The sequence below is a fragment of the Haemophilus sp. HN_Hi08 genome (assembly GCF_049824455.1).
GTDB classification, from domain to species: domain Bacteria; phylum Pseudomonadota; class Gammaproteobacteria; order Enterobacterales; family Pasteurellaceae; genus Haemophilus; species Haemophilus influenzae_D.
Genome location: NZ_CP187493.1, coordinates 749,730 through 865,072 on the forward strand (window position 1 = coordinate 749,730; position 115,343 = coordinate 865,072).

76 protein-coding genes, 13 tRNA genes, 10 rRNA genes, 1 other RNA gene and 8 pseudogenes (2 of these 108 cut by a window edge) are annotated in these 115,343 nt (G+C 38.5%); 70 read left to right on the forward strand and 38 right to left on the reverse strand.

From position 1 onward, the window contains the following. On the reverse strand, positions 1 to 290 hold the 5' end (the start) of the coding sequence (locus tag ACPT8O_RS03790) for a hypothetical protein (RefSeq protein WP_041175375.1). 304 nt of this gene lie to the left of the window's left edge; 290 of the gene's 594 nt are visible here — the first part of the coding sequence; its start codon is at positions 288 to 290; its stop codon lies off the left edge, out of view. A 158-nt stretch (positions 291 to 448) separates the two neighbouring features. Here ACPT8O_RS03790 and mpl point away from each other — a divergent pair, with 158 nt between their 5' ends. Further along, positions 449 to 1,810, forward strand: coding sequence for a UDP-N-acetylmuramate:L-alanyl-gamma-D-glutamyl-meso-diaminopimelate ligase (gene mpl / locus ACPT8O_RS03795; protein WP_021035629.1), 1,362 nt, complete (start codon positions 449 to 451; stop codon positions 1,808 to 1,810). A gap of 96 nt (positions 1,811 to 1,906) precedes the next feature. Then, a complete protein-coding gene (locus ACPT8O_RS03800) occupies positions 1,907 to 2,413 on the forward strand; it encodes a DUF2301 domain-containing membrane protein (protein ID WP_021035628.1) in 507 nt (168 codons plus the stop codon). 52 nt (positions 2,414 to 2,465) lie between these two features. Here ACPT8O_RS03800 and znuA read toward each other — a convergent pair whose 3' ends face one another. The 3 genes from znuA to mltA all read right to left on the reverse strand — a co-directional run bounded on the left by znuA (position 2,466) and on the right by mltA (position 5,611). Further along, complete coding sequence (gene znuA, locus ACPT8O_RS03805; protein WP_021035627.1) at positions 2,466 to 3,557, reverse strand: zinc ABC transporter substrate-binding protein ZnuA; 1,092 nt, start codon at positions 3,555 to 3,557, stop codon at positions 2,466 to 2,468. A 174-nt stretch (positions 3,558 to 3,731) separates the two neighbouring features. After that, positions 3,732 to 4,502 (reverse strand): tRNA cyclic N6-threonylcarbamoyladenosine(37) synthase TcdA, encoded by a 771-nt coding sequence (gene tcdA / locus ACPT8O_RS03810; RefSeq protein ID WP_041175432.1) that lies wholly within the window; start codon positions 4,500 to 4,502, stop codon positions 3,732 to 3,734. Next, positions 4,502 to 5,611 (reverse strand): murein transglycosylase A, encoded by a 1,110-nt coding sequence (mltA, locus tag ACPT8O_RS03815; protein WP_021035625.1) that lies wholly within the window; start codon positions 5,609 to 5,611, stop codon positions 4,502 to 4,504. Before mltA ends, tcdA begins: the two co-directional genes overlap by 1 nt. Before the next feature lie 186 nt (positions 5,612 to 5,797). Here mltA and ACPT8O_RS03820 point away from each other — a divergent pair. The 12 genes and pseudogenes from ACPT8O_RS03820 to rpsO all read left to right on the forward strand — a co-directional run bounded on the left by ACPT8O_RS03820 (position 5,798) and on the right by rpsO (position 17,881). Further along, a tRNA-Met gene (locus ACPT8O_RS03820) sits at positions 5,798 to 5,874 on the forward strand. A gap of 129 nt (positions 5,875 to 6,003) precedes the next feature. After that, positions 6,004 to 8,139 carry a bifunctional 23S rRNA (guanine(2069)-N(7))-methyltransferase RlmK/23S rRNA (guanine(2445)-N(2))-methyltransferase RlmL gene (rlmKL, locus tag ACPT8O_RS03825; protein WP_054249410.1) on the forward strand — a complete coding sequence of 712 codons (2,136 nt, stop codon included), beginning with the start codon at positions 6,004 to 6,006 and terminating at the stop codon, positions 8,137 to 8,139. 148 nt (positions 8,140 to 8,287) lie between these two features. Continuing rightward, positions 8,288 to 8,364 (forward strand) — tRNA-Arg (locus tag ACPT8O_RS03830). A gap of 26 nt (positions 8,365 to 8,390) precedes the next feature. Then, a tRNA-His gene (locus tag ACPT8O_RS03835) sits at positions 8,391 to 8,466 on the forward strand. Positions 8,467 to 8,487: 21 nt separating this feature from the next. Then, positions 8,488 to 8,564 (forward strand) — tRNA-Pro (locus ACPT8O_RS03840). Between the two features lie 176 nt (positions 8,565 to 8,740). Then, a 16S ribosomal RNA gene (locus ACPT8O_RS03845) occupies positions 8,741 to 10,277 on the forward strand. A 130-nt stretch (positions 10,278 to 10,407) separates the two neighbouring features. After that, positions 10,408 to 10,483, forward strand: a tRNA-Glu gene (locus ACPT8O_RS03850). A gap of 270 nt (positions 10,484 to 10,753) precedes the next feature. Further along, positions 10,754 to 13,651, forward strand: a 23S ribosomal RNA gene (locus tag ACPT8O_RS03855). A gap of 198 nt (positions 13,652 to 13,849) precedes the next feature. After that, positions 13,850 to 13,965, forward strand: a 5S ribosomal RNA gene (gene rrf / locus ACPT8O_RS03860). The 16S, 23S and 5S rRNA genes sit together here with 4 tRNA genes alongside, the layout of an rRNA operon. A gap of 287 nt (positions 13,966 to 14,252) precedes the next feature. Further along, positions 14,253 to 14,501 (forward strand): annotated as a pseudogene (locus ACPT8O_RS03865) (heme utilization protein HutZ); the annotation flags it as partial. Positions 14,502 to 14,542: 41 nt separating this feature from the next. After that, positions 14,543 to 17,433 (forward strand): annotated as a pseudogene (locus ACPT8O_RS03870) (TonB-dependent hemoglobin/transferrin/lactoferrin family receptor). A 178-nt stretch (positions 17,434 to 17,611) separates the two neighbouring features. After that, positions 17,612 to 17,881: a 30S ribosomal protein S15 gene (gene rpsO, locus ACPT8O_RS03875; RefSeq protein WP_021035622.1), complete on the forward strand. Its 270-nt coding sequence runs from the start codon at positions 17,612 to 17,614 to the stop codon at positions 17,879 to 17,881. Positions 17,882 to 18,017: 136 nt separating this feature from the next. On the opposite strand, the pseudogene ACPT8O_RS03880 reads toward rpsO, so the two are convergent. Both ACPT8O_RS03880 and ACPT8O_RS03885 read right to left on the reverse strand, forming a co-directional pair. Next, positions 18,018 to 18,155, reverse strand: a pseudogene (locus ACPT8O_RS03880) (iron-sulfur cluster carrier protein ApbC); the annotation flags it as partial. Between the two features lie 258 nt (positions 18,156 to 18,413). After that, positions 18,414 to 20,651: a TonB-dependent hemoglobin/transferrin/lactoferrin family receptor gene (locus ACPT8O_RS03885; RefSeq protein ID WP_094037847.1), complete on the reverse strand. Its 2,238-nt coding sequence runs from the start codon at positions 20,649 to 20,651 to the stop codon at positions 18,414 to 18,416. Between the two features lie 291 nt (positions 20,652 to 20,942). On the opposite strand from ACPT8O_RS03885, the pseudogene ACPT8O_RS03890 reads away from it, so the two are divergent. Continuing rightward, positions 20,943 to 21,407 (forward strand): annotated as a pseudogene (locus tag ACPT8O_RS03890) (IS3 family transposase); the annotation flags it as partial. Between the two features lie 219 nt (positions 21,408 to 21,626). Here the strand turns inward: ACPT8O_RS03890 and ACPT8O_RS03895 are convergent. From ACPT8O_RS03895 to rpsP, 5 genes are all read right to left on the reverse strand, one after another. Further along, complete coding sequence (locus ACPT8O_RS03895; protein ID WP_021035620.1) at positions 21,627 to 22,256, reverse strand: glutathione S-transferase family protein; 630 nt, start codon at positions 22,254 to 22,256, stop codon at positions 21,627 to 21,629. A gap of 409 nt (positions 22,257 to 22,665) precedes the next feature. Further along, positions 22,666 to 23,016: a 50S ribosomal protein L19 gene (rplS, locus tag ACPT8O_RS03900; RefSeq protein WP_021035619.1), complete on the reverse strand. Its 351-nt coding sequence runs from the start codon at positions 23,014 to 23,016 to the stop codon at positions 22,666 to 22,668. Between the two features lie 36 nt (positions 23,017 to 23,052). Further along, complete coding sequence (trmD, locus tag ACPT8O_RS03905) at positions 23,053 to 23,793, reverse strand: tRNA (guanosine(37)-N1)-methyltransferase TrmD (RefSeq protein ID WP_021035618.1); 741 nt, start codon at positions 23,791 to 23,793, stop codon at positions 23,053 to 23,055. Between the two features lie 37 nt (positions 23,794 to 23,830). After that, positions 23,831 to 24,358 carry a ribosome maturation factor RimM gene (gene rimM, locus ACPT8O_RS03910; RefSeq protein WP_021035617.1) on the reverse strand — a complete coding sequence of 176 codons (528 nt, stop codon included), beginning with the start codon at positions 24,356 to 24,358 and terminating at the stop codon, positions 23,831 to 23,833. Between the two features lie 44 nt (positions 24,359 to 24,402). Then, positions 24,403 to 24,651 carry a 30S ribosomal protein S16 gene (rpsP, locus tag ACPT8O_RS03915; protein ID WP_021035616.1) on the reverse strand — a complete coding sequence of 83 codons (249 nt, stop codon included), beginning with the start codon at positions 24,649 to 24,651 and terminating at the stop codon, positions 24,403 to 24,405. A gap of 292 nt (positions 24,652 to 24,943) precedes the next feature. On the opposite strand from rpsP, the gene ACPT8O_RS03920 reads away from it, so the two are divergent. From ACPT8O_RS03920 to ACPT8O_RS03940, 5 genes are all read left to right on the forward strand, one after another. After that, complete coding sequence (locus ACPT8O_RS03920) at positions 24,944 to 25,717, forward strand: hypothetical protein (RefSeq protein ID WP_021035615.1); 774 nt, start codon at positions 24,944 to 24,946, stop codon at positions 25,715 to 25,717. A 22-nt stretch (positions 25,718 to 25,739) separates the two neighbouring features. Beyond that, positions 25,740 to 27,551 (forward strand): NAD nucleotidase, encoded by a 1,812-nt coding sequence (gene nadN, locus ACPT8O_RS03925; RefSeq protein ID WP_021035614.1) that lies wholly within the window; start codon positions 25,740 to 25,742, stop codon positions 27,549 to 27,551. 278 nt (positions 27,552 to 27,829) lie between these two features. Beyond that, a complete protein-coding gene (gene aroK, locus ACPT8O_RS03930) occupies positions 27,830 to 28,372 on the forward strand; it encodes a shikimate kinase AroK (protein WP_021035613.1) in 543 nt (180 codons plus the stop codon). Positions 28,373 to 28,391: 19 nt separating this feature from the next. After that, positions 28,392 to 29,480, forward strand: coding sequence for a 3-dehydroquinate synthase (gene aroB / locus ACPT8O_RS03935; RefSeq protein WP_005626439.1), 1,089 nt, complete (start codon positions 28,392 to 28,394; stop codon positions 29,478 to 29,480). 1 nt (position 29,481) lies between these two features. Continuing rightward, positions 29,482 to 30,342 (forward strand): Dam family site-specific DNA-(adenine-N6)-methyltransferase, encoded by an 861-nt coding sequence (locus ACPT8O_RS03940; RefSeq protein ID WP_021035612.1) that lies wholly within the window; start codon positions 29,482 to 29,484, stop codon positions 30,340 to 30,342. 32 nt (positions 30,343 to 30,374) lie between these two features. On the opposite strand, the gene mobA is transcribed toward ACPT8O_RS03940, so the two are convergent. Further along, complete coding sequence (gene mobA / locus ACPT8O_RS03945; RefSeq protein WP_021035611.1) at positions 30,375 to 30,953, reverse strand: molybdenum cofactor guanylyltransferase MobA; 579 nt, start codon at positions 30,951 to 30,953, stop codon at positions 30,375 to 30,377. 64 nt (positions 30,954 to 31,017) lie between these two features. Between mobA and ACPT8O_RS03950 the strand changes: the two genes are divergently transcribed. From ACPT8O_RS03950 to ACPT8O_RS04010, 13 genes are all read left to right on the forward strand, one after another. Continuing rightward, on the forward strand, positions 31,018 to 31,284 hold the full coding sequence (locus ACPT8O_RS03950; RefSeq protein ID WP_021035610.1) for a YihD family protein: 267 nt from the start codon (positions 31,018 to 31,020) through the stop codon (positions 31,282 to 31,284). 12 nt (positions 31,285 to 31,296) lie between these two features. Continuing rightward, complete coding sequence (dsbA, locus tag ACPT8O_RS03955; RefSeq protein WP_021035609.1) at positions 31,297 to 31,914, forward strand: thiol:disulfide interchange protein DsbA; 618 nt, start codon at positions 31,297 to 31,299, stop codon at positions 31,912 to 31,914. A 61-nt stretch (positions 31,915 to 31,975) separates the two neighbouring features. Continuing rightward, positions 31,976 to 32,311 (forward strand): DUF413 domain-containing protein, encoded by a 336-nt coding sequence (locus ACPT8O_RS03960; RefSeq protein ID WP_021035608.1) that lies wholly within the window; start codon positions 31,976 to 31,978, stop codon positions 32,309 to 32,311. Positions 32,312 to 32,454: 143 nt separating this feature from the next. Next, on the forward strand, positions 32,455 to 33,546 hold the full coding sequence (gene trmA / locus ACPT8O_RS03965; protein WP_021035607.1) for a tRNA (uridine(54)-C5)-methyltransferase TrmA: 1,092 nt from the start codon (positions 32,455 to 32,457) through the stop codon (positions 33,544 to 33,546). Then, positions 33,528 to 34,301 carry a class I SAM-dependent methyltransferase gene (locus ACPT8O_RS03970; RefSeq protein ID WP_021035606.1) on the forward strand — a complete coding sequence of 258 codons (774 nt, stop codon included), beginning with the start codon at positions 33,528 to 33,530 and terminating at the stop codon, positions 34,299 to 34,301. The genes trmA and ACPT8O_RS03970 overlap by 19 nt, the downstream gene beginning before the upstream one ends. Continuing rightward, positions 34,295 to 34,729, forward strand: coding sequence for a SoxR reducing system RseC family protein (locus ACPT8O_RS03975; RefSeq protein ID WP_021035605.1), 435 nt, complete (start codon positions 34,295 to 34,297; stop codon positions 34,727 to 34,729). Before ACPT8O_RS03970 ends, ACPT8O_RS03975 begins: the two co-directional genes overlap by 7 nt. 112 nt (positions 34,730 to 34,841) lie before the next feature. Beyond that, positions 34,842 to 35,063 (forward strand): hypothetical protein, encoded by a 222-nt coding sequence (locus tag ACPT8O_RS03980; RefSeq protein ID WP_021035604.1) that lies wholly within the window; start codon positions 34,842 to 34,844, stop codon positions 35,061 to 35,063. Between the two features lie 153 nt (positions 35,064 to 35,216). Further along, entirely contained in the window at positions 35,217 to 35,732 is a 516-nt protein-coding gene (gene mobB / locus ACPT8O_RS03985; RefSeq protein WP_021035603.1) for a molybdopterin-guanine dinucleotide biosynthesis protein MobB, read from the forward strand. Further along, complete coding sequence (locus tag ACPT8O_RS03990) at positions 35,729 to 37,117, forward strand: DHA2 family efflux MFS transporter permease subunit (RefSeq protein WP_425623342.1); 1,389 nt, start codon at positions 35,729 to 35,731, stop codon at positions 37,115 to 37,117. Before mobB ends, ACPT8O_RS03990 begins: the two co-directional genes overlap by 4 nt. 146 nt (positions 37,118 to 37,263) lie before the next feature. Beyond that, positions 37,264 to 38,907 carry an ABC transporter substrate-binding protein gene (locus ACPT8O_RS03995; protein ID WP_050829125.1) on the forward strand — a complete coding sequence of 548 codons (1,644 nt, stop codon included), beginning with the start codon at positions 37,264 to 37,266 and terminating at the stop codon, positions 38,905 to 38,907. A 175-nt stretch (positions 38,908 to 39,082) separates the two neighbouring features. Continuing rightward, positions 39,083 to 39,844, forward strand: a complete 762-nt coding sequence (locus ACPT8O_RS04000; RefSeq protein ID WP_425623343.1) for a HugZ family heme oxygenase — start codon at positions 39,083 to 39,085, stop codon at positions 39,842 to 39,844. A 1,140-nt stretch (positions 39,845 to 40,984) separates the two neighbouring features. Next, positions 40,985 to 42,064, forward strand: coding sequence for a DNA-methyltransferase (locus ACPT8O_RS04005; RefSeq protein ID WP_021035599.1), 1,080 nt, complete (start codon positions 40,985 to 40,987; stop codon positions 42,062 to 42,064). A gap of 10 nt (positions 42,065 to 42,074) precedes the next feature. Continuing rightward, complete coding sequence (locus ACPT8O_RS04010; RefSeq protein ID WP_021035598.1) at positions 42,075 to 42,863, forward strand: HinfI family type II restriction enzyme; 789 nt, start codon at positions 42,075 to 42,077, stop codon at positions 42,861 to 42,863. A 346-nt stretch (positions 42,864 to 43,209) separates the two neighbouring features. On the opposite strand, the pseudogene ACPT8O_RS04015 reads toward ACPT8O_RS04010, so the two are convergent. Further along, positions 43,210 to 44,360, reverse strand: a pseudogene (locus tag ACPT8O_RS04015) (serine dehydratase subunit alpha family protein). Between the two features lie 14 nt (positions 44,361 to 44,374). Next, entirely contained in the window at positions 44,375 to 47,167 is a 2,793-nt protein-coding gene (polA, locus tag ACPT8O_RS04020) for a DNA polymerase I (protein ID WP_054249434.1), read from the reverse strand. Between the two features lie 149 nt (positions 47,168 to 47,316). Between polA and ACPT8O_RS04025 the strand changes: the two genes are divergently transcribed. The 4 genes from ACPT8O_RS04025 (at position 47,317) to clpB (ending at position 51,204) form a co-directional block, all read left to right on the forward strand. Then, the gene (locus ACPT8O_RS04025; RefSeq protein WP_021035596.1) at positions 47,317 to 47,619 is read left to right on the forward strand and encodes a cell division protein ZapA; all 303 of its coding nucleotides are present in this window, start codon (positions 47,317 to 47,319) and stop codon (positions 47,617 to 47,619) included. A 107-nt stretch (positions 47,620 to 47,726) separates the two neighbouring features. Then, positions 47,727 to 47,924: non-coding RNA, 6S RNA (gene ssrS / locus ACPT8O_RS04030), on the forward strand. 17 nt (positions 47,925 to 47,941) lie between these two features. Further along, positions 47,942 to 48,505, forward strand: a complete 564-nt coding sequence (locus ACPT8O_RS04035) for a 5-formyltetrahydrofolate cyclo-ligase (protein WP_021035595.1) — start codon at positions 47,942 to 47,944, stop codon at positions 48,503 to 48,505. A 128-nt stretch (positions 48,506 to 48,633) separates the two neighbouring features. Next, positions 48,634 to 51,204: an ATP-dependent chaperone ClpB gene (gene clpB, locus ACPT8O_RS04040; protein ID WP_021035594.1), complete on the forward strand. Its 2,571-nt coding sequence runs from the start codon at positions 48,634 to 48,636 to the stop codon at positions 51,202 to 51,204. Between the two features lie 36 nt (positions 51,205 to 51,240). On the opposite strand, the gene rlmB is transcribed toward clpB, so the two are convergent. Continuing rightward, a complete protein-coding gene (gene rlmB / locus ACPT8O_RS04045; protein WP_021035593.1) occupies positions 51,241 to 51,981 on the reverse strand; it encodes a 23S rRNA (guanosine(2251)-2'-O)-methyltransferase RlmB in 741 nt (246 codons plus the stop codon). A 55-nt stretch (positions 51,982 to 52,036) separates the two neighbouring features. Next, positions 52,037 to 54,385: a ribonuclease R gene (rnr, locus tag ACPT8O_RS04050; protein ID WP_146379120.1), complete on the reverse strand. Its 2,349-nt coding sequence runs from the start codon at positions 54,383 to 54,385 to the stop codon at positions 52,037 to 52,039. A 311-nt stretch (positions 54,386 to 54,696) separates the two neighbouring features. Here rnr and ACPT8O_RS04055 point away from each other — a divergent pair, with 311 nt between their 5' ends. Together ACPT8O_RS04055 and ACPT8O_RS04060 are read left to right on the forward strand one after the other, a co-directional pair. Further along, positions 54,697 to 55,683 (forward strand): autotransporter adhesin, encoded by a 987-nt coding sequence (locus ACPT8O_RS04055; RefSeq protein WP_021035591.1) that lies wholly within the window; start codon positions 54,697 to 54,699, stop codon positions 55,681 to 55,683. Beyond that, positions 55,620 to 56,448 (forward strand): annotated as a pseudogene (locus tag ACPT8O_RS04060) (glutathionylspermidine synthase family protein); the annotation flags it as partial. The gene ACPT8O_RS04055 and the pseudogene ACPT8O_RS04060, both read left to right, overlap by 64 nt. A 14-nt stretch (positions 56,449 to 56,462) precedes the next feature. On the opposite strand, the gene brnQ reads toward ACPT8O_RS04060, so the two are convergent. Next, positions 56,463 to 57,773: a branched-chain amino acid transport system II carrier protein gene (brnQ, locus tag ACPT8O_RS04065; RefSeq protein WP_041175428.1), complete on the reverse strand. Its 1,311-nt coding sequence runs from the start codon at positions 57,771 to 57,773 to the stop codon at positions 56,463 to 56,465. Positions 57,774 to 57,960: 187 nt separating this feature from the next. On the opposite strand from brnQ, the gene nhaA reads away from it, so the two are divergent. Next, a complete protein-coding gene (gene nhaA, locus ACPT8O_RS04070; protein ID WP_041175373.1) occupies positions 57,961 to 59,163 on the forward strand; it encodes a Na+/H+ antiporter NhaA in 1,203 nt (400 codons plus the stop codon). Positions 59,164 to 59,201: 38 nt separating this feature from the next. On the opposite strand, the gene ACPT8O_RS04075 is transcribed toward nhaA, so the two are convergent. Beyond that, positions 59,202 to 59,663 carry an Lrp/AsnC family transcriptional regulator gene (locus tag ACPT8O_RS04075; protein ID WP_021035588.1) on the reverse strand — a complete coding sequence of 154 codons (462 nt, stop codon included), beginning with the start codon at positions 59,661 to 59,663 and terminating at the stop codon, positions 59,202 to 59,204. A 118-nt stretch (positions 59,664 to 59,781) separates the two neighbouring features. Here ACPT8O_RS04075 and rarD point away from each other — a divergent pair, with 118 nt between their 5' ends. Further along, a complete protein-coding gene (gene rarD / locus ACPT8O_RS04080) occupies positions 59,782 to 60,672 on the forward strand; it encodes an EamA family transporter RarD (protein WP_021035587.1) in 891 nt (296 codons plus the stop codon). A gap of 61 nt (positions 60,673 to 60,733) precedes the next feature. Here the strand turns inward: rarD and guaA are convergent, their stop codons facing one another. Then, positions 60,734 to 62,305 (reverse strand): glutamine-hydrolyzing GMP synthase, encoded by a 1,572-nt coding sequence (guaA, locus tag ACPT8O_RS04085; RefSeq protein ID WP_021035586.1) that lies wholly within the window; start codon positions 62,303 to 62,305, stop codon positions 60,734 to 60,736. 108 nt (positions 62,306 to 62,413) lie between these two features. Further along, positions 62,414 to 63,880: an IMP dehydrogenase gene (gene guaB, locus ACPT8O_RS04090; RefSeq protein ID WP_021035585.1), complete on the reverse strand. Its 1,467-nt coding sequence runs from the start codon at positions 63,878 to 63,880 to the stop codon at positions 62,414 to 62,416. A 129-nt stretch (positions 63,881 to 64,009) separates the two neighbouring features. On the opposite strand from guaB, the gene birA reads away from it, so the two are divergent. The 10 genes from birA to psiE all read left to right on the forward strand — a co-directional run bounded on the left by birA (position 64,010) and on the right by psiE (position 71,779). Then, positions 64,010 to 64,915 carry a bifunctional biotin--[acetyl-CoA-carboxylase] ligase/biotin operon repressor BirA gene (gene birA, locus ACPT8O_RS04095; RefSeq protein WP_021035584.1) on the forward strand — a complete coding sequence of 302 codons (906 nt, stop codon included), beginning with the start codon at positions 64,010 to 64,012 and terminating at the stop codon, positions 64,913 to 64,915. 355 nt (positions 64,916 to 65,270) lie between these two features. Then, positions 65,271 to 66,807: ribosomal RNA gene (locus tag ACPT8O_RS04100) — 16S ribosomal RNA — on the forward strand. 79 nt (positions 66,808 to 66,886) lie between these two features. Beyond that, positions 66,887 to 66,963 (forward strand) — tRNA-Ile (locus ACPT8O_RS04105). A gap of 85 nt (positions 66,964 to 67,048) precedes the next feature. Then, positions 67,049 to 67,124, forward strand: a tRNA-Ala gene (locus ACPT8O_RS04110). Between the two features lie 402 nt (positions 67,125 to 67,526). After that, a 23S ribosomal RNA gene (locus ACPT8O_RS04115) occupies positions 67,527 to 70,424 on the forward strand. A 198-nt stretch (positions 70,425 to 70,622) separates the two neighbouring features. Next, positions 70,623 to 70,738 (forward strand): 5S ribosomal RNA (gene rrf, locus ACPT8O_RS04120). A 48-nt stretch (positions 70,739 to 70,786) separates the two neighbouring features. Continuing rightward, positions 70,787 to 70,902, forward strand: a 5S ribosomal RNA gene (gene rrf / locus ACPT8O_RS04125). Between the two features lie 12 nt (positions 70,903 to 70,914). Continuing rightward, positions 70,915 to 70,991 (forward strand) — tRNA-Asp (locus ACPT8O_RS04130). Positions 70,992 to 71,022: 31 nt separating this feature from the next. Beyond that, positions 71,023 to 71,098 (forward strand) — tRNA-Trp (locus ACPT8O_RS04135). Between the two features lie 288 nt (positions 71,099 to 71,386). Continuing rightward, positions 71,387 to 71,779: a phosphate-starvation-inducible protein PsiE gene (gene psiE, locus ACPT8O_RS04140; protein WP_021035583.1), complete on the forward strand. Its 393-nt coding sequence runs from the start codon at positions 71,387 to 71,389 to the stop codon at positions 71,777 to 71,779. Positions 71,780 to 71,841: 62 nt separating this feature from the next. Here the strand turns inward: psiE and ACPT8O_RS04145 are convergent, their stop codons facing one another. Further along, on the reverse strand, positions 71,842 to 73,128 hold the full coding sequence (locus tag ACPT8O_RS04145) for a heme biosynthesis protein HemY (protein WP_005692732.1): 1,287 nt from the start codon (positions 73,126 to 73,128) through the stop codon (positions 71,842 to 71,844). Positions 73,129 to 73,138: 10 nt separating this feature from the next. After that, positions 73,139 to 74,350 (reverse strand): uroporphyrinogen-III C-methyltransferase, encoded by a 1,212-nt coding sequence (locus tag ACPT8O_RS04150; RefSeq protein ID WP_021035582.1) that lies wholly within the window; start codon positions 74,348 to 74,350, stop codon positions 73,139 to 73,141. A gap of 307 nt (positions 74,351 to 74,657) precedes the next feature. Between ACPT8O_RS04150 and ACPT8O_RS04155 the strand changes: the two genes are divergently transcribed. From ACPT8O_RS04155 to ACPT8O_RS04170, 4 genes are all read left to right on the forward strand, one after another. Beyond that, positions 74,658 to 77,189, forward strand: a complete 2,532-nt coding sequence (locus tag ACPT8O_RS04155; protein ID WP_021035581.1) for a class I adenylate cyclase — start codon at positions 74,658 to 74,660, stop codon at positions 77,187 to 77,189. A gap of 73 nt (positions 77,190 to 77,262) precedes the next feature. After that, a complete protein-coding gene (gpsA, locus tag ACPT8O_RS04160; RefSeq protein WP_021035580.1) occupies positions 77,263 to 78,270 on the forward strand; it encodes an NAD(P)H-dependent glycerol-3-phosphate dehydrogenase in 1,008 nt (335 codons plus the stop codon). A gap of 11 nt (positions 78,271 to 78,281) precedes the next feature. Continuing rightward, entirely contained in the window at positions 78,282 to 79,085 is an 804-nt protein-coding gene (cysE, locus tag ACPT8O_RS04165; protein WP_021035579.1) for a serine O-acetyltransferase, read from the forward strand. 199 nt (positions 79,086 to 79,284) lie between these two features. After that, positions 79,285 to 80,670 (forward strand): DASS family sodium-coupled anion symporter, encoded by a 1,386-nt coding sequence (locus tag ACPT8O_RS04170; RefSeq protein WP_021035578.1) that lies wholly within the window; start codon positions 79,285 to 79,287, stop codon positions 80,668 to 80,670. A gap of 142 nt (positions 80,671 to 80,812) precedes the next feature. Here the strand turns inward: ACPT8O_RS04170 and folD are convergent, their stop codons facing one another. After that, positions 80,813 to 81,661, reverse strand: a complete 849-nt coding sequence (gene folD / locus ACPT8O_RS04175; RefSeq protein ID WP_021035577.1) for a bifunctional methylenetetrahydrofolate dehydrogenase/methenyltetrahydrofolate cyclohydrolase FolD — start codon at positions 81,659 to 81,661, stop codon at positions 80,813 to 80,815. A gap of 184 nt (positions 81,662 to 81,845) precedes the next feature. Between folD and ACPT8O_RS04180 the strand changes: the two genes are divergently transcribed. Together ACPT8O_RS04180 and ACPT8O_RS04185 are read left to right on the forward strand one after the other, a co-directional pair. Next, a tRNA-Pro gene (locus tag ACPT8O_RS04180) sits at positions 81,846 to 81,922 on the forward strand. A gap of 47 nt (positions 81,923 to 81,969) precedes the next feature. After that, positions 81,970 to 82,046, forward strand: a tRNA-Arg gene (locus ACPT8O_RS04185). A gap of 144 nt (positions 82,047 to 82,190) precedes the next feature. Here ACPT8O_RS04185 and fucP read toward each other — a convergent pair. The 6 genes from fucP to ACPT8O_RS04215 all read right to left on the reverse strand — a co-directional run bounded on the left by fucP (position 82,191) and on the right by ACPT8O_RS04215 (position 88,878). Next, a complete protein-coding gene (gene fucP / locus ACPT8O_RS04190; protein WP_050847092.1) occupies positions 82,191 to 83,477 on the reverse strand; it encodes an L-fucose:H+ symporter permease in 1,287 nt (428 codons plus the stop codon). A 38-nt stretch (positions 83,478 to 83,515) separates the two neighbouring features. Continuing rightward, positions 83,516 to 84,166 carry an L-fuculose-phosphate aldolase gene (gene fucA, locus ACPT8O_RS04195; protein WP_005658574.1) on the reverse strand — a complete coding sequence of 217 codons (651 nt, stop codon included), beginning with the start codon at positions 84,164 to 84,166 and terminating at the stop codon, positions 83,516 to 83,518. Positions 84,167 to 84,185: 19 nt separating this feature from the next. Continuing rightward, positions 84,186 to 84,620 carry an L-fucose mutarotase gene (fucU, locus tag ACPT8O_RS04200; protein ID WP_005661544.1) on the reverse strand — a complete coding sequence of 145 codons (435 nt, stop codon included), beginning with the start codon at positions 84,618 to 84,620 and terminating at the stop codon, positions 84,186 to 84,188. A 13-nt stretch (positions 84,621 to 84,633) separates the two neighbouring features. Next, complete coding sequence (fucK, locus tag ACPT8O_RS04205) at positions 84,634 to 86,046, reverse strand: L-fuculokinase (protein WP_021035575.1); 1,413 nt, start codon at positions 86,044 to 86,046, stop codon at positions 84,634 to 84,636. 72 nt (positions 86,047 to 86,118) lie between these two features. Further along, entirely contained in the window at positions 86,119 to 87,888 is a 1,770-nt protein-coding gene (gene fucI, locus ACPT8O_RS04210) for an L-fucose isomerase (RefSeq protein WP_021035574.1), read from the reverse strand. Positions 87,889 to 88,128: 240 nt separating this feature from the next. Next, positions 88,129 to 88,878, reverse strand: a complete 750-nt coding sequence (locus ACPT8O_RS04215) for a DeoR/GlpR family DNA-binding transcription regulator (protein ID WP_021035573.1) — start codon at positions 88,876 to 88,878, stop codon at positions 88,129 to 88,131. A 198-nt stretch (positions 88,879 to 89,076) separates the two neighbouring features. Between ACPT8O_RS04215 and rapA the strand changes: the two genes are divergently transcribed. The 4 genes from rapA to ACPT8O_RS04235 are packed head-to-tail and all read left to right on the forward strand — an operon-like array spanning position 89,077 to position 93,913. Continuing rightward, a complete protein-coding gene (gene rapA / locus ACPT8O_RS04220) occupies positions 89,077 to 91,848 on the forward strand; it encodes an RNA polymerase-associated protein RapA (RefSeq protein WP_021035572.1) in 2,772 nt (923 codons plus the stop codon). A gap of 2 nt (positions 91,849 to 91,850) precedes the next feature. Continuing rightward, positions 91,851 to 92,510 carry a bifunctional tRNA pseudouridine(32) synthase/23S rRNA pseudouridine(746) synthase RluA gene (gene rluA, locus ACPT8O_RS04225; protein WP_021035571.1) on the forward strand — a complete coding sequence of 220 codons (660 nt, stop codon included), beginning with the start codon at positions 91,851 to 91,853 and terminating at the stop codon, positions 92,508 to 92,510. A 26-nt stretch (positions 92,511 to 92,536) separates the two neighbouring features. Further along, entirely contained in the window at positions 92,537 to 93,115 is a 579-nt protein-coding gene (locus ACPT8O_RS04230; RefSeq protein WP_021035570.1) for a rhomboid family intramembrane serine protease, read from the forward strand. Between the two features lie 30 nt (positions 93,116 to 93,145). Next, positions 93,146 to 93,913 carry a DeoR/GlpR family transcriptional regulator gene (locus tag ACPT8O_RS04235; RefSeq protein WP_021035569.1) on the forward strand — a complete coding sequence of 256 codons (768 nt, stop codon included), beginning with the start codon at positions 93,146 to 93,148 and terminating at the stop codon, positions 93,911 to 93,913. 299 nt (positions 93,914 to 94,212) lie between these two features. Here ACPT8O_RS04235 and ACPT8O_RS04240 read toward each other — a convergent pair whose 3' ends face one another. The 3 genes from ACPT8O_RS04240 to metN are packed head-to-tail and all read right to left on the reverse strand — an operon-like array spanning position 94,213 to position 96,789. Beyond that, positions 94,213 to 95,034 (reverse strand): MetQ/NlpA family lipoprotein, encoded by an 822-nt coding sequence (locus ACPT8O_RS04240; RefSeq protein WP_425623344.1) that lies wholly within the window; start codon positions 95,032 to 95,034, stop codon positions 94,213 to 94,215. A gap of 38 nt (positions 95,035 to 95,072) precedes the next feature. After that, positions 95,073 to 95,762 carry a methionine ABC transporter permease gene (locus tag ACPT8O_RS04245; protein WP_021035568.1) on the reverse strand — a complete coding sequence of 230 codons (690 nt, stop codon included), beginning with the start codon at positions 95,760 to 95,762 and terminating at the stop codon, positions 95,073 to 95,075. Continuing rightward, positions 95,752 to 96,789 (reverse strand): methionine ABC transporter ATP-binding protein MetN, encoded by a 1,038-nt coding sequence (gene metN / locus ACPT8O_RS04250; protein WP_021035567.1) that lies wholly within the window; start codon positions 96,787 to 96,789, stop codon positions 95,752 to 95,754. Before metN ends, ACPT8O_RS04245 begins: the two co-directional genes overlap by 11 nt. Positions 96,790 to 96,964: 175 nt before the next feature. Between metN and gmhB the strand changes: the two genes are divergently transcribed. The 9 genes from gmhB to ACPT8O_RS04295 all read left to right on the forward strand — a co-directional run bounded on the left by gmhB (position 96,965) and on the right by ACPT8O_RS04295 (position 106,916). Further along, positions 96,965 to 97,519, forward strand: a complete 555-nt coding sequence (gene gmhB, locus ACPT8O_RS04255) for a D-glycero-beta-D-manno-heptose 1,7-bisphosphate 7-phosphatase (protein WP_021035566.1) — start codon at positions 96,965 to 96,967, stop codon at positions 97,517 to 97,519. Between the two features lie 338 nt (positions 97,520 to 97,857). Continuing rightward, positions 97,858 to 99,395: ribosomal RNA gene (locus ACPT8O_RS04260) — 16S ribosomal RNA — on the forward strand. A gap of 79 nt (positions 99,396 to 99,474) precedes the next feature. Next, positions 99,475 to 99,551 (forward strand) — tRNA-Ile (locus ACPT8O_RS04265). 85 nt (positions 99,552 to 99,636) lie between these two features. Then, positions 99,637 to 99,712, forward strand: a tRNA-Ala gene (locus tag ACPT8O_RS04270). Positions 99,713 to 100,114: 402 nt separating this feature from the next. Beyond that, positions 100,115 to 103,012: ribosomal RNA gene (locus tag ACPT8O_RS04275) — 23S ribosomal RNA — on the forward strand. Between the two features lie 198 nt (positions 103,013 to 103,210). Then, a 5S ribosomal RNA gene (gene rrf, locus ACPT8O_RS04280) occupies positions 103,211 to 103,326 on the forward strand. Positions 103,327 to 103,575: 249 nt separating this feature from the next. After that, on the forward strand, positions 103,576 to 104,163 hold the full coding sequence (locus ACPT8O_RS04285) for a uracil-DNA glycosylase family protein (protein ID WP_021035565.1): 588 nt from the start codon (positions 103,576 to 103,578) through the stop codon (positions 104,161 to 104,163). 113 nt (positions 104,164 to 104,276) lie between these two features. Further along, on the forward strand, positions 104,277 to 106,073 hold the full coding sequence (locus ACPT8O_RS04290; RefSeq protein WP_021035564.1) for an ATP-binding protein: 1,797 nt from the start codon (positions 104,277 to 104,279) through the stop codon (positions 106,071 to 106,073). Positions 106,074 to 106,286: 213 nt separating this feature from the next. After that, positions 106,287 to 106,916 (forward strand): YkgB family protein, encoded by a 630-nt coding sequence (locus ACPT8O_RS04295; protein ID WP_005658466.1) that lies wholly within the window; start codon positions 106,287 to 106,289, stop codon positions 106,914 to 106,916. A 146-nt stretch (positions 106,917 to 107,062) separates the two neighbouring features. Here the strand turns inward: ACPT8O_RS04295 and ACPT8O_RS04300 are convergent. The 6 genes and pseudogenes from ACPT8O_RS04300 to prlC all read right to left on the reverse strand — a co-directional run. Next, positions 107,063 to 110,139, reverse strand: a pseudogene (locus ACPT8O_RS04300) (type I restriction endonuclease subunit R). 177 nt (positions 110,140 to 110,316) lie between these two features. Continuing rightward, complete coding sequence (locus ACPT8O_RS04305; protein WP_005622369.1) at positions 110,317 to 110,847, reverse strand: REP-associated tyrosine transposase; 531 nt, start codon at positions 110,845 to 110,847, stop codon at positions 110,317 to 110,319. Between the two features lie 96 nt (positions 110,848 to 110,943). Then, positions 110,944 to 112,118: pseudogene (locus ACPT8O_RS04310) on the reverse strand (restriction endonuclease subunit S). An 81-nt stretch (positions 112,119 to 112,199) separates the two neighbouring features. Next, entirely contained in the window at positions 112,200 to 113,198 is a 999-nt protein-coding gene (locus tag ACPT8O_RS04315; RefSeq protein WP_054249427.1) for a virulence RhuM family protein, read from the reverse strand. A 2-nt stretch (positions 113,199 to 113,200) separates the two neighbouring features. Continuing rightward, positions 113,201 to 114,745 (reverse strand): type I restriction-modification system subunit M, encoded by a 1,545-nt coding sequence (locus ACPT8O_RS04320; RefSeq protein ID WP_021035562.1) that lies wholly within the window; start codon positions 114,743 to 114,745, stop codon positions 113,201 to 113,203. Positions 114,746 to 114,976: 231 nt separating this feature from the next. Continuing rightward, positions 114,977 to 115,343 carry the end of an oligopeptidase A gene (prlC, locus tag ACPT8O_RS04325; protein WP_041175427.1) on the reverse strand. It continues 1,673 nt past the right edge of the window, so 367 of the gene's 2,040 nt are visible here — the last part of the coding sequence; its start codon lies off the right edge, out of view — the gene reads right to left on this strand; it ends in the stop codon at positions 114,977 to 114,979.

Below are 115,343 nucleotides of genomic sequence, written 5' to 3' on the forward strand. Positions count from 1 at the left end.
GATTTTAAATCATCAGTAACAGAAACATTAGTAACTTTTATGTTTGCAACTTTTTGAAATTCTTCATTAGCTTGAGCAACTAATTCATCTATTTTTATTTGTACCTGTTGTTCTGATTGGGTGGTTGCTGGTTGTGCAGCTTCTGTTGTGGGTTGAGCTTTTTCTACAGCAGGTTGAGTTGTTTCTACTGCGGGTTTTTCAGCTTGTTTTTGCTCTTTATCGTTACAAGCGGTTAAGGTAATAGAACTTGCGATGATAGTTGCGAAAAGAAAAGATTTATTAAATTTCATTGTAAATTCCTTCATTATGTTTTATCAGCTAGGTTGTACTCACCTTTAAGGGTTATAATTATAGCTTATGTGGGTCCTTACGACAGTCTTTTCTTTTGAAAGTTCATAGAAGTTGTTTTATCATATTTTTCGTTTTCCTTAATCAACAGAGAAGCACAATGAAACATATTCATATCTTAGGTATTTGTGGCACATTTATGGGCGGTGTGGCGATGATTGCTAAACAAATGGGCTATCACGTAACGGGTTCCGATACTAATGTTTACCCTCCAATGAGCACTTTTTTAGAAGAGCAAGGTATCGAGATTATTCCAAATTATGATGTTGCACAATTACAACCTGCGCCTAACATGGTAATTGTTGGTAATGCGATGAAACGCGGTAATCCTTGCGTAGAATATGTGTTGGAAAATAATTTGAAATATACATCTGGCCCTCAATGGTTACATGATCATTTATTGCGAGATCGTTGGGTATTGGCGGTTTCTGGTACGCATGGAAAAACAACGATAACAGGCATGCTAACTTGGATTCTGGAACAAAATGGTTTAAAACCTGGTTTTTTAATCGGTGGCATTGCGGGTAATTTTGGTATTTCAGCTCGTTTAGGGGACAGTCCTTATTTTGTTATTGAAGCTGATGAATATGATACGGCTTTCTTTGATAAACGTTCAAAATTTGTACATTACAATCCGCGTACACTTATCGTAAATAACATTAGTTTTGATCATGCAGATATTTTTGATGATCTCAAAGCGATCCAACGCCAATTTCATCATATGATTCGCACTATTCCGGCAAGTGGCTTGGTATTAAGTTCGGCGAGTGAACAAAGTGCAAAAGAAACGCTGGCATTGGGATGTTGGTCTCAACAGCAATTTTTAGGCAAAGATAACGAGTGGTTTGCTGAACGTATTACAAATGATGCTTCACATTTTGCGGTCTTCCATTATGGAAAAAAAGTGGCAGAAGTAAAATGGAATGTCGTGGGACAACATAATATGCACAATGCATTAATAGCAATAGCTGCTGCTTATCATACTGGCGTTGCTATTGAAAATGCGTGCAAAGCGTTGGGATCTTTTGTAAATGCTAAACGTCGTTTAGAAATAAAAGGTGAAGTTAATGGCATCACTGTTTATGATGATTTTGCTCATCATCCAGAAGCTATTCTTGCTACGCTAACTGCTTTGCGAGATAAAGTAGGTGGCGGAGTGCGAATTCTTGCCGTGCTTGAGCCTCGTTCTAACACAATGAAAATGGGGGTTCATAAAGATGAAATTGCGCCTGCGCTTGGTCGAGCTGATGCCGTGTTTATGCTTCAACCTGAACAACTTCCTTGGGAAGTGGCAGATATTGCAAACCAATGTGTACAACCTGCTTATTGGCACGCAAATTTGGATCGATTAGTGGATATGATTGTTGCAGAGGCTCAACCTACGGATCATATTTTAGTGATGTCTAACGGCAGTTTTGGTGGCATTCATCAAAAAATTCTTGATAAACTAAAACTGAAATAATCAAAGTGCGGTTAATTTAGAAAATGTTTTTAAATGAACCGCACTTTTTCTTTATCTGACTTTAATTTGTAATTCATAAAAAGGAACATTTATACAATGGCTGATCCACATATTAAATCACCGATGGATTTTTTAGATAATCTGACTGTTATTATTTACCGCACTGGTTTTGTGATAGCAGCGTTGGCTGTTCTTACAGTAAGCTGGTATCCAGATTTGTCACTTATATTTATATTAATTGCGGCAACCTGTTGTGCCTCTTCGTTACATATTTATCTCAAATCCTTCCGATTGCTTTTTCAATTTGCTACTTGGATAGGATTACTTTTTTATATTAATCATTATCCTGCTTTGGCTCTTGGTGGTGCGTTACTTACTTTAGGTGGTTTGTGTTTTAAAGAATATTTTTGTTTCCGCGTACCTTTGCTAAATTTACAGCCGATATTTGTGGCTTGCTTGTGGTTTTCATGGGTGTTAAATAATCTTATCGCACTACGAATTTTTTCTATTATTTCTGGCGTATTACTTTTCGTTTTAGCGATACAAAAATGGCGAATGCCTTTGCATTTTGATATTGGAGACAAAACTAAATATCAAATTTAGAAAAGAAAATGACCGCACTTTTATTATGTGCGGTCATTGTTTTTAGAAAGGTTTATTTAGCTAAACATTCCATGTAACTATCTGCGGTAGATTGCAAGAATGTTGCATAAGAATTTTTGCCTAAAGTGACTTTATCGCCAATTGGATCGAGTTGTCCTACATTGACTTTAGTATTTTTCGCTAAAGACTCGATCACTTTTGGTGTAAATTGAGGCTCTGCGAATAAGCAATTTACTTTATGTTCATCAATTTCTTCTTTAATGTGCGCTAAAGTTTTTGCACCTGGTGCCACTAATGGATTGATGGTGAAGTAACCAGTTTGTTTTAAACCATAAGCATCGTTGAAATAACCATAAGCATCGTGGAAAACGTAGAAACCTTTGTCTTTTACATTCGCCAGTTGTGCTGTGATTTTTTCACTTTGTTCTGCCAAAGTGCGGTTAAAATCTGAAAGATTTTTTGCAATCAAATCTTTTTTGTCTGGGAATTGTGCAGTTAATTTATCCGCTACTTTTTGTGCAACAATTTTGCTGATAGCGGGAGAATACCAAACGTGCCAGTTTGTTGTTAAACCCTCGTGATGATCGTGATCATGATCATGATGTTCGTGATCGTGTTTATGGTCGTGATCGTGTTCGTGTTCGTGCTTATGATCATGGTCGTGTTTATGATCATGTTTGTGTTCGTTCTTATGATCGTGGTCATGGTCGTGTTTATGATCGTGGTCATGGTCGTGTTTATGATCATGTTTATGTTCGTGCTTATGGTCATGATCGCCATCTTCATGGAAATGCTCGTGGTGAGCTTGAATTAATAAAGGTTTAACATCCGCAAGATCGGCAATGGTAATCACTTTTTTGCGTTCAATTTGACTAATTGGCTTGTCTAAAAATGAATCAACATCTTCACCAACCCATACTACTAAATCTGCAGATTTTACTTTTTGAATATCAGATAATTTCAAATTGTAGTCATGCGGAGATGCTCCAGCAGGCACAAGAACTTGAGTACCAGTTACACCCTCTGCAATAGATGAAACAATAAAGCCCAAAGGTTTTACTGATGCCAATACATCGGCATTTGCCATCATTGGTGCGCTTAAAAGTGCGGTAGAAATGGCACTAATTTTTAAAAGTTTTTTCATATTTCTGTTTCCTTACTTGTTGATAATTATTAGTAAAGGGCAAAAGCCTACGCTCTTTTCTGTAAATTGCAATGATTTTATAGTGAAAAAGGGGGAAAATTTTTCATTTTTAAAGTAAATGGATTTCATTCGATAAAAAATGCACATTCATAGTTAATGTGCATTTTCAAAGGATTAAGATTTCTTCTTGAGTAATTTATCTATTACACGAGAAACAGCAAAAAAACCAAAAGTTGCAGTTATCATTGTGGCTGCACCAAACCCGTTTGCGCAATTCATTGTGGCTGAAATTGCACAACCTTCAGTCATTTGTGGAAATATTAAAGGTTGTGTTGAAAATACCGCATCGATACTAAATTTGCGTTTTGGATTTTGGCTAAAATTGTAATCCTTGCGTAAAACTGACCGCACTTTAGCAAGGAGCGGATCTTGAATGGTTTTACTCAGATCGGCAATTTGAATTTGGGTTGGATCAGTTTGACCGCCAGCCCCACCAATAGTAATCACATTAATTTTGTTACGTTTGCAATAAGCAATCAGCGACGCTTTAGTTTTCACATTGTCAATAGCATCAATTACGTAGTCATAGCCTTGATTGAGGTAATCTGCTTGATTTTCTGGCGAGATAAAATCATCAATAATATTGACGGTACATTCTGGGTTAATTAATTTTACTCGCTCTGACATCACTTCAGTTTTTAATTTGCCGATTGTGCCGCTCATCGCAGGAAGTTGGCGATTGATATTCGTGACGCAAATATCATCCATATCAATTAATGTGAGTTTGCCAATGCCAGATCGTGCTAAGGCTTCAACAACCCAAGAACCTACGCCGCCAATGCCAATTATGCAAATATGCGCTTGGCGTAAGCGTGCTAAGCCATCAGGCGTATAAAGTCGTGCAATGCCACCAAAGCGTTGTTCGTAATTATCTATTCTAGCCATTACTGTAATACCCATACTCTACCGTAGTGTTTTGAAAGCCCTGCAATATGTCCCGCTCTAGCACCGATACCACGATATAAGTCGAAGTGATGACCTTTCACTGCACCGCCTACATCAAGTGCAACCATTAAGTGTAATTTGTGTGTGCCAATCCAGTTTCCGTTATTATCAATGTCGGGTACTTCGACTAAAAGCACAGAACCAGATGGGATAATATTGTGATCTGATGCCACTGAAGCCATTGCTACAAGAGGAACGCCCGAAGAGCCTTTCACTTTGCCACTTGGATCATTTTTAAAGAATACATAAGCTTCATTGCGTTCTAACAAGCTTTGTACACGAGAGGGATTACGATTACTCCATTCTCGAATTGCTTGAATAGACATTTTTTCTTTTGGAATTTCGCCATCTTCTACTAATAAACGCCCGATAGCGGTGTAAGGGTAACCATTTTGTCCTGCGTAAGCAAAATAGTTAAGATTGCCATCGCCAAAATCTACATAGCCACTGCCTTGTACACCAAGTAAAAAGTTTTCTAACATTGAATCGCTATATGCTAACTCTAATCCTTTTCCCGTTAATGCTCCCGCATAAATTTGTGCTCGACTTAGACGTTTTTTTACAGGCATACGATAAATTGGATTTTTAAATTGACCCTGTGGGGAATGACGAGCATAAAGTATAGGCGAATAATAGCCTGTCATCAGCACATTTTGAAATCCATCAAAGCCACGCATAACTTGCGGTTGGATATTAAATTGAGTGAGTTCATTAATATTTGCCCCAGAAAGAACCCAATTTGTAATCTTTTCATAATTATCGTAAAAATTTGTGGAAAGTTTACTTGAATAATTTTTTATATTGGAAAGCTGTGTTAAAAAATCGCCTTGATTTATTACCGCACTTTGGTTTTCTATATAGGAAACAGGCACAAGAGCGGTTTGCTGATAAGTTCGATTGGTATATTTTGCACCGAATTGTTGAGGATCACTCCCATTTGAGGTGGTTGGAATCTGAGTGTTTTTTGTGTTAGAGGTACAAGCTACCAAAAGTGCGGTAATAATTGAGATAGAAAAAGTTTTGAACCAAAATGGTTTACACACCGACATTTTCAATCCTAAAGTAAGCAGAAATAAGGTCGCATACGCTATCAAAATTTACAGAAAACAACCAGTGTTATTTAGTGAAATTGCTTAATAAAACTACACATTGAACATTTTATTAACAAACAATTGATAAAGTTTTGTTTAATTCTTGCAATTAAATTTTAAGCGAGTATAGTACGCCTCATCAGACGCGGGGTGGAGCAGCTTGGTAGCTCGTCGGGCTCATAACCCGAAGGCCGTCGGTTCAAATCCGGCCCCCGCAACCAACAAATTTTGAAGCCCTGATTTAGAAAATCAGGGCTTTTCTTTTTACAGTTTAACTCGCTATGATGATCTCAATTAGATCATCTTTTTCTATGCTATAATCCCTCAAAATTTTCAAAATCGGTACCTAAATGAAACAATTATTTGCAACGACTTCTCGTGGCTTTGAAGAATTATTAAAAGTTGAACTCACTGAACTTGGTGCGCAAGAGGCAAAAGTGGTTCAAGGTGGCGTTCATTATCAAGCTGATGACGAAACTTTATACCGCACTTTGCTTTGGTCACGCCTTGCTTCACGCATTTTATTTCCTTTGATTGAAACCAAGATTTACAGCGATTTGGATCTTTATGCAGCTGTTTCAGGCTTTAATTGGTTAGTGCAATTTGATGAACGAGTGACATTCTTTGTCGATTTTAATGGAACCAACCAAGAAATTCGTCATACTCAATTTGGTGCGATGCGTGTTAAAGATGGAATTGTTGATTACTTTGAACGTCAAGGTAAAACTCGCCCTGATGTAGATAAAATTCAGCCAGACGTGCGTATCCATGCTTATTTGAACCGTGAAAATTTAGTGATTTCTTTAGATTTAAGTGGGGAAGCATTACATTTGCGAGGTTATCGTGAAGATGCAGGTCAAGCGCCTTTACGTGAAACTCTAGCGGCGGCAATTGTTATGCGTTCAGGTTGGCAAGTGGGTTCTCCATTAGTAGATCCAATGTGTGGCTCTGGCACGCTTTTAATTGAAGCGGCACAAATGGAAGCCAAAATTGCACCGCAACTTTATCGTTTACATTGGGGATTTGATTTTTGGAAACCGCATAATCAATCCGCTTGGGAAACAGTAAAAAATGAAGCGATTGAGTTAGCAGAAGAAAAACAACGTGAAATTCAACCGCACTTTTATGGATTTGACCTCGATCACCGCGTATTAAAAAAGGCACAGAAAAATGCACAAAATGCAGGCGTTTCACATTTAATTAAATGGCAACAAGGTGATGTTGCAACGTTGAAAAATCCTAGCGTAAATGAAGTCGGTACGGTTATCTGTAATCCACCTTATGGGGAACGCTTAGGCACAACACCAGCTTTGATCGCGCTCTATTCTGTATTTGGGCAAAGACTTAAAAAAGAATTTTGCGGTTGGAATGTTTCTGTTTTTAGTAGTGAATCCACATTACTTGATTGTTTGAGAATGCGTGCTAGCCGACAGTTTAAAGCAAAAAATGGCCCATTAGATTGTGTGCAGAAGAATTATCAAGTTTCAGAACGAAAATCAGATGAAATCACTGTTGAAAATGAGCTAGAATTTAACCGCAGTTCGGAGATCGCAACAGATTTTGCTAATCGATTACAAAAAAATATTAAGAAAATTAGTAAATGGGCAAAGCAACAAGGATTAGACGCTTATCGTTTATATGATGCCGATTTGCCTGAATATAATTTAGCTGTTGATCGTTATGCTGATTATATTGTTGTACAAGAATATGCTGCGCCGAAAAATATTGATGAAAATAAAGCGCGTCAGCGTTTGTTAGATGCCGTTACTGCAACTTTGCACGTTACAGGTGTGGAAACGAATAAGTTGATCCTCAAAGTTCGTCAGAAACAAAAAGGTACTAACCAATATGAAAAATTAGCCAATAAAGGTGAATACTTTTATGTGAATGAATATGGCGCGCAGCTTTGGGTAAATTTGACAGATTATTTAGATACTGGCTTATTCTTAGATCACCGTTTAACGCGAAAAATGATTGGAGAGTTGGCAAAAGGTAAAGATTTCTTAAACTTATTTGCTTATACTGGCTCAGCAACTGTTCATGCGGCACTTGGTGGTGCAAAATCGACAACCACCGTAGATATGTCAAATACTTATCTTAATTGGGCGGAGCAAAATCTTATTTTGAATGATATTGAAGGTAAACAACATAAATTAATTCAAGCAGATTGCCTTCAATGGTTAGAAAAATGTGATCGTCAATTTGACTTGATATTTGTGGATCCACCGACGTTTTCAAATTCTAAACGTATGGAAGAGAGTTGGGATGTTCAACGAGATCATGTGAAATTGATGAGCAATCTAAAACGAGTTTTGTCGAATAATGGCACAATTGTTTTCTCGAATAATAAACGTGGATTCAAAATGAATTTAGTTGCGTTGGAAGAATTAGGTTTAAATGCGGTAGAAATTTCGCATAAAACGTTACCTCTAGATTTTGAACGTAATAAACAAATTCATAATTGTTGGATGATTCAACATATATAATAATTTGCCAAGTTGTAAAAATAGTCGAAAAAATAGTGAATTTTAAACAAACTGAATAAAAAACTATCGCTCAAACATTTTTTTTCAAAAAGTGCTAGACAAGATTTTATTAAATCATTAATATACGCCACCGCAACGACGCAGTAACGCGTTCGTAGCTCAGTTGGATAGAGCGTTGGCCTCCGGAGCCAAAGGTCGCAAGTTCGAATCTTGTCGAGCGCGCCAGGTCAGTGCAATAACAACTTTTAATGGTGGCTATAGCTCAGTTGGTAGAGCCCTGGATTGTGATTCCAGTTGTCGTGGGTTCGAATCCCATTAGCCACCCCATCTTATCTTTATAAGATCTGACGGCGAGTAGCGCAGCTTGGTAGCGCAACTGGTTTGGGACCAGTGGGTCGTAGGTTCAAATCCTATCTCGCCGACCACTTTATTTTGCTCTTTAACAATATATCAGACAATCTGTGTGGGCACTTGTTGATTGACTTGTTTTAAAAATATTTTTTAATTTTGAAGTCTTAATAGGTGCTTAACTGAAAATTCATAATTACTTTTTTAAGTAGTGTTTATTTATAGCTAAGCAGTATATTGAGCGATTGAACTTGAATTGAAGAGTTTGATCATGGCTCAGATTGAACGCTGGCGGCAGGCTTAACACATGCAAGTCGAACGGTAGCAGGAGGAAGCTTGCTTTCTTGCTGACGAGTGGCGGACGGGTGAGTAATGCTTGGGAATCTGGCTTATGGAGGGGGATAACGACGGGAAACTGTCGCTAATACCGCGTAGTGTCGAGAGACGAAAGGGTGGGACTTTTAGCCACCTGCCATAGGATGAGCCCAAGTGGGATTAGGTAGTTGGTGGGGTAAAGGCTCACCAAGCCTGCGATCTCTAGCTGGTCTGAGAGGATGACCAGCCACACTGGAACTGAGACACGGTCCAGACTCCTACGGGAGGCAGCAGTGGGGAATATTGCGCAATGGGGGAACCCTGACGCAGCCATGCCGCGTGAATGAAGAAGGCCTTCGGGTTGTAAAGTTCTTTCGGTATTGAGGAAGGTTGATGTGTTAATAGTACATCAAATTGACGTTAAATACAGAAGAAGCACCGGCTAACTCCGTGCCAGCAGCCGCGGTAATACGGAGGGTGCGAGCGTTAATCGGAATAACTGGGCGTAAAGGGCACGCAGGCGGTTATTTAAGTGAGGTGTGAAAGCCCCGGGCTTAACCTGGGAATTGCATTTCAGACTGGGTAACTAGAGTACTTTAGGGAGGGGTAGAATTCCACGTGTAGCGGTGAAATGCGTAGAGATGTGGAGGAATACCGAAGGCGAAGGCAGCCCCTTGGGAATGTACTGACGCTCATGTGCGAAAGCGTGGGGAGCAAACAGGATTAGATACCCTGGTAGTCCACGCTGTAAACGCTGTCGATTTGGGGGTTGGGGTTTAACTCTGGCGCCCGTAGCTAACGTGATAAATCGACCGCCTGGGGAGTACGGCCGCAAGGTTAAAACTCAAATGAATTGACGGGGGCCCGCACAAGCGGTGGAGCATGTGGTTTAATTCGATGCAACGCGAAGAACCTTACCTACTCTTGACATCCTAAGAAGTTTGCAGAGATGCGAATGTGCCTTCGGGAACTTAGAGACAGGTGCTGCATGGCTGTCGTCAGCTCGTGTTGTGAAATGTTGGGTTAAGTCCCGCAACGAGCGCAACCCTTATCCTTTGTTGCCAGCGATACGGTCGGGAACTCAAAGGAGACTGCCAGTGATAAACTGGAGGAAGGTGGGGATGACGTCAAGTCATCATGGCCCTTACGAGTAGGGCTACACACGTGCTACAATGGCGTATACAGAGGGAAGCGAAGCTGCGAGGTGGAGCGATCTCATAAAGTACGTCTAAGTCCGGATTGGAGTCTGCAACTCGACTCCATGAAGTCGGAATCGCTAGTAATCGCGAATCAGAATGTCGCGGTGAATACGTTCCCGGGCCTTGTACACACCGCCCGTCACACCATGGGAGTGGGTTGTACCAGAAGTAGATAGCTTAACCTTTAGGAGGGCGTTTACCACGGTATGATTCATGACTGGGGTGAAGTCGTAACAAGGTAACCGTAGGGGAACCTGCGGTTGGATCACCTCCTTACAGAAGACGAGAGACAGCGAGTGCTCACACAGATTGGCTGATAGTTGTAGACAAGATTAAAAGCGAAGCGAAAGTAACGTTGAAAATAAACGTTAAAAGATAAAAAGAAGATAGAGTATCTTTAATTGATGTCCCCATCGTCTAGAGGCCTAGGACATCGCCCTTTCACGGCGGTAACCGGGGTTCGAATCCCCGTGGGGACGCCAATTAAAGATAACTTTGTTAGATTATCTTGTTGTTCTTTAAAAAATTGGAAACAAGCTGAAAACAAGAGATTTTCGAGAGAAAGTCTGAGTAGGCAAGACAGGAAAGTGAGAGGAGGGAACTGAGAAGGAAACTCTAAAAACAAAACCTGTTTTGCATAAAATCTTGATTGAACAAAAGCAATCAAGTGTTTAGTTGAATGAAAATACGCATCAAATTGACCGTACTTTGAAGTGAAAACTTAAAGTGATTGAAAACATTTGAGGTTGTATAGTTAAGTGACTAAGCGTACAAGGTGGATGCCTTGGCAATCAGAGGCGAAGAAGGACGTGCTAATCTGCGAAAAGCTTGGATGAGTCGATAAGAGGCGTTTAATCCAAGATATCCGAATGGGGAAACCCAGTAGATGAAGAATCTACTATCAACAAGTGAATACATAGTTTGTTGAGGCAAACCGGGAGAACTGAAACATCTAAGTACCCCGAGGAAAAGAAATCAACCGAGATTTCGTCAGTAGCGGCGAGCGAAAGCGAAAGAGCCAGTAAGTGATAACAGTATGGTTAGGAGAATGTGTTGGGAAGCACAATCAAAGAGGGTGATAATCCCGTATCTAAAAACCATATTGTGGTACTAAGCTAACGAGAAGTAGGGCGGGACACGTGATATCCTGTTTGAAGAAGGGGGACCATCCTCCAAGGCTAAATACTCCTGATTGACCGATAGTGAACCAGTACTGTGAAGGAAAGGCGAAAAGAACCCCGGTGAGGGGAGTGAAATAGAACCTGAAACCTTGTACGTACAAGCAGTGGGAGCCCGAAAGGGTGACTGCGTACCTTTTGTATAATGGGTCAGCGACTTATATTTTGTAGCGAGGTTAACCGAATAGGGGAGCCGAAGGGAAACCGAGTCTTAACTGGGCGAATAGTTGCAAGGTATAGACCCGAAACCCGGTGATCTAGCCATGGGCAGGTTGAAGGTTGGGTAACACTAACTGGAGGACCGAACCGACTAATGTTGAAAAATTAGCGGATGACTTGTGGCTGGGGGTGAAAGGCCAATCAAACCGGGAGATAGCTGGTTCTCCCCGAAATCTATTTAGGTAGAGCCTTGAGGTGACACCTTTGGGGGTAGAGCACTGTTTCGGCTAGGGGTCCATCCCGGATTACCAACCCGATGCAAACTACGAATACCAAAGAGTGATACTCAGGAGACACACGGCGGGTGCTAACGTCCGTCGTGGAGAGGGAAACAACCCAGACCGCCAGCTAAGGTCCCCAAGTCTATATTAAGTGGGAAACGAAGTGGGAAGGCTTAGACAGCTAGGATGTTGGCTTAGAAGCAGCCATCATTTAAAGAAAGCGTAATAGCTCACTAGTCGAGTCGGCCTGCGCGGAAGATGTAACGGGGCTGAAATATAGCACCGAAGCTGCGGCATCAGGCGAAAGTCTGTTGGGTAGGGGAGCGTTCTGTAAGCGGATGAAGGTTAATCGAGAGGTTAGCTGGACGTATCAGAAGTGCGAATGCTGACATAAGTAACGATAAAACGGGTGAAAAACCCGTTCGCCGGAAGACCAAGGGTTCCTGTCCAACGTTAATCGGGGCAGGGTGAGTCGGCCCCTAAGGCGAGGCTGAAAAGCGTAGTCGATGGGAAACAGGTTAATATTCCTGTACTTGGTAAAGCTGCGATGTGGGGACGGAGTAGGTTAGGTTATCGCACTGTTGGATATGTGCGTTTAAGTTGGTAGGTGGGAAGTTTAGGCAAATCCGGGCTTCTATTAAACACTGAGAGATGATGACGAGGCTCTACGGAGCTGAAGTAACTGATACCACACTTCCAGGAAAAGCCACTAAGCGACAGGCTTTACTAAACCGTACTGAAAACCGACACAGGTGGTCAGGTAGAGAATACTCAGGCGCTTGAGAGAACTCGGGTGAAGGAACTAGGCAAAATAGCACCGTAACTTCGGGAGAAGGTGCGCCGGCGTAGATTGTAGAGATTTACTCTCGAAGGTTGAACCGGTCGAAGTGACCCGCTGGCTGCAACTGTTTATTAAAAACACAGCACTCTGCAAACACGAAAGTGGAGGTATAGGGTGTGATGCCTGCCCGGTGCTGGAAGGTTAATTGATGGTGTAATCGAAAGAGAAGCACCTGATCGAAGCCCCAGTAAACGGCGGCCGTAACTATAACGGTCCTAAGGTAGCGAAATTCCTTGTCGGGTAAGTTCCGACCTGCACGAATGGCATAATGATGGCCAGGCTGTCTCCACCCGAGACTCAGTGAAATTGAAATCGCCGTGAAGATGCGGTGTACCCGCGGCTAGACGGAAAGACCCCGTGAACCTTTACTATAGCTTGACACTGAACATTGAATTTTGATGTGTAGGATAGGTGGGAGACTAAGAAGTAGTCACGCCAGTGATTATGGAGTCATCCTTGAAATACCACCCTTTAACGTTTGATGTTCTAACGAAGATTGCGGAACGCGGTCTCGGACAGTGTCTGGTGGGTAGTTTGACTGGGGCGGTCTCCTCCCAAAGCGTAACGGAGGAGCACGAAGGTTTGCTAATCACGGTCGGACATCGTGAGGTTAGTGCAATGGTATAAGCAAGCTTAACTGCGAGACAGACAAGTCGAGCAGGTACGAAAGTAGGTCATAGTGATCCGGTGGTTCTGAATGGAAGGGCCATCGCTCAACGGATAAAAGGTACTCCGGGGATAACAGGCTGATACCGCCCAAGAGTTCATATCGACGGCGGTGTTTGGCACCTCGATGTCGGCTCATCACATCCTGGGGCTGAAGTAGGTCCCAAGGGTATGGCTGTTCGCCATTTAAAGTGGTACGCGAGCTGGGTTTAGAACGTCGTGAGACAGTTCGGTCCCTATCTGCCGTGGGCGTAGGAGAATTGGTTGGGGCTGCTCCTAGTACGAGAGGACCGGAGTGGACGCACCACTGGTGTTCCGGTTGTGTCGCCAGACGCATTGCCGGGTAGCTAAGTGCGGAAGAGATAAGTGCTGAAAGCATCTAAGCACGAAACTTGCCAAGAGATGAGTTCTCCCTGTCTTTAAGACAGTAAGGGTTGTTTAAGACGAAGACGTAGATAGGTCTGGTGTGTAAGTGATGTGAGTCATTGAGCTAACAGATACTAATTGCCCGAGAGGCTTAACTATACAACGCTCAAGTGTTTTTGAGAAAAGAGCGAAAGAGAAGAGTAGACAAACAACTTAAATATAGAAGACTTAATAGAAAGGAAAAATAGAAAGAAAATCGAGTTCAGCTTGTTGCCGATAAGAAGAAGAGAGACGAAAAGCGAAAAAAGTGAAGTCGTAAAAGAGAAGAAACAAAGAGAGAAGTTATTAAAGAATTATCCCGGCGGCGATAGTGCGGTGGAACCACCTGAGACCATACCGAACTCAGAAGTGAAACGCTGTAATGCCGATGGTAGTGTGGGGTTTCCCCATGTGAGAGTAGGGCACCGCCGGGTTATCAAATAAAAATCTAAATCACATAAAAAAAGAAGAACCCCAGTCGAAAGGCTGGGGTTTTTTCTATCTTTAAATTTTAAAAAATTAGTAGAACACTCTTTGTGTCTGCCGATATCTCAATAGCAATACTGGGCAGGGATACCTCTTATCCTTACATCAGTACCTTATTTACTAAGATAGAATAAAAAATAATCAATTTGCTCTCATTATAATGAGAGTGTTTATTCCTGTAAAGGAATAAACAAACATCTTGTAAATAATGAACTTAAATCAGGAGAAAAGTGTACGTCGTTTATCTTTTGATGCGGTTGCGCGTGTTGTCGAGAGAGAAAGTGAAGAATGGCATTCTGGCGTTGAGGCACTCAAAGCAAGACATGGTGCATTAATGGATGAATTGTCTCGGATGAAAGATTTTCATTTGTTTAGTTTCAAACCCTCACAAGGGTTATTTGTAAAAGGTTTTGGTCAAGCTTTCCAAGTGAGTAATGATGATTTAGTGAGCTTTGTTCACTTGGTTGAAGGACACCAAGAATAAGTTTTGTCAACTTTTTAGGGTATTTACGTGAGGTTAGGAAAATGCGTACAACAACAGTAAAATTTTCTGCAATTACATTAGCATTATTGAGTTATTGTGGGGTCATTTTGGCGGATAGTCATCAAGAGACGACTGAACTTGATACGATTACCGTTTCTTCTCAACAAGGTGAGATGAATATTAAAGAGAAAAAAGTCGGTGAAACTGTGAAAACGGCGAGTCAATTGAAACGCCAGCAAGTACAGGATAGTCGTGATCTTGTGCGCTATGAAACCGGAGTGACTGTGGTAGAAGCTGGACGTTTTGGTTCGAGCGGTTATGCCATTCGTGGTGTGGATGAGAACCGAGTGGCAATTACAGTAGATGGCTTACATCAAGCAGAAACCCTTTCTTCTCAAGGCTTTAAAGAATTATTCGAAGGTTACGGCAATTTTAACAATACCCGAAATAGTGTGGAAATTGAGACGTTGAAAGTCGCTAAAATCGCGAAAGGTGCTGATTCTGTAAAAGTAGGTAGTGGTTCTTTGGGAGGCGCTGTACTTTTTGAAACAAAAGATGCCAGAGATTTCCTGACTGAAAAAGATTGGCATATCGGCTATAAAGCGGGCTACTCAACGGCAGATAATCAGGGATTAAATGCTGTGACTCTTGCAGGTCGCTATCAAATGTTTGATGCATTGATTATGCATTCTAAGCGACATGGACATGAATTAGAAAATTATGACTAAAATGGCAGAGATATTCAAGGGAAAGAAAGAGAAAAAGCGGATCCTTATACAATTACGAAAGAAAGTACATTAGTGAAATTCTCTTTTTCGCCAACAGAAAATCATCGTTTTACAGTCGCTTCTGATACTTATCTTCAGCATTCCTGCGGACATGATCTTTCATATAATCTTGTTGCAACAACATATATTCAGTTAGATGAGAAAGAATCTCGTCATGCAAATGATTTGACAAAACGTAAAAATGTTTCTTTTACTTATGAAAACTATAGCATAACTCCATTTTGGGATACGCTAAAATTGAGTTATTCACAACAAAAGATCAGAACAAGAGCAAGAACAGAAGATTATTGTGATGGTAATGAAAAATGTGATTCTTATAAAAATCCATTAGGGCTTCAGTTGAAAGATGGCAAAATTGTTGATCCAGAGGGAAATAAGATTACTTTAAAAGGAACAGGATTTAATACAGAAATAGTTGATAAAAATGGTAACCCATTTCCTACGACATCTGGTACTAATAATGCAGCATTTAGTAATAATATTCAGTTAGGACCTAAAGAATTTTGGTTAGATTGTTCTCTTTTTGATTGTACTCAGCCATTTACTGTTTATAACTATTAAAATGGTCAATATACGCCAAAACAAGTTGAGTTATCTGAAGAAATCACTGTCAATGGTAAATTATATAAAACAGCTAAAGAAGAAAGAGGTGTTAGGAACTATTTAATTTTACCTAATTCAAAAGGTTATTTACCATATGATTACAAAGAAAGAGATCTTGATTCAAATACAAAACAAATCAAATCAATTTGGATTTAACAAAAACATTTTCGACTTTTAATATAGAAAATGAATTATTATACGGTGCCATTTATTCACGTACAGAGAAGAAAATGGTTAATAAAGCAGGTTACGATGGGAGAAATCCTACATGGTGGGCTGATAGAATTTTAGGGAATAGTACGAATTGTAACTATAATGGACTGAAATGTCCTCGTCATGAACCTTTAACTTCTTTCTTAATTCCAGTAGAAGCGACAACCAAGTCTCTATATTTTTCAGATAATATCAAATTACACAACATGTTGAGTGTAGATTTAGGTTATCGTTATGACGATATTAAATATCAACCAGAATATATTCCTGGTGTAACACCTAAAATTGCAGATGATATGGTGAAAGGTATTTTTATTCCATTACCTAAAGGAGAAAAAGTTAAAATAGGAAATTATGAAACAACAAAAGCATTGACCCCAGAACAAATTCGTAAGAATGCGGAGGAAAATATTGCTTATATTGCACAAGAAAAACGCTTTAAGAAACATTCTTATTCTCTTGGTGCAACGTTCGATCCTCTGAATTTTTTACGAGTACAAGTAAAATATTCAAAAGGGTTTAGAGCCCCGACTTCAGATGAACTTTATTTTACCTTTAAGCATCCAGATTTTACGATTTTACCGAACCCCGTGTTGAAACCAGAGGAAGCAAAAAATCAAGAGATTGCATTAACAGTGCACGATAATTGGGGATTTGTTAGCACAAGTGTTTTCCAAACAAAGTATCGTCATTTTATTGATTTAGCGTATTTAGGTCCAAGAAATTTATCTAATTCTGTAGGTGGTCAAGCACAAGCAAGAGATTTCCAAGTCTATCAGAATGTAAACGTAGATCGCGCAAAAGTGAAAGGCGTTGAGATTAATTCTCGCTTGAATATTGGTTATTTCTTTGAGAAGTTAGATGGTTTTAATTTAAGTTATAAATTTACTTATCAAAGAGGACGTTTAGATGGTAATAGACCAATGAATGCAATTCAACCAAAAACCTCTGTTATTGGATTAGGGTATGATCATAAAGAGCAGATATTTGGTGCAGACTTATATGTAACCCATGTTAGTGCGGAGAAAGCTAAAGATACTTATAATATGTTTTATAAGGAACAAGGTTATAAAGACAGTGCAATTAGATGGCGTAGTGATGACTATACGTTGGTTGATTTTGTTACTTATGTAAAACCAGTTAAAAATGTGACTTTACAGTTTGGTGTATATAACTTGACTGACCGTAAATATTTAACTTGGGAGTCTGCTCGTTCAATTAAGCCATTTGGGACAAGTAACTTGATTAATCAACAAACAGGTGCAGGTATTAATCGTTTTTATTCACCAGGTAGAAACTATAAATTGAGTGCAGAAATTACGTTTTAATTAAACTAGAGAAAGCCTGTTTAGCAGGCTTTCTTTTTTTGCTCAAAGTTTACGGTGAGTTTTTATAAAGATTTTATTGCTTTTATCCTCATCAATGCTAAAATTCATACTCCTTGTCGTGGCTGAATTAGAGATCGGCTAGCGATGTATGTTTAACTTAATTTTTAGGAGTTATCAAATGTCTCTAAGTACGGAAAAAAAAGCAGCAATCGTTGCTGAGTTTGGTCGTGATGCAAAAGATACTGGTTCATCAGAAGTGCAAATCGCTTTATTAACTGCACAAATCAACCATTTACAAGCTCACTTTGCTGAACATAAAAAAGATCACCATGGTCGTCGTGGTTTATTGCGTATGGTTTCTCGTCGTCGTAAACTTTTAGATTATTTAAAACGTACTAATCTTGAGCTTTACACTTCAACTATCGCTCGTTTAGGTTTACGTCGCTAATTTCGATTAGGATATATACCCTAAAAAAGCCCTCAATATTGAGGGCTTTTTTTGTTATCTTGTATTAATAAAATTTTTATAAAAGTCACCGCACTTTTCTGGAGTTAAATGTAAGTGCGGTCGATTTTAGCAAATTTTATTTCACTTCCTTAAACATGATCTCACTTGGAATTACTGAACCTTGCCAGTAAAGTTCTGAGGCAACTTTTTCGGCTAATTGCATAAACGATTGGGCAATATCGCTTTCAGGTGCGGCGACAACGGGTGATAATCCCGTACGCGAAAGTATGGTAGTGGAACTAAGCTAACCAAAGAATACTAAAATTAGTATAGGGGATTATACCTATTATCTCTACATTCTTTAATGATGTATTTATCTTAATATATCTCCTATATTAAGATAAATTTTCTGTAAATTTTTTTCAAAAAAGTATATTTATGATTAATCTTGTATAATGGACATTATAGTTAGGTTTTGCCTAATTATAGTTATGATAAAGCCCGATTAGATTCAATCGGGCTATTATTTATTCTAAAATTTCTGAGATAGGCTAAATTTGATATTCCTACCTGTTCCAGAAGCCAATTCGCCTAGATAAGGGTTGTATGCTCGATTGAATAAATTATCCACTGTAATCTTAATATTCATACCTTTAATTTTTGCAGGGCTCCAAGAAAGGAATAGGTTATGTAGGCTGTATCCTCTTGAAGCTGGTAATGACCAATATGATGCTTTGGGGTCTCCAGACGATGGCGATCGATCTTGTTTTCTTACAAACTCAGCACGCCAACCTACTGTGAGATAATATTTTGGAACATTGAAACCTAAAGTAGCAGTTGCCTTTCTAGGGGGAATTTCTGCAATCCATGTTGAGGTTTTACCCCATGGGTTTCTTGGTGAGGTGTCACGTTTTCCTTTTACATAAGAATATGTTAGCTCACCAAATAAATAAGTGGATTGATAATAAGCTTCTAACTCTACGCCTTGAATAACATAACCTGGCAAATTACGATAATTTCCAATGATTTTAGGACAAACACTATTATTATTGGTATCTGCAGCATTGCCTACACAATTAACTCCTCTGGTTTTAAATATTTCATTTTTACCACGGTGGTAAAAATAAGTAGTTCTAAATTGAAAAGCATCATTTTCCTGAAATAGATGATTGAGAGTAATAATTCCACCCACTCTGGTTTGATTAATCATTTCTTTTTCTAAATTTAAAGAGGTTGCAGGCACAGAAGATTGCTTAGATTGCGTCTCATACTGTTCATCAATAACAGGTGCACGCCAAGTTTTACTAAAATTCGTAAATAAACTTAAATAATGATTTACATCATACTTAAGACCTAAATAATAAGACCAACCATTATAATTTTTCTGGCTATAATTATGCCCTGCAGAGATATCATTATATCGTGGCGCTAAATTTTTCTGCCCTATATTATTGATATGGTCATATCTTATCCCTCCTGTAAAGAGGAAATTCTGCCATTTTATTTGATCTTGTAAATAAAATGCTTGTGTATACTGGCGTCCAGAAGGCATATAATAAGGCTGAAAATAGCCATAATTATAGTCCACTTTTTTCACTTTACCTTTATCGTATATTAAAGTATTTCTTGTGTTTTTTAACCATTGTAAACCATACAATAGTTCATGCTCAGAAGTTTTGATATTAAAAGTACTTGTGTTATTTATATCAAAAGTAAGATCTGAATAAGCTATCCAGCTTTGATTACCTAAGCTGCTACCAAATACTGAAGATGCTTCTTTGGGACGCATATCATTTTGTATGGTTTTACTATAGCTGAATTGAGTAGATAAGTTAATCCATGGATTATTTTTAGGTAGGTAGTGGTATTTTAATGTGTAATTTTTATCTTTTTGATCTCGATAAACCAGTTTACGTTTCCAAGCAATATCAGTGCCATAACGCATTATATCATCTGAACTTGGTTTAGGTAAAATATCTCTTTTCGCTGCGAAAGGTTCCCACCCTTTATGAATGCCATAAACACTGGATAAAGTTAATAAATGTTCAGGAGTAATTTGCCAATTTACTTTTATTAATCCAGTTTTTTGATTATTTTTTGAAAAAAGAATTTTGCTATTGTCTGGTCTTTTATAATCGCCAGCATTTCTTACAGAACCAAATAATAATAAATCAATATTTTTTTGTTCATTTTGTAAAACTAGTGCAGTGCTATAAGTTTTTTGGTTATTATTGCTATTATTTCCATACTTTAACAAACCACCTATTTTCTGGTTTTCTTGCAAGAAATCCCTAGCATCCTTAGTTTCAAATTTTACAGTTCCAGCAAAACCACCATTACCATATTGAGGAGAATAATTTCCTTTATCCACAGTTACTTTTCTTAACAATTCGGGTTCAATAAAAATAGAACCCTGTTGGTATTTTTCAAAACTTTTTGTAGCTCCATCTAACTGAACTCTAACATCTTCAGCGTCACCCATTCCATTAATATTTAATGTTTGTCCGCCAGGGCGAAAACCACCTGCCATATTCACACCTGGCAAAATATTAATTAAATTCGCTGCATTGTCAGCTTGTTGTTGTTCGATATTTTTCTGTTTTAATACTGAACGACCAGGTAGTTTATTACTATCCTCGTCAGTGTTCACAATGATAGGTAATAACTCCTCTCTATTAGAATTAGAAGAATTTTGCTTTGCGGTTACATTGAGTTGAATACTTACAAAGGTGACTAATAAAAAGATACGTTTATTAATTATAATATTCATATGCCCCTTAAATCTTAATAATAATTATTTATATTTATTATAAATTTAACGATGATAAAAAACAAGATATTTTTACTTATATAAATTAATTGTAAGATGACGGATAAAAAAGATAAATGTCATAATCTATGAACAATGGATTTAGTTGTAAAAGATGTATTTAAAAATGAATTTCTAGAAAAATAGTGAGTTTACAGATAAAAATACCATATAAATGGTAAAATGACCCATATTTGATCTGCACCCAAAAAATTAGACTAAATCAGCAACTAACTAAGATGCAGATTTTTTATAGCCAAATACAACACTCTTTTCAAACAACAAGTCATCGAATTTTATATTCAAAATGGTAAAAATCATTCACTCATCCGTAAAAATTTTCAACTTGACAGCAGAACATTGCGAGATTAGATTAACCAGTTTAATCATAGTAGAATCAATGGGTTAGCTGTGCTGGGTAAGAAGCGAAATTACTCACTTAAATTTAAACTTAACGTGATACAAACGGTTAAAAATGGGCAATTTTTTGTAGAAACTTCCTGTTTATACTTTGGTATTGCTAATCAGCTTGTTATTATCCGATGGTTACAAGTCTTTGAAAAAAAGTATAAATGGCTTAATACCCAAACATGGAGGTTTCTTAAACATGGAACCTAAATACCTTAAAATTGCCATCCAAACCGAACCACTGAAGATGAACGTTTGAAATATTGGATTTTGGAGCTGGAAGCAAAGAATGTCATTCTAAAAAAGATGAAAGGCATCTTTGGATGATTAAAAACGGAATGTATTACGGTGAACGATTTGAGACGTTTGAAGAACTGGAAAAAACGCTCTAGGAGTATATTTATTATTACACCATGAGCGTATTCAGGATATACTAAAAGGACTAAGTTATGTGAATGATAGAACTCAGTCTTTGAATTAAATAAGTCTAACTTCTTGTGGAAGATCAAAGATACGGGGCATTATTGTTTATACTTTTAGTTCTTCAATTTTTCTCACATTTTCGATAGCTTGATCAGCCTCAATGCGTTGTATAAAAGCTGAAAGTTGAGTTAAGTGGCTGAAATCTATGCCTACTGCTCGACACCAATTTAGCATAATGTAAAGATACGCATCGGCAACTGAAATCGATTCGCCAAAATAGATATGGCTTTCTAAATGTTCATTTGCGACTGCAAGTTGATCTAAAATTTGCTCTACTGATAGCTGGCGAATAGTGTGTGAGAGTGTTTCGTTATCTTTCGCATAGTTTGGTAAACGGAATAGAGGCACAAAAGATTTATGAATATCCGCATTAAAAAATGCTAACCAGCGAGCGGCTTTGGCTTTATCACGTACCGTTTTGCTACCGAATAATTTTGAATTCGGATAAAGTTCATCTAAATAGTGCAAAATTGCTTGATTTTGCGATAGAACTAAATCGCCATCAACTAATACGGGTACTGCCCCGCGTGGATTCAATGATAAAAATTCAGGTGATTTAATTAACTCACGCGTGACAGCTTCAAATTCATAATCCGCATTTTCACGTATTTTTACCCACTCTAATGCCACATGTGGAACAAATGAGCACGCACCAATTAAACCATATAATTTCATAAAATACTCCTGTTGGTTTATGATCTATTGATGGAATTATACTGTTTTATACGAGGAATATCTAATTTATTGAAATTGCTTCTTACTATTTTTTTAATCGTAAAGTGAACTAATAATTTAGTTACTTTGATATATTTTTTAGAGTAATGCCTTAGATATTGATGTCAATTGAAAGATAGATTTTTATGATTTAAGCACGAAAAATAAGGATTGAGGGAGTATAATAATTACATATTTATGAGTATTTGGAATATTTGCTAATTATTTTTGAATTTATAAGATGATAGTATACGGAATGTTAATGGAGTTCATGATATATAGGTGATACCTTTAGAAGACAGAACGTTAGGATACTAAAAAAACCTTGGGACATCCCAAGGTTTTTTAGATTATCATTAAATATAATGAATTATGCACCCAAACGCTCTTTAATACGAGCTGATTTACCTGAACGTGCACGTAAGTAGTAAAGTTTAGCTTTACGTACCGCACCTTTACGTTTAACTGCGATAGAATCTACAGCTGGAGAGTGAGTTTGGAATACGCGCTCAACGCCTACGCCATTAGATACTTTACGTAAAGTGAATGCTGAGTGCAAGCCTCGGTTACGAATTGCAATAACCACGCCTTCGAATGCTTGCAAACGACGTTTGCTACCTTCAACTACCCATACTTTAACTTCTAAAGTATCACCTGGGCGGAAGCTAGGTACATTTTGTTTTAATTGTTCTTGTTCAAGTTGTTTGATAATGTTAGACATTGTTTGATCCTTTATTGATCCTAGATGTAACTGAAACTAACTGTTATGCTCGGCTTGCACCTCTTTTAACAGTTTACGTTGTTCGTCAGTCAGAGCTAGGCTTTCTAAGAGCTCAGGGCGTCGGAGCCACGTTCTTTGTAGCGATTGTTTTAATCGCCATTTCCGAATTTCTTCGTGATGTCCCGACATCAGCACGGACGGTACAGTTAATCCTTCTAACACTTCTGGTCTAGTGTAATGTGGGCAATCTAATAAACCATCTGCAAAAGAATCTTCTTCTGCGGAGGCTTGCTTGCCTAATACACCGGGAATAAAACGTGCAACAGCATCAATTAATGTCATTGCCGGCAATTCCCCACCGGTCAGAACGTAATCGCCAATTGACCATTCTTCATCGATTTCAGTTTGAATCAATCGCTCATCAATACCTTCGTAACGTCCACATACCAAAATCAATTTCTGATTTTGAGCAAGCTCGGTTACGCCGCCTTGATCGAGTTTACGTCCTTGTGGCGAAAGGTAAATCACCTTTGCGCTTTCTCCTGCCGCTGCTTTCGCAGCATGAATCGCATCCCGTAAAGGTTGCACCATCATCAGCATTCCCGGACCACCACCATAAGGACGGTCATCCACGGTTTTATGCTTGTCGAATGTAAAATTTCTAGGATTCCAACATTCTACTTGCAGAAGATTATGTTTTACGGCTCTACCTGTAACCCCAAATTCCGTAATCGCTTTAAACATTTCGGGGAATAATGAAATCACCCCTATCCACATAAAAAGCCTACTACATTACGTTTGTGCATACTTGAGATTAGAAACCAGCGTCCCAATCCACTTCAATTGTTTTCGTGGTGAGATCGACTCTTTTAACTACTTGTTCATACAAGAACGGAATTAACCGCTCTTGTTTTCCAAAAGCATCTTTGGTATTGGCTTTAACCACTAACACATCATTAGAACCTGTTTCCATCATCTCTGTTACCATTCCCATTGTATAACCTTCTAAGTTTACGACTGAACAACCGATTAAATCGTGCCAGTAATAATCGCCCTCTTCCAGTTTTGGGAATACAGATAAATCCACACCAATTTCAATATTCGCTAAAATTTGTGCTGCTTCACGATCATCAACGCCTTTTAATTTAACGATGATTTCGTGATTATGATAACGCCAGTTTTCTAATTCAATTGATTGCCATTCGCCTTTGATTTTTAAAAACCAAGGTTGATAATCAAAAATGCTTTCAGCTTGTTCTGTTGATGAATAAATACGTAACCACCCACGAATACCGTAGGTTGAGCCTAATTTGCCCACAACTTCAATATGTTGTTGTTCCATATTTCTCACCTATCTTCGTTTAAGAACTAAATCAAAAAGCAAAATTATGCTGCTTTTTGAGCTTCTTTTACCAAAGTTGCAACACGATCAGAAAGTGAAGCACCTTGAGCAACCCAGTGATTTACACGCTCAAGATTAATGCGAAGACGTTCTGCGTTACCCTGTGCGATTGGGTTGAAGAAACCTACACGCTCAATGAAGCGACCGTCACGAGGTGAACGGCTGTCAGCTACTACGATTTGATAAAATGGACGTTTTTTAGCTCCGCCACGAGATAAACGAATGGTTACCATAACCTTCCTCTAAATGTTTAATTACTAAAAGAATATTCTCAAATTCGAAAGTTATTTAAGAATATAGCTTACTTTTTTCTCTGTATATATAGACAAAAAGCCTGAGAATTTTATACTTTTCAATCAAAATTGCAAGTTTTGTGTGCATAAAAGTAGGTTATATTCCTCTTAATTATCATTCACAATTTATTTTATTTTGCGATATAATACGAGGCATTCAGCTGTTTTAGGTTAAATTTACGCGTATAGCGGTATTTTACATTAATAAAATATCAGTTAAATGAGGTTTATTATGAAAATTGGTTTTCATTCTGTGTTAATTGGATTGGCATCATTTATTGGTGTTCAACAAGATGTCATAGCTAATCCATCTTCTCATCAATCAATATCTACTGAATCAGCTGAGGCTTTGAAGCAACAATTTTCAATAGCTTTAGCTAAACAAGACAAACAACAAATTACAAATTTACAAAAAAAACTGACCGCACTTTTTTCTTTACCTCCCCAATTTCTTGATAATCAGATCCAAATAAGCGAAAAAATCCTCACTCGCATTTTTAAAACAGATAAAAATCTCACTCCTAAATTTCTTGATTACTTATATTTTGAGCCGATAAATACTGGCGATGCTAATTTAATTCAGGAAATGAAGAAAAACTTATTGGTATCTTTTTTAGCAAATGAGCAAGCAAAAATTTATATTCGTCAAACAGATAATTCGGAGCAATTTGTTCAGGCTTTAATGGAGCGGGGAGCGAAAGCAGATCAAATTATATTATTGTCTTTGAATGCCAAAGATATATTTCAAAAAATGATTGAACAAATGCGTCAAGATTTTCCTAATCAAACTATTTTTCCGATTACTGAAAATCGTGTAAGTTTGATTACTCCTTCTTCTGAAATTAAGCCTCGCCTTGCTTTAGCAAATATGATGTTCAATCTCCAATTTAAAGGTGTGGAAGTTGATGATTTTTCGTATCTAGATCAACCTCGAGAAAATTTACAGCACAATAATGATGCAATTCGTTACAAAACCTTTCAAGCAATGCTAGAAGGTTTAAATTAATCCCTTATCAACAGGAGTTTTTATGCTTTTATCCAAAAAATCAGCCACCTTTGCACTCAGTGCATTCGCGATGCTTTTCACTAGTGCAGCTCTTGCCAAAGAAGCACCACAAGCTCACAAAGCTGTGGAATTAAGTATTTTGCACATTAATGATCACCATTCTTATTTAGAACCACACGAAACACGGATTAATTTAAATGGTCAGCAAACCAAAGTGGATATTGGTGGTTTTTCTGCTGTCAATGCAAAACTTAACGAATTGCGTAAAAAATACAAAAATCCATTAGTACTGCATGCAGGTGATGCCATTACTGGTACACTTTACTTTACGCTGTTTGGCGGTTCTGCAGATGCTGCAGTGATGAATGCAGGTAATTTCCATTATTTTACTTTGGGTAATCATGAATTTGACGCGGGTAATGAAGGGTTATTAAAACTGCTTGAGCCATTAAAAATCCCTGTGCTTTCAGCTAATGTGATTCCTGATAAAAGTTCAATTTTGTATAACAAATGGAAACCTTACGATATTTTCACAGTGGATGGAGAAAAAATTGCCATTATCGGTTTAGATACCGTGAAGAAAACAGTGAATTCCTCTTCTCCTGGTAAGGATGTGAAGTTCTATGATGAAATTGCTACCGCACAAATTATGGCAAATGCTTTAAAACAACAAGGCATTAATAAAATCATTTTACTTTCACACGCTGGAAGTGAAAAAAATATCGAAATTGCTCAAAAAGTAAATGATATTGACGTTATTGTTACTGGCGATTCACATTATTTATACGGAAATGATGAATTACGTGGTTTAAAATTGCCAGTAATCTATGAATATCCCCTTGAATTTAAAAATCCAAATGGCGAACCAGTATTTGTAATGGAAGGCTGGGCTTATTCTGCTGTTGTGGGTGATTTAGGTGTTAAATTCAGTCCTGAAGGTATTGCGTCTATTACTCGTAAAATTCCTCACGTGTTAATGAGCTCTCATAAACTTCAAGTGAAAAATTCTGAAGGTAAATGGGCTGAATTAGCTGGCGATGAACGTAAAAAAGCACTTGATACTTTAAAATCAATGAAAAGTATTTCACTTGATGATCACGATACGAAAACCGATAAGCTTATTGCTAAATATAAAAGTGAAAAAGATCACTTAGCACAAGAAATTGTGGGCGTCATCACTGGTTCTGCAATGCCAGGTGGTTCAGCAAACCGTATCCCAAATAAAGCAGGTTCAAATCCTGAAGGTTCTATTGCAACACGTTTTATTGCAGAAACAATGTATAACGAACTCAAAACGGTGGATTTAACCATTCAAAATGCAGGTGGTGTGCGTGCAGATATTTTACCAGGCAATGTGACTTTTAATGATGCTTATACTTTCTTACCTTTCGGAAATACGTTATATACCTACAAAATGGAAGGTTCGTTAGTGAAACAAGTGCTTGAAGATGCGATGCAATTTGCTTTAGTTGATGGCTCTACAGGCGCATTCCCTTATGGCGCAGGCATTCGTTATGAAGCGAATGAAACACCAAATGCGGAAGGTAAGCGTTTAGTGAGTGTTGAAGTCTTGAATAAACAAACCCAACAATGGGAACCGATTGATGATAACAAACGTTATCTTGTCGGAACAAATGCTTATGTTGCAGGCGGTAAAGACGGTTACAAAACCTTTGGTAAATTATTTAATGATCCAAAATATGAGGGCGTTGATACCTACTTACCTGATGCAGAAAGTTTCATAAAATTTATGAAAAAACACCCGCACTTTGAGGCTTATACTTCATCAAATGTGAAGTTTAATGCTTCAACTGATGCGTTACCTAAAAAATAAAATTGAAAAATAGGCTAAAAATAGCGCGTACTTAATGCGCTATTTTTGTTATTAGTCTGAGGCTTGAAGACTTCATAGATGATTGAGAATTTTAACTATTCCATATTTAGATGATTTCTCGTAGAAAATAAATTCCCTATAAAGGTTGAAAAATAGGGTAATTTATTGCGATAATCTACCCCATTTTTTGGGAGATCTTTCTATCTTCTGCATTTTTACGCAGTTTATTTTCATTAGAAATGATCGCATTTTATTTCACTTTTATTAGATAAAGAACAATGGCGGAAAAACGTAATATTTTTTTAGTAGGGCCAATGGGGGCGGGTAAAAGCACTATCGGTCGTCAATTAGCACAACAGCTTAATATGGATTTTATTGATTCCGATGCAGTGATTGAAGAGCGTACGGGCGCGGATATTAGCTGGATTTTTGATTTGGAAGGCGAAGACGGCTTCCGCAAACGTGAAGAACGCATTATTAACGAACTCACACAAATGCAAGGTATCGTTCTTTCAACTGGTGGTGGCGCAGTGCTTTCTAAGGAAAGCCGTAACTATTTATCAGCACGCGGTATTGTGATTTATTTAGAAACGACGGTGGAAAAACAATTCCAACGTACTCAACGTGATAAAAAACGTCCATTGCTTCAAGATGCAGAGAATCCTCGTCAAGTATTGGAAGATTTAGCAAAGACTCGCAACCCGTTTTATGAAGAAATTGCGGACATCACGTTGCCAACCGATGAACAAAATGCCAAAGTAATGGTAAATCAAATTGTTGATTTAATTGATAATATGACTGGACTAAATGGTTCGCTTTAAACACACCTAAGGATAAATTATGTTGTGCGTCAATGTGGAATTGCAAGAGCGTCGCTATCCTATTTTAATTGGTAGTGGCTTATTGCAAGATGAACGTAGTTACCCGATTAAACGTGGGGATCGCGTGATGATTGTAACGAATCCCACGGTTGCACAGTTTTATCTTGATACAGTTATCTATGCGTTAGAAAAACGTGGTTGCGTGGTCGATCATGTTTTATTGCCAGATGGCGAAAAATACAAAACACTTGAATCTTTAAACTTAATTTTCACCGCACTTTTGCAAGGTAATCATGGACGAGATACCACGATTATTGCATTGGGAGGCGGCGTAATTGGCGATGTTGCTGGATTTGCTGCGGCAAGTTATCAGCGCGGCGTCCGTTTAATTCAAATTCCAACCACATTGCTTTCACAAGTGGATTCTTCAGTGGGCGGTAAAACGGCGGTTAATCATGAATTAGGCAAAAATATGATTGGCGCGTTCTATCAGCCATCAATGGTTATTATTGATACGCTCACGCTTAATACCCTTCCTAAACGTGAAGTAAACGCGGGGCTTGCCGAAGTTATCAAATACGGTGCCATTTTAGATTACGAATTTTTTGAATGGCTAGAACAACATATTGATGAACTTGTCGCTTTGCATCCTGAGGCACTTCAACATTGTATTTCTCGTTGTTGCCAAATTAAAGCAGATGTGGTCGCGAGAGATGAAACAGAAAAAGGCGATCGTGCATTGCTCAATCTTGGACATACTTTTGGGCATGCCATTGAAACTCATCTAGGTTATGGAAACTGGCTTCATGGAGAAGCTGTTTCAACGGGAATGATGATGGCAGCGGCGCTTTCTGAAGAACTTGGAGATATTTCTATTGCAGATGTGTCTCGCCTTGAAAAATTACTTGCTCGTGCCAATTTGCCCACCGTATCACCGGATACAATGCAGCCAGAAGACTATTTACCGCATATGATGCGTGATAAAAAAGTTCTAGCGGGTAAATTGCGTCTGGTGCTACTCAAATCTCTAGGTCAAGCTTATGTGGCGAATGATACCGATCATACCCTCGTGTTAAATGCAATTCGTCGTTGTACTCAAACGGATTAAGATGTTACGTCCGAAAAAACAATCTTTAAAACCTAAGTTAAAACACCGTCCATTTTTAAAATGGGCGGGGGGAAAATTTCGCTTAACGGACGATATAAATAAAGCCTTTCCAAATAAAAAAAACTGCTTAATTGAGCCATTTGTGGGTGCTGGAGCAGTATTTCTTAATTCTAATTTTGAACGCTATATTTTGGCAGATATCAACCCAGATTTAATCAATCTATTCAATATTATTAAAGAAAATGTAGAGGGGTATATTGAAGCTTGTAAACCGATTTTTTTTGCTGATGATGCCAATACACCCGATTATTACTATGATAAACGTCGTCAATTCAATGCTTCTACGGATCCTTTCGAACGTTCGATTATTTTTTTATATTTGAACCGTTTTGGTTTTAACGGATTATGCCGTTATAACAACAAAAATGAATTTAATGTGCCTTTTGGGGCTTACAAAACTCATTATTTTCCAGAAGATGAATTACGTTATTTTGCGCATAAAGCGCAAAGTGCGGTGTTTTTATGCTGTGATTTTCAAAAAACTTTTGAATTTGCCGATAAAGATTCGGTGATTTATTGCGATCCACCTTATGCTCCGCTACAACAGGATACTAATTTTACTGGTTATGCGGGCAATGAGTTTGGTTTGATACAGCAACGTGCTTTGGCAGATTTAGCGAAATCTATACAAAAAGAAAAACAAATTCCGATATTGATTTCTAATCACGATACTAAATTTACCCGTGAAATTTATAACGGTGCAAAATTTAAACGGGTAAAAGTTCAACGTTCTATTAGTCAGAATTCAGAAAAACGCGTAAAAGTGAAAGAATTGATTGCGATATTTGGTGCTCGTAAATAATAAAAATAAACCGCACTTTTGTTAGTGTTTGGTTAGATGACTGTTTTCTTTAAATCATCCAGCGTATTAAAATTCTCGAAGTTGCCTTCTTCTTGCGCAAAATTTACTGAAATCCCGTCATTTTCTTTCATAAACTGTAAAAGGCGTCGTTCACCCGATGCTAAATAGTGTCGTAATTGTTCTTTTAGTTGAACGGACATTAAACAAAAAACGGGATGTTCACGTTCCTCATCGCAAGCATAAGCAATGAAAGTGCGGTGATTTTCAACCGCACTTTTAAGTTTATCTAAAAGATTAGTTGGGAAAAAAGGCGTATCACAAGGTGTAAAAAGGATGAAGTCGCTTTTTGTCTTTTCTAGGGCTGTTAGCATGCCGCTCAATGGCCCTTGAAAATCGGGCAGTTCATCGGAAAAAACAGGAAAGCCAAATTTTGCATATTCTGTTTGACTTCGGTTAGCGTTAATTGAAATATCATGAACTTGTGGCTGCAAGCGATTAATAACATGTTGAATTAAAGATTGTTTACCTAAAATCTGTAATCCTTTATCTTGCTCGCCCATTCTGCGTGCTTTGCCACCTGCCAAAATTACCGCACTTATTGTAATTGTCATATTTTAATCTATCGTTATTTCAAGTATCATTTGCCTATTTTTTACGATTAAAAAGGAAATAGCAATGAAATGTAAGCGTTTAAATGAAATTTTGGAACTTTTACAGCCTTATTGGTCTAAAGACCCAGATCTGAGCTTAATGGAAATTTTGCAAAAAATTGCCAATGAATCAGGTTTCCAAAAGCCATTACATGAATTAACTGATGAAGTGATTATTTATCAGTTAAAAATGGATGGTACAGATAAACATGAGCCAATTCCTGGTCTCAAAAAAGATTACGAAGAAGATTTTAAAACCGCATTGCTCTGTGCTCGCGGTATCATTAAATAAGAAGGAAAGCAAATGAAAAAAGTATTACTTGCGTTAGGTTTAGGTGTTAGCACGCTTATGTCTGTAAATAGTTTTGCCGCAGATTTACAAGAAGGCAAACAATATGTTCAAGTGAGCCAACAAGCTTCACAACAAAAAGAAGTGATTGAGTTTTTCTCATTCTACTGCCCACATTGTTACGCCTTTGAAATGGAATACAAAATTCCACAACAAGTCGAAGATGCTTTACCAAAAGATGTGAAATTTAAACAATATCATGTAAATTTCTTAGGTCGTCAATCTGAAAACTTAACGCGCGCTTGGGCGTTAGCAATGGCATTAGGCGCAGAAGGTAAAGTAAAGGCTCCATTATTTGAAGCAGCTCAAAAAGATGCCTTGAAATCAATGGATGATATTCGAGCTATTTTCTTATCGAATGGTGTAACCGCCGAGCAATTTGATGGTGGCATTAATAGTTTTGCAGTAAATGGTTTAGTTAATAAACAAGTAAATGCCGCAGAACAATTTAAAGTGCATGGCGTACCTGATTTTTATGTCAATGGTAAATTCCGCGTAAACCCTGAAGGGTTAAATTACGATGATTTCGTGAAAGATTATGTGCAAACCGTAAAAGGTTTATTGCAAAAATAACGAAAAATTGGTTTAATGCCAGCCCTATTTTGTAAATATTAATGAAAGAAGAGAGAATATTATGGCTGCAAGTTTTAGCGTAACGCGTCGTTTCTTTGACGACAAAAACTACCCACGTGGTTTTTCCCGTCACGGTGATTACACAATCAAAGAATCACAGGTGCTTGAGCAATATGGTCAAGCGTTCAAAGCATTGGATTTAGGGGAACGTGAGCCAGCGACTAAAGAAGAAAAAGATTTCGTCGCTTTTTGCTGTGGCGAGCGTGCAGCAGAGACTTTCTTTGAAAAAACTTGGAATAAATATCGCTCTCGTATTAACACTAAAAAACGTGTTTACACCTTATCTGGTGATGTGAGTGAAGCTGCTTCTAGCGGAGATGATTATTCCGGCGAATAAGATACATTAAATAAGGCAGGCGGAAGTCTGCCTTTTGTTTTTGAATAGCTTGTGAAATATCGCGTAATTCACGGCTGATAACTTTATTCTCCTATCTTTGTATGAAAGATTCGTCTTCATACATCCTATGAATACTAATTTCTATGCAATTACCGATTTCTCAATACAACGAACTGCTACAAAAAAAACTTGAAAAATTAACTGTACTTTTGCGTCCTTTCAATGCACCTGATATTCAAGTTTTTGACTCACCAACAAGTCATTATCGTATGCGTGCGGAGTTTCGTATTTGGCACGAGCAAGATGATTTTTACCATATTATGTTTGATCAAGCGACCTTGCAACGTTATCGCGTAGATGAATTTCCAATCGCTAGCACACTGATTAATCGAATGATGCAAACCTTATTACCTTTGTTAAAACAACAAGAAGTGCTACACAAAAAATTATTCCAAATTGATTACCTTAGTACCTTGAGTAATAAGATTATTGTGAGCTTGCTTTATCATAAAACACTCACTGAAGAATGGGAAAGTACGGCTAAAAATCTGAAAGATTTACTCGAAAAGCAAGGTTTTGATGTGCAAATAATCGGGCGTGCAAGTAAACAAAAAATTTGTTTTGAGCAAGATTATGTGGATGAAGTTTTACCTGTGAATGGCAGAAATTATGTCTATCGCCAAGTCGAGAATAGTTTTACCCAGCCAAACGCAACGGTAAACTGCAAAATGCTTGAATGGGCAATTGATTGTACCCAAAATAGCAAAGGTGATTTATTAGAACTTTACTGCGGAAATGGTAATTTTTCTATCGCACTTGCACAAAATTTCCGTAAGGTATTAGCAACAGAAATCGCCAAACCTTCTGTAGCCGCCGCACAGTTTAATATCGCTGAAAATAAAGTCGATAATTTACAAATTATCCGTATGTCAGCAGAAGAATTTACGCAGGCTATGAATGAGGTTCGAGCCTTTAATCGCTTGAAAGGGATTGATTTAAAATCTTATGAATGTAATACCATTTTTGTCGATCCACCTCGTGCAGGGCTTGATCCTGATACAGTGAAACTTGTACAAAATTACGATCGCATTTTGTATATTTCCTGTAATCCACATACGCTGTGCGATAATCTAATTGAACTATCAAAAACGCACCGCATTGAAAAAGCAGCGTTATTTGACCAATTCCCTTATACTGACCACATGGAAAGCGGCGTATGGCTCATTCGCAAGTAGGTATTCAACTAATTTCTGAATCTTCAGAAAAAACATTAGCAGAATTGACCGCACTTTGTGCTGAACATAACATTATTCATGATGAACAAAGCCCACTTGCGCTTGTTCAGACCGATGAACGTTTAGAACTTCGTAAACTAGACGAACCTAAACTCGGAGCTGTTTATGTTGATTTTGTAGGTGGTACAATGGCTCATCGTCGTAAATTTGGTGGTGGGCGTGGCGAAGCCGTAGCGAAAGCAGTAGGGATTAAAGGCTCGGCATTGCCAACGGTTATTGATGCCACAGCAGGTTTAGGACGTGATGCCTTTGTGCTGGCGTCGATAGGCTGCCAAGTTCGTTTAGTGGAACGTCATCCTGTTGTTTTTTTACTTATGCAAGATGGTTTAAATCGTGCTTATCAAGATGAAGAAATCGGCGAGATGTTGCAACAAAATTTGCGCTTGCTGAATGTTCAGCATATTAATGAACTTGATCCTAATATTGATTATGCCGATGTGGTTTACCTCGATCCAATGTATCCGCATAAACAAAAATCTGCACTAGTAAAAAAAGAAATGCGTGTATTCCAGCATTTAGTCGGGGCTGATTTAGATGCCGATGAATTGCTTTTACCTGCATTACAATTAGCTAAAAAACGTGTGGTCGTGAAGCGTCCTGACTATGCAGAGTTTCTTTGTGGAAAACAACCGCACTTTAGCCGTGAAACGAAAAATCATCGCTTTGATATTTATATGGGAGCATCACAATGCTAAGAGAAAGTGCCGTTGTTATTAGCTATGAAAATGGTATTGCCAAAGTGAAATGCCAATCCCAAAGTGCCTGTGGACAATGTGCGGCTAAAAACAGTTGTGGAACATCAAGTCTTTCCGAATTAAACGGCAAACGTGGCGAGCATATTTTTCATGTGGAAACATTAATGCCATTACGCGAAGGTCAAATTGTTGAAATTGGATTAGAAGAAAAGTCGATGTTGTTGTCGGCATTATTGATGTATGTTGTACCGCTTCTAACTTTACTGATTGCGACGATGTTGTCCGATTGTATCAGCGATAATGAAATCCTGCGTGCCATTTTAATCTTTGGATTAACCGCACTTTCTTTTATTTTTGTAAAATCTTACAGTAGAAAATTAGGACAACAAACAGAATTTCAGCCTGTTTTATTGCGCATATTATCTTAAGTTTTTTATTCGCTTTTTATTATTTCTGCGATCTAGATCGCAAACTATAAAGCTAGTTGAGTAATTCTCTTTCTATTCCAGCAAAATTTCTCTTTTATTCATCGGAGAAACTATGCTGAATTTATTTAAATTGCCCATTGAAAAAAGCTCTTTAGAGGTTTGGTCAAAACTCAGTGATGATGTGGCAAAAGTTGCTATTCTAGCAATGCCTGTTATACTTTATGGCGAGCAACCGCTTTTCCTAAAAGGATTAAATATTAGTTTTTTGCTCATTATTGCTTATGCTTGTCTTGTGATGGGGCGTAAATTTCGTCAATTAGTGGAGGGGAAATAATATGTGGCTTACTATAGGGCTTGGCATTGTTGCACTTCTTGCTATCGGCGGACTTATTTTTGCCAATTATGTAGCAAAACATTCTTAATTTATTAACCCCGATCTTTCGGGGTTTTCCGTATCTAAAGTGCGGTTATTTTTAAGGTTATTTTTATGAACAATCAGATTCCTTTACTTGGAATTACCGGTTATAGCGGTAGTGGTAAAACAACGTTGTTAGAAAAACTTATCCCAGAACTTATCGTTCGTCACATTCGCGTTTCAGTGATTAAACATAGCCATCACAATATGCAAGTTGATAAAGAAGGCAAAGATAGTTGGCGTATGAAAGAGGTGGGATCATCTCAGGTCATTTTAGCGAATGATGAACGCTGGGCGATTATGACGGAAACACCAAAACCTGTTTCATTGGATTATTTAGCACAACAATTTGACCGCACTTTAACTGATTTAGTGTTGGTAGAGGGGTTTAAACAAGAGCCAATTCCAAAGATTTTGCTCCATCGTCAGGAAATGACAAAACCTTTACCCGAAATTGACGAATATGTAGTGGCGGTTGCGACGAATTATCCCCTTGAAATTGATCGCACTTTGTTGGATATTAACTGCATTCCGCAAATTGCCGATTTTATTGAAAATTGGTTGCACCATTTTCACGGAGCACGATGACTGAATCCAATGCCTATCGCGGTTTAGCTTGGGTAGCAGCAATGGCACTTTTTATGCAAAGCCTCGATGCGACCATTCTAAATACAGCTTTACCCGCGATATCTTCCGATTTACATAAACCCGCCTTTGAAATGCAAATGGCGATTATTGCTTATTCTTTAGCCGTTGCATTATTTATTCCTCTTACCGCTTGGGCGGCTGCAAAATTTGGGACATTGAGCGTTTTTCGTGGTGCAGTTTTTACGTTTATTTTAGGATCTATCGCTTGTGCTGCTGCGCCTAATTTAGAAAGTTTAATTTTAGGCAGAGTGATTCAGGGGCTAGGCGGAGCATTTATGATGCCCGTTGCACGTTTAGCTATTATTCAAGCGGTACCTAAACAACAATTAGTGAATGCTTGGAATTTAATGGCAACTGCAGGTTTGATCGGGCCAATTCTAGGGCCTATTTTAGGTGGATGGTTAGTCATTCACGCCAGTTGGCACTGGATTTTTTTAATCAATATTCCAATTGGTGTGCTAGGGATTTTGGCATCGGGTAGCGTGATGAACAATATCAAAGGCGAGGCAGAGAAATTAGATTGGACAGGTTTTTTACTCTTTGCATCAGGGCTAGTTGGCATTACGCTTGGTTTGGATTTACTCGGCGAAAGTCAGCATAATTCAAGTGTAACTTATAGCATATTAGTTGTTGGTATTTTATTACTCGTGGCTTATTGTGGTTATGCCAAAAATAATGAAGATGCTATTTTACCTTTATCCCTTTTCCGCACTCGTACATTCAGATTAGGCATTATTGCCAATATTTTTATCCGATTATCTGCATCTGGTGTGCCCTTTTTATTGCCTTTAATGTTTCAATTATCTTTCGGTTATAGTGCGGAAATGTCAGGCTGGCTCTTAGCACCGATTGCGTTAATTTCTGTGATGTTGAAAATATTAATTGGACGAATTTTAAATCGTTGGGGCTATAAAACAACGCTAATTTCATCCGCACTTTTGATGGCAGGTTCTGTGATTTCAATGGCTTGGTTAGATAAACAAAGTTCTCTGACTTGGATTATTTGTAATCTTATGTGGTATGGGGCTTGTATGTCGATCATTTTTACTTCAATCAATACATTAGCAGTCGGTGATCTTTCAAAACAACAGTCTGGCACAGGCTCTACCGTATTAAGTATTGTACAGCAAGTTGGGATTGGATTTGGTATTGCTATTTCATCGATAATTCTAAATCTCTATAGACATTTTTTTAGCGCAAGTGATGGTTTACAACAGGCTTTTAGCTATACTTTTTTAACCTCATCACTTTTTGCAATCGCCTTAGTTTGGTCGCTTATGAAATTACACAAAAATGATGGCGATCATTTACGAAAAATGCCTTAGATTAATTTGTTATAATCCATAGAATTTTTTTATTTAAAAAAAGGGAAATTTGCTTATATCTTATTGATATTTCTTGTTGGTGGAGATAGCTCCATCGTTTAACCATAAATGGTGGGGCATTCCCTGCCTAACATTGAGGTATGCTTATGAAACTAAAAGCAACATTAACTCTCGCCGCTGCAACTCTTGTTTTGGCAGCTTGTGATCAATCTAGCTCGGCAAATAAATCTACCGCTCAAACTGAAGCAAAATCCTCGTCAAATAATACTTTCGTTTATTGCACAGCGAAAGCTCCATTGGGATTTAGCCCTGCGTTAATAATTGAAGGTACTTCTTATAATGCAAGCTCACAACAAGTGTATAACCGCTTAGTTGAATTTAAAAAAGGCTCAACGGATATTGAACCAGCTTTAGCTGAAAGCTGGGAAATTAGCGATGATGGCTTAAGTTATACTTTTCATTTGAGAAAAGGGGTTAAATTCCACACAACAAAAGAATTTACCCCGACACGTGATTTTAATGCAAATGATGTTGTATTTTCATTCCAACGTCAGTTAGATCCAAATCATCCATATCACAATGTATCTAAGGGGACTTATCCATATTTTAAAGCAATGAAATTCCCTGAATTGTTGAAATCAGTGGAGAAAGTAGACGATAACACAATTCGTATTACCTTAAACAAGACAGATGCGACTTTCTTGGCTAGTCTTGGTATGGATTTTATTTCTATTTATTCTGCAGAATATGCTGATTCAATGCTGAAAGCGGGTAAACCAGAAACGCTTGATAGTCGCCCAGTGGGGACAGGCCCTTTTGTTTTTGTGGATTATAAAACAGATCAAGCCATACAATATGTTGCGCATGAAAATTATTGGAAAGGTAGAACACCTTTAGATCGTTTAGTCATTAGCATTGTGCCTGATGCAACAACACGTTATGCAAAATTACAGGCGGGTACTTGCGATTTAATTTTATTCCCAAATGTAGCGGATTTAGCCAAAATGAAAACCGATCCAAAAGTACAACTTTTGGAACAAAAAGGTTTGAACGTAGCGTATATCGCATTCAATACCGAAAAAGCACCGTTTGATAATGTCAAAGTGCGCCAAGCGTTGAATTACGCAGTGGATAAAAAAGCGATTATTGAAGCGGTTTATCAAGGCGCAGGAACATCAGCTAAAAACCCACTTCCTCCAACAATTTGGAGTTATAATGATGAAATTCAAGATTATCCGTACGATCCAGAAAAAGCAAAACAACTTTTAGCAGAAGCGGGTTATCCAAATGGTTTTGAAACTGATTTCTGGATTCAACCTATTATTCGTGCTTCTAATCCAAATCCAAAACGTATGGCTGAATTAATTATGGCGGATTGGGCGAAAATTGGTGTAAAAACTAACCCAGTGACTTATGAATGGGCTGATTATAGAAAACGAGCAAAAGAGGGAGAATTAACTGCGGGTATCTTTGGTTGGTCTGGCGACAATGGCGATCCTGATAATTTCTTATCCCCATTATTAGGTAGCTCAAATATAGGTAATTCTAATATGGCACGTTTCAATAATTCAGAATTTGATGCTTTACTCAATGAGGCTATTGGATTAACCAATAAGGAAGAACGTGCGAAACTTTATAAACAAGCTCAAGTTATTGTCCATAATCAAGCACCTTGGATTCCAGTTGCCCACTCTGTTGGTTTTGCGCCACTTAGTCCTCGTGTAAAAGGTTATGTACAAAGCCCATTTGGCTATGACGCTTTTTATGGTGTGAGTGTTGATGGTAAATAATTCATATTGATTTACTTATTTTAAGCCCTTATTTATAAGGGCTTTTTATTTATCAAGGATTATTCTGTAAAAAATATGTTAAATAACTTTAACTTGAGTATAATGCTCAGCATTATTTCTATCGGATATGATTCCGTAGAATAATAAAAATTAATTGTTAATATAAGGAACAAAAATGGATTTCAATCGAATTATCACTCATATGAATGATCATCATCAAGATGATATGGCTGCCCTTTGTAAAAAATTTGGTGGCGAAAAGGAAATCACAGATGTGACGTTAGTTAATGTAGATTTTGCTGGTTTAGATTTTAAATATAATAGTGGCAAAACATTACGTGTGGAGTTTCCACAACAAGCTGACGCAGGTTCAATTAAACAAGCTATCATCAATCTTTGTGTAGAAAATAAACCAGTTGCAAATTACGATCGTATCAAGGCTAAAATTGATGAATTTCGTCAAGAGTTTAAAAGCTGTGTGCTTTCTACTTTAGATAAAGATGGCTTACCGATGGCGTCTTATGCACCAATTATTTTCTTTGATGGAAAATATTATATTTATATCAGTGCCATTGCAGAGCATTATGAGAATTTAAAACGCAATCCAAATCAAGTAGAAGTGATGTTTTTAGAAGATGAAAACAAAGCGAAGTCAATTATTGTGCGTACTCGCTTACGTTATAAAGCAAGTGCACGTTTTATTCCTCGCAAAGATCCAATTGTTGAACAAGTCTTAGATAAATTAGCGGAAACGATGAATGATGTAGGCGGAATTAAAACGATTCGTGAATTTACTGATTTTGATTTAGTTGAACTTACATTTGGAACAGGTCGTTTTGTAAGAGGTTTTGGCCAAGCCTATTTAATTGATGCTAATGGGGAAATTTCTCATATTGGCGTCAAAGGCAATCCACATGAAAAAGAAAGCGATAAATAATATTGTCTCTTAATATGTAGATAATAAACATGAGAGTTTCCTTTTTTGTTTAGATTGATTTTGACAGTCATATTCTAAATGGGAATCTCTCACTTTTTATTGTGATTTGTCTGATTAAGACTGATCTTCTGCAGTATAGTTAGATTTTCAGATTCCTATTAATCACAATGGCGTATTTACCTTCTTTATAAGCCATATTTAAAACCCAATATGCTTTATTCTTCACTTTTTAATGAATCTTGGATGTCTAGTTTTATATCCCCTAATCTTGTGTTTTTTAAGGGATTAGCTGCTGATATAATAAAGTATTTTTGAATGAATTTTTGCTTTTTTCAACTCAAATTAGTCTTTGTATCCCTTTCTGGTTTTCTAACCAGTATGTATTGATCGATAAGGCTTGGTAATGACATTCATCAATTTGGCTTCTTTTACTGCTTACTTATTGAAAATTAAGGATTTTTTCGTTGCCTCTTGTTATTTCATGAAAATAAGATTCTATTTTAGTTTTAAATTGATAGTAATTATTCTTTAAAGTAAGTTCATAATTCGCTTTTTTCTCTTTGATTTGTTTTTACGCATTATTTCTAATACATTTGATTGTGCATTTTTCTTCCCAACTAATTTTTTTACACACGTAATGTTATATAAGGCACGTTGCGTTTCAGAATTAAAACCGTGCCTTAAGTTTTTTCTATCTACAAAGATTGATTATTACAATCCTATCTTATTGATAAATTTAATAAAAATATCATTAAAGGATTAAGGCTAAATTCGTTTCATAATTTGCTCTATTCTATTATCAACAGGAATACTTTGTTCAAAAGAGCGATATTTTTCAACCAATTAAGATGATAATTACCAAAAAATTTAAAGTGTTTACTCCTAACATAACGGCAGTCAAGATAAGAAAAACAATATCAAGGAAATTGTTTTTTTATTATGGGGTATAGGGCTAAGGAAGTTTATAAATCATTGAAAAACTAAAGATATTCATATAATTTTCAAAATTATGATATTGAGGATATATTGATCATAAATTTAAGAGAAAGTTTAATCTTGTTAGTTTCTTAAGACCTATGATTTATATTTGAGTTTGAAAGTGTTAGAATGCTGAAATTTTTATTTGAGAGTTTTTAAAAAATGATGAAAGAAAATATTAATGATTTTCTCAATACCATTTTAAAAGGTGATTGTATTGAGAAATTAAAAACAATTCCGAATGAAAGTATTGATTTAATCTTTGCGGATCCACCTTATTTTATGCAGACAGAAGGCAAATTATTACGAACTAACGGAGATGAATTTTCAGGTGTTGATGATGAGTGGGATAAATTCAATGATTTTGTAGAATATGACTCCTTTTGTGAATTATGGTTAAAAGAATGCAAAAGAATCCTTAAATCAACCGGGTCTATTTGGGTTATCGGTTCGTTTCAGAATATTTATAGAATCGGCTATATTATGCAAAATTTGGATTTTTGGATTTTAAATGATGTGATTTGGAATAAAACGAATCCAGTACCAAACTTTGGCGGTACAAGGTTTTGTAATGCTCACGAGACTATGCTATGGTGTTCGAAATGTAAAAAAAATAAATTTACTTTTAATTATAAAACAATGAAGCATTTAAACCAAGAAAAGCAAGAACGGAGTGTTTGGTCGTTATCATTGTGTACAGGTAAAGAGAGAATTAAAGACGAAGAAGGCAAAAAAGCCCATTCTACTCAAAAGCCAGAGTCGTTGCTTTACAAGGTAATTTTATCATCTTCAAAGCCAAATGATGTAGTGTTAGACCCATTTTTTGGGACTGGTACAACTGGGGCGGTGGCGAAAGCATTGGGACGGAATTATATAGGAATCGAGCGAGAACAAAAATACATTGATGTAGCCGAAAAAAGACTCCGAGAAATCAAGCCAAACCCTAATGATATTGAATTACTTTCTTTGGAAATAAAGCCCCCAAAAGTGCCAATGAAAACGCTTATTGAAGCCGATTTTTTGAGAGTGGGGCAAACTTTGTTTGATAAAAATGAAAATGCAATTTGTATTGTTACACAAGACGGCAATGTAAAAGACAATGAAGAAACCTTATCAATACATAAAATGAGTGCCAAATACCTAAATAAAACGAATAATAATGGCTGGGATTATTTTTATTTATTTAGAAATAATAATTTTATTACCCTTGATAGTTTAAGATATGAATACACTAACCAATAAGGCAAATCCTATGAATGATGAAATTTCCGACCTAATAAACCAAGCGGTTTCTAATATTTTAATCAATAGTAGTAGTGAAAACAAACTAAAAAAATTGATTAAAACGCATGATGTAAAAATTCATTTTGTACCGAGAAATTACCGTATTTTTGGCGGAATTTTGCAAAGTATGAACATTCAATTTGGTAATTTTTTAGAAGAATTTATGACTCTTCTAATAAAATCTGATGGGCGTTATGATATTTTGGAAGAATACAGTGGTAAAAAAAGTAATAAATTTCAATTGTCTACAAGTAATGACAATCGAATTGACCAATTCATAAGTTTTTGTCAGCGTAGTGACTCAATTAATCTCGATGAAGAATTTCCAAAACTTCTAAATGAAGTAAAAAATGATAATGATACAAATCTTTCTTCAATTAGCCACGATATTGACATTTTATTTAGAAATAAAGAAACTGGCGTTATTTATTATTTAGAAGTGAAATACAATGACGACCACGACACAGGAAAATTTGTTGATATAAACAGAAAATTTATTAAAACATACGCTTATTTGGTGCGTGAATTTCCAAACACAGAAATTAAACCAATACTTTTCTTTTTCAATAACAAGAAAATGAAAGGGAATATTTATGTTCCAGAAAATACTAATATTAGGCGTGGTAAATCGTTTTTTGATGAATTTTTAAAAATCAAATATGAAGATGTTGACTCGTATATACGAAACCTTTCAGAAAGTCCCGATAATATTAAAGCCTTTGATGATTTATACAGAAAAATAATGGCTATGAAATAGAGGAAACAAAAATACTCATATTTTAATTAATGAAAATTTTGTAGTGTCCTAAAAAGGTTCTATAAAAAATTCCAAACAAAAAGTAGCGAGAATAATGTGTATTTGAGTTTTAAATACATAATTTATCGTTTATTACTATTACGGCAACAGTATCTCAAAATTATTTGTCATTCGTCATTGGATTAGAATGCGGTAAGCTAAAGTTGTTATTTTCCCACATAGCTGTTTTATCACATTAAGGTTTTTAATATTGGTTTTATCTACATTAATGCTTGTCATTGGAGTAAAAGTTAGAAAAACAAAATTTAGATTTAGCTCCTTTTCCAAGAGACATACTTTATTTTTATTAAGGACAAGGTTTACTCACCATAATTTCGATAACTTGTCTGTCGATATGTTGCATACTTTTTGATGCAATAGCGCAGAGATTATCAATGGTTCGATCAAGATCATGTTCGACAATCCCTTCGTTGCCCGTAACGTGGGTTTCATCCATTGCCATAAGTACTGATTTATAGCCCGAGGCAACGCTGGTGGAGACTTTCATTGCACAGCTATTGGCTGCGCCATCACAGATAATGCCACTAATATCGCCAATCATGCTACAGATACCCATACTAGCTGTTTCAAATTTGCCAGTGAGTAAATAAGCAATACCAGCACAACTTCCCATTGATGCCGTAGTTACAGTACAAAGAGCGGAGAGTTTTGGCAATTTACTATGAATATAAATAGCCATTAAGTGGGATAAGAAAAGTGCGCGGATTCGTTTTTCTTCACTTACTTTGAGATAATCTGCAACGACAACAACAGGCATCGTTGCCGCAATACCTTGATTGCCTGAACCAGAATTGCTCATCGCTGGCAAGGTTGCGCCGCCCATTCTTGCATCTGATGCGGCTGTGGTTTCAATCATAATTTTGCTTAGCAAATCATCAGAAATTAAACCACTACCTACTTGTTTTCTCAACGTGCGACCAATATGCAAGCCATAATTTTCTCGCAAACCTTCATCTGAAAGTGCTCGATTAAGCTCTGCAGCTTGACGAATAAAACGAATTTTTTCTAATTCAACAGCATTGGAAAATTCAAAAATCTCTCGTGCAGTAATTTGTTTGAAGACTTCATAGGGATCGCAATTGGTACACTCACTAATTTTTGTTCAAGCATATTTTTGGCGGCAGTAACTTGCTCTGGCGTAATATGTTTTAATACTTCCAAACCGCCATCTGGATTACCGCCTAATGCGCCAATTGCCGCAGCTATGGGCAATCTCACCATACCTGTTCCAGGCACGGCAACGCCCAATCCATTTTTCATTAAGTTAGGAGATACTTTGGCTTCAATGTGTTCAGGTTTTTTGCCTAAATATTTCGCTGTTGTAGCAGATGCGAACGCAAGAGAAATCGGTTCGGTACAGCCTAAGGCTGGCACAACATCATTTTTAACGATTTGGAGTAATGGTTTTTCAATTTCGTTAAGTCTTTCTAAATTCATTCTTACTTATCCAATTAATGCGCTTCATCCCAATTTTGACCTACACCGACTTCTACGATCAACGGAACAACTAATTCCGCTGCATCTTCCATTTGTTGTTTAATTTGTTCACGGAAAAACTCGACTTTTTCTGACCGCACTTCAAACACTAATTCATCGTGTACTTGCATAATCATTTCAATGTCGGGATCGTGATAGATTACTTCATCAAGTTTAATCATCGCTCGTTTAATAATATCCGCAGCTGTGCCTTGCATCGGTGCATTTATCGCTACGCGTTCTGCCCCTTTACGACGCATTGCGTTGCTAGAATTGATATCAGGTAAATATAAACGGCGACCAAATAACGTTTCCACATAGCCTTGTGCTTTCGCTTTTTCACGGATATCGGTCATAAATTGCTGTACACTCGGATAGCGTTGGAAATATAAATCCATGTATTTTTTTGCATCAGGACGGGAAATACCTAGTTGGCGTGAGAGTCCAAAGGCGGACATTCCATAAATTAAGCCGAAATTAATTGCTTTAGCATTGCGACGTTGCTCGCTGGTGACTTCATCTAATGATACACCGAAGATTTCAGCAGCCGTGGAGCGATGAATATCCTTGCCTTGAGAGAAGGCGTTAATTAAGCCTTGATCGCCAGAAAGATGTGCCATAATGCGTAGCTCAATTTGAGAATAGTCAGCGGCGACAATAGAATAACCTTCACGTGCGATAAATGCTTGTCGAATACGACGACCTTCTTCATTCCGAATTGGGATATTTTGTAAGTTTGGATCACTTGATGATAAACGTCCTGTCGCCGTGACCGCTTGATGATAAGAGGTATGCACTCGGCCTGTTTGTGAATTGACCATTTGAGGCAGTTTATCCGTGTAAGTGGATTTAAGTTTACTCAACCCACGATGTTCGACCAAAATTTTGGGTAATTCGTGGCTATAGGCTAATTCTTCCAATACTTCTTCATTCGTTGATGGCGCACCTTTTGGCGTTTTTTGTAAAATAGGTAGGCCAAGTTTATCGAACAAAATTTCTTGTAATTGTTTGGTGGAAGCCAAATTAAATGGCTGACCTGCTAATTCGTAAGCTTGTTCTTCAAGTGCGGTTAATCTTGTGGCAATTTCGTTAGATTGCATAAAGAGGGCATTACTATCAATCAAAACGCCTGTACGTTCCATGCGAGAAAGCACATGAAGTAATGGTAATTCCATTGTTTTATACAATTCAACAAGCGTTGGTTCTTGTTGCAATTTCAACCACAGTGCTTGTTGTAATTTCATTGTCACATCAGCATCTTCTGCTGCGTATTCAGTGGCTTGTTCTAATGGAATTTGATTAAATGTAAGCTGACTTTTTCCTTTTCCAGCGATGCTTTCAAATGCGATAGTTTCATGACCTAAATAACGTTTGGCTAAATCGTCCATATTATGACGACCCGTACTATTTAGCGTATAAGAAAGCAACATCGTATCAAATTCAACACCTTGTAATTCAATGCCATGACGGGCAAAAATGCTTTCATCAAATTTAATATTTTGTCCAATTTTGTGAATATTAGGATTTTCTAAAATGGGTTTGATAGCCGCAAGTGCGGTCGATTTTTCGAGTGTTTTTGGCGCATCCAAATAATCCAATTGCAATGGTAAATAAGCGGCTTCGCCATTTTCAAGAGCAAAAGATATACCCACTAAATTAGCAGACATATAATCGAGGCTATCTGTTTCAGTATCCACTGCAATGAGTTTTGCTGTATTGAGTTTTTCAATCCAGCGTGTTAAATCCGCTTGAGTGAGTAAGGTTTCATATTTAGTACGATCAATTTGAATTTTAGGCGTATTTTCTACCGCACTTTGATCTAGTGATGTCGCCTGAAACTGATTGATTTTCACTGGTTGTTCAGCAGTTTGAGTAATGGAATCTGAGCCATTCATCACTTCATTAAGCCAGCGTTTAAATTCGTAGCGAGCAAAATATTCAATAAGTTGATCCTTTTGGCTTTCTCCAAGCAACAATTCATCTGTTGTCACGTTAAGTTCAACATCCGTTTTGATGGTTGCCAACGTATAAGAAAGATCGGCATTAGTTTTTTCTGCCAATAATTTTTCGCCTAGTTTTTTCGCCCCTCGAATTGGCAATTCTGCTACTTTTTCAAGATTGGCATAAATTTCAGCCATACTCCCGATGCCTTGTAGTAAACCCAGTGCGGTTTTTTCGCCAACGCCAGCAACGCCTGGAATGTTATCTGCACTATCGCCCATAAGTGCTAGATAATCAATGATAAGTTCAGGTGGAATACCGTATTTTTCAATCACACCCTCGCGATCTAACAGGCTGTTATTCATAGTGTTGATGAGCATAATATTGTCATCAATTAACTGTGCCATATCTTTATCGCCAGTACTAATAAGCACTTTTTTACCCAAACGAGAGGCTTGTAGTGCGAGTGTGCCGATCACATCATCTGCTTCAACACCTTCCACTACTAAAAGCGGAATGCCTAATGCGCGAATCATATCGTGCAAAGGTTGAATTTGTTTGCGTAAATTATCGGGCATTGGGGGGCGATGAGATTTATATTGTTCAAACATTTCATCACGAAATGTTTTCCCTTTTGCATCAAAAACAACAGCTATATGAGTGGGTTGAACTTGTGAGATGAGGCTTTTTAGCATATTTAAAACGCCATACATCGCACCCGTTGGCTCACCTGCGGCGTTAGTTAAAGGAGGAAAGGCATGAAATGCACGATATAAATAAGAAGAACCATCCACTAGCACAAGCGGATTTGTTGCAATTTGGGCCATAAAAATCTCGTTTTAAACTGAAAAAATGTGGGCATTATAACGTAATTTATGATGATGAGCGAATGGCGGATTCAATGTAAAATTTGTGACGAACGTTTTTTGCTATGGCATAATATCAGCAACTCAAATATTTAATTTAAGGAAATCAAATGTCGTTAAAATTGGTCGAAATTTTAGTTTTGGGTCAGGTCTTACGTTTAAATGTGCCAGTTGAACAAGAAGAATTATTGCGTCAAGCTGCGCGCAATTTAGATATATTGGTTTCCGAAATGAAAGAAAAGACAGGTCTTATTCAGCTTGATCGTGTGCTTTCTATTGTGGCACTCAATTTGAGTTTTGAATTAAGCCAAGAAAAAAATAAAACCGCTCAAATTGAAAATGTATTGAGAACTCGAATTCAACAATTAGATCATTCATTAGAAAATATTAGAGTTACAAAAGAACCGCGTTAAATTAATGATCAAATTAGAGTAATTTTGTCGTTTTATAATCAACTCGTTAAAATTGACAAATAAATGCTAGTCAATGCCGAGAATTTGGGCTAGTATAAACCCATAAGAATTACCTAGAGTGTTCGTCAGTAGGCTATGTCCCTGAGCCGATACTTTAAATCTTATAAATTGGTTTCCTATCGTTGGTGTGTAGGCTTAACCTTTGACTCGTTCATTGGGCTAAGAAACCTGAAAACGGTATCAACTGATTTCCTTGAACCGTCGGGTTCAAGGACTATTGCCCACAGCGGCACTCTGGGTCCTATCTTCTCTTTCCATTTCTATGAATACTCAAAAACGCCAGCAAATCCGCAATGAAATCCGAAAAATACGTGCAAATTTAACTGCACTTCAACAGCAACAAGCTGAACAATCAGTTACTCAACAGGCGTTAAATCTTATCGAGCAACGACAAGCCACAAACATTGCATTATATTTTTCTTTTGATGGTGAAATTTCTACGAAAGCGTTAATCCAATCTCTTTGGATACAAAACAAAAATGTGTATTTACCTGTTTTACATCCTTTTACTAAACATCATTTATTGTTTTTACGCTATTTACCCGATACGCCAATGAAACAAAATCAGTTTGGTATTTGGGAGCCAAAGCTGAATGTTCAAAATGTTTTGCCATTAAATGAACTGGATATTTTATTTACGCCGTTGGTCGCCTTTGATACACAAGGAAATCGCCTAGGAATGGGCGGTGGGTTTTATGATCGCACGTTGCAGAATTGGCAAAATAAGCCTTTTATTCCAGTTGGTTTAGCGCATCAATGTCAGCAAGTAGAAAATCTTCCCACTGAGCATTGGGATGCCCCACTATTCGATATTTTGGTAGGTTAAAACCTATCATCAAATTTTTATTGATAGATAAAATCAAAAATATTTCAATTTTTCTCTTGAAATTTATCCAACCGAGCTTACTTAGTTTATGCGAATGGCGAAAGACGAAACTCAATTAAGGAAAGCGTATGAACATTGAAAAATTTACGACAAAATTCCAAGAAGCGTTAAGCGAAGCACAATCACTTGCTATCGGAAAAGATAATCAATTTATTGAACCCGTGCATTTATTGACCGCACTTTTAAATCAACAGGGCGGCTCTATTGCGCCAATTTTGACAGCAAGTGGTGTAAATGTGGCGTTATTGCGTAATGAATTGAAGACGGAACTAAATAAATTACCACAGGTTATTGGCAATGGCGGAGATGTGCAACTTTCACGTCAGCTCATTAATTTACTTAATCTATGTGATAAATTCGCACAGCAAAACCAAGATAAATTTATTTCGAGCGAATTGTTTTTGCTTGCAGCTTTAGAAGAACGAGGAACGATCAGCGATATTTTGAAAAAGTGCGGTGCAAAAAAAGAACAAATTTCGCAAGCCATTCAACATATTCGAGGGGGGCAAAACGTGAACGATCAAAATGCAGAAGAAAGCAGACAAGCATTAGAAAAATATACGATTGATTTAACCGCTCGTGCAGAAAGTGGCAAACTTGATCCTGTGATTGGGCGTGATGAAGAAATTCGTCGAGCCATTCAAGTATTACAACGTCGTACCAAAAACAACCCAGTGTTAATTGGTGAACCAGGTGTGGGGAAAACAGCGATTGTCGAAGGCTTGGCACAACGTATCGTAAATGGCGAAGTGCCAGAGGGTTTGAAAAATAAACGTGTGCTTTCATTAGATATGGGCGCATTGATTGCTGGTGCAAAATATCGTGGAGAATTTGAAGAACGTTTAAAATCGGTGCTCAATGAACTTTCTAAAGAAGAAGGTCGCGTTATCCTCTTTATTGATGAAATTCATACTATGGTCGGCGCAGGTAAAACCGATGGTGCGATGGACGCAGGTAACTTATTGAAACCAAGTTTGGCACGAGGCGAATTACATTGCGTGGGTGCAACCACTCTAGATGAATATCGTCAATATATCGAAAAAGATGCCGCACTTGAACGTCGTTTCCAAAAAGTCTTTGTGGACGAACCAAGTGTGGAAGATACCATTGCGATCTTACGTGGTTTGAAAGAACGTTATGAAATTCATCATCACGTGGATATTACTGACCCTGCGATTGTCGCAGCGGCAACGCTTTCACACCGTTATATTTCTGATCGTCAGTTACCAGATAAAGCGATTGATTTGATCGATGAAGCAGCGTCCAGCATTCGTATGGAAATAGATTCTAAACCTGAACCGCTTGATCGTCTTGAACGTCGAATTATCCAATTAAAATTGGAGCAACAAGCGTTACAAAAAGAAGAAGACGAAGCAAGTCGCAAACGTTTAGAAATGTTAGAGAAAGAATTGGCTGAAAAAGAACGTGAATATGCTGAACTTGAAGAAGTGTGGAAATCTGAAAAAGCAACGCTTTCTGGTTCTCAACATATTAAACAAGAACTAGATACTGCAAAAACCGAACTAGAACAAGCTCGTCGTGCGGGGGATTTAGCTAAAATGTCTGAGTTGCAATATGGCCGCATTCCTGCGCTTGAAAAACAACTCGAGCAAGCTGAAACCAGCGAAGGAAAAGAAATGACGCTTTTACGCTATCGCGTCACAGACGAAGAAATCGCAGAAGTGCTTTCTAAAGCCACTGGCATCCCAGTATCAAAAATGATGGAGGGCGAGAAAGAAAAACTCTTACGTATGGAAGATGAACTACATAAACGAGTGATTGGTCAAGAAGAAGCGGTTGATGCTGTCGCTAATGCAATTCGTCGTAGTCGTGCTGGTCTTTCCGATCCTAATCGCCCAATTGGTTCTTTCTTGTTCCTAGGGCCAACAGGTGTAGGTAAAACAGAGCTTTGTAAAACTCTAGCTAAATTCCTCTTTGATAGTGAAGATGCAATGGTGCGCATTGATATGTCAGAGTTTATGGAAAAACATAGCGTATCTCGTTTAGTCGGAGCGCCTCCAGGCTATGTCGGCTATGAAGAAGGCGGTTATTTAACTGAAGCTGTTCGCCGTCGTCCGTATTCGGTGATTTTGCTCGATGAAGTTGAAAAAGCCCATACGGATGTGTTCAACATCTTGTTGCAAGTGCTAGATGATGGTCGTTTAACTGACGGACAAGGCAGAACCGTAGATTTTCGTAACACGGTTGTGATTATGACCTCTAACTTAGGTTCTGATTTAATCCAAGGTAACAAAGAGGAAAGCTATAGCGAAATGAAGGCCTTAGTGATGTCTGTAGTAGGCCAACATTTCCGCCCAGAATTTATCAACCGTATTGACGAAACCGTGGTATTCCATCCACTTGGTAAAGAGAATATCCGTGCGATTGCAAGCATCCAATTAGAACGTTTAGCAAAACGTATGGAAACTCGTGGCTACGAATTGGTATTTACCGATGCTTTATTAGATTTTATTGGCGAAGTTGGCTATGACCCAATTTATGGCGCACGTCCATTGAAACGCGCCATTCAACAAGAAATTGAAAATAGCTTGGCGCAACAAATTCTATCTGGTGCGTTGTTACCGAGTAAGGTTGTTACTATTGATTATGTCAATTCAGAAGTTCAAGCGAGACAATAAGCATTACAAAAGTGCGGTAAAATTTACCGCACTTTTTTATGAACCTAAACGCTGACGTACAATTTCAAATAAACATACCCCTGTTGCGACAGATACATTTAATGATGAAACTGAACCAGCCATTGGAATGCTAATCAGTTGATCGCAATGTTCACGTGTTAAACGACGCATTCCTTCGCCTTCAGCTCCCATAACAAGTGCTAGTGGCCCTGTCAGTTTGCTTTGATAAATGGTTTCAGTTGCTTCGCCAGCAGTGCCAACCACCCAAATATTATGGTTTTGCTGTAAATCGCGTAGTGTGCGAGAAAGATTGGTTACACGAATTAACGGCACAGTTTCTGCTGCACCGCAAGCAACTTTACGCGCGATAGATGTTAATTGTGCCGATTTATCTTTCGGTACGATCACTGCCACTACGCCCGCTGCATCAGCTGTTCGCAAACAAGCTCCCAAGTTGTGTGGATCAGTCACGCCATCTAAAACTAATAAAAGCGGGTTTTGTTTATTGGCAAGAATTTCATCAAGATCATTTTCATTAAGTTCTTTTGCTGCTTGTACTCGAGCAATAACACCTTGATGAACTTCGCCATCGGCTTTTTTATCAAGAGTTTGGCGATTAACAAATTGCACACCAATTCCTAGGGAATAAAGTTCGTTTAAGAGTGGCTGTAGGCGTTTATCTTCACGTCCTTTAAGTACGAAAACTTCAATTAGACGCTCTGGCGAATGGGTTAAAATACTATTAACAGCATGAATACCGTAGATTTGTTCTGACATAAATTTCTCTTTTTCTTATTTGAATTTTTAATTCATTCTTACAATGGGAAGTGAATTATTTTCGTTTTCTAGATGTTTTCTTCGAAACTTCTTTCTTTTTTACCGCACTTTTTCGTTTTTTGGAGGCTTTAGACGGTAGTTCTTTAAAGACTTTCTTAGCTTTTTCTTTCGCCGTTTTTCCAGCTCGACGAGGTTTACGTTCACTCCCCATCAGCGAGAAATCGACCATTTTATTTTCTAAATGTACTGCTTCAACTTTGATACGAACTTTATCGCCTAAGCGATATTGCATTCCGCTATTTTCGCCAATTAAACGCTGTTTTACTACATCGAATTGGTAATAATCGTTTTCTAAGGTGGAAATATGGACTAAACCATCGATGAATAAATCATCTAAGCGTACAAATAAACCAAATCCCGTCACAGATGAAATAACACCGCTAAATTCACCGCCAACATGATCTTGCATATATTCACATTTCAGCCAATCAGCCACTTCACGAGTTGCGTCGTCGGCGCGGCGTTCCGTCATTGAACAATGATTGCCAAGTAAATCCATTTCATCAAAAGAGTAATGATAACCGCCTGTATCGGTAGTTTTACGTTTTGCGCCTTGTTCTTTAGCGAGTAAATATTTGATACCTCGATGAAGTGTTAAGTCTGGATAACGGCGAATTGGCGAAGTAAAGTGTGCATACTCTTCCAAAGCCAAACCAAAGTGCCCAATATTATCAGCGTGATAGACAGCTTGGCTTAATGAACGTAGCAACATTGTTTGAATAAGTTCATGATCAGACCGTTCTTTAACTTTTTCTAAGAGAGCAGCATAGTCTTTTGTGGTTGGTTTTAAGCCACCTTCTAAAGTTAAACCAAACTCACTTAAGAAAGTGCGGAACGATGTTAATTTTTCTTCGCTCGGGGTGGCATGAATACGATATAACGCAGGCTCTTTATGTTTTTCCATAAAATTAGCTGCTGCGATATTCGCAAGAATCATACATTCCTCAATGATTTTGTGGGCATCATTGCGAACAACGGGTTCAATACGCTCAATTCTCCCCATTGCATTGAAAATAAACTTAGTTTCAATGGTTTCAAAATCGATCGCACCACGTTGATGACGTGCACCAAGCAACGCTTGATAGAGTTTATAAAGCTCTTCTAAATGAGGCACAAGCGTAGAATAACGAGTGCGTAATTCTTCATCGCCTTCAAGCATTTTTGCTACTTTGGTATAAGTGAGGCGGGCGTGAGAATTCATCACCGCTTCATAAAAGCGATAATCTGTGAGCTTACCTTTGGCAGAAATTTGCATCTCACACACCATACACAAACGATCCATTTGTGGGTTAAGAGAGCATAAGCCGTTCGATAAAATTTCAGGTAGCATTGGTACAACTCGGTTCGGAAAATAGACTGAGTTACCACGATTATGCGCTTCTACATCTAAAGCGGAACGTAAACGTACGTAATAACTAACATCCGCAATCGCCACCCAAAGTTTCCAGCCTTTGCCGTGTTTTTCACAATAAACGGCATCATCAAAATCCCGTGCATCTTCACCATCAATGGTCACAAGCGGTAAATTGCGTAAATCCACACGGCCTTTTTTTGCTTCTTCAGGCACTTCTTCAGTGAATTTTTTTACGTATTTTTCCACCGCACTTGGAAACTTATGGGGAATATCGTGGTTACGCAAGGCGATTTCTACTTCCATTTCTTTCGCCATATTATCGCCTAGAATTTCAGTGATTACGCCAATTGGCTGGTTAAAACTGGCAGAACGTTCTTGCAACTCGACAACCACAACTTGTCCCATACGTGCGCCATTACGATGTTCATTTGGCACGAGAATATCTCTGCCAATTCTGCTGTCATCAGGCACCACATAGCTAAAACCGTTTTCTAAGAAAAAGCGACCCACAATTTGTTTTTTACGGCTTTCTAATACGCGCACAATTCGCACTTCACGGCGACCACGACGATCTAATCCAGCAGGCTGAGCTAAGACAAAATCTCCATGCATGACTCTTTGCATTTGATGGTTTGGAATGAATAAATCATCCTTTTTGCCATCGACCTGTAAAAAACCAAAACCTTCGCGATGACCAATTACCGTGCCTTTAAATAAATCTAATTTTTCTGGTAAGGCATAGCGTTTACGTTTAGTGAACACTAATTGCCCATCATTTTCCATCGCACGTAATCGGCGACGCATCGCTTCTATTTGCTCTTCATTTCGAATGGAAAGTGCGGTCAAAATTTCATCCCGATTCATCGGTGCATTATTGTCTCGAATAACGCTTAAAATAAATTCACGGCTCGGGATTGGATTGCCGTATTTTTCCAATTCTCGTTTGTAATGAGGATCTTGGTTGATTAAGTTTTTACGTTTTTTTGTCATTATTTTTTACAGTTTTAAAAAGTGCGGAGAGTTTGACACTGTAAGGGGGATAATGCAAGATGGGGGATAGGTTTATTTATCGGCAAAACCAATGAACTTTTAACGTACATATAAAACAATGCCTTTCTTTTTTATTTTCTGTTAGAATGACTGCCCTCAATTATTTTCTTGACAAAGGAGCAAAACAATGAAAATCATTAAGCAAGCAAAATAGTCTAACCCGCCTTTCTTTAATCACTCTACTTATTTCCACATCTTTTTATTCTGTTCAGTCTTTTTCACAAGATCTAAAATGGATCGCTACTTATGGTATGGTGCGCGATGGTGGATATAATGTTGCCATTGGAGATGGTAGTAAAGTAACTAATTCTACAGAAAGTGGAGCTAAACCATCCATTGGAGCAGTTGCTATCGGTGGAGATACTCACGTAAAAAGCATAGGTTCTTTAGCTATAGGCTATGGGGCTAAATCTGGATCAGATGGTCAAAAAGGAAAATTTAGTACTGCTATTGGTATAAATTCTAATTCAGAAAAGGGAGGTGTTGCAGTTGGTCATTATGCTGAAGCTTTCGCGTATAGGTCTATTGCAATTGGTTCTTTATCTACAAGTAAAGATGGAGACTATTCGATAGCTTTTGGTGTACATAGCTTGGTGGAAAAATTAGAAAAAGGTAAAAATAACAATAAAATCGGCAAAAATATTGATATTAATGCAAGTGGAACTACGACAAAAATTGACATGGCTCACGATAGTGAGCAGAATTTAATTGATAAATATGGTCAAACTTACGGTGCGATGGCACTAGGATTTAGATCTTCTTCACACAATCTTTTTGCCAGTTCATTTGGGGCGTTTTCTACAGCCACAGCTATTGAAAGTCTAGCAGTCGGCGACAGCAGCCAATCAACGGGCTACCGCAGTGCTACTTTTGGCAGCCACAGCAGGGCTTTGGCAGAAGAAAGTTTGGCATTAGGTTATGAAACTCGGGCAAATGCTTATGGTTCTGTTGCTTTAGGTGCAGAGTCTGTGGCGAATGAAGAAAATACCGTATCAGTGGGTTCTGATACATTGAAACGGAAAATCGTTAATGTCGCCGATGGCACAGAAGATTATGATGCAGTAAATGTCCGTCAGTTAAACCGCTTAAGCAAACGTGTAAACCGCGTCGGCGCAAGTGCTGCGGTGTTGGCTTCATTAAAACCTGCACAATTAGGCGAAGATGATAAATTTGCGTTGTATTTGCCGATGTTGGTATGGCGTACGAGATCTTTTCTTTACGTTTTTTACGCCAAGTAGTAAATGATGCCTTGTTGCCTTTACAGGCATTTGCTAATGGTTGTAAGCGTAAACCTCAAGCAGGTTCCTTATTAATTTGGCAAGAAGGGGGGGGGAATTTAAACACACGGGGCATGTGGCAATTATCACTGAGGTGTTGCCTGATAGGGTTCGAATCGCCGAGCAAAATGTGATTCATTCTCGCTTGCCAAGTGGTCAGCAATGGACGCGTGAATTGCCGATGATTGTTTCAGAACAAGGTTATTTTCTACAAGATACTTTTGATGATACTAAAATTCTTGGTTGGATGATTCAAACGAACGATACTGAATTTTCAGAACCCCAACCTTTCCCAAAATCAACCGCACTTCTGTTACAAGCCCATTATATTAACAATCACGGTCAATTTAGTGGGAAATGGCTAAATGAAAATAAGCCATTTTATTCCCTAATCATCGTTATTTGTTAGAGGCAAGTTTTCATCTCGCGCCAAATTTAATTCAAAATGGCTATGTGCAAAAACCAATTGCAGGTCGTCGGGGAGATAATGTTAAACTTATTGGCAAAAATAATGCCACTTTAGGTGTCACAAAGGGTAAATTTGGCAAACAAGAAAACATTTATCAACAACTTTGGTGCTTACCACAAGTGGAAGAGCAATACTTGCAAGTTTGTACTTTTACCGTGGGAGAGCATTATGGCAGCACTTGCCTACGCTCTGATTCTAGTCGAGTGATTGTAGGCAATAGTGATATGCAACCATTGAGAGTGTTGAAAGATAAATAAAACACTTTGTGAGATTAAGAATGGGTTTTATGCAATGCTTTTCCAATAAAAATGCTTGCAACTAACATTACTAAAGTCGGAACCAACCAAGCCATTCCTTCAGATGAAAGAGGGAAGTGTTTCAATAATGAATTGATGCTTTCTGGTAACATTTTAACGTTATTTAAGCTGTCACATAAACTAAAACAAACCGTAACGAGCAATGTACTATTGTATGTAAATTTTATTGATGGAAGTTTTTTTCGTAAGAATTGCAATAAAACAAGCACAATAGCTACTGGGTAAATTAATAACAAGGCTGGGATCGTTATGCGAAGTAGATCCGTTAAACCATATTGTGAAACAGTGATTGTTATCGCGGTAAAAAGGGCGATCCAAAATGGATAGGAAAAGCGAGAGGAAAATTTTGCGAAATAATCAGCAGATGCGCTAGTTACACCAACAAGTGTTGTTAAGCTCGCTAATACAATAATACCAGCCATAATCCAAGTCCCAGCTGAACCGAATAAGACATTTACATAACGAGAGAAAATTTGTCCACCATTCGTTGCCCCTTCTGCAACTGCAGCACTGGTTGCACCTAGATAGAAAAGCGAAAAATATAAACTGGCGAGTAAAATGACAGAAACAAATCCTGCTGAAATGGTGTATTTCACAATATCTTTGGTTTTTGTCACATTTTTCGCTGATAATGCTCGGGCGACAATTCCACCAAAAGCAATGGCTGCAAGTACATCCATGGTTTGATAACCACTGGTTAAGCCGATTAATAAAGAATGGCTATTTTCATAAGCATTACTTGGCGCTTGAATTTCAGATAAAGGCGAAATAAATACGGTAATTGCTACAGCAATAAGTAACACTAATAAAGCGGGTGTCATAAATTTACCCACGCTTGAAATGATCGTATTTGGGCTAATCATAAAGCCCATCGCGATTAAGTTAAAAATGAGTGAGAATACAAAACGAACATTCGCATTATTTTCTGTTAAGTCTAAAGGCAACCACGCCATTTCATAAGCAACATTAGTGATGCGGGGCATTGCAAAGGTAGAGCCAATGGTTAAATAAAGTATAACGAGGAAACCTGTGCCAGCCCATTTTGGTAAATCTTTAGTAAGTTCTTCGCCACGACCTAAAATCGCTACCACAACAAGCGTAATAAATGGCATTAAAACGCCAGTTAAAACAAAGCCTAAGGAAGCACTCATCCAATGTTGTCCTGAGAAAAATCCTTCCATAGGCGGAAAAATGATATTACCCGCACCTAAAAATAAGGCGAAGATCATCATTCCTAAAACGATAATATCTTTACGTGAAAACATAATTTTTGACTCTAAAAATAAAAAGGCCTGCATTCTACTACAAAGTAGATAAAATCCCTATTGCGTAAAATTAAAAATGTGAATTTTGTCACAATATATGGCATTTTATCGACAATTCGCTAAAAATCCCGACAAAATCTACCGCACTTTTTCCTTTAACTTCGAAAATATGCTAGGATGCCCCTTTGTGAATTTTTTGCTATTTATTTTTAAAGGGGTTTATGTGATAAAACTGATCCAACGTTTTTTTAAATTAGAATCTGCTGGTGGTATATTATTGCTTTTTTCAGCTGTTGTTGCGATGTTGCTGGCTAATTCGCCGTTAAGCAACCAATATAATGATTTTTTAAATTTACCTGTAAGTTTACAAATTGGTAGTTTCTCAATTAATAAAACCTTAATTCACTGGATTAATGATGGTTTTATGGCGGTGTTTTTTGTATTAGTGGGAATGGAAGTAAAAAAAGAATTATTTGAAGGTGCGCTTTCAACCTATCAACAAGCTATTTTCCCTGCTATTGCAGCTATTGGCGGAATGGTTATACCGGCTGTAGTTTATTGGTTTATCGCTAAACAAGATCCAAGCTTAGCTAATGGCTGGGCAATTCCAATGGCAACAGACATTGCTTTTGTGCTAGGGATTATGGCGTTATTGAGTAAACAAGTGCCACTTCCATTGAAAATATTTTTACTTGCCCTTGCTATTATTGATGACCTCGGTGCGATAGTTGTTATTGCATTATTTTTCTCGCACGGATTGAGTGTACAAGCACTAATTTTTTCTGCTGTGGCAATTATTGCACTGATATTACTAAATCGTTTCAAAGTTTCCGCACTTTGCGCTTATATGGTTGTAGGTGCAATTTTATGGGCTTCCGTATTAAAGTCTGGCGTGCATGCTACTTTAGCAGGCGTTATTATTGGTTTTAGCATTCCATTGAAAGGTAAAAAAGGAGAACGCCCATTAGATGATTTCGAGCATATTTTAGCCTCTTGGTCATCTTTCGTTATTTTACCGCTCTTTGCATTTGCCAATGCAGGTGTGAGTTTTGAGGGCATAGATGTGAATATGATTTCGTCGCCATTATTATTGGCTATAGCAAGCGGTTTAATTATTGGTAAACCTATCGGTGTTTTCGGATTTAGTTATATTTCTGTTAAATTGGGATTAGCTAAATTACCAGATGGAATTAATTTTAAACAAATTTTTGCCGTTGCGGTTTTATGTGGAATCGGTTTTACGATGTCAATGTTCTTGGCAAGCCTTGCGTTTGATGCTAATGCGGGAGAAAGTGTCAATACTCTTTCTCGTTTAGGTATTCTACTTGGATCAACGGTTTCGGCAATACTTGGGTATTTATTCTTAAAACAAACGACAAAACTAAGTTAATCATACACAAAGTGCGGTAAAAATTTACCGCACTTGTTCTATAAGATAATTCCACTATCTGCTTTGGTAAAATTCATTACAAATAAACTTTTATAAGTTCTTACATGAAATTCACCCGTCAATACTCGGCGTGTGAATGCGTGATAGCTTTCCATATCTTTTGCATGGAGTAGCAACATAAAATCATAGTCCCCTGAGATTTCGTAACAGCTCACCACTTCGTCTTCTTGACGCATTTTCCGTTCAAATTGCTCTTGATAATAAGAATGTTGATTATCCATTTCGACCATGACAAATACGCTAATCGTACGCCCAACGGCTTTTGGGGAAACAACTGCAACTCGTTTTGTAATAACGCTTGAATCAGTTAATGCTTGCACACGTCGTTGACAGGTTGCAACGGAACTATTCACTTTCTCTGACAGTTCTTTTAACGGAATCATGGCATCTTGTTGTAATACATTCAAAATATGACGATCTAATTTATCCAGTGTTTGCATAAGATAATTTCTCAAAAATGTAATAATTGGGAGAAATATTATCACAATAAAAATAAAGTTGAGATTTTTTATTGTCTTGGGATTTTATAATAATCATATTGATGAGATGAGGTCCAAGATGAAAGTAGTCACTCAAGGCGTATTATTGTGTATTTTTTCACAATGTTTATTTGGCATATTGTATTTATTTAGCATATGGCTCCAACCACTTAGCGGAACAGATGTGTTTGCGTGGCGTATGCTGACCATGATCTTTGGGCTACTTTTAATTTTATTCCCGACTATTGGTTGCCGCTCTATTTTGTCTCTTATCACGACAACTTTAGGAAAAAGTTGGAGGAGTTGGGTTTTATTTTTACTGGGGACATTAGATGCGGGAAGTCAATTCTGGCTCTTTATGTGGGCACCGCTAAATGGTGAAGGGATAAATATTGTAATGGGATATTTCCTTTTTCCTCTGATCATGGCTGTTTTAGGATGGGCTTGGTTAAAAGAACGCTTATCATTTATTCAGAAAATCGCGCTTTTACTGGCTGCCTGTGGTGTTGCACATGAATTATGGCACACTCAAAGTTTTTCATGGACAAGCTTGTGGGTTTGTACGGTTTATCCATTTTATTATCTAAGCCGTAAATTGATGAAAATCCCTGCTCTACAAGGGATTACATTGGATATTATTTTAATTTCGATTCCTTGCTTTATTTATATTCTTTCTCAAAGCGATACACTTTCTTTAGTTACGCAAGAATATCGTTATTGGTTATTGCTACCAGCACTTGGCATGGTGAGTGCGATTTCGCTTTCAACCAACTTAAAATCCAGCCAACAAATTCCAGTCAGTATTTTTGCGGTGTTGAGTTATATCGAGCCGATATTGCTTTTTTTAATAGCTGTCTTTGTGCTGGATAATCAAATGACCACAAGCGACTATTTTACTTATGTGCCTATTTGGTTAAGTCTCATTGTTATTGGCATAGAAGGGCTTTTAAACAAAAATAAAGTGCGGTGAAAATTAACCGCACTTATTAAAGTTACTGAAATAATTAGAAAGTATCTGAAATAGAGATTTTCTATTCCCACTCGATTGTCGCTGGCGGTTTCCCGCTAATGTCATATACGACGCGGGAAATGCCGTTCACTTCGTTGATGATGCGGTTAGATACTTTACCTAATAAATCATAAGGCAAATGTGCCCAATGTGCGGTCATAAAATCGATGGTTTCTACTGCGCGTAGAGAAATAACCCAATCGTATTTACGCCCATCGCCCATTACACCAACAGATTTCACAGGCAAGAATACACTGAAGGCTTGGCTGGTTTTTTCATACCAACCGCTGTTGCGTAATTCTTCGATAAAGATTGCATCCGCACGGCGTAATAAATCGCAGTATTCTTTTTTCACTTCGCCTAATATACGTACGCCTAAACCTGGACCAGGGAATGGGTGGCGGTTGATCATTTCAGCTGGTAAGCCTAATGCTAGACCGATTTTACGTACTTCATCTTTAAACAATTCACGTAATGGTTCAACTAAGCCCAGTTTCATATAGTCTGGTAAGCCACCTACGTTGTGGTGTGATTTAATCACATGTGCTTTACCAGTTTTGCTTGCTGCAGATTCGATCACATCAGGGTAGATCGTACCTTGTGCCAACCATTTCACATTAGTGAGTTTTTTCGATTCATCATCGAATACATCAACGAATACTTTACCGATAATTTTACGTTTCGCTTCAGGATCTGATACCCCTGCAAGTTCGCCTAGGAAGCGGCTTTCTGCATCAACACGAGTGATGTTTAAACCGAATTTATCGCCAAACATTTCCATGACTTGATCGCCTTCGTGTAAGCGAAGCAAACCGTTATCCACAAATACGCAGTGTAAGTTTTTGCCGATAGCACGGTGTAAAAGTAATGCAACCACAGAAGAGTCCACACCACCAGATAAGCCTAAAATCACTTCATCATCGCCCACTTGTTCTTTGATGCGAGCAACGGCATCTTCGATAATGTTTTCAGCTGTCCATTTGGTTTCGCAACCACAGATGTTTACTACGAAGTTGGTTAATAATTCCAAGCCTTTTTTAGTATGCGTTACTTCAGGGTGGAACTGCACACCGTAGAAACGACGGCTTTCGTCTGACATTGCTGCGATAGGGCAGGTTAGCGTTGTGCCAGTTACTTTGAAGTTTTCTGGTAAGCGCGTTACCTTATCGCCGTGGCTCATCCAAACGTCTAATTTTGGCTCAGAAGCGGTCGAATTATCGTTTAAATTTGCAAAAAGTGCGGTGGAATTTTCAAGAGAAACTGAAGCATAGCCGAACTCTCTGTGATCAGATGTTTCGGTTAAGCCGCCAAGTTGCATCGCCATAGTTTGCATTCCATAGCAAACGCCGAGCACTGGAACGCCTGCGTTAAACACATATTCAGGCGCACGTGGGCTGTTTTCTTCAGTTGTGCTTTCAGGACTGCCAGAAAGAATGATACCCGTTGGAGCAAATTCACGGATTTGTTGTTCGGTTACATCCCAAGCCCAAAGTTCGCAGTACACACCAATTTCACGCACACGACGCGCAATCAGTTGAGTATATTGTGAACCGAAGTCGAGGATCAGGATTTTGTGATTGTGGATATTTGTCATTTATAATGCTCTTATTATTGATAGTGTGGACGGTTAATTTCCTCTAAAACTTTGCAAAAACCAACCGCACTTTAAACAGCAAAAGGCAGGCTAAAGCTCACCCTACAGTTACCCCATACGATAGTTCGGTGCTTCTTTAGTAATAGCAACATCGTGAACGTGGCTTTCTTTAATGCCTGCACCACTGATGCGAACAAATTCTGCTTTTGTGCGTAATTCTTCGATGGTTGCACAGCCAGTTAAACCCATACAAGAACGTAAGCCTCCCATTTGTTGGTGAATGATTTCTTTTAAATAACCTTTATATGGAATACGGCCTTCAATACCTTCTGGTACGAGTTTATCTGCCGCGTTATCCGATTGGAAATAACGATCTGATGAGCCTTTCGCCATAGCACCTAATGAACCCATACCACGGTAAGATTTAAATGCACGCCCTTGGTAAAGTTCGATTTCGCCTGGTGCTTCTTCAGTACCAGCAAGCATTGAGCCAACCATTACACAGCTTGCACCTGCAGCGATGGCTTTTGCAATATCGCCAGAGAAACGGATACCACCGTCGGCAATAACTGGAATACCACGATCTTTTAATGCTGCTGCTGCATCTGCGATAGCCGTGATTTGTGGCACGCCTACACCGGTTACGATACGAGTTGTACAAATTGAACCAGGGCCAATACCTACTTTCACTGCACTAGCTCCTGCATCTGCTAATGCGATTGCACCTTCAGCCGTTGCTACGTTACCCGCAACGATAGGTAAGTTTGGATATTTCGCTCGAGTTTCACGAACGCGTTGTAATACGCCTTCTGAGTGACCGTGAGAAGAGTCGATTAACAGTACATCTACACCAGCTTTCACTAATGCGTCAATACGTTCTTCATTGCCAGCACCTGCGCCAACCGCAGCACCAACACGTAAACGACCAAATTCATCTTTACACGCATTTGGTTTTTGTTCTGCTTTTTGGAAGTCTTTAACGGTAATCATTCCTTTCAGTTTAAAGCTGTCATTGACCATCAATACTTTTTCAACACGATGTTGGTGCATTAATGCTAAGATTTCTTCGCGAGTTGCCCCTTCTTTTACCGTTACTAAGCGGTCTTTTTTTGTCATTACTTGCGAAACGGTTTGATGTAAATCTTTTACGAAACGAGTGTCACGCCCAGTGATGATACCGATTAAGTTATTTTCGCTATCTACAACAGGGTAGCCTGCGAAGCCGTTTTTATTTACTAATTCCGCTAATTCAGCAAGGGTTAAATCGGGAGAAACAGTTACTGGTTCAGAAACAATACCGCTTTCAAATTTTTTCACTTTACGAACACGATCTGCTTGGCGTTCGATCGTCATATTTTTATGAATAAAGCCAATACCGCCTTCTTGTGCTAAAGAGATCGCAAGTTTGGTTTCAGTTACGGTATCCATTGCTGCTGAAAGCATTGGAATATTTAGGCGAATTTCTTTGGTAAGTTGAGTTGAAAGGTTGGCAGTATTTGGAAGCACAGTTGAGTGAGCTGGGACGAGTAGAACATCGTCAAAAGTAAGGGCTTCTTGTTTAATGCGTAATGACATTGCAATATTCTCGCTAAGTTGAAGTTAAAAAATATTGCGGCGGGATTATACAGATTTTACTTGATTTTGAAAACGAAATTTTAGGATTTATGCTATGATTTTCGCTCCGTTTGGTACAAGGAATAAATAATGAATTTCGCTTTATTGACATATTTAGCTGACTGTCAGCCGAAAGTGCGGTTTGAATTGGAAAAGTTTTCTAAAAATCTAGAGGAAGATATTCAACAATTACGTGAAATTGGTTTGGATATTCTCGTTGATGGACAAGATTATCGCTTAGTACCAATGCTTCCTTTATTAAATTCTCAGCAAATTTCAACCGCACTTTTTCCTTATGGCATCCATTATCAGCCGATAATTTCCTCTACAAATGAGTGGATACTACAAAATATTCTTTCATTAAAAAAAGGCGATCTTTGTGTGGCTGAATATCAAACTGCAGGGCGCGGTCGGCGTGGTCGCCAATGGTTATCGCCTTTTGCTGGGCAAATCATGTTTAGTTTTTATTGGACGTTTGATCCTAAAAAATCAATTGAGGGGTTAAGTTTAGTCATCGGTTTGGCGATTGCGGAAGTGCTAAATGTACAAGTGAAATGGCCAAATGATATTTTGTTTGATGAAAGAAAGTTAGGTGGCATTTTAGTCGAAATTGCTAATCATAAAAATGGCATGCTCAATTTAGTGATTGGCGTAGGTATTAATGTGTCGTTGTCAAAACAAACAGAAATTAGTCAGCCTTATGCGGAAGTGTGTGAAATTGATCCTGATGTAGAGCGACAAACTTTATTACCCAAACTTATACAACATTTATATACACGTTTAAATATCTTTGAGCAAAATGGTATTGATGAGGAATTTCAACAAGCATGGCAATCATATAATGCGTTTTCAAATAGTGAAGTAAAGGTGCTTACTGAGCAAGGTGTTATTTCAGGTATTGAACAAGGCATAGATGAACGTGGTTATTTAAAAGTATTATGTGGCAATAAAATTCAGATGTTTAATGGTGGAGAAGTTTCATTACGTAAGAAATAATAGCAATAAAAGTTTGACTATTCTAACCGCACTTTTTAATAAAATGCTTATATTTCCATCAAAAGATCATTTTTTTAAATATTTTTACAAAAAGTACTTGCAAGGGATTTGAAAATCCCTATAATGCACCGCACACAACGACGCACTGTTGTGAAGTTTTTAAGTTTCCACGTGCGTCGTTCTTTTTTGCTCTTTAACAATATATCAGACAATCTGTGTGGGCACTTGTTGATTGACTTGTTTTAAAAATATTTTTTAATTTTGAAGTCTTAATAGGTGCTTAACTGAAAATTCATAATTACTTTTTTAAGTAGTGTTTATTTATAGCTAAGCAGTATATTGAGCGATTGAACTTGAATTGAAGAGTTTGATCATGGCTCAGATTGAACGCTGGCGGCAGGCTTAACACATGCAAGTCGAACGGTAGCAGGAGGAAGCTTGCTTTCTTGCTGACGAGTGGCGGACGGGTGAGTAATGCTTGGGAATCTGGCTTATGGAGGGGGATAACGACGGGAAACTGTCGCTAATACCGCGTAGTGTCGAGAGACGAAAGGGTGGGACTTTTAGCCACCTGCCATAGGATGAGCCCAAGTGGGATTAGGTAGTTGGTGGGGTAAAGGCTCACCAAGCCTGCGATCTCTAGCTGGTCTGAGAGGATGACCAGCCACACTGGAACTGAGACACGGTCCAGACTCCTACGGGAGGCAGCAGTGGGGAATATTGCGCAATGGGGGAACCCTGACGCAGCCATGCCGCGTGAATGAAGAAGGCCTTCGGGTTGTAAAGTTCTTTCGGTATTGAGGAAGGTTGATGTGTTAATAGTACATCAAATTGACGTTAAATACAGAAGAAGCACCGGCTAACTCCGTGCCAGCAGCCGCGGTAATACGGAGGGTGCGAGCGTTAATCGGAATAACTGGGCGTAAAGGGCACGCAGGCGGTTATTTAAGTGAGGTGTGAAAGCCCCGGGCTTAACCTGGGAATTGCATTTCAGACTGGGTAACTAGAGTACTTTAGGGAGGGGTAGAATTCCACGTGTAGCGGTGAAATGCGTAGAGATGTGGAGGAATACCGAAGGCGAAGGCAGCCCCTTGGGAATGTACTGACGCTCATGTGCGAAAGCGTGGGGAGCAAACAGGATTAGATACCCTGGTAGTCCACGCTGTAAACGCTGTCGATTTGGGGGTTGGGGTTTAACTCTGGCGCCCGTAGCTAACGTGATAAATCGACCGCCTGGGGAGTACGGCCGCAAGGTTAAAACTCAAATGAATTGACGGGGGCCCGCACAAGCGGTGGAGCATGTGGTTTAATTCGATGCAACGCGAAGAACCTTACCTACTCTTGACATCCTAAGAAGTTTGCAGAGATGCGAATGTGCCTTCGGGAACTTAGAGACAGGTGCTGCATGGCTGTCGTCAGCTCGTGTTGTGAAATGTTGGGTTAAGTCCCGCAACGAGCGCAACCCTTATCCTTTGTTGCCAGCGATACGGTCGGGAACTCAAAGGAGACTGCCAGTGATAAACTGGAGGAAGGTGGGGATGACGTCAAGTCATCATGGCCCTTACGAGTAGGGCTACACACGTGCTACAATGGCGTATACAGAGGGAAGCGAAGCTGCGAGGTGGAGCGATCTCATAAAGTACGTCTAAGTCCGGATTGGAGTCTGCAACTCGACTCCATGAAGTCGGAATCGCTAGTAATCGCGAATCAGAATGTCGCGGTGAATACGTTCCCGGGCCTTGTACACACCGCCCGTCACACCATGGGAGTGGGTTGTACCAGAAGTAGATAGCTTAACCTTTAGGAGGGCGTTTACCACGGTATGATTCATGACTGGGGTGAAGTCGTAACAAGGTAACCGTAGGGGAACCTGCGGTTGGATCACCTCCTTACAGAAGACGAGAGACAGCGAGTGCTCACACAGATTGGCTGATAGTTGTAGACAAATGAGCAGAAGAAAACATTACCCTTGGGTCTGTAGCTCAGGTGGTTAGAGCGCACCCCTGATAAGGGTGAGGTCGGTGGTTCAAGTCCACTCAGACCCACCACTCTGAGAGTGGATAAAGGCGTAATGGTCAATCATTTATTATAAAAATATTAACTAATTAATATAATAAATGATGAATGATAAATGGGGATATAGCTCAGCTGGGAGAGCGCCTGCCTTGCACGCAGGAGGTCAGCGGTTCGATCCCGCTTATCTCCACCACTTATCATCGTTAAGTAAATTAGAAAAAGACAAAGTAATAAGGTATTGAGATAGTATTAAGCTATTTTAAATATTAGGTTATTTTATTCTTAGTTTTAAGTTTAATTTTAAATTTAATTTTTTTAGTTTATTTAACGATGATAACTGAAAAGTTTTATCAACTGTTCTTTAAAAAATTGGAAACAAGCTGAAAACAAGAGATTTTCGAGAGAAAGTCTGAGTAGGCAAGACAGGAAAGTGAGAGGAGGGAACTGAGAAGGAAACTCTAAAAACAAAACCTGTTTTGCATAAAATCTTGATTGAACAAAAGCAATCAAGTGTTTAGTTGAATGAAAATACGCATCAAATTGACCGTACTTTGAAGTGAAAACTTAAAGTGATTGAAAACATTTGAGGTTGTATAGTTAAGTGACTAAGCGTACAAGGTGGATGCCTTGGCAATCAGAGGCGAAGAAGGACGTGCTAATCTGCGAAAAGCTTGGATGAGTCGATAAGAGGCGTTTAATCCAAGATATCCGAATGGGGAAACCCAGTAGATGAAGAATCTACTATCAACAAGTGAATACATAGTTTGTTGAGGCAAACCGGGAGAACTGAAACATCTAAGTACCCCGAGGAAAAGAAATCAACCGAGATTTCGTCAGTAGCGGCGAGCGAAAGCGAAAGAGCCAGTAAGTGATAACAGTATGGTTAGGAGAATGTGTTGGGAAGCACAATCAAAGAGGGTGATAATCCCGTATCTAAAAACCATATTGTGGTACTAAGCTAACGAGAAGTAGGGCGGGACACGTGATATCCTGTTTGAAGAAGGGGGACCATCCTCCAAGGCTAAATACTCCTGATTGACCGATAGTGAACCAGTACTGTGAAGGAAAGGCGAAAAGAACCCCGGTGAGGGGAGTGAAATAGAACCTGAAACCTTGTACGTACAAGCAGTGGGAGCCCGAAAGGGTGACTGCGTACCTTTTGTATAATGGGTCAGCGACTTATATTTTGTAGCGAGGTTAACCGAATAGGGGAGCCGAAGGGAAACCGAGTCTTAACTGGGCGAATAGTTGCAAGGTATAGACCCGAAACCCGGTGATCTAGCCATGGGCAGGTTGAAGGTTGGGTAACACTAACTGGAGGACCGAACCGACTAATGTTGAAAAATTAGCGGATGACTTGTGGCTGGGGGTGAAAGGCCAATCAAACCGGGAGATAGCTGGTTCTCCCCGAAATCTATTTAGGTAGAGCCTTGAGGTGACACCTTTGGGGGTAGAGCACTGTTTCGGCTAGGGGTCCATCCCGGATTACCAACCCGATGCAAACTACGAATACCAAAGAGTGATACTCAGGAGACACACGGCGGGTGCTAACGTCCGTCGTGGAGAGGGAAACAACCCAGACCGCCAGCTAAGGTCCCCAAGTCTATATTAAGTGGGAAACGAAGTGGGAAGGCTTAGACAGCTAGGATGTTGGCTTAGAAGCAGCCATCATTTAAAGAAAGCGTAATAGCTCACTAGTCGAGTCGGCCTGCGCGGAAGATGTAACGGGGCTGAAATATAGCACCGAAGCTGCGGCATCAGGCGAAAGTCTGTTGGGTAGGGGAGCGTTCTGTAAGCGGATGAAGGTTAATCGAGAGGTTAGCTGGACGTATCAGAAGTGCGAATGCTGACATAAGTAACGATAAAACGGGTGAAAAACCCGTTCGCCGGAAGACCAAGGGTTCCTGTCCAACGTTAATCGGGGCAGGGTGAGTCGGCCCCTAAGGCGAGGCTGAAAAGCGTAGTCGATGGGAAACAGGTTAATATTCCTGTACTTGGTAAAGCTGCGATGTGGGGACGGAGTAGGTTAGGTTATCGCACTGTTGGATATGTGCGTTTAAGTTGGTAGGTGGGAAGTTTAGGCAAATCCGGGCTTCTATTAAACACTGAGAGATGATGACGAGGCTCTACGGAGCTGAAGTAACTGATACCACACTTCCAGGAAAAGCCACTAAGCGACAGGCTTTACTAAACCGTACTGAAAACCGACACAGGTGGTCAGGTAGAGAATACTCAGGCGCTTGAGAGAACTCGGGTGAAGGAACTAGGCAAAATAGCACCGTAACTTCGGGAGAAGGTGCGCCGGCGTAGATTGTAGAGATTTACTCTCGAAGGTTGAACCGGTCGAAGTGACCCGCTGGCTGCAACTGTTTATTAAAAACACAGCACTCTGCAAACACGAAAGTGGAGGTATAGGGTGTGATGCCTGCCCGGTGCTGGAAGGTTAATTGATGGTGTAATCGAAAGAGAAGCACCTGATCGAAGCCCCAGTAAACGGCGGCCGTAACTATAACGGTCCTAAGGTAGCGAAATTCCTTGTCGGGTAAGTTCCGACCTGCACGAATGGCATAATGATGGCCAGGCTGTCTCCACCCGAGACTCAGTGAAATTGAAATCGCCGTGAAGATGCGGTGTACCCGCGGCTAGACGGAAAGACCCCGTGAACCTTTACTATAGCTTGACACTGAACATTGAATTTTGATGTGTAGGATAGGTGGGAGACTAAGAAGTAGTCACGCCAGTGATTATGGAGTCATCCTTGAAATACCACCCTTTAACGTTTGATGTTCTAACGAAGATTGCGGAACGCGGTCTCGGACAGTGTCTGGTGGGTAGTTTGACTGGGGCGGTCTCCTCCCAAAGCGTAACGGAGGAGCACGAAGGTTTGCTAATCACGGTCGGACATCGTGAGGTTAGTGCAATGGTATAAGCAAGCTTAACTGCGAGACAGACAAGTCGAGCAGGTACGAAAGTAGGTCATAGTGATCCGGTGGTTCTGAATGGAAGGGCCATCGCTCAACGGATAAAAGGTACTCCGGGGATAACAGGCTGATACCGCCCAAGAGTTCATATCGACGGCGGTGTTTGGCACCTCGATGTCGGCTCATCACATCCTGGGGCTGAAGTAGGTCCCAAGGGTATGGCTGTTCGCCATTTAAAGTGGTACGCGAGCTGGGTTTAGAACGTCGTGAGACAGTTCGGTCCCTATCTGCCGTGGGCGTAGGAGAATTGGTTGGGGCTGCTCCTAGTACGAGAGGACCGGAGTGGACGCACCACTGGTGTTCCGGTTGTGTCGCCAGACGCATTGCCGGGTAGCTAAGTGCGGAAGAGATAAGTGCTGAAAGCATCTAAGCACGAAACTTGCCAAGAGATGAGTTCTCCCTGTCTTTAAGACAGTAAGGGTTGTTTAAGACGAAGACGTAGATAGGTCTGGTGTGTAAGTGATGTGAGTCATTGAGCTAACAGATACTAATTGCCCGAGAGGCTTAACTATACAACGCTCAAGTGTTTTTGAGAAAAGAGCGAAAGAGAAGAGTAGACAAACAACTTAAATATAGAAGACTTAATAGAAAGGAAAAATAGAAAGAAAATCGAGTTCAGCTTGTTGCCGATAAGAAGAAGAGAGACGAAAAGCGAAAAAAGTGAAGTCGTAAAAGAGAAGAAACAAAGAGAGAAGTTATTAAAGAATTATCCCGGCGGCGATAGTGCGGTGGAACCACCTGAGACCATACCGAACTCAGAAGTGAAACGCTGTAATGCCGATGGTAGTGTGGGGTTTCCCCATGTGAGAGTAGGGCACCGCCGGGTTTTATTTTTTTAGTTTATTCATTGAGTAAATTAAAAAAATAAAGAATCTTTGGCAGAGATAGTGCAATAGGTCCACCTGATACCATACCGAACTCAGAAGTGAAATGTTGTAACGCTGATGGTAGTGTGGGGTTTCCCCATGTGAGAGTAAGGCACTGCCAATTGTCATTTTTAGCGGAGTGGTAGTTCAGCTGGTTAGAATACCTGCCTGTCACGCAGGGGGTCGCGGGTTCGAGTCCCGTCCATTCCGCCAATTATTTATATCATAATTTATCTATACCAATAGGGGCGTAGTTCAATTGGTAGAGCACCGGTCTCCAAAACCGGGTGTTGGGAGTTCGAGCCTCTCCGCCCCTGCCATTAAAAAGCCTATCATTTTCAATAATTTACTACATTGTAAAAATTTTCTTGTGAGAAATCATTGTCTTCGTGTGGCGTAAATGTGACATTTATTCACAAACTTTATTGTGTGATTGCGTTTAAATGTGTAGGAATCTAATAGTTTCTGATAATTAATTTTGTTTAAGATTATAAATAATCGTTTTTTGAACATTATCTTTAAATAATTTTGACCAGTTTTCTAATTTTACATTAGAATACGAGCCTTAGTTTTGTTGTAAGGAATAAAAATGGAAGAGTCTCCAGAAATTGCCACGAATTATTACTGATGTATTGAAAATCGTGCTTTGCACAGCGTTGATTGCGCTAGCGATTGTGCTTATTATTGCCCTTGTAAAAATAACTTATACTTTATCTATGATGGTGCTTAATACTTCGTCTGTTGTACCTTATGATGTTGCTGAACAAGCAGTAATGTTTTTCTTATATTTCGGGTTTATTGGTTTGATTGTGCAGTATTTTAAAAGCGGCTATCATTTCCCTTTACGCTATTTTATTTATGCAGGGATTACTGCGATGTTACGTTTAATTATTGTTAATCACGAAAGCTCGGTAGATACTATCTTATTTGCTGGTGCAATATTAATTATGGTAATTGCACTTTGTTTGGTGTTATATTCTAATAAATTGAAAAATTTATAATTTAGACTACAACTAATAAAAAACGCACTTCAATTGAAGTGCGTTTTGTCTTTTAAGTTGAGTTACTCAGATTTACTTTCTAAAAGTGCGGTTGAATTTTCTTCTGTTTTTTCTTCCGCACTTTCTGGCACAACATCTTGAATTGCCATCACTGATTTCAAACTCTCTTGGCGAACTTGCTCAGCTAACGCTTTATCGCCCGCTTGTTCAAATACATAGGATGCCATCATCAAATCATTTGGCTCTAACTGTTCAGGGCAAGCCATCACGTTTTTGAATACATCTGCTGCTTTAACAAATTCATTGTTACGAACATATAAATAACCCAAAGCACGATTGATACAGCATTTTTGTTTTTCATCCGCACGTTTTGCACGTTTTTCTATTAGCTTGAGAAGCTTGCTGTTATCTTCTGGTTGTAAACGTGTAATTTGAGTACAAAGAGGTAAACTGATTGCTGTATTGTCACTGAGTTTTTTCAGTATTTCAAATGTCAATTCAGTAGCTGATTCATGATCATTACAGTCAATTAAACGTTGAATAAGGCTAATTTTAAGTTCAATATTGCTACGGCGATGACGAGGTTGCTGACTCCACCAAGTTAGCAAACCATCAATTCCTTCTTCATTCATTTTCTCGTCGAGTAAACCATTTTCGGTTTTAGAGCGAAGATCTTTGAGTTCTTCATCATTGAATAAACCGCTATTCTCAACATTATCCAAAATTTTATCTAGAGCTTGATAGGCTTTAGAACGAAGATAAATATCTACCGCGAGTTTTAATACTTCTTTATTACGACGAGCCATTTCTAATAAGCTATCTACAGAACTGCGCGCTGCAGGTAATTTATTTTGTTGCAATAAAATGCGAGTACGGGCAATTTCCACGAGCAAATTATCAGAACCTGCTAATTCTGTTGCTTCAATTAAATAGCGATTTGCACTAAATTCGTCGCCACGTTGTTGAGCGGCTTCGGCTGCTTTGATTAGGTTTAGTACAGGTTCAGCAGAATGTTTAGCATTTTTGCCAATTAATTTTTCTGCTTTAGCATAATCCCCTTCATTCATTTTTACCAGGCCTTCAAGGGTTTGTTTTTGTGCTTTTACACGTTTTCGATTAGAAAACCATTGATAAGAGCTACGACTTAAACGAAAGAAACGAGTGATGCCCCATTCAAAAGCATAAATTATCGCTAAAGAAATAATGAAAAAAATCACTAAGGTAGTGATGGACATTTCTATAATACGATTTGCTGTCTCAATGCGCACATAACCTTGCTGACCAGAAATATAAGGCCCAGCTACAAGTCCTACAAGCAATGTCAGCATTAAAAAAAGCACTCTAAACATAGACTTATCCTTATTGTTGTGATTCAGATTGTGTTGGTTTAACAGCGTCTGCTTTAGGCATTGTATCAATCGCCTTGTCTGCTTCAATTTCCACTTTTTGTACATCTAAAGCGGTACGATTAAGATATTTGTCAAGTAATGTTAAACTTTTTAATTGCTCTGGTACATCTACATAAATAGAAGTATCAGACAATCCATCTACTAATTTTAAGAAATTTTGTGTTACTTCAGAGTTTGTATCAAAATAGCTACGAACCCAAGAAGAAACAGCTTCTAAAGATTGCTTATAAAGTTCATTTTGCTGACGAGGAACTGCCATAATTGCAAGCTGTAAACGTAGACGAATGTTCTCACGAAGATAAATATCTTGATTTGGTGCAAGTAATTCTTTTTTATTTGAATTTTGTTTTGGCGAAATACGAATAAAATGATTTAGGAAAGAGGTTGCACTTTTTTCAATATTTTGTTGCCAGTCAGTAATGTTGTTCGATAATTTATCATTATTTTTAGATGTTTCATCAAAATTTACATTCAAAGCTTGTAATTCATCGACTGTGTTTGCAAGCTGTGACAGTTTTTGCATTACCGCATTTTGATCCACACTTGAAAGTGAAAGGAGTTGTTTTAAATCTTGATTGATTGCACTACGAATTTCATTTGCCTGTGAATTATTAACCTTGACGAGGGCTTCATCAGCTAATTTTAATAAAGAAACCGCTGTATCAACATCGTTATCTAAAACAAGTTTACGCAGGGCATTATTTAGTAAAAAATCAGCTTCGGAAAATAACCAATCGCTAGGTTGCTGTGCGATGGCAAGCTGATTTATTTGTTTCATTTGAGTTTGTAAGGATGTTATTTCCCCTGTTTTGCTCACAATCAATTGTTCCAGTTGCGCTATATTTTCTTGTGCAGTTTTTAAACCCTGTTCTAATTGTGTAAGTCGTTTATTGTTGTTGGTATTATTTGAGGAAAGATCTGCTCCCGTTTGATTTTCAAGTGCGGTTAATTTCTGTTGAATTTTAGCCATTTGCTGCTGACCAAAATAGTATCCAGCTCCACCAATACTTAGCGCAACAAGTATTGCGAATAAACTTAATGCTGTACCTGTTTTTTTCACAATAGTTTGCGGAACAGACTGCATTGTTTCAGTTTGTTCAACTGCTTTTTTTTGCGTATCTGTGAGTTGTTCAGTGAGGTTGTTAGATTGCTCTTTTGCCATATCAATTCCTTAATAAGTGATATTGAGTAAGGTATTTTATAATACTTTTGCGTTGATAAGAAAAATATCAAGCTATCCACTAATAATAGAAAATATAGATTTTTATATCGGTAGAATTAAGTTATTTACGCAATAAAATTAGGCATTATTCTACCACTCTTAGGTAAAAAAGTCATTTTGATTGTTGATAGGTAAAACTTATAGTATTTTTCAAAAAAAATTGTGATTTATGTCACATTTTTTTGCATTTATACTCCCTAAGTGGTAAATTGTTCGCCAATTTTTGTTGTTCTGGTAGGGACACCGCGTGGAATGTAATCTAGCACAAGCAAAACAATGGGTTAGTGCCTTGGATCAACGCCGTTTTGAGCGTGCATTACAAGGTTCAGGCGATGCATTCCAACACGTTTTAGCGGTTATTCCTTTACTTTTACACCTAAACCATCCACAACTTCCGGGCTATGTAATTCACGCCCCCTCAGGCATTGCAAGTTTCCTCGCATCTGATTATCAAAAAAAATGGCTCATCAATGAATACAGTATTCACTATGCCGATCATAAGCCTTCAACACTCAAAAGTGCGGTGGATTTTCACGAAGTTTTGCCACCAATTCTAGGCGTTTATGTAATGGGTAGCTTTGGCTCAATAAGCCAAACCTCTTCTTCAGATCTTGATACTTGGATTTGTGTCCGTGATGGCTTGAGTTCAGATGAATATGCACTTCTTACTCAAAAAGCCAAGCGGATTAGTGAATGGGCAATACAATTTAATGTGGAAATTAATTTTTATTTGATGGATCAACAACGTTTCCGCAATGAACATTATGCTGACCCACTGACTATTGAAAATAGCGGATCTGCGCAATATATGTTATTGCTTGATGAGTTCTATCGCTCCGCCGTACGCTTAGCAGGTAAACCTCTACTTTGGTTGCATTTATGGGTGGAAAATGAAAAAGACTATGAAAAAGAGGTCGCTCGTTTAATTACGGAAGGGGAAATTGATCCAAATGATTGGGTAGATTTCGGCGGTTTAGGACAATTTTCTGCAAACGAATATTTCGGTGCTAGCTTATGGCATCTTTATAAAGGGATTGATTCTCCTTATAAATCTGTGCTCAAAATTTTGTTGTTGGAAGCCTATTCCAAGGAATACCCAAACACTTGCTTAATTGCCCGCACTTTTAAGCGAGATTTACTTACAGGCAATACCAATCCTGACCACCATTTTGATCCTTACATTGCCATTCTTGCAAAAGTAACCCAATATTTAACCGCACTTTCTGAATTTAAACGTTTGGATTTTGTGCGCCGTTGTTTCTATGTGAAGGCAACGGAAGATTTTGCGCGTTACCAAACTAATAATTGGCGTATTCGTTATATGGAAATCCTTGCACAAGAATGGGGATGGTCTGCAGAAACGGTAAAACATCTCAATAAGCGTCCATTTTGGAAAATTAAGGCAGTAAAAGAAAACCACGATAACATAATGAAATTTTTAATGTTGAGCTATCGTAATTTAGTGGAATTTGCACGAAAGCATCACATTCACTCGAGCGTCGTGCCACAAGATATCAACATTCTTTCTCGCAAACTTTATACTGCTTTTGAAGAACTTCCCGGCAAAGTGTCCTTACTCAACACACAGATATCTCACAATTTATCAGAAGCACACCTGACTTTTGTGGAAGTTTGCGGTAATAAACATTTTAAAGATGGTTGGTACCTGATTAATCAACCAAGGCATCATATTATGTTCTCCAAAGAACGGGTGATCGAATACGGAGAAAGTCTGAATAAATTAGTTTCTTGGGCTTATTTCAATCATTTGCTCACAGAAAAAACCGAATTGTCAATTTTTAGCAAGAATGTGACTTTAAATACATTACAACGCTTTGTCACTAACTTGCGTCAGTCTTTTCCAAGCACAATCGCCAAACAACCTAAAAATAGCGATTTATTGAATCAATGCGAAATTCGTAGCCTGTTTATTGCTATAAATCTTACCGTAGATCCAACATCCAAAGTAGAAGAAGTATTAACTGGTATTTCATCGCGAGATTTATTTAGTTTTGGATCGCTTGAACAAAGTCTTGTAGGCAGTATTGATTTTACTTATCGCAATGTGTGGAACGAAATCCGAACGCTCCATTTTGAAGGGCAAAATGCTATTTTGCTTGCACTAAAAGTGCTTTCTAACAAAATTTATCGTGGCGTTAATCGCCCAGATTTCATCCAAGTCTATTGTTATAGCGAACGTTATCGCCAAGATTTACGCCAATTAGTGATGGGATTAGTCAATCGATGCGTTAGCATCCAAGTAGGCGATATTCAACAACCTTGCCAAACGTCACGTTTACGCGTAGCGGGTAAAAACTGGCAATTATTTTTTGAAGATCGCGGGATCAGCTTACAAGAAATCGGAAATGAATCGGTCTGTAATGAAGCTGAAAGTGCGGTGGATTTTGACGAAGTTTTACAAACGCCAATTGAAGATGGCGAGACAAACCGAGAAAGTCGTCGTTATCCGCCAGAAATGGATGCCTTCGCAAGCGAAGGATTTCTACAATTCTTTTTTGAAGATAATTCCGATCATAGCTTCAATGTTTACATTTTAGATGAATCTAATCATCTCGAAATCTATCGCCATTGTGATGGAGAAAAAGACGAAAAAGTGCGGGAGATTAATCAGCTTTATCAAAATGCCAAACAGGAAGGCGATAAAAATCCTTACAATATCGTTCAACATAATTTTAACTATCCTCAATTTTATCAACTACAAAATGGAAAAAATGGCATATCCATTGTGCCGTTTAAATTCCGTCCAATGAATAAGTAATATTTTCCTGTAGTTGATAGGGAGTGCAAATATATCTATACTTATTCCATCTTTTACTGGATAAATTGTGGATATGATAACTTCGCAAACACCAATCACTGTGCTAGGTGCGGGATCTTATGGAACTGCGCTGGCAATTACCTTTTCTCGCAATGGTTCTCCCACTTACTTATGGGGGCACAATCCCGCCCATATCGCACAAATGCAGACAGAACGACAAAATTATCGTTTTTTGCCGGATGTCATCTTTCCTGAGGATCTTCATTTAGAAAGTAATCTTGCACAAGCAATGGAATATTCTCAAGATATTTTAATCGTGGTGCCAAGCCATGCTTTCGGTGAAATTCTTATAAAAATCAAACCGCACTTAAAAGCCCATCACCGATTAATTTGGGCAACAAAAGGTCTGGAACGTAACACAGGGCGTTTACTACAAACTGTAGTTGAAGAACAACTCGGAACGCAATATCCACTAGCTGTACTTTCTGGACCAACTTTTGCAAAAGAATTAGCACAAGGTCTACCATCAGCTATTACGCTTGCTGCCAATAACGAGCAATTCGCGCGGGAATTTCAGTCTCGTATTCATTGTAGTAAACATTTTCGAGTCTATATAAATTCGGATATGATTGGCGTTCAACTTGGTGGTGCAATTAAAAATGTGATCGCAATTGGCGCAGGTATTTCAGATGGTATGGGATTTGGCGCAAATGCTCGCACAGCGCTAATTACGCGTGGCATTGCGGAAATCAGCCGATTAGGTACCTCGCTCGGTGCAAATCCCAATACGTTTATGGGAATGTCTGGATTAGGCGATTTAGTACTAACTTGCACCGATAATCAATCGCGCAATCGACGTTTTGGCTTAACGCTAGGCGAAGGATTAGATGCCCAAACGGCTATGGAAAACATCGGGCAAGTCGTGGAAGGTTTTTATAATACAAAAGAAGCCTATTTGCTTGCACAAAGACAAGGTGTGGAAATGCCGATTACAGAACAAATTTATCAAATGCTGTTTTGTGGCAAAAGCGCACAAGATGTAGCAATCAGCCTTTTGGGGCGAGAATGTAAAGGCGAATAAAAGGAGAAATTATGATATTAGATGTGTGGCAACATATTCGCCAAGAAGCTAAAGAGCTTGCCGAAAACGAACCTATGCTTGCCAGTTTTTTTCATTCTACGATTTTAAAACATCAAAATCTGGGCGGTGCGCTAAGTTATTTATTGGCAAACAAATTAGCCAATCCTATTATGCCAGCTATTTCTCTCCGTGAAATTATTGAAGAAGCCTATCAAGCCAACCCTTCGATCATTGATTGTGCTGCTTGCGATATCCAAGCTGTTCGTCAGCGAGATCCTGCTGTGGAATTATGGTCTACACCATTGCTTTATTTAAAAGGTTTCCATGCGATTCAAAGCTATCGAATCACCCATTATTTATGGAATCAAAATCGTAAATCCCTTGCCCTTTATTTACAAAATCAAATTTCAGTGGCTTTCGATGTCGATATTCATCCTGCGGCGAAAATTGGCCACGGTATTATGTTCGATCACGCAACGGGCATTGTTGTAGGGGAAACATCTGTAATTGAAAATGACGTCTCAATTTTGCAAGGCGTAACGCTTGGTGGTACAGGAAAAGAATCGGGCGATCGTCATCCAAAAGTACGCAAGGGTGTTATGATTGGGGCTGGAGCAAAAATTCTTGGTAATATTGAAGTGGGCAAATACGCTAAAATTGGCGCAAACTCTGTTGTGCTTAACCCTGTTCCTGAATATGCCACCGCAGCGGGTGTGCCAGCTCGAATTGTAAGTCAAGATAAAGCAGCAAAACCTGCCTTTGATATGAACCAATATTTTATTGGTATTGATGATAGCATGAATTTGAATATTTAGGGAAATAAAATGATTAATAAATATACTTAATTCTGTTTGAGCGAATAGTCCAATTTTTGGGATAAAGATAATAGTACACCGTGTTTTTTATTAAAATTTATTGCTCTCGATCACATTTCTGAATATTGCTCGTTGCATCTTTATAACATTCATTTAACATTGAACCCTATTTAAGTGATAGCTCTAACGGAGGAACTTTATGGGTGAGATGGCATCTTTAAAAAGTCATAAAAATGGCATTATTTTTATTTTAGATATTGTGCTGTTTTTTGTGTTATTAAATGTATTACCTTTTGAACCAAAAGCTAATTCTGGTTTGGCATTATTAGCTTTTATCGCAGTACTTTGGTTAAGTGAGGCATTGCACGTTACTATTACTGCGTTATTAGTTCCACTTTTGGCTGTGGCATTGGGATTAGTTAGTACTAAACAAGCTTTAGTTGGTTTTGCTGATCCGACAATATTTTTATTTTTTGGTGGCTTTTCCTTGGCGACGGCATTGCATATTCAAAAACTTGATAAATTGATTGCCAATAAGATTATGGCACTAGCACGCGGTAATTTATTTATCGCAGTTATTTATCTCTTTTTGATTACAGCTTTTCTCTCTATGTGGATGAGTAACACTGCAACTGCTGCAATGATGCTACCGCTTGCAATGGGTATTTTAAGCCAGCTTGATCGTGAAAAAGATCATAATACTTATGTGTTTGTGCTATTAGGGATCGCTTATAGTGCATCAATTGGTGGTATGGGAACCCTTGTAGGAAGTCCACCAAATGCAATTGTAGCAAGTAATTTAAATTTAACTTTTTCTGATTGGTTATGGTATGGCTTACCAATAATGATTATTTTGTTGCCGTTGATGATTGGGATTCTTTACATTATTTTCAAACCAAAACTTCATCTCAATTTTGAACAGACCTTTGAAAATATTGAAATGAATCCTATGCGTATATTGACGTTTATTATTTTTTCAGTCATTGCTTTAACGTGGATATTTAGCGGTAAAATTAATCCGTTTATTTCAGGGTTGCTAGGCTTACAAAAAAATATTGCAAGTTTTGATAGTATCATAGCCCTATTGGCGGCAATTGTTATTTGTTCAACAGGTGTTGCAAGTTGGAAACAAATTCAATCAAATACCGATTGGGGCGTATTAATGCTTTTCGGTGGTGGATTAACATTAAGTGCAGTGTTGAAGGATTCTGGTGCAAGTAAAATTTTAGCGGATAGTATTGTTTTTATGATTGATGGACAACATTTCTATCTTATTGGTTTATTAGTTGCGGCGTTCATTATTTTCTTAACTGAATTTACTTCTAACACAGCGAGTGCGGCGTTACTTGTACCTATCTTTATTTCTATCGCTCAATCATTGGGTATGCCAGAAATTGGTTTAGCATTAATTATTGGTATTGGTGCATCTTGTGCCTTTATGCTACCAGTGGCGACACCACCAAATGCGATTGTATTTGGCTCTGGTCAAGTAAAACAAAGTGAAATGGTCAAAGTTGGTTTCTTACTGAATTTAGTCTGTGTTGTCGTGATTGCCACGGTAGCTTATATGTTCTGGCTTAAATGATATAGGATTGTTTACTTTTAAGTTTAAATGATGATTGAAGATTATAAATTTAAACGTGAGAAGTACAATAAAGCCATTTAAATAAATGGGTTAAAGCAAATGAAAGCTTTAACCCATTTTTTATAACAGTTCTATACAAAAGCTATTTATTGTGTTCATAAGAATAAAGCGTATTGCTCATCAACATTGCAACAGTCATTGGTCCAACACCACCAGGTACTGGCGTAATATACGCCGCTTTTTCGGCTGCTTTGTCAAATTCTACATCGCCTACTAATTTTCCATCTACACGGTTAATTCCAACATCAATTACTACCGCACTTTCTTTGATCCAATCGCCAGAAATTAAATTTGGTTTACCTACCGCAACGACAAGTATATCTGCTTGGCGAACGTGGTTTTCTAAATCTTTAGTGAATCTATGTGTTACTGTGACGGTTGCCCCTGCTAATAATAATTCTAAAGACATTGGACGACCGACAATATTAGATGCGCCTACAATTACTGCGTGCTTGCCGTGTAAATCAATGCCCGTTGTTTCTAATAGTTTCATCACACCATAAGGTGTACAAGCTCGTAAAGTTGGAATACGTTGGCATAACCGCCCAACATTATAAGGATGAAAGCCATCTACATCTTTTTTAGGATCGATACGTTCAATAATGGCTTCCGCATTAATTTGTTTTGGTAAGGGGAGTTGCACCAAAATACCGTCAATATTTTTATCTGCGTTAAGTTGGTCAATAATCGCTAATAATTCATTTTGCGTAGTTGTTTCAGGGAGGTCATAAGATTTAGAGAGAATACCGATTTCTTCACAACTTTTACGTTTATTGCCCACATAAATTTGCGAAGCAGGATCAGCACCAACGAGGATTACAGCAAGTCCTGGAGCGCGTTTTCCTTGTTCAATATAATGGGTTATTTTATCTGCTAAATTAGCTTTAATTTGTTTTGAAAGTTCAGTACCAGAGATGATTTTTGCGGCCATTGAGCTATCCTTAATATGATTATGTGATGAAAAAGAAAGCGTTTGCTATTTTAACGAACAATGATTTTTTTACAATGAAAAAGGGGGATTTTTCCTAAAGTGGAATAATTTTGAACAATCAAGTTGAAAAATCAAAAATTTCATTGACTGAAATAAAAACAAACTTATAATTGACCGCACTTGTCGGCGAGTAGCGCAGCTTGGTAGCGCAACTGGTTTGGGACCAGTGGGTCGTAGGTTCAAATCCTATCTCGCCGACCACTTCTTTCATATTTTCTTGAAATTTTTACAAAAGAAATCCTTTGAATGCGCCCTTAGCTCAGCTGGATAGAGCAACGCCCTTCTAAGGCGTGGGTCAAAGGTTCGAATCCTTTAGGGCGTGCCATTTGTTATTTGTTTAACTAGACTCTGTCTAGTTTTTTCAAATATAAGTCTTTTAGTTTGTTAGATTTTATGTTCGTGATCTGCATCATTTGAGTGAAGAAGCTTAAATACACTCTTGATGATGCAGATAAAAACAATATTTTGGTTATTTAAGTATTTTCCAAGCTCTGAAGCCGTAAACGGCAATTACTACAAAACAGATTAATGGTAGGATAAAGGAGAAATTTACTGCTGGAAGTCCCATAACTTCGCCTTGGTCAATAATCATTCCTTGTAGTGGTGGCATTAATGCGCCGCCTACAATAGCCATTACTAAACCTGCAGCTCCTAATGTCGATTCCTCTTTTAAGCCATAGAGGGCAATACCATAAATGGTAGGGAACATTAAAGACATAAAACCTGAGGTCAAAATTAGGCAGTATAGACCCCATACACCGTCAATAAAGATAACTCCGAGAATACTTAAAAAACCACCAATAGCAAAGAGCATCAGCATAAATTCTGCTTTTAAATATTTCATTAATGCCGTGCTAATAAAGCGACTGCTAATAAAAATAGCCATAGCAATGATGTTAAAGTTTTGCCCCTCAGCTTTAGTGAAACCTAAACGTTCAGCATATTGTACGATAAATGTCCAACACATAATTTGAACACCCACGTAAAAGGCTTGTGCGATCACACCCTCACGATATTTAGCTTTTTTAGCCAGCTTGCTTATTGCGCTTTTAAAGCTAATTTGTCCACTTTCTTCTACTTTTACAGCAGGCATTTTTTTCAACCCAATGATAATAAACATTGTAACTACGACAAAACCAAGTGCTATGTAAGGATCGCGAATTTCAGCTAAATCATGGGTGCGAATCCCCATTTTTTCTGCTTCAGACAGGGTGTGGTAAATCAAATTTCCTGCAGCATCACGTTTGTCAGATTCAAGATTCGTTAGGACTAACTGGGAAGCAACAAACATACCTGTTATTGAACCAAGCGGATTAAATGATTGTGCGAAATTTAAACGACGTGTAGCTGTTTGCGGATCTCCCATTGCAAGAATATAAGGATTGGCAGTGGTTTCCAAAAAAGCAAGCCCAAAGGTTAAAATATAAAGGGAGATTAAAAAGAAATTAAATGTTTCATATTGCGCAGCTGGCCAAAATAAAAATGCACCTATTGCATAAAGAGCAAGCCCCAGAAGAATCCCCGCTTTGTAGCTATAGCGACTTGCAAATAATGCCGCAGGAATAGCCATTGTGCCGTATCCTCCATAAAAAGCTAATTGTACCAATGCCGCTTCTGAGGCTGGAATTTCCATTACTGTTTGAAATACTGCGACCATCGGATTGGTAATGTCGTTGGCAAATCCCCAAAGAGCAAATAAGCTAGTAATAAGCACAAAGGGGACGATGAATTTCTTTTCTAAAACTTTGGCGTTCATAATGTTTTCCTCATGTAAGTGATGGGGTATAACAAGGTTTAGGATTCTTCAATACGTAATCCATAGGTGTGGAATTTACCTAACACTACCTGCATTTGCTCTTTGCTGAGCAGTGGAATTTCTAATCCTGTAGAGAGTAATTTCAAATACCAAGATGCTAATACTTCTACTTCTTGTGCAAGCCATAAAGCTTTATCTAGGTTTTCTCCGCAAGTGATTAAACCATGGTGTGCTAGTAAAATGGCTTTACTTTCTTTGATTCCTGTTGCGACATAACTAGCTAATTCGTGAGTACCAAATGTTGCGTAAGGTACACAAGGAATATGATCTGTGCCGCCTACGGCTACCATATAATGAATTGCAGGAATAGGTTTTTCGAGAATGGATAAGCCTGCACAGTGAATGGAATGATTGTGGACAACGGCATTTGCTTCAGGGCGAGTATGATAAACACTCAAGTGAAATTGCCATTCGCTTGATGGTAATTTATTTTCTTCGTGTTTACCATTTCCATCAACATAAACAATGTTTTCTGGCTTCATTAAGTGATATGGCATACCTGTTGGGGTAATCAGCATTCCATCTTTATAACGAACACTAACGTTTCCCGCCGTGCCTTGATTTAAACCTAATTTTGTCATTTCAAGACAAGTATCAATGATTTTTTGTGATAATTCTGTTCTGTTCATTTTGTAATACCTCTATTGTTTATAAAATGGGAGTAACCCCTTTTTTAATGATAATGTTGCCATATTTTGCGATCTCACCACTGACAACAACAGCATAAGCCTGTTTAGCACGTGTATAAAAATCGAAGCGTTCTAGACAGGTTAAATTTGGTGTGAAACCGACCGCACTTTTAATCGCATTTAAGTAACGAGTTTCAACATTCGGATCTAAAGAATCTCCCTCAACTGCTTTCATCATCAACAGAGGGGCATCAACATAAGCATCAAATTCGAATAAGGGAGTTATTGCTTCAAGTAAAATATCTATAGATATACCATCTGCACGTATTACATTTTTATGTAGTGAATGTGCAGGAAAATGAGCGTCAGCTAGAACTATTTCATCGCCATGTCCCATTTCGGCGAGGGTTTTCAGTAATTCAGGGGAAAGAGCTGGGTGAATACCTTTTAGCATTTTGTTGTTCCTTCTAATTTGGGTAAATTCTTTTTCTTGTTGGTTGCATCTCTTGCTGTGCTACGTTTACATTTTCGTAAATGCCTACGCCTGCAAAGGTAAACATTGCGGCACCGAGTACAGTACTTTCAGCAATGTCCACAACATCAATCGGTAAATTTAAGGTGTTTGCACGGATTTGATTCCACAATACATTTTTTGAGCCACCCCCAACACAAATTAAGCTTTTAGCTTGGAACTGACTGACTTGCTGTAGCACGGATAAACCGTTTTTGAGTTGATTTGCCATATGTTGTAATGCGCTGACATAAATTTCTCCACGAGTAGCAAACATAGAAAGTCCACTGATATTACCTTGTCCTTTTTGGCTAAAAATACCTTCAAAATTGACCGCACTTTTTCCTGCATTAAAAGCCTGTTCTCCCTCTTTGATCATTGTGGTGTAATAGTGATCGCTGCCATAAACATCGGAAAATAATAATTTACCTAACCATTCTATTACGCCAGAACCCACCCATTGCACCGCTGGGTTAAAGCAATTGGATTGTGCATCAAATTCAGTGGTTAAGCCTTGAGAAACAAACTCAAATCTAGGTTCTGCGTGCTGGGTTCTAGCCATTAAGATTTCCCAAGTGCCAGAACTTAATACAGGCTGATTCAGCCCAGCACCAGACCCAAACACAGCAAATTGGGTATCATGTCCACAAGAAATGACAGGTACAGGATTTAACCCCCATTTCTGGGCTAATGGTGTACGTAATTTTCCAACTTTTTCACCTGCATAACGCATAGGAGGGAAATGGTTATTACTTAAACCCAGCGAGGCTAAAATCGATGGATCCCAATTACCGTTAGTAAGGTTTGTCATCATTGATGTTCCCGCCATTGTGTGATCTGTTGTGAATTGACCAGTTAAGCGTTGAGTGAGCATTGATGAAATAAACACGAATTTAGTCATTTTTTGGAAAATATCTGGCTTATGTGTTTTTAACCAATGTAATTTAAATAAGGTATTAAAACTGTATTGACCAATGCCGTTACGTTGATAAAGGGATTTGATATCTAATTGATTAGATAGATTTTCCATTACTGGTATGGTTCGTGGACACTTCCATGAAATAATCGGATAAAGCTGTTGATCATTTTCATCAAAAGGTGCGCCATCCACGCCGAATGTGGTAACAGATATTCCTACAATATCTTTTAAATCAATACCTTGTTGCATTAATTGATTGAAGGTTTGAGTTGCACAAGAGGTTAATTTTTGCCAGATTTCTTCAATATCCCAAATATGATAATCAGATGATTCCATTCCTTGTTTTGTATTATTAGCAAGATGATGGGAGGCAAGAATTTGTCCTTTTTCATTTATCGCAATGGTGCGTAAATTTGTTGCGCCACAGTCAAAAATCAATGCGATAGCCATAAAAACTCTCCTCAGCGTAGTCAAAAATCATTATGTTTTTGACCGCACTTTTTTATAAAAACAAATTAGGGGTTATTTATAAAGCGGACCAAAGTTTTGGCAGGCTCGATAATCTTGCCCTTCCTTGTCTTGACCAAATCCATTCCAAGCACTAGGGCGGAAAATATTTTTCTCTGATATATTATGCATACAGACTGGAATGCGTAACATTGAAGCAAGAGTGATTAGATCAGCCCCCACATGACCGTGAGTCGCTACACAGTGGTTTGCTCCCCAATTTGCCATGACTGAATACACATCAGTAAATGCACCTTTTCCAGTTAAACGAGGAACAAACCATGTTGTTGGCCAAGTTTCATTAGTACGTTGATTTAATTTATTATGTACATCTTGAGGTAGGTCGATTGACCATCCTTCAGCAATTTGTAGAACGGGACCTAGACCTTTAATAAGATTAATGCGGTGCATTGTAAACGGTATGCCACCTTTGGTTAGGAATTGAGAAGATAAACCGCCCCCACGAAAATATTCGTGAACAGCAGGACACCAACGCGTATTTTCTAAGCAACGTTTTGCTTCTTCTTCGGTGACATCCCATGCCGGTTTTAAGGTTGGATTGCCTTGAGCATCTTGATGCTCTCCTGTTCCATCAAGTGCAGCTGAACCTGAATTGATTAAATGAATGAATCCACTTTCAGGTCGCCATCCAGTAACACGCTCAACCGAATCTTGACTCCAATAAGTACGCACATCTGCGAAAATTTGAGCTTTGCCAGTTAATTGATGCCCAAATAACATTCCTATTGCATTTAAACTATCATTTTCCGTGGCAAGAATATAAGGTGGACGCACGCCATTCCAGTCATAAGTTGAATTGAGCATAGCCTCCATAAAATCTCCGTTTGGCAAATGATCAGTCCAATGACGCTGCCCTTGAAAACCTGCTGCAATGGCATTATGGCCTAAGGCTTCTTCTGCATAATTTAATGTTGCTAATTTTGGATTTCCTACCATCAAATCACGAGTGATAATGGTCATTTTCACAACATTTTCCCAAAGTTCTGCACGCTCTTCCGCATTGCGTTGATTCTCTAGGCTATTTACATCAACCCCTTCTTTGCAATATTGTTTAACCCAACTCAAGGCTAAATCAACTTCTTCTTGATCATAAATTTTGCGGTCTAAACGGCGTTTAATTTCCATCATATCCACATATTCATTCCGCATACCTAAATATTCTTGGAAGAAAGCTTGATTTACAATAGAGCCTGCAATTCCCATGGAAACTGACCCGATAGATAAATAGGATTTTCCTCGAATACTTGCCACAGCAAGCCCAGCACGAGCAAAACGCAATAATTTTTCTTTTACATCTTCAGGAATGTTTGTGTCATCAGCTTCTTGAACTTCTGTACCGTAAATGGAAAAGGCTGGTAGTCCTAATTGAGAATGACCAGCAAGGGCGGCAGCTAAGTAAACCGCACCTGGGCGTTCCGTGCCGTTAAGTCCCCAAATTGCTTTAGGCATGTGAGGATCCATATCAATGGTTTCTGATCCATAACACCAACAAGGGGTAACGGTAATGGTTAATCCAACGTTTTCGCGTTTAAATTTATCCGCACAGACGGCTGCTTCAGCTACACCACCGATAGTGCTATCTGCAACTACACATTCAACAAAAGTACCATCTGTATGACGAATATGTGTTTGTAATAATTGAGCAACAGATTGAGCCATACGCATTGTTTGGCTTTCAAGAGATTCTCGAACTCCCATTCGACGACCATCAATAGTTGGACGAATACCGATTTTTATGCGATTTAATTGAGTAGCAAGAGCCATAGTTACACTCCTTTGTTTGTGCTTAAGTAAGAATGATGAAATCACTGCGGAACAAATTGTGCTTTCATTGAATTAGAGTGTGAAAGAAAAATGATGAGGAAAATAGTAAGAAATGAAATTTTAATGAAATTTTGTTGCAAAACTGAGAAGCAGATCACAAAAATTGACCATATTTAAGGAAATATATATGACTGATCTTTTAAATTTTTAATAATTTTCGGTCAAAATGGTCATATTTTTTTATAAAACGGTCATTATATCGTGTAGCTCACAATATTTTTGTAAGTTATCTGGAAGTGGTTGATCAGAAAAAATCGTATCAATTTTGCTTAAATCGGTAAGTTGAATCAAACTTTTCTTTTCAAACTTAGAAGAATCAATTAACAAATAAGCACGTTCTGAAGCCTCTATCATTTTTCGTTTCAAAGAGGCATTCAGCTCATTTGATTCCCAGATATTACCGTTTTGATCAATTCCTGAACAAGAAAACACGGAAAAATTAATATGTAATCGTTGTAATAAGTACTCAGATAAGGGACCGTAAAATGCTTCATATTTTGCTGAATAAACTCCGCCAGTGACAATAGTTTTAACATTGGATTTATTAACTAGGGCATTAATGTTAAACATTGAGTTGGTTACTACTGTACAAGGAATATCGGGCATTAAATAAGCAAAATACCAACTTGTTGAGCTTGCATCTAAACCTATAACGGCATTTTCATATAGCAAATCCAAGGCTTTTTGGGCAATATGTCGTTTAGCTGTTGCATTAATATGTTTTCGAGTTTGGAAAAATGAACCTAAATCTTTGGTTTTATTACTCACTGCTCCTCCGTGTGTTCGGTGCAATAAGCCTTTGTTCGCTAATTTGTTCAAATCGCGACGAATGGTTTCCACCGAAATATCACAATGCTGTGCAAGTTCTATTACGCTGGCTTTTCCTTGTTGATTTACCCATTGTAAAATTAATTCATCACGATAATTCATCTCTTTTCCCTACACGGTGGATTTAGTCGAGATTCTAGTTTACGCTTGAGTATGTTGAAAATCCAAGAATAAATTATATTGGGGGTGACGTATATCTTCATAAAAGTGCGGTCAATTTTTTGTGAGTTTCTTTTCAAGAGTATGCGAGCTACAATACGCCCCAAAATTTTATCAATGTAAATCAGAAAGAGAATTATTATGCCCTTTGCTATTGGTCAGCGTTGGTTGAGTGAAAGTGAAAACGCTTTAGGATTAGGTGTTATTACCGCATTAGATCAACGAACCGTCACGATTTATTTCCCCGCAGCAGATGAAACGAGGATATATGCTGCTGCACAAGCGCCTTTAAGTCGAATTGTGTTTAGCAAAGGCGAAACATTATCCCATCAAGCTGGCTGGCAAGGCGAGATTTTAGACGTTCAAAATATGAACGGTTTGTTGTTTTATTTAGTTAAAACCCCACAAGATGAAGATGTCATTGTGCAAGAACGTGATATTTCGCCGATTATTTCTTTTAGCCAAGCGAAAGATCGTTTGTTTTCAGCGCAAATTGATCGCAGCAGTCATTTTGCATTGCGTTATCGCACGCTTTGTCATCAGCAAGCACAATTTAAATCGCCATTGCGTGGTTTACGCGGAACGCGTGCGGGTTTAATTCCCCATCAGCTTCATATTGCAGCAGAGGTTGGTAATCGAGTTAATCCTCGCGTGTTATTGGCTGATGAGGTTGGTTTAGGGAAAACCATTGAAGCAGGAATGATTTTGCAGAATCAACGTTTTGCTGAGAAAGTGCAACGTGTTCTTATTATCGTGCCAGAAACTTTGCAACATCAATGGCTGGTGGAAATGCTTCGTCGTTTTAATTTGCATTTTTCACTTTTTGATGAAGAACGTTGCAACGATTTTGATCTTGATGCTGTTAATCCATTCACGACTGAAAGCTTAATTATTTGTTCTCTAAATTGGTTAGAAACGCATCCAAACCGAGTAGAGCAGGCACTTGATGCTCAATTTGACTGTTTAATTGTAGACGAAGCGCATCATCTGGTATGGTCAGAAAGCGCACCAAGTGCAGCTTATTTATTAGTTGAACAGCTTGCTCGCATCATTCCCTCTGTCTTGTTACTCACTGCAACTCCAGAGCAACTTGGGCAAGAAAGTCATTTTGCTCGTTTGCGTTTACTGGATCCAGAACGTTTCTTTGATTATCAAACCTTTGTGAAAGAGCAGGAACGCTACCAACCTGTGGTTAATGCTATTGAATCTTTGCTGGCAAATAAGGCATTAAGTGCGGTAGAAAAAAATCATATTTCTGATTTGTTGCTTGAACAAGATGTTGAGCCACTTTTTAAAGCGATTGCATCAAATAATGATGAAGAACAGCATCGTGCCCGTCAGGAATTGATTCAAGCCTTAATTGATCGTCACGGTACGGGGCGTATGTTATTTCGCAATACACGTCAAGGCGTGAAAGGTTTTCCACACCGTGTTTACCACCAAATTACACTCTCGGAAGAGAATGATAAAATTGATTGGCTGATTGATTTCCTTAAACTACATCGCGATGAAAAAATTTTTGTGATTTGCCAGACGGCGGCAACGGCGATTCAGTTAGAACAAATTTTACGTGAACGTGAGGCGATTCGAGCAGCGGTGTTCCACGAAAAAATGTCGATTATCGAACGGGATAGAGCTGCCGCTTATTTTGCGGATTTAGAAAACGGTGCGCAGGTTTTACTGAGCTCGAGTATTGGCTCGGAAGGACGTAATTTCCAATTTGCGGCAAATTTAGTGTTATTTGATTTACCGACAAATCCTGATTTATTGGAACAATGTATTGGGAGATTAGATCGTATTGGACAAAAACGTGATGTGCAAATTTATGTGCCTTGTGCGAAAGATTCGCCTCAAATTCGTTTAGCGCGTTGGTACAATGAGGGGCTGAATGCTTTTGAACAAACCTGCCCAATGGGAATGGCATTATTTTCGCAGTTTGAGGACGAGTTGGAAAAAGTGCGGTCAAATTCTACCGCACTTTCAGAGAATGAATTTTCTGAATTATTAAAACAAACTAAAACTGCGCGGGAAAAACTCAAGATTAAGTTAGAAAAAGGTCGCGATCGTTTATTAGAGCTAAATTCTCATGGCGGTGAGCAAGCACAAGCGTTAGCGGATCAAATTGCTGATGAAGATAATTCGCCTGAGCTTGTGAATTTTGCTTTAAAATTATTTGATATTATTGGCGTAGAGCAAGAAGATCTTGGCGCAAATAGTATTGTGATTAGCCCAACTGGGACAATGCTTGTGCCTGATTTTCCGGGTTTAAAAGAAGAAGGTGTGACGGTTACCTTTGATCGAGAATTTGCCCTTGCTCGCGAAGAAATGGAATTCTTGACTTGGGATCATCCTATGATTCGTCAAGGTATTGATCTTGTTGCTTCGAGTGATATTGGCAAAGCCGCAATGGCATTGCTTGTAAATAAACAACTGCCCGCTGGAACCTTATTAATTGAATTGATTTACCTGGTGGAAAGTCAATCGCCAAAAGGATTACAGCTTAATCGTTTTTTGCCGCCAACGCCTATTCGTCTGCTTCTTGATAACAAAGGAAATAACATTGGTGAGCAGGTTGCCTTTGAAACATTGCATAGCAAATTGAAACCACTTGGTAAAAATATTGCCAATCAAATGGTAAAAATGGCGCGGGGTAATATTGAAGCCTTGATTACACGAGGCGATCAACTGGTAAAATCTTTAGCTGAACCGATTATTACCGAAGCTAAAAATCAGGCAGATCAACAATTAAGCGCAGAAATTAATCGTTTGCAGGCTTTGCGAGCGGTAAATCAAAATATTCGCCAAAGCGAAATTGATATTTTGGAACAACAACGAACACAATCACTGGATGAGCTTTCTAAAGCAAATTGGCGTTTGGATTGCTTGCGTATCATTGTGACGAACAAGGAATAAAAATGGCATTGATTGAATACAATCCGCCTCTTGAACCTTATTTGGATATTATTTATCAAGATAATCATTTGTGCGTGGTGAACAAACCTAGCGGTTTGCTTTCTGTGCCGGGTAATCAACCACAATATTACGATAGTGCAATGAGCCGAGTGAAAGAAAAATTCGGCTTTTGCGAGCCAGCTCATCGTTTGGATATGGCAACGAGCGGTATTATTGTGTTTGCTTTAAGTAAGGCGGCAGATCGTGAATTAAAACGTCAATTTCGCGAACGTGAACCGAAAAAACATTATCAAGCGATTGTTTGGGGGCATTTGGAGAAAGATTATGGCGAGGTAAATTTGCCAATGATTTGTGATTGGGAAAATCGTCCTCGCCAACGTTTGGATTTCGTTTTAGGGAAAAGAGCGGTCACAAAATTCGAAGTTTTAGCACGTTTGCCCAATAACAGTACTCGCGTGAAACTGACGCCCGTGACAGGCAGATCTCATCAATTACGCTTGCACATGTTAGCTTTGGGGCATCCAATTCTAGGCGATAAATTTTATTCGCATCCTCAGGCTAAAGCTATGTCGCCAAGATTATGTTTGCACGCAGATGAATTGACGATTACCCACCCCATTACAGGGGAAACAATGACCTTTAATGCGAAGTCAGATTTTTAAATTTCCGTAGAAGCACGAGATCACGAATGAAAAATTTTTTAGCTCAACAAGGAAAAATCACGCTAATTCTCACCGCACTTTGTGCGCTTATTTATATTGCTCAACAGCTGGGTTTTGAAGACGATATTATGTATTTGATGCACTACCCCGCTTACGAAGAGCAAGATAGTGAAGTGTGGCGTTATATCTCACATACATTGGTACATTTATCTAATTTGCATATTTTGTTTAATCTGTCTTGGTTTTTTATTTTCGGTGGAATGATTGAACGCACTTTTGGTTCGGTCAAATTATTGATGTTGTATGTTGTAGCATCTGCCATAACAGGCTATGTGCAAAATTATGTGTCTGGCCCCGCTTTCTTTGGGCTTTCTGGTGTTGTATATGCTGTGTTGGGTTATGTATTTATATGTGATAAATTGAATCATCATTTATTCGATCTGCCAGAAGGTTTTTTCACAATGTTATTGGTGGGGATCGCATTAGGTTTTGTTAGCCCCTTATTTGGTGTTGAAATGGGAAATGCAGCGCATATTTCAGGCTTGATTATCGGCTTGATTTGGGGATTTATTGATAGCAAATTACGTAAAAATTCGCTAGAGTAAGCCTGTTTTATTTGGATTAAAGGATTTGCTATGAAACAATCGTTACGCCATCAAAAAATTATTAAACTGGTGGAGCAATCTGGCTATTTAAGTACAGAAGAACTGGTTACTGCCTTAGATGTTAGCCCTCAAACGATTCGCCGTGATTTGAATATTTTGGCGGAGTTAGATTTAATTCGTCGCCATCACGGCGGTGCGGCATCGCCATCTTCTGCAGAAAATTCTGATTACGTGGATCGTAAGCAATTCTTTTCATTACAAAAAAATAATATTGCGCAGGAAGTCGCAAAGTTGATTCCTAACGGCGCATCTTTGTTTATTGATATTGGTACCACGCCTGAGGCTGTCGCCAATGCATTGCTTGGTCACAAAAAACTCCGAATTGTGACGAACAATCTGAATGCCGCTCATCTTTTACGCCAAAATGAAAGTTTTGATATTGTTATGGCGGGCGGATCATTGCGAATGGATGGTGGAATTATTGGCGAAGCTACAGTGAATTTTATTTCTCAATTTCGCCTAGATTTCGGGATTTTAGGGATTAGCGCGATCGATTCTGATGGTTCATTATTGGATTATGATTACCATGAAGTACAAGTAAAGCGAGCGATTATTGAAAGTTCACGTCAGACCTTATTAGTGACCGATCGCTCTAAATTTACGCGCCAAGCAATTGTTCGATTGGGCGAATTAAGTGATGTGGAATATTTGTTTACGGATGAGGTTCCCGAAGGAATTGCTAATTATCTGAAAGCTCAGAAAACAAAATTGGTGTTATGTAATGGTAAAGTGCGGTAAAAATATCTTTGATTTTCTTATTAATTTGTCGATAAAAGAAGCTATTACTCTTAATTTTTGATTTAATTGAAATTTATCTAAAAGTAATCTAAATATTCTCTCTCTGAATTATTGTCTTTTCTATAATTAAACATTTCCAAGCGTAAAAGTATTTTATTTTTTTATCAATTAAAGAAATTTCATATTTCTGTATTATCTAATTAGTTTTAGCTATCAATATTCTTTAAAACATTCCGAGCTTGATAAGAAAATCCCTTGCAGAGCAAGGGATTTAGTAATGAATTAAAGTGCGGTAGAAATTACCAACCTTTTACAACACCATCTTTAAAGTGTTTTTGAGCTTCTTGGTAAACTTCTTCTGTTTGGTAAGATTTTACGAAATCTTGAACAGCTTTGCTGTCTTTGTTATCGGTACGAGAAACGATAATGTTCACATATGGAGAATCTTTATCTTCTACAAATACACCGTTATCTTGTGCATTTAAGCCCACTTGACCCGCATAAGTGTTGTTTACTACAGCTAAATCAACATCGTCTAATGCACGTGCCGCAACAGAAGTATCTACTTCAGTGATGTTTAATTTTTTCGGATTTTCAACAATATCTAGTACAGTTGAAAGAAGGTTATTTGCATCTTTTAATTTGATTAAACCTTGTTTTTCAAGAAGAATTAATGCACGACCACGGTTTGTTGGATCGTTAGGAACAACAACTTTAGCACCGTCTTGTAATTCATTCACATTTTTGATTTTTTTAGAATAACCCGCTAATGGATAAACGAAAGTATTACCCACGATGACTAAGTTCTTTAAATTTTTCGCTTTTGCATCTTCATCTAAATAAGGTTTATGTTGCATTGCGTTTGCATCTAAATCGCCTTTAGATACAGCTTCATTTGGTAATGCGTAGTCATTGAATTCAACGAATTGAACGTCTAAACCATATTTTTCTTTAGCGACTTTTGCTGCAATTTCTGCAACTTGGTGCTCAGGGCCAGACATCACACCGACTTTGATTTTAAGTGGTGCAGCTGCCGCTTCAGGTTTTTTGTCTTCTTTACAGCCTGTTAAAACGAGAGCTGATGCGATTGCAGTGATTGCAAAAAGTTGTTTTAATTTCATAGGATTTCCTTCCTGTTTAAGTTAAGGGTTGTATTTTATTAACGATGATCCACTTTTTTAGCCAGTGTATCGCCGAGTTTTTGGCTAATCATAACGAATAGCACAATAATAATGGTTGCCACCCAAGTGACATAAGGCATATTGCGATATACGCCGTAGTTGATAGCGAGGCTACCTAAGCCACCGCCACCTTGCGTCCCCGCCATTGCAGAGTAACCAACTAAAGTGACTAGCGTAAGCGTGATACCATTAATGAGTGTCGGTAGTGCTTCTGGCAAATAGAATTTACGTACAATTTGCCATTTGGTAGCCCCCATTGCTTGAGCGGCTTCGGTTAAACCATTTGGAATTTCCATCAATGCATTAGCAGTTAAGCGAGCCACGAATGGCATTGCACAAATACTTAATGGAATAATTGCTGCTGTTGTACCTAATACAGTTCCCACGATGAAACGTGTTACAGGTAATAAGATTAAGAGCAAAATAATAAATGGAATGGAACGCCCAATATTAATAATCGTGTTTAATACAAAATGGGTGCGGTTATTTTGTAAAATCTCATTTTTTCCAGTTAAGAAAGTCCATACGCCAATAGGCACGCCGACTAGTACGGCAAGTAGGGTTGATGCAAAACTAATATAAACAGTTTCATAAGTTGCGGTTGCGACAACACCCCACATTTGAGGTGTTAATTGTTGGCTGAATGTTGCCAAGACATCATTGAACATAACCAAGCACCTCCACGCGCACGTTGTTTTCCATTAAATAAACTTTGGTTTGTGTAATAGCGTCTTCATCGCCTGCTACTTCAGCAATGGTATAACCAAATTTGACACCCCCAGCATAATCAATTTGTGAGGTTAAAATACTGAGTTCCACGCCAAATTTTTTTGAAGCTTGAGAAAGTAATGGTGCATCAACTGAGCGACCCGTAAACTCAAATTTGATTATCGGATACGCTTTGCTGTGTTTCGGCGTATCAGTAAGATTTTCCAAATATTCATCAGGTAGACTGATATGGAAAGTCGAACGAATAAACTCTTGTGCTAATTCTGTTTTAGGGTTTGCAAAAATTTCACCGACAGTACCTTGTTCAACGAGGCGACCTTGATCAATAACAGCAACTTGATCACAAATCTGTTTAACAACTTCCATTTCATGAGTAATCAATAAAATCGTAATACCTAAAGTGCGGTTAATTTCTTTTAATAATTTAAGAATAGATTGTGTCGTTGCAGGATCTAATGCGCTAGTGGCTTCATCACATAATAAGACTTTAGGATCGCTGGCTAAGGCGCGAGCAATAGCTACACGTTGTTTTTGCCCACCCGAAAGATTGCTTGGGTAAGCATCACGTTTTTCACTTAAACCAACAAGATCTAAAAGTGCGGTAATTTTTTCTTGGATTTTTGCTTTTGACTTACCTTCTAATTCTAAGGGTAATGCTACGTTTTCAAAGACAGTGCGAGAGTTTAGTAAATTGAAATGCTGAAAAATCATTCCAATTTGACGACGAGCGCGTACTAATTCTCGATCAGAAAGTCCTGTTAATTCTACGCCATCAACAATAACGGAACCGCTTGTCGGTTTTTCTAATAAATTCACACAGCGAATTAATGTGCTTTTTCCTGCACCAGATGCACCAATTACGCCACAGATTTGACCTTTTTCGATATTCAACGAAACATTATCAAGCGCAGTCAATTTTTTGTTCGGTAGCTCAAAAATTTTCGTAATATTATTTAGCTTAATCATATAAGCCCTTTTTATTTATTGTTTTTAAATCTGTTTTGGTATTCTAGATGTCTAGATTGCTATGTCAATATGTCAGATTATCTTTTTTAGACAGATTAGTTATGACTTATATTTGCTAATCGTTTGGATTAAATAGATAATTTTCCTTAATTTAATATGTATAAAAGGTAAGAGAATGAATAAGGCTATTTTTTTAGATCGCGATGGCACGTTAAATATTGATTATGGTTATGTACACGAAATTGATAACTTTAAATTTATTGAGGGTGCGATTGATGCATTGCGAGAATTAAAGAAACTGGGATATATGTTGGTATTAGTGACCAACCAGTCGGGCATTGCACGTGGTTATTTTTCTGAAGATCAGTTTTTACAGCTGACAGAATGGATGGATTGGTCGTTAGCTGAACAAGATGTGGATTTGGATGGTATTTACTATTGTCCACATCATCCTGAGGGAAAGGGCGAATATAAAGAAGATTGTGATTGTCGGAAGCCTAAATCGGGAATGTTATTGCAAGCGATCAAAGAATTAAAGATCGATCCTACGCAATCTATTATGGTTGGAGATAAAGTTGAAGATTTAAAAGCGGGAATTGGCGCAAAAGTGAAAATGAACGTATTAGTTCGTACAGGTAAACCAGTCACGGGGGAAAGTGAAAGAATAGCGGATTATGTATTAGATTCTATCGTTGATCTTCCTAGAATTTTAAAACGCTTAAAAAAATAGCCAAAAAGATCTATATTTTGCTCTAATCGCTTGTACTTTAATCAAAAGATCATTTTTTTAAATATTTTTACAAAAAGTACTTGCAAGGGATTTGAAAATCCCTATAATGCACCGCACACAACGACGCACTGTTGTGAAGTTTTTAAGTTTCCACGTGCGTCGTTCTTTTTTGCTCTTTAACAATATATCAGACAATCTGTGTGGGCACTTGTTGATTGACTTGTTTTAAAAATATTTTTTAATTTTGAAGTCTTAATAGGTGCTTAACTGAAAATTCATAATTACTTTTTTAAGTAGTGTTTATTTATAGCTAAGCAGTATATTGAGCGATTGAACTTGAATTGAAGAGTTTGATCATGGCTCAGATTGAACGCTGGCGGCAGGCTTAACACATGCAAGTCGAACGGTAGCAGGAGGAAGCTTGCTTTCTTGCTGACGAGTGGCGGACGGGTGAGTAATGCTTGGGAATCTGGCTTATGGAGGGGGATAACGACGGGAAACTGTCGCTAATACCGCGTAGTGTCGAGAGACGAAAGGGTGGGACTTTTAGCCACCTGCCATAGGATGAGCCCAAGTGGGATTAGGTAGTTGGTGGGGTAAAGGCTCACCAAGCCTGCGATCTCTAGCTGGTCTGAGAGGATGACCAGCCACACTGGAACTGAGACACGGTCCAGACTCCTACGGGAGGCAGCAGTGGGGAATATTGCGCAATGGGGGAACCCTGACGCAGCCATGCCGCGTGAATGAAGAAGGCCTTCGGGTTGTAAAGTTCTTTCGGTATTGAGGAAGGTTGATGTGTTAATAGTACATCAAATTGACGTTAAATACAGAAGAAGCACCGGCTAACTCCGTGCCAGCAGCCGCGGTAATACGGAGGGTGCGAGCGTTAATCGGAATAACTGGGCGTAAAGGGCACGCAGGCGGTTATTTAAGTGAGGTGTGAAAGCCCCGGGCTTAACCTGGGAATTGCATTTCAGACTGGGTAACTAGAGTACTTTAGGGAGGGGTAGAATTCCACGTGTAGCGGTGAAATGCGTAGAGATGTGGAGGAATACCGAAGGCGAAGGCAGCCCCTTGGGAATGTACTGACGCTCATGTGCGAAAGCGTGGGGAGCAAACAGGATTAGATACCCTGGTAGTCCACGCTGTAAACGCTGTCGATTTGGGGGTTGGGGTTTAACTCTGGCGCCCGTAGCTAACGTGATAAATCGACCGCCTGGGGAGTACGGCCGCAAGGTTAAAACTCAAATGAATTGACGGGGGCCCGCACAAGCGGTGGAGCATGTGGTTTAATTCGATGCAACGCGAAGAACCTTACCTACTCTTGACATCCTAAGAAGTTTGCAGAGATGCGAATGTGCCTTCGGGAACTTAGAGACAGGTGCTGCATGGCTGTCGTCAGCTCGTGTTGTGAAATGTTGGGTTAAGTCCCGCAACGAGCGCAACCCTTATCCTTTGTTGCCAGCGATACGGTCGGGAACTCAAAGGAGACTGCCAGTGATAAACTGGAGGAAGGTGGGGATGACGTCAAGTCATCATGGCCCTTACGAGTAGGGCTACACACGTGCTACAATGGCGTATACAGAGGGAAGCGAAGCTGCGAGGTGGAGCGAATCTCATAAAGTACGTCTAAGTCCGGATTGGAGTCTGCAACTCGACTCCATGAAGTCGGAATCGCTAGTAATCGCGAATCAGAATGTCGCGGTGAATACGTTCCCGGGCCTTGTACACACCGCCCGTCACACCATGGGAGTGGGTTGTACCAGAAGTAGATAGCTTAACCTTTAGGAGGGCGTTTACCACGGTATGATTCATGACTGGGGTGAAGTCGTAACAAGGTAACCGTAGGGGAACCTGCGGTTGGATCACCTCCTTACAGAAGACGAGAGACAGCGAGTGCTCACACAGATTGGCTGATAGTTGTAGACAAATGAGCAGAAGAAAACATTACCCTTGGGTCTGTAGCTCAGGTGGTTAGAGCGCACCCCTGATAAGGGTGAGGTCGGTGGTTCAAGTCCACTCAGACCCACCACTCTGAGAGTGGATAAAGGCGTAATGGTCAATCATTTATTATAAAAATATTAACTAATTAATATAATAAATGATGAATGATAAATGGGGATATAGCTCAGCTGGGAGAGCGCCTGCCTTGCACGCAGGAGGTCAGCGGTTCGATCCCGCTTATCTCCACCACTTATCATCGTTAAGTAAATTAGAAAAAGACAAAGTAATAAGGTATTGAGATAGTATTAAGCTATTTTAAATATTAGGTTATTTTATTCTTAGTTTTAAGTTTAATTTTAAATTTAATTTTTTTAGTTTATTTAACGATGATAACTGAAAAGTTTTATCAACTGTTCTTTAAAAAATTGGAAACAAGCTGAAAACAAGAGATTTTCGAGAGAAAGTCTGAGTAGGCAAGACAGGAAAGTGAGAGGAGGGAACTGAGAAGGAAACTCTAAAAACAAAACCTGTTTTGCATAAAATCTTGATTGAACAAAAGCAATCAAGTGTTTAGTTGAATGAAAATACGCATCAAATTGACCGTACTTTGAAGTGAAAACTTAAAGTGATTGAAAACATTTGAGGTTGTATAGTTAAGTGACTAAGCGTACAAGGTGGATGCCTTGGCAATCAGAGGCGAAGAAGGACGTGCTAATCTGCGAAAAGCTTGGATGAGTCGATAAGAGGCGTTTAATCCAAGATATCCGAATGGGGAAACCCAGTAGATGAAGAATCTACTATCAACAAGTGAATACATAGTTTGTTGAGGCAAACCGGGAGAACTGAAACATCTAAGTACCCCGAGGAAAAGAAATCAACCGAGATTTCGTCAGTAGCGGCGAGCGAAAGCGAAAGAGCCAGTAAGTGATAACAGTATGGTTAGGAGAATGTGTTGGGAAGCACAATCAAAGAGGGTGATAATCCCGTATCTAAAAACCATATTGTGGTACTAAGCTAACGAGAAGTAGGGCGGGACACGTGATATCCTGTTTGAAGAAGGGGGACCATCCTCCAAGGCTAAATACTCCTGATTGACCGATAGTGAACCAGTACTGTGAAGGAAAGGCGAAAAGAACCCCGGTGAGGGGAGTGAAATAGAACCTGAAACCTTGTACGTACAAGCAGTGGGAGCCCGAAAGGGTGACTGCGTACCTTTTGTATAATGGGTCAGCGACTTATATTTTGTAGCGAGGTTAACCGAATAGGGGAGCCGAAGGGAAACCGAGTCTTAACTGGGCGAATAGTTGCAAGGTATAGACCCGAAACCCGGTGATCTAGCCATGGGCAGGTTGAAGGTTGGGTAACACTAACTGGAGGACCGAACCGACTAATGTTGAAAAATTAGCGGATGACTTGTGGCTGGGGGTGAAAGGCCAATCAAACCGGGAGATAGCTGGTTCTCCCCGAAATCTATTTAGGTAGAGCCTTGAGGTGACACCTTTGGGGGTAGAGCACTGTTTCGGCTAGGGGTCCATCCCGGATTACCAACCCGATGCAAACTACGAATACCAAAGAGTGATACTCAGGAGACACACGGCGGGTGCTAACGTCCGTCGTGGAGAGGGAAACAACCCAGACCGCCAGCTAAGGTCCCCAAGTCTATATTAAGTGGGAAACGAAGTGGGAAGGCTTAGACAGCTAGGATGTTGGCTTAGAAGCAGCCATCATTTAAAGAAAGCGTAATAGCTCACTAGTCGAGTCGGCCTGCGCGGAAGATGTAACGGGGCTGAAATATAGCACCGAAGCTGCGGCATCAGGCGAAAGTCTGTTGGGTAGGGGAGCGTTCTGTAAGCGGATGAAGGTTAATCGAGAGGTTAGCTGGACGTATCAGAAGTGCGAATGCTGACATAAGTAACGATAAAACGGGTGAAAAACCCGTTCGCCGGAAGACCAAGGGTTCCTGTCCAACGTTAATCGGGGCAGGGTGAGTCGGCCCCTAAGGCGAGGCTGAAAAGCGTAGTCGATGGGAAACAGGTTAATATTCCTGTACTTGGTAAAGCTGCGATGTGGGGACGGAGTAGGTTAGGTTATCGCACTGTTGGATATGTGCGTTTAAGTTGGTAGGTGGGAAGTTTAGGCAAATCCGGGCTTCTATTAAACACTGAGAGATGATGACGAGGCTCTACGGAGCTGAAGTAACTGATACCACACTTCCAGGAAAAGCCACTAAGCGACAGGCTTTACTAAACCGTACTGAAAACCGACACAGGTGGTCAGGTAGAGAATACTCAGGCGCTTGAGAGAACTCGGGTGAAGGAACTAGGCAAAATAGCACCGTAACTTCGGGAGAAGGTGCGCCGGCGTAGATTGTAGAGATTTACTCTCGAAGGTTGAACCGGTCGAAGTGACCCGCTGGCTGCAACTGTTTATTAAAAACACAGCACTCTGCAAACACGAAAGTGGAGGTATAGGGTGTGATGCCTGCCCGGTGCTGGAAGGTTAATTGATGGTGTAATCGAAAGAGAAGCACCTGATCGAAGCCCCAGTAAACGGCGGCCGTAACTATAACGGTCCTAAGGTAGCGAAATTCCTTGTCGGGTAAGTTCCGACCTGCACGAATGGCATAATGATGGCCAGGCTGTCTCCACCCGAGACTCAGTGAAATTGAAATCGCCGTGAAGATGCGGTGTACCCGCGGCTAGACGGAAAGACCCCGTGAACCTTTACTATAGCTTGACACTGAACATTGAATTTTGATGTGTAGGATAGGTGGGAGACTAAGAAGTAGTCACGCCAGTGATTATGGAGTCATCCTTGAAATACCACCCTTTAACGTTTGATGTTCTAACGAAGATTGCGGAACGCGGTCTCGGACAGTGTCTGGTGGGTAGTTTGACTGGGGCGGTCTCCTCCCAAAGCGTAACGGAGGAGCACGAAGGTTTGCTAATCACGGTCGGACATCGTGAGGTTAGTGCAATGGTATAAGCAAGCTTAACTGCGAGACAGACAAGTCGAGCAGGTACGAAAGTAGGTCATAGTGATCCGGTGGTTCTGAATGGAAGGGCCATCGCTCAACGGATAAAAGGTACTCCGGGGATAACAGGCTGATACCGCCCAAGAGTTCATATCGACGGCGGTGTTTGGCACCTCGATGTCGGCTCATCACATCCTGGGGCTGAAGTAGGTCCCAAGGGTATGGCTGTTCGCCATTTAAAGTGGTACGCGAGCTGGGTTTAGAACGTCGTGAGACAGTTCGGTCCCTATCTGCCGTGGGCGTAGGAGAATTGGTTGGGGCTGCTCCTAGTACGAGAGGACCGGAGTGGACGCACCACTGGTGTTCCGGTTGTGTCGCCAGACGCATTGCCGGGTAGCTAAGTGCGGAAGAGATAAGTGCTGAAAGCATCTAAGCACGAAACTTGCCAAGAGATGAGTTCTCCCTGTCTTTAAGACAGTAAGGGTTGTTTAAGACGAAGACGTAGATAGGTCTGGTGTGTAAGTGATGTGAGTCATTGAGCTAACAGATACTAATTGCCCGAGAGGCTTAACTATACAACGCTCAAGTGTTTTTGAGAAAAGAGCGAAAGAGAAGAGTAGACAAACAACTTAAATATAGAAGACTTAATAGAAAGGAAAAATAGAAAGAAAATCGAGTTCAGCTTGTTGCCGATAAGAAGAAGAGAGACGAAAAGCGAAAAAAGTGAAGTCGTAAAAGAGAAGAAACAAAGAGAGAAGTTATTAAAGAATTATCCCGGCGGCGATAGTGCGGTGGAACCACCTGAGACCATACCGAACTCAGAAGTGAAACGCTGTAATGCCGATGGTAGTGTGGGGTTTCCCCATGTGAGAGTAGGGCACCGCCGGGTTATCAAATAAAAATCTAAATCACATAAAAAAAGAAGAACCCCAGTCGAAAGGCTGGGGTTTTTACCTCTTTAATTTAGTATATCCATCTTCATAAAGGGGAAAGTAAAAATAATAATCTTTATTCAGAGACTAAGTTTTTAGTTTCTGTATTGCACACAATATAGTTTTAATAAATGTATCTATTTATTATTTTGATTTTTCATATTTTTTAAATAGACTTTATATATTCATTTCTAATCTCCTTCATTATGCTTAAAAATTTAGACAAAATAACTTCAAGTATTATCGCTGATCCTCAAAATAAGGATTTTACAGCTCGTGGTATTTTCCCTTTATTTTCAGCGCCTAAAACAGCTCGAATTAATATTGTAGGTCAAGCTCCGGGGTTAAAAGCTGAGCAATCTCGTTTGTATTGGAATGATAAAAGTGGTGATCGTCTACGTGATTGGCTAGGTGTGGATTACGATTATTTTTATAATTCTGGAATGTTTGCGGTTCTTCCTATGGATTTCTATTATCCTGGAAAAGGTCAATCTGGTGATTTACCACCTCGTCAAGGTTTCGCAGAAAAATGGCATCCAATGATTTTAGAGCATCTACCTAATATTCAGCTCACTATTCTTATTGGGCAATATGCACAGAAATATTATTTACCTGAAAATAAAGATAATGTAACTGACACTGTTAAAAATTATCGTCAATTCTTACCGCACTTTATGCCTCTTGTGCATCCTTCCCCTCGCAATCAGCTTTGGATCATAAAGAATCCTTGGTTTGAAGAGCAAGTTATTCCTGAATTACAAATTTTAGTTAAACAGATAATTAATAAAGATTAAGTTTTTCATTTCTTACGCACACATAGTAATAACAATCTCTTTTACTTTATGGATATAATAAAGCCTATATGCACAGGTTTTTTTATAACGATAATAATGTCTTAGGAGATTTGATGAAAAATTTCAAATATTTTGCTCAGAGTTATGTGGATTGGGTTATTCGTCTTGGGCGTCTTCGTTTTTCTCTTTTAGGCGTGATGATTCTCGCGGTTTTAGCCCTTTGTACTCAGATTTTATTTAGTCTATTTATTGTTCATCAGATATCTTGGGTAGATATTTTTCGTTCGGTAACTTTTGGCTTACTCACTGCACCTTTTGTTATTTATTTTTTCACTTTATTAGTAGAAAAACTTGAACATTCTCGTCTTGATCTTTCTAGCTCGGTTAATCGATTGGAAAATGAGATCGCCGAGCGAATTGCTGCTCAGAAAAAATTATCCCAAGCATTGGAAAAGTTAGAAAAAAATAGCCGTGATAAAAGTACCTTACTTGCCACAATAAGCCATGAATTTCGCACGCCATTGAATGGGATTGTCGGGCTTAGCCAGATTTTACTTGATGATGAATTGGATGATCTCCAGCGTAATTATTTAAAAACTATCAACATAAGTGCGGTCAGTTTAGGCTATATTTTTAGCGATATTATTGATTTGGAAAAAATTGATGCCAGTCGAATTGAATTAAATCGTCAGCCAACAGATTTCCCCGCCTTATTAAACGATATTTATAATTTTGCCAGTTTCCTTGCCAAACAAAAAAATCTTATTTTTTCTTTAGAGCTTGAACAAAATCTACCCAATTGGCTGAATCTTGATCGTGTTCGCTTGAGCCAAATTTTGTGGAACTTAATTAGTAATGCGGTGAAGTTTACGGATCAGGGAAATATTATTCTTAAAATTATGAGAAATCAGGATTGTTACCATTTTATTGTGAAAGATACAGGAATGGGGATTTCACCTGAAGAACAAAAACATATTTTTGAAATGTATTATCAAGTGAAAGAAAGTCGCCAGCAAAGTGCGGGTAGCGGTATTGGATTGGCTATTTCTAAAAATCTCGCTCAGTTAATGGAAGGGGATTTAACGGTTGAAAGTGAACGAGGAAAAGGAGCGACTTTCCATCTTACTCTCCACGCTCAGGAAATTTCTGAAAAAGAATCTGTTAAGAAAAATATTCCATCCTTGAACATTCTTTTAGTGGAAGATGTTGATCTCAATATTATGGTTGCGAAAACTATTTTAGAAAAACTTGGGCATCATGTTGATGTTGCGACAAATGGTAAGCAGGCGATCACTTTATTTGAGAAAAATGTTTACGACATTTTATTGCTAGATATTAAATTACCAGATATGAGTGGTTTTGAAATCGCCCAATATTTGCGAGAGAATTATGAGAACGGTATTTATGATTTTTTACCGCCAATGATTGCTTTTACTGCCAATGTTATGCAAAGCGAGCAAGAATATTTAGAAATGGGCATGGATGGCGTATTACGCAAACCCATTTCAATTAAGGATTTATACCATTGTCTGCAGCAATTTTTTGCGGATGAAAGGGAACCTATAATCGAAGTAAATGATACTAGTGTATTTTCAGAAAAGTTTGATTTGGCATTAATTGAAACCCTTGGAAAACCCCAAATTTTAGAAAGTTTATCTTTATTCAAACAAACGATGCCAAATTATCTCATTCAATTATCAAAAGATAACATGAAAGAAACAGAAGAGACGGCCCATAAAATTAAGGGGGCTGCTGCATCGGTGGGCTTAAATCATTTACGTCAATTAGCGGATACTTTAGAAAGTGCGGCTAAAAATTCTGATATTTTTAATTGTGCTGAATTGATTGATGAAATTGGGAATCTTTGGTTGGAAGATGTGGAGGATTTGCTTAAATTTTGTGAATGTTAATATCATAAAGTAGCTGTATAAAGATTATTTAAATGTGATTTAAAGATAATAAAGAGGCTTAAAATGGGAAAAATCAATTTTTATTTTAATTAGTAAAACTTCTCAAATTTCGCTGTTATTTACCTTTTATTAAAGGGAATTGATTTTGCTTTTTAATATTAAAGCGAGTAGAATTAAGCTCTCAATTTTATTTACTTTTATGTGGAAATTTATATGTCAGTATTTAATACATTTGTTGAATTTGTCGCGAGAATTGTTGCACCAATGCAGCGTCAATTTATTAATTTTATCCGTATTGCTATTTTTATTGTAATGGCATGGATCGGTGGTTTGAAAGTTTGTCAATATGAGGCAGATGGAATTGCTCACTTTGTATCAAATAGCCCGTTTTTTAGCTATATGTATGAAAAAGGGCCAAATTTAGTGCCGAATGATAAAGGGGAGTTAGTGATGGAATATACACTACACAAAAATCCTGAAGGAAAGATGGTTGCAAAAAACATCGAATGGCATAAAGAAAATGGCACCTATACGGCTTCTTACATTATTGGAGCAATTATTGTTACTGTTGGTATTCTTACTTTAGCTGGTATTTGGAATGCAACAGCAGGTTTAGCAGGAGGCCTACTAACATTTGGTATGTCAATAGTCACGCTGTCATTTTTGATCACAACGCCCGAGGCTTGGGTGCCTAATCTAGGTGGAGATTTACCAACGCCAGCTTATGGTTTCCCTTATTTATCTGGAGTTGGTCGTTTAGTGATTAAAGATATTATTATGATGGCAGGTGGCTTAACAGCTGCAGCGGAGTGTGCAAATCGAATTTTAGCACGTAAAAAATAAGTTTATCGATATAAAAACAGCTCCAAATATAAATTGGAGCTGTTTTTATTATCATGACTAGTCAAATATTGATCATTATGTTTTGTATTATTAATTCATAATTCCTTTATGCCTTAATAAGGAGTTTAATTGTTGATATATTAAATTTAAACTTTCCCCCCAACCCCTTTAAATTTCTCTACAAATGCAGCAATTTTTTGGAAAATCGTCTGTTTTTTAGTGAGATATTGTGGATTAAGTGGACTCATTTTTGGCAATACTTCATTAAGTGCCGTGCCGTTTTCACTGGCATATTCGCGTTTTAATGAAGTGCTGATATAGCGTTTTGCTGCATCGACATTCAAATTTTCTTCTTGAATTAGGGCTTCTGCTTCTTTTTGTTGCTCGTTCTGGGCAAAAAGGAAAAAGGCATCAATCAAGCTTGCTTTATCGGGAATATCATCTAAATTTGTTTGGTTGATAAAATCGACAATCAAACTCTCTTTAGCACGGTTACCTAAACTTGAGCGAACTGTGCGGCGGATTTCATCAATTAACACCTCTTTGTCTTGGTTTTTCTTATGATGCTCGAAAATTAACGCAAGAATATAATCCAAATTGATTTCTTGAGATTTTAATAAATCTACTTCAAATACGACATCATCCCAATTTATCGGCGAATTATCTTTATCATTCCCCTCTTTTCTTTGGCGTAGCCAATCGCGAATATCATTATAAGTTGAACGATAATCTTGCTCCGCTCTTACTGGTAAAGTGGGTACTTTCAGCATTTCTGCAATTTGTTCATCATTCACATAATGTACTTGCTTGAATTTCTCCATTGCAATCGGATCATTTAAATCGACCGCTTGTAAGGCTTGCAATGCTGCAAATTCATCGTAATTCTGCAAAATATTTTCGACTCGTAGATATTCACCAAATAATTTTACAAAGGCTTTTTTGTCTTCTTCCGTTTCTATGACGCTAGGATCAGGAAAGCTTTCTTTTAATTCTTCCACTATTTCTGCATAGCATTGTCATCACCGTTAAAATAGCTGTCATAGCTTTTCTCTAGTACGACATTCTTCGTGTTTTTATCGCCAAATAGTGTGATTGCATCAATGGTATTTTGTTCCAAATCGCGGAAAGTAACGATATTCCCAAAGGTTTTAGTGGTGTCATAAATGCGGTTGGTGCGAGAAAAAGCCTGCATTAATCCGTGATAACGCAAGTTTTTGTCCACAAAAAGAGTATTCAACGTAGGGGCATCAAAGCCTGTTAAGAACATTCCGACCACAATCAGTAAATCCACTTCCTGATTTTTCACACGTTTAGCAAGATCGCGATAGTAATTTTGGAATGATTGACTATCTACGCCATAACTCGTGCCAAAGTAGTGATTGTAATCATCAATGGCTTTTGTTAAAAATTCTTTTGCTGTACTGTTTAGAGCAGTGGGTTCAAAGGTCTCATCTGGAATATCGCCAATCGCATCTTGTTCTTCATTTGCCGCAAAAGAGAAAATGGTGGCAATTCTTAACGGTTTTTCTTGTTCAGTCTGTAGATTTTGTAAAGTTTCGTAATAACGTTTTGCCGCTTCCACACTGCTTACCGCAAACATTGCATTAAAGCCTTTACCTGTAGCGTTCAAGCGGTGGGTTTTCTGTTTAAAATTGTTAAGCAAATATTGCGAGATTTCTTTCATACGCTCAGGGTGTAAAAAGGCTTGTTTCTGCTCAAGTGCGGTCAATTTTTCAGGATCTTTTTCTGTTTCTAAGGCTTTAAATTGTGGGCGGACATCGTTGTAATCAACCTTGAATTTCAGTACTTTGTCATCACGAATAGCATCGGTAATCACATAAGAATGCAATTCCGTACCGAATACACTGGCTGTGGTTTCCGCACCTAAGGCATTTTCAGAAAAAATTGGCGTGCCAGTAAAACCAAATTGATAGAATTTTTTGAATTTACGTTTTAGATTTTTTTGTGCTTCGCCAAATTGGGAGCGATGGGCTTCATCGAAAATAAATACGACTTGTTTTTGATAAATCGGCAAATTCTCTTCCGATTTCATCAAATTATTCAACTTTTGAATGGTGGTTACGATAATTTTATTATCGTTTTTTTCAATATTGCGTTTCAGCCCTGCGGTATTTTCCGAGCCATTCACGCTATCAGGCGAAAAACGCTGATATTCCTTCATTGTTTGATAATCTAAATCTTTACGATCGACCACAAAAAAGACTTTATCAATAAAATCAAGTTCAGTCGCAAGGCGAGAGGCTTTAAAACTGGTGAGTGTTTTGCCTGAACCTGTGGTATGCCAAATATAGCCACCACTTTCACGATTACTCCAATTTTTTGCTAAGTAAGAACTTTGAATTTTCCACAAAATACGTTCTGTTGCGGCAATTTGATACGGACGCATAATTAATAGGGTATCGGATACATCAAACACGCAGTAATTTACCAACACATTGAGCAAAGTATTCTTTTGCAAGAAAGTCGCGGTAAAATCCTTTAAATCTTTAATTAGGGTATTTTTTGCCGTTGCCCAATTCATCGTGAAGTCATAGCTGTTCTTATCGCGTTTGGTGGTATTGGCAAAATAGCGGGTATCCGTGCCATTAGAAATGACAAAAATCTGAATATATTTAAAGAGGGAATTTTCTTTATTGAAACTTTCTTTACTGTAACGATGAATTTGATTAAAAGCTTCACGAATCGCCACGCCACGTTTTTTCAGTTCAATATGTACAAGCGGTAAACCATTCACCAAAATTGTCACATCATAACGATTGTCATAGCTACCGGTTTGCTCAAATTGATTGATGACTTGCAGAGAATTATTGGCAAGATTTTTCTTATCAAGCAAATAGATGTTCTGAATGCGTCCGTTATCGAACACAAAATCATAAATATAATCATCGTGAATTTTGCGGGTTTTCTCAATCAGACTATTGCTCGGTTTATCCAAATATTCTTCTAAAAAACGATGCCATTCCGCATCAGAGAAAACCACATTATTTAATCGCTGTAATTGAATACGCAAATTTTTAATCAGTTCATCGTGATTATTAAGCTCTTGTAAATACTCATATCCTTGTGCCAGTAAATCACGAATAAACTCACGCTCAAGGATCCCTTCCGTTTGGTAACCAGCATTAGGCTCTTCCACAAATTTATTATATTGATCTAAAACGATAAAATTATTGGATTCGGCGATGGTTTTGTATTGGGTCATGAGTTTTCCTTAGTATATTTTTCAGTTATTCAGTATTACTGAATAACTTGAGTTATTATAAGTCATTGAATAATAATATTATTTTTGTTGAATATATTTTCCAGTTTTTGTAGGGTGGGCTTTAGCCCACCATTTGCTATGATTAATTGGTGGGCTGAAGCCCACCCTACAATATTGTTATATATCACCTTTAATTTTCAAATCTGGATTGCCTCCCCAGTCTTCAGGATAAATCTCTGCTTTCACATCACGATGGAAGGAAGAATACGGCCAATCTTTTACTACCTCAACATAGCCGTGTTTCACAGGATTGTAATAAATATAATCCAAATGGTTTGCCAAATCTTTATCATCACGAATTAAATGTTCCCAAAATCGACGTTGCCAAATACCGGATTCTCGATATTTTTGTCTATTTTTATTAAATTGTCGGCATTCTTTTGGAAGTTGTCGTGTAAATTGTGTTTTTAAATATGCAATACGTATTGCGTAATTATCATCATTTTCAGGCAATTGCATCAGTAAATGAATATGATCGGGTAAAATACAAATTGCTACTGTTTCGAATGGGTAATGTTCACAAGTTTGTTTATACGCAGATCTAAATTCATTGATATAGTCAATTAGATAAGATTTCGTTCTATCTTGTAAAACAATTGTGAAAAAATATAATCCACCTTTAGTAAAATCGCGACGATAATTAGACATATATTATTCCAAATTGTAGTTCGTAGGGTGGGCTTTAGCCCACCGTTTTATTCATATTTTGATAGTTAATTGGTGGGCTGAAGCCCACCCTACGGGTTACGAGAAACTCAATAACAATTCTCTGTAATATTCATACCGCTTTTGGCTTTGTTCAATCGCCAAAGGCAAGCCTTCGGTAATGGAATTAGTTAAGGTTTCAAATTTGTCTAATATTGAAACGATGCGGTGTTGTTCCTTTAGTGGGGGAATTGGTATTACAACATCAAGTATTTGATCCTTTCTTAAATTTGTCTGATCTGTACCATTATCATATTTTGTCAATTGTTTATTTCTATTTAAAAAATGATTAACAAAACTAGGGAGTAATTCCCCCCCTTTTTTTACTGTAATTCTTCCTATACGTTGATTAAGAGTATATTTGTTGTCTTCTGTTACAAAGAATGTTTTTGCAAGAGCCTTTCCGTTTGGCAAATCACTCATCACAATCAAAATATCCTCTTTAAATAAAGGAACAAGCTGGTCATTACAATATTTTTTTATAGTTCCATTTGTTGAAATAAATTTTGAATTTATAACAATAAATGAACCGTTTTCATCAATATTTTTTTCATGCCCTTTACCATTCTGAAAGTAAGCCACATCAATAAGTTTCTTCTTTCCTCTCCCCGAATTTAATTGTTCTAAACTATCAAAAGATAACAATTTCTCCCTATAGTATTCATATTGTTTCTGGCGTAGTATAAGCTCGCTGGTAAGCTCGCTGGTAAGCTCGCTGGTAAGCTCGCTGGTAAGCGCTGTCAATGCGTCCAAAATTCGGACGATTTCGGTTTGGACGGAGAGTGGGGGGATGGGGATTGGAATTTGTTGCAGTTTAGCTTTTGTTAATTTTGCTCGTTCCTTTCCAGCTAAGAATGGAATGAAATTCATATTAGTTAAATAATGGTATAAAAAACGATTATTTAATTTTTCTTTGCCATTCACTACATGGACGTGGTTATTTGCCCAAAATTTACCTACAGCCGATTGGATAGAGTAATTTTCTAGACTAGCAGAACCATCTTCAGCAATTAATACAAATTCGCCATCGTGAGTATATCCCTCGACATAATCTTGGATATTGCACCATAATATGGAATGTTTCCTGATATTCGTAAGGATGATTTAACAGGTTTTCTTGCATTATTAGCAATGTTAGCAACTTCATCTAAAGGCTTCCACTCAACCTCAGCTCCATCCAATAATTTTTCTAAAAAAGTGCGGTTGTTTTTCATCGTATTTCTCGTAGGGCGGATTTCTTCCGCCGTTGTAATATTGATATTCTTTAGGCGGACTGAAGTCCGCCCTACTGTGGTTTATTTTTTCTGATGCAATTTATGTACGGTTGTTTTTTCTAATGCTTTCAATGTAGCTAGATATTCTTGTTCAATGGGGGAAAGTGTTTTTACCTCATAAGCTCTATATTCTGAAATGGCTTTTTGTTCAGCTTGTTCACGACTGATTTTCCCAGCACTTTGCAACACGCCTTTACCATACATTTGAGCAAATTTATCTAATTCATTAACCCAATCTTGCATATACATTGGCGTATGAGATTGTGCTTTAAGTTCAGCTAGGTCAAAAAAAGCAGATACCAAACGATTTAAACGAAATAATTCTTCTTCTGTGAGATAATTTTTTGCAACTTTGACTTCTTTTAATGTGGGTAATGCACCTTTAAATGTAGTTAGCCCCATAAAATCTTTATTGCTATCTACTCTATAGTAAATGAGTTCTGCCGATGTTTGTTCACAAGTTGCATAATGTAACTTATTTTGTACCGTTTTGAAGAATTTAACTGTTGCTTCGCTTTTAGGATTATAATCTTGGCTGGTTGCGTATAGTTCTAGAACTTGGCGATATAATGCTTTTTCACTCGAGCGAATATCTCTGATTCTATTGAGTAATTCTTTCCAATAATCTCCACCACCATTATCTTTTAAGCGTTCATCATCTATCGTAAAACCTTTTACCATATATTCTTGCAATCGCTCGGTTGCCCATTGACGGAATTGTGTGCCACGAGATGATCGAACTCGGTATCCTACAGCAATAATCAGTGATAACGAATAATAAGCTAATTGGCGAGAAACGGTTCGATTTCCTTCATTTTGAACTGTCAACTTATAGTTGACGGTTGAATTTTCATCAAGTTCGCCTTCAGAAAAGATAGCTTTAATATGTTTACTGATATTTTGTTTAGTGGTCTGATATAGCTCAGCCATTTCAATTTGAGATAGCCAAATCTGATCATCAAATTTCTGTAATCTAAACTGAGCATTACCTTCATTGGTGGTGTAAAGCACAATGTCCATTGTTACCCCTCAATCTCCGCCACAATCTTATCAATCTCGGCACGCAAGCGGTCGATATTGGCTACAGTTTTATGAATTTCCGCATTGAGTTCATCAATATTAATCACTTCACGAGTATCTTTTTGTTCCACATACGAACTCACTGCAAGGTTGTAGTCATTTTTGGCTATTTCTTCAAAGGACACGGATTTTGCCAAATGCGGCACATCTTCTTTATCAGCAAACAGTTTGAGAATTTGCTCGATATGTTCCTCTTCCAAAAGGTTGTTATTGGTGGCGGATTTAAATAAACCGCTGGCGTCGATAAATTGAGTTTGGGTATTGGGTTTGTGCTTGGACAAAACCAAAATATTCACGGCAATACTGGTGCCGTAAAATAGATTAGGTGCAAGGGCAATCACGGTTTCCACAAAATTGTTTTCCACCAAATATTGGCGAATTTTTTGTTCCGCACCGCCACGATAAAAAATGCCAGGGAAGGACACAATCGCCGCGCGTCCTTTTGCTGAAAGATAGCTCAATGAGTGTAAAATAAAGGCAAAATCCGCTTTGGATTTTGGTGCAAGTACGCCAGCAGGGGCGAAGCGTTCATCGTTAATCAGTGTTGGGTCATCCGAGCCAATCCATTTCACGGAGTAAGGTGGGTTGGAAACGATAGCATCGAAAGGTTTATCATCGCCAAATTGCGGATTCATTAAGGTGTTGCCAAGGGCGATATCAAACTTGTCGTAGTTGATGTTATGCAAAAACATATTCATACGGGCAAGGTTGTATGTGGTGTGGTTTATTTCCTGCCCGAAAAAGCCTTCTTCAATGATGTGTTCATCAAATTGTTTTTTCGCTTGCAATAATAAAGAACCCGAACCAGCAGCAGGGTCATAAATTTTATTGACCTTGTCTTGTCCATATAAAGCGAGTCGAGCAATTAGCTTGGAAACACATTGTGGTGTAAAAAACTCGCCACCCGATTTACCGGCATTAGCAGCATAGTTGGAAATTAAGAATTCGTAAGCATCACCGAATAAATCAATATGATTATCTTCAAAGTCGCCAAAATCTAACTCAGCAACGCCTTTTAATACAGCTGCTAGACGGCTGTTTTTATCGGCAACGGTATTGCCCAAGCGGTTGCTGGTGGTATCAAAATCAGCAAATAAGCCTTTGATGTCCTGTTCGGAAGGATAGCCAGTAGCGGAGTTTTCAATATCGCTAAAAATTTGTTTAAGTTCAGTATTAAGGTTTGGATTGGTGTTCGCAGTCGCCACTACGTTTTTGAATAGCTGACTTGGATAAATAAAATACCCTTTGGTTTTTATGGCATCCGTTTTGATTTCAGGTGTGATGATTTCATCAGGCAATTTAGCGTAATTCACGCTTTCATCATCCGCTTCAATATAATTGGTAAAGTTTTCACTAATAAAACGATAGAAAAGTGTGCCAAGCACATATTGTTTGAAATCCCAGCCATCGACTGAGCCTCGCACATCATTAGCAATTTGCCAAATACGACGTTGAAGTTCGGCACGTTGTTGAATTGCAGCAGCCATAAAATCCTCAGAATATTTTGTGTAATGAGTTGGATAGATATGTGAAAAATTATACAGGAAATTAGTCTATTCTGCGTGAATTTCTATGAGTTTGTCTTGCGGATATTTATAAAAATAATGTCTCGTTTGCAGGTTTTGTCTAGATAAAGTGCGGTTAAAATTTACTATGTTTTTATGTAGAGGAAAATATTTGAGAAAGGGCATGTCGTGCATGCCCTATAGTTTGACGTATTAGTTCATAATTCCTTTATGTCTTAACAACGCATCTAATTGTGGCTCCCTGCCACGGAAGCGTTTGAATAGCTCCATTGGTTCTTCTGAGCCACCACGCGTGAGAATTTCATCTAAGAATGATTTGCCTGTGATTGGGTTGAAAATACCTTCTTCTTCAAAGCGTGAATAAGCGTCCGCTGATAATACTTCAGCCCATAAATAGCTGTAATAACCTGCGGCATAACCTCCAGCAAAAATATGGCTGAAGCTGTGTGGCGCTCTTGCCCAATCTACACCTTTTATGACGGCAACTTGTGATTTCACTGATTTAAGTGTATCCAAAATTTGATTGGTTTTTTCCGCATCAAAGGTGTGATGTAAACGG

Coding starts and splice junctions, on each gene's coding strand:
- mpl (WP_021035629.1), top strand. CDS start 449: ATGAAACATATTCATATCTTAGGTATTTGTGGCACATTTATGGGCGGT.
- ACPT8O_RS03800 (WP_021035628.1), top strand. CDS start 1,907: ATGGCTGATCCACATATTAAATCACCGATGGATTTTTTAGATAATCTG.
- znuA (WP_021035627.1), bottom strand. CDS start 3,557: ATGAAAAAACTTTTAAAAATTAGTGCCATTTCTACCGCACTTTTAAGC.
- tcdA (WP_041175432.1), bottom strand. CDS start 4,502: ATGGCTAGAATAGATAATTACGAACAACGCTTTGGTGGCATTGCACGA.
- mltA (WP_021035625.1), bottom strand. CDS start 5,611: ATGTCGGTGTGTAAACCATTTTGGTTCAAAACTTTTTCTATCTCAATT.
- rlmKL (WP_054249410.1), top strand. CDS start 6,004: ATGAAACAATTATTTGCAACGACTTCTCGTGGCTTTGAAGAATTATTA.
- rpsO (WP_021035622.1), top strand. CDS start 17,612: ATGTCTCTAAGTACGGAAAAAAAAGCAGCAATCGTTGCTGAGTTTGGT.
- ACPT8O_RS03885 (WP_094037847.1), bottom strand. CDS start 20,651: ATGAATATTATAATTAATAAACGTATCTTTTTATTAGTCACCTTTGTA.
- ACPT8O_RS03895 (WP_021035620.1), bottom strand. CDS start 22,256: ATGAAATTATATGGTTTAATTGGTGCGTGCTCATTTGTTCCACATGTG.
- rplS (WP_021035619.1), bottom strand. CDS start 23,016: ATGTCTAACATTATCAAACAACTTGAACAAGAACAATTAAAACAAAAT.
- trmD (WP_021035618.1), bottom strand. CDS start 23,793: ATGTGGATAGGGGTGATTTCATTATTCCCCGAAATGTTTAAAGCGATT.
- rimM (WP_021035617.1), bottom strand. CDS start 24,358: ATGGAACAACAACATATTGAAGTTGTGGGCAAATTAGGCTCAACCTAC.
- rpsP (WP_021035616.1), bottom strand. CDS start 24,651: ATGGTAACCATTCGTTTATCTCGTGGCGGAGCTAAAAAACGTCCATTT.
- ACPT8O_RS03920 (WP_021035615.1), top strand. CDS start 24,944: ATGAAAATTGGTTTTCATTCTGTGTTAATTGGATTGGCATCATTTATT.
- nadN (WP_021035614.1), top strand. CDS start 25,740: ATGCTTTTATCCAAAAAATCAGCCACCTTTGCACTCAGTGCATTCGCG.
- aroK (WP_021035613.1), top strand. CDS start 27,830: ATGGCGGAAAAACGTAATATTTTTTTAGTAGGGCCAATGGGGGCGGGT.
- aroB (WP_005626439.1), top strand. CDS start 28,392: ATGTTGTGCGTCAATGTGGAATTGCAAGAGCGTCGCTATCCTATTTTA.
- ACPT8O_RS03940 (WP_021035612.1), top strand. CDS start 29,482: ATGTTACGTCCGAAAAAACAATCTTTAAAACCTAAGTTAAAACACCGT.
- mobA (WP_021035611.1), bottom strand. CDS start 30,953: ATGACAATTACAATAAGTGCGGTAATTTTGGCAGGTGGCAAAGCACGC.
- ACPT8O_RS03950 (WP_021035610.1), top strand. CDS start 31,018: ATGAAATGTAAGCGTTTAAATGAAATTTTGGAACTTTTACAGCCTTAT.
- dsbA (WP_021035609.1), top strand. CDS start 31,297: ATGAAAAAAGTATTACTTGCGTTAGGTTTAGGTGTTAGCACGCTTATG.
- ACPT8O_RS03960 (WP_021035608.1), top strand. CDS start 31,976: ATGGCTGCAAGTTTTAGCGTAACGCGTCGTTTCTTTGACGACAAAAAC.
- trmA (WP_021035607.1), top strand. CDS start 32,455: ATGCAATTACCGATTTCTCAATACAACGAACTGCTACAAAAAAAACTT.
- ACPT8O_RS03970 (WP_021035606.1), top strand. CDS start 33,528: ATGGCTCATTCGCAAGTAGGTATTCAACTAATTTCTGAATCTTCAGAA.
- ACPT8O_RS03975 (WP_021035605.1), top strand. CDS start 34,295: ATGCTAAGAGAAAGTGCCGTTGTTATTAGCTATGAAAATGGTATTGCC.
- ACPT8O_RS03980 (WP_021035604.1), top strand. CDS start 34,842: ATGCTGAATTTATTTAAATTGCCCATTGAAAAAAGCTCTTTAGAGGTT.
- mobB (WP_021035603.1), top strand. CDS start 35,217: ATGAACAATCAGATTCCTTTACTTGGAATTACCGGTTATAGCGGTAGT.
- ACPT8O_RS03990 (WP_425623342.1), top strand. CDS start 35,729: ATGACTGAATCCAATGCCTATCGCGGTTTAGCTTGGGTAGCAGCAATG.
- ACPT8O_RS03995 (WP_050829125.1), top strand. CDS start 37,264: ATGAAACTAAAAGCAACATTAACTCTCGCCGCTGCAACTCTTGTTTTG.
- ACPT8O_RS04000 (WP_425623343.1), top strand. CDS start 39,083: ATGGATTTCAATCGAATTATCACTCATATGAATGATCATCATCAAGAT.
- ACPT8O_RS04005 (WP_021035599.1), top strand. CDS start 40,985: ATGATGAAAGAAAATATTAATGATTTTCTCAATACCATTTTAAAAGGT.
- ACPT8O_RS04010 (WP_021035598.1), top strand. CDS start 42,075: ATGAATGATGAAATTTCCGACCTAATAAACCAAGCGGTTTCTAATATT.
- polA (WP_054249434.1), bottom strand. CDS start 47,167: ATGGCCCAAATTGCAACAAATCCGCTTGTGCTAGTGGATGGTTCTTCT.
- ACPT8O_RS04025 (WP_021035596.1), top strand. CDS start 47,317: ATGTCGTTAAAATTGGTCGAAATTTTAGTTTTGGGTCAGGTCTTACGT.
- ACPT8O_RS04035 (WP_021035595.1), top strand. CDS start 47,942: ATGAATACTCAAAAACGCCAGCAAATCCGCAATGAAATCCGAAAAATA.
- clpB (WP_021035594.1), top strand. CDS start 48,634: ATGAACATTGAAAAATTTACGACAAAATTCCAAGAAGCGTTAAGCGAA.
- rlmB (WP_021035593.1), bottom strand. CDS start 51,981: ATGTCAGAACAAATCTACGGTATTCATGCTGTTAATAGTATTTTAACC.
- rnr (WP_146379120.1), bottom strand. CDS start 54,385: ATGACAAAAAAACGTAAAAACTTAATCAACCAAGATCCTCATTACAAA.
- ACPT8O_RS04055 (WP_021035591.1), top strand. CDS start 54,697: ATGGTGCGCGATGGTGGATATAATGTTGCCATTGGAGATGGTAGTAAA.
- brnQ (WP_041175428.1), bottom strand. CDS start 57,773: ATGTTTTCACGTAAAGATATTATCGTTTTAGGAATGATGATCTTCGCC.
- ACPT8O_RS04075 (WP_021035588.1), bottom strand. CDS start 59,663: ATGCAAACACTGGATAAATTAGATCGTCATATTTTGAATGTATTACAA.
- rarD (WP_021035587.1), top strand. CDS start 59,782: ATGAAAGTAGTCACTCAAGGCGTATTATTGTGTATTTTTTCACAATGT.
- guaA (WP_021035586.1), bottom strand. CDS start 62,305: ATGACAAATATCCACAATCACAAAATCCTGATCCTCGACTTCGGTTCA.
- guaB (WP_021035585.1), bottom strand. CDS start 63,880: ATGTCATTACGCATTAAACAAGAAGCCCTTACTTTTGACGATGTTCTA.
- birA (WP_021035584.1), top strand. CDS start 64,010: ATGAATTTCGCTTTATTGACATATTTAGCTGACTGTCAGCCGAAAGTG.
- ACPT8O_RS04145 (WP_005692732.1), bottom strand. CDS start 73,128: ATGTTTAGAGTGCTTTTTTTAATGCTGACATTGCTTGTAGGACTTGTA.
- ACPT8O_RS04150 (WP_021035582.1), bottom strand. CDS start 74,350: ATGGCAAAAGAGCAATCTAACAACCTCACTGAACAACTCACAGATACG.
- gpsA (WP_021035580.1), top strand. CDS start 77,263: ATGATAACTTCGCAAACACCAATCACTGTGCTAGGTGCGGGATCTTAT.
- cysE (WP_021035579.1), top strand. CDS start 78,282: ATGATATTAGATGTGTGGCAACATATTCGCCAAGAAGCTAAAGAGCTT.
- ACPT8O_RS04170 (WP_021035578.1), top strand. CDS start 79,285: ATGGGTGAGATGGCATCTTTAAAAAGTCATAAAAATGGCATTATTTTT.
- folD (WP_021035577.1), bottom strand. CDS start 81,661: ATGGCCGCAAAAATCATCTCTGGTACTGAACTTTCAAAACAAATTAAA.
- fucP (WP_050847092.1), bottom strand. CDS start 83,477: ATGAACGCCAAAGTTTTAGAAAAGAAATTCATCGTCCCCTTTGTGCTT.
- fucA (WP_005658574.1), bottom strand. CDS start 84,166: ATGAACAGAACAGAATTATCACAAAAAATCATTGATACTTGTCTTGAA.
- fucU (WP_005661544.1), bottom strand. CDS start 84,620: ATGCTAAAAGGTATTCACCCAGCTCTTTCCCCTGAATTACTGAAAACC.
- fucK (WP_021035575.1), bottom strand. CDS start 86,046: ATGGCTATCGCATTGATTTTTGACTGTGGCGCAACAAATTTACGCACC.
- fucI (WP_021035574.1), bottom strand. CDS start 87,888: ATGGCTCTTGCTACTCAATTAAATCGCATAAAAATCGGTATTCGTCCA.
- ACPT8O_RS04215 (WP_021035573.1), bottom strand. CDS start 88,878: ATGAATTATCGTGATGAATTAATTTTACAATGGGTAAATCAACAAGGA.
- rapA (WP_021035572.1), top strand. CDS start 89,077: ATGCCCTTTGCTATTGGTCAGCGTTGGTTGAGTGAAAGTGAAAACGCT.
- rluA (WP_021035571.1), top strand. CDS start 91,851: ATGGCATTGATTGAATACAATCCGCCTCTTGAACCTTATTTGGATATT.
- ACPT8O_RS04230 (WP_021035570.1), top strand. CDS start 92,537: ATGAAAAATTTTTTAGCTCAACAAGGAAAAATCACGCTAATTCTCACC.
- ACPT8O_RS04235 (WP_021035569.1), top strand. CDS start 93,146: ATGAAACAATCGTTACGCCATCAAAAAATTATTAAACTGGTGGAGCAA.
- ACPT8O_RS04240 (WP_425623344.1), bottom strand. CDS start 95,034: ATGAAATTAAAACAACTTTTTGCAATCACTGCAATCGCATCAGCTCTC.
- ACPT8O_RS04245 (WP_021035568.1), bottom strand. CDS start 95,762: ATGTTCAATGATGTCTTGGCAACATTCAGCCAACAATTAACACCTCAA.
- metN (WP_021035567.1), bottom strand. CDS start 96,789: ATGATTAAGCTAAATAATATTACGAAAATTTTTGAGCTACCGAACAAA.
- gmhB (WP_021035566.1), top strand. CDS start 96,965: ATGAATAAGGCTATTTTTTTAGATCGCGATGGCACGTTAAATATTGAT.
- ACPT8O_RS04285 (WP_021035565.1), top strand. CDS start 103,576: ATGCTTAAAAATTTAGACAAAATAACTTCAAGTATTATCGCTGATCCT.
- ACPT8O_RS04290 (WP_021035564.1), top strand. CDS start 104,277: ATGAAAAATTTCAAATATTTTGCTCAGAGTTATGTGGATTGGGTTATT.
- ACPT8O_RS04295 (WP_005658466.1), top strand. CDS start 106,287: ATGTCAGTATTTAATACATTTGTTGAATTTGTCGCGAGAATTGTTGCA.
- ACPT8O_RS04305 (WP_005622369.1), bottom strand. CDS start 110,847: ATGTCTAATTATCGTCGCGATTTTACTAAAGGTGGATTATATTTTTTC.
- ACPT8O_RS04315 (WP_054249427.1), bottom strand. CDS start 113,198: ATGGACATTGTGCTTTACACCACCAATGAAGGTAATGCTCAGTTTAGA.
- ACPT8O_RS04320 (WP_021035562.1), bottom strand. CDS start 114,745: ATGGCTGCTGCAATTCAACAACGTGCCGAACTTCAACGTCGTATTTGG.